Below are 110,723 nucleotides of genomic sequence, written 5' to 3'. Positions count from 1 at the left end.
CCCAAAAAAGCCTTGGGTGAGCAGAGTATTACCTTGACTCACCGGGAGCGTCCATATATGTCTCACCATTACGTAAAATAAGGGAACATACAGCTTCATTTTTATCACTTAGCAACTGTTGTGTATGTGTCTTAATAACCGTGGAGGCTTCATGTGATGGGGCAGAAATAACAATATTTTGGTTCTGTTCTATGCATTCCTCCATTGCAAATTCAACTTGTCTGATACGCTCAATACGTCGGTCAAAATGAAGTTGGTGCGAAACACTTAGCACTTGCACCTGCAAGCCTTTATTCAGTCCGAGTTGTACTCTCGAGCAGTTGAAATGATCGGCGAGGAAATTACAAAAATGGTAGCCCATAACAGCCAGAGGCTCATTCTCGGACAGTAACGCCACAGCATTTAGCGCAAGCGAAGCGTCATCAACAGGTTGATGATTAGCCTGTTTGAGCAACTTCTCCAAAAACACAGTACCCCATTGCAATAATTGCAATACGGCTTGATATTGTTGCTCCGAACGAACAGTAAGGGCCAATACGACAGAACCCACAACTTGCCCCTGCTCGATTAAGGGCTGAGTAACATAATCTACAGGCTGTGATTCGTGATTAGCGGCTTTATGAACGCCAGCAACTCCAGAGTTAACCGTGTTAGCAGCGATGGGTTTGAGCGTGGGAGAAAGCGATGTTGTGTGTGGCCAAAATGCGATATTTTGCAGCTCATCTTCGTCTGATGGTGAGCTTAGAAATATTCCTCCACATTTAACACCTGAGATCATGCTACATTGCCAATTTAGCCAATGTGAGAGCTCATTTGAAAATGTAGAAATTTTTGAGACCCTTGCCATTAAACACTCTCTTTACCCTTTGAAATCAAAGGTTTGAAAACTAATTATTTTCCCAATATGTTATTTGATAATACAGTCCATTACATGATCATTTTAACATAATTCAGTTTAATTGATTATTATTAATTACGAATAAAACTCTGAAGTGTGAACTCTATTCATGTTTATATTCATAAGATCTAAATATACTTATCGGCATAGATTCATAATTCTTTTGTTTAATAAGTAAAAAGCATCCTTTTTATTTTTTACTGGACAAAAAAATACATTTGAACAGCACGTAGAAATGACATTTATGTTGATAATAGTTAATTATCCTAAATTAAAAACAACTATAATATTTAACACACACAAAAAGATATAAAAAATAAGTAACTGGCATATTTAGAGCGATAAATAGCGTGTTAAATATAAAAAAATAACGTTAAAACCTCGCAAACTAACAATCTATTAACATTGATTTTCAATGCATAGTTACTTAATAATGACAAATCATCAAACTAAATAAACATGATATAACCTATTAAAAAAACAAAGGAGGCTACTTTGACCGCTACTCATACAGCACCAGTTGAATGTGTTATTTTACTGCACGGTTTAGCAAGAACGCATCGTTCGATGACCACTTTAGCCTCGGCCTTGACTACTGCGGGCTATCACATCATTAACTTTTCATACCCGTCGACTCAATATCACATTGCGCAATTAGCTGAAGATGCTGTTACTGCCGCGCTCGAACAGTGTCCAAAAGGCAGTAAGGTACACTTTGTCACCCATTCAATGGGGGGGATTTTAGTTAGGCAATATCTGCATTTACACACTATTGAAAATTTAGGTCGAGTGGTGATGCTCGGCCCCCCAAACCAAGGAAGCGAGGTTGTTGATCGCTTAAAAAGCCTCCCCGGGTTCAAACTGATTAATGGTCCTGCAGGTATGCAGCTTGGCACCCGCTTAGTTGATCTTCCTCGTATGCTTGGCGCAGCCAATTTTGATGTTGGGATTATTGCAGGCACGCGCAGTATCAACTTATTGTTATCAAGCCTATTACCCAGTCCTAATGACGGTAAAGTCTCTGTGGTTAATACTCAACTTGATGGCATGAGCGATCATATTTCAATCCCTGTTACTCACCCGTTTATGATGAGAAATAAGACTGTAATAGCACAGGTACTGCATTTTTTAACCCATGGGAAGTTTGCTCGTTAACTTTTTTATTCATTTTTCTCATTGATAACCGATTAAGTCTCTTTGAATAAAAACGTAGAATCTACCCCACCAAAAATTAGAGTGATTCAATACAGAAATACGCTATTAAAGCGTCATACGAAAGCTAATATATTTGATGTTTGTTACTCATCGGTTTGCCCCTTTATTAATAAAAAGGACTAGCAGATTTTTTCTGTCTTATCTTTGCCGATAAGTCCTTGCCATTGGTTAGAGGTTAACGTTTAATGACAGGATAAAATTTAATTGGTGAGCTTACAAAATGGGCTTTAACTAATAAACTCATGCCATGCTGAACACTCATACCAACGTAACAATAATTTCCACTTTACCTGTCATTAAGATGATCCGCTTAAGGAATATGTAATGAGCAAATCTTTAAAAGCCTTAACGGGAATAGCTGCAGCCCTTTTTTTGATTGGCTTCGCTTTTACCCTGTTCAACTCTTTCAGTGATGATGAATCTCAAAGCCTCACGGCCAATTCAGCAAAAGAGCACAAGCTCACTATCGTCACCAGTATCCTTCCGCAAGAGTACTTTGTTGACCGAATTGGCGGAGATCGGGTGCAAGTTCAGGCGTTAGTGACACCGGGGAGCAGCCCTGCGACTTACGAACCGACGCCACGTCAAATGGCCGCCTTATCGGAGGCAGAACTCTTCTTTCGTGTTGGTGTCCCGTTCGAAAATGCATTTATTCCAAAAATCGACTCAATGACCAAGCAGCTTCATATTGTTGATACACGTAAAGGGATCACGATTAAAGGTAACGATCCACACATTTGGCTCAGCCCGCGACTTGTTAAACTGCAGGCCCGCACCATTGCTGAGGCAATCATTAAAAAAGACCCTGCGGGCAAAGCTGACTATGAGAAAAATCTCGCCGAGCTATTGAAGGATTTAGATGCACTCGATGCGCTGCTTACCAAGGCATTGGCCCCAGTAAAGGGTAAAACCTTTATGGTATTTCACCCTTCTTGGGGATATTTTGCTGATGCCTATGGGCTCGAGCAACAATCTATTGAAGTTGAAGGAAAAGAACCCAGTGGCAGACAATTGATCAGAATGGTAGAACTGTCGCAAAATGAAGATGTGCGCGTTATCTTTGTTCAACCGCAATTTAACATGGCTTCGGCCAACCGCATCGCTAAGGCAATCAATGGTGTAGTTGTGCCAATTGACCCTCTTGCACGAGATTACATTGGTAATTTACAACAAGTTGCCACTACCGTGCTTGAAGCGCTGCAACAGCAGGATTAACAAAGGCTTTGAAGATGGACAATGTCGTAATACAGTTCAGAGATGTTTGCTTTGCATATGATCAACAAGAAGTTTTACACAACATCGACCTGTCTATACCCAACAAGAGTTTGGTGGGTGTAGTTGGACCCAATGGCGGCGGTAAAACCACACTGGTAAAACTTACCTTAGGGCTTCTAAAACCAAGCCGCGGGACGGTAAAGGTCTTCGACGAAGCGCCTGAGCGCCGTAGACACAGTATTGGATATGTACCGCAACATCTGAGTTTCGATCCAGAATTTCCGGTAAGCGCACTTGATGTCGTGCTTATGGGACGAGCGGATCGACATTGGTTTGGGCCTTACCGGCGGCGCGATCGCATTAAAGCAGTTGAAGCGCTTGAACGGGTGAACCTTGCCCATTTGAGCCATCGCTCTTTAGCACATTTATCGGGAGGTGAGCGCCAACGAGCACTCATCGCACAGGCGTTAGTGTCAGACCCCGAACTACTGATACTCGACGAACCTACCGCCAACGTTGATACCAATGTTGAACACCAAATTTATGAGCTGTTGCACGAACTGAATAAGCAAATGACCATTGTGGTGGTATCGCACAACCTTAACGTGGTAACTCGTCATGCTTCACATTTAGCCTGCGTAAACCGCTCGGCATCGCTTGTTCGCGTTGACGAAATCACTGAAGGACAACTTAGCGCATTTCATCGAGGTGATATGACCGTAATTCAGCATGCGCAAGACTGTCATGTCCATGACGCTAGCAGTGTGATGTGTGAACCACACCACGGCAAGGAGACGCGTTTATGAGCTTGTTCTGGGAACACCTTGTTAATCATACGTTTCTTCAATATGCCATTGTAGGCGGTTTATTGGCGTCACTGGCCTGCGGGGTTGTCGGCAGCTTTGTGGTGGCACGCCGGGCAACTTATGTGGCTGGGGCAATTGCACACTGCGTCTTAGGGGGCATGGGAGCGGCGCGTTACTTGCAACGCGTACACGACATAGAATGGATGACTCCGCTGCTGGGTGCTACGGTGGCAGCAGTCATTGCAGCGCTTATTGTCGCGGCGGTCACGGCTTCTGGACGACAACGTGAAGACACTGTCCTATCTGCCATATGGGCCATAGGAATGGCTGTCGGGATCAGCTTTATTACAGCCACGCCCGGATACTACGAAGATTTGATGAGCTATCTTTTTGGCAATATTTTGATGATTGGTACAGCCGATCTGCAACATATGGCAGTGTTGGATGCGGTGATTGTCATTCTAATGCTGCTGTTTTATGACAAGTTTTTGGTGATCAGTTTTCAACCCGAACTCGCAAAACTGCGTGGGATCCGCGTACGCGCTTATCACACCTTACTACTTGTACTCATTTCGCTAACGGTAGTCTTACTAACCCAAGTGGTTGGCCTGGTGATGGTGATTGCCCTTCTGACTCTACCCGCAGCGACTGCACTGCATTTTGCCCAGCGACTGTGGATAGCCATGCTTATAGCAACGTCATTGTGCTTCTTGTTTACGGTCAGTGGCATCGCTTTAAGCTACGGACCAGAGCTTCCTGCAGGAGCAACAGTTATTCAAGTGGCCGGAGGGACTTATCTACTCGCCATAGCCAGCAAATGGCTGTGGAAAAAGTTTAATAAAATCGATCAACGTCATTAGGGCCACACACTGACACAATCAAGACTACGACATGCGGGCACAACACTCAAAGTCGATAACAATTCTTTGGTGGCTTTTAATCCCACTAAATTATTTATTAATATCTTCCATAGTTCATTATCATGCATAAAAAAAGAAGCGGCGAATAGCACATTGTTAAGCGCAACTTATTGTTTTACTGTAGACAACATAAGATCAATTACGCTGTTGATACCGATAACCGCAAACACAAGACGTTTTACACATAAAGGGAAGCAAAATGTATAAACACACTTCAATACTGGTACTTGCTATGGTGCTTTTAATGGGTTGCTCTGGCACTGTGCCAACTCTGGGAGTTAATGATGGCCAATTTATGCCCTGCCCTGATTCACCTAATTGCGTGAATAGCCAGCAAGCAACTGCAGACGAAGAGCATTATATTGAACCGATTGAATTTAGCGGCACGTCTCAACAAGCTCAAGTAGGCTTATTGCACGTATTAAAAGCGGCTGAACGAGCGAGTATTGTCGTGGTAGAAGATAATTATATTCGGGTTGAATTTACCTCGCAGATTATGCGCTTTGTTGACGATGTTGAGTTTTACTTTCCGTCAGTTGAGTCAGGTAAAATCATGATCCAGGTAAGATCGGCCTCACGTGTTGGTCACTCAGACTTTGGCGTTAACCGTGAACGAATTGAACAGATTAGAGCCGAGTTTAACGCGTTACCACAGTAAAGGCTGCGACATTAAAAAATCGCAGTGCCATGCCGCTTAAGCAAACAGGCTTTGTCTCCGCGATTTATGATTTATGGCTATGTCGACGTGATAAACGTCAGCATAGCCATTTGTTTTTTATTACCGTAAAACCACTATTGAGCTAGTTTGTCGGCCAACAGCTCAAGTCTATCCTGGCCCCAAAATGGCTCGTCTTGATATACGTAGGTTGGCACACCTAACAAACCTTTTTCAATCGCAGCCGTAGTATTGGCTTCGTATATCGCTTCAATTTCACTCGACGATGCCTGCGCAATAACCTTATCTGCATCAAGCTGTAATGATGTGAGGATCTGCTGTATCAATGCAACATCTGCAATATTTTGATCTTTTGCCCAACATGCCGCCAGCATTTGCGCGACAAACTCAGCGGGGTTTTGCCCCATTTGTTGAAGCGCAATAGTACATTTGTCGACTAGGCTTGGGTCTGCCGGGAAAAAAGCCGGATGAAGATTAAGCGGCAATTGGCGCTTTTTAGACCAGCGTGCTAACTCAATTAAACGATAATCTTGCCTTGCTTGCGAGCGTTGCTTTACCGGTAACACGCCTCGTTCGGCAAACAGTTTGCCAAGTTTTATCGGCTTATAATCAATGGCGGTGTGATGCTCTGCCACAATGGCGGTAAACGTATGGTGACCTAAATAGGCATAGGGAGAAAGGCTGGTAAAGTAATACTCAATGGCAGTTTTCATGTGTCGCGTTACCTATTAATAAAAGTGATAAACGTGATGGTTTGATAGCGATTTATAACCATAGATTAACGTTATCCTGCAACGCGTGATACTGTCTAGTAATGATTTGTGAACAAATGTTCTAGTTTGAGCATAAGGTAGGGCTTAGTCCTAGTTCGCTACTCGAGATCAATCCTGATAAAGCATTACTGCTATTGCGTAAGTTCAATTTACTGAGCCAACAAAGGCGCCAAAACCGTTAACTCACCATCAATCGGCTCGTTAATGGTTAAGCCTAAAATATGTGCAATAAGCGGGTAAAGGTGGATATTATCGGCGCGGTCAATATGTTGCTGATTAAAAGCAGGCCCTTGAGCGTATAACACTGTGTTCATATCTGTTACGACACTAGCATCATAGCCGTGTTTACCTGTCACACCGGCCTTGGCATCAGAACGGGTTATATAATGTTGATTACTGATTAACACCGCATCTTCAATTGATGGGTTATCACTAAAGTGCAAATAAGCAGGCATCTCTTTCTGACGATAAAAGTGCAATCCGGGGACTTGTTGCGTGAGTGCTTCTAACGCATTTAAATCTTGTTGTTTATTTTCCCCTGTGGCGGTGATTAACGAAAATGCGGCATCGTTATTAAATTTAAATCTGTCTTTTAATGCGTCATTACCGGCGAATAATTTGTCCGTGTACACACGTGGAAAATCGGCAACATTTGCCATGCCATGATCAGACGTAATTATCACATTCACCTTAAAAGGTAGCGCGTTAATGCCGATTAACAATTGTCCAATGGCTTTATCAATGTTTTGCACTGCTTGATAAGTCTTGTTCGATGTTGGGCCAAAATGATGTCCTGCGGTATCTACCTCAGAAAAATACAAAGTCACAAACTGGGGGCGATCTGCTTCAGGTAAATTAAACCATTGTAAAACTTTCTCGACTCTTTCATGGTTAGGTGCATCACCATTATAAGGCAGCCAATAATCAGGACGCTGCCCCGCAATATTCGCTTCTGAACCCGGCCAAAAATAGGTCGCACTTTTTAAGCCTTGCTGTCCCGCTAGCGACCACAATGGCACGCCATGGTAAAAACGGCCATCGGTTACCGCTTGTTTAATCTTCATGCTATAGGGCAGTTGCAGTTCATGGTTATAAAAATGGTTGGAAACGATGCCGTGATGCGCAGGATACAGCCCAGTAACAAGAGTAATGTGATTTGGAAAGGTCACAGTGGGAAATGAGGGGATAAGATGAGTGACCTGAGCGGCATGCTTAGCAAATTCAGTGAGGTGCTGAGGGCTATGTAGTCGATTATAATCAAAGCGATAACCATCTATTGAGACCAATAATACATAGGGTTTTTCAGCAGCAGTAGGAATTAAACTCGCAGCAAAACAATTAATGCTCGTAAATAGCCCGCAGGCTAATACACAGATAATGGTAAAGACATGCATGATGTGTATTCTCAAATAATAAAAACAATTACAAAGTAATAATATCAATTAGGTATGACAACTTTATTGTTCTCTACTGTGACATTAACTCACTCAATACTCTGTCTAAACTGTAAATACGCCGCAGTGATGGCAGTGGCATCTTCCACTTGAGGGTAATGGCCGAGTGTCGGCATGGTGGTGATATTTGCATTGGAGATCAATTGACCATAGCGATCGATCATGTGCTGACCTGAGATCGGATCTAATGCGCCCGCGATCAGTTTGACTGGTACAGGGCTGTTCACCAGCGCTCCAACCCAACGTTGACGATGTTGTTTGCGTTGAGTCATATAGGTGATGAGTTTGTGCATCACTGCGATACCATCATTATGGGTTAATAGTTGCCAAAGCGTATCGACAACCTCTGACGTTGGCGGGGTTGCTGGGCCAAATATATGGTGTAAGTTGGCGGCAAATTTTTGCTTGGTGATCTTTTTCGCCACAAACGATCCCAAGGGCGATAACAATAACTTTTGAATCAATACCGGTTTGTGGGTTTCAGGAAATAAGCCGCCATTTAATAAACACACGCTGTTAATGTGTATTTTGCAGTTCCCATCAACTTGTCTTGCCAATAACTCTTGTGCAACGGTATCGCCGTAATCATGGGCTAAAATATGATATTCACTCATGCCTAACTTGGCTAAAAGCGCCTGATAAATATCGGCCTGTTGGCTAATCAAATACTCGCTATTTTTAGGTTTATCAGACAAGCCAAAACCTAACATATCAAGGGTAATCACATAATATCGTTCAGTGAGTTGTTGCCACATGCCTTCCCAATCCCAACTGGCGCTGGGAAAACCATGAATAAGCAATAATGCCGGCGCAGAAGGCAGGCCTCCTGTACGAGTAAAGATTTGCTGACCATTAAATTGTTCAAACTGTCCGTGTTGTTGCCATTCATCCAATGAAATCATGATGGTTTACCTTATGTATTCCTTGATATATTCAGCGGCAAGGTTCATACCGCTGGTTTTTGCTCATCAGCACAACATTCATCTTGTAAAAAACCGATGACTGACTGCAAGGTATCATATTCTGCAATACAAAATAATGTTCTCCCTTCGCGACGCTGTGTCATTAACCCCGCCGACACTAGGCTAGACACGTGGTGTGACAATGTAGACCCTGGAATGTCTAGTTTTTGCTGTAACCCCCCCACAGCAATCCCTTGATAGCCCGCACGTACAACCGCACGGTAAATCATCAATCTTGTAGGATGACCTAATTCTTTCAATGCTTTAGCAATAAAACCGATATCCATAACGACACCTTAATAAAATTTATATTTCGATAATACTAGAAATAACTTGATCTCGCTATCATTGAACTATATATTTCGATCTTTCTAGAAATATAGTTAATCTAACTCAGGTCAATATTATGCTGCAAGAAACCTTAAATATGTTTGTGTTTTTAACCGTAGAATTAACCACGTTATTCTTACTTATCAGCTATTTAGTCGGGGTACTGCAAACTTATATTTCACCACATAAAATCCAAGCAATTTTGAGCGATAAACACGGAAAAGGCTATGTTATTGCAGGTTTTTTAGGAGCCATAACCCCCTTTTGTTCTTGTTCAACAATCCCATTTTTAAAAGGTTTATTAAGGGCAAAAGCAGGCTTTGGCACCATGATGGTATTTCTATTTGCCAGCCCTTTACTTAACCCCATCATTATTGGTTTATTTGCGGTGACATTTGGACTTAAGGTGACCCTATTTTATTTTGTCATCGCCATGGGGGTATCGGTTATTGCAGGCTACAGCTTAGAAAAGCTTGGTTTTGAAAAATACATCAAACCAGAAGCCTACTTAGCCCCTGCCGCAAAAGGGTGTAAATCCATTTGTGGTGGTAAATCTGAACCCATCAATAAATAGAAAGCCATTTGGTTAAGTACCTGGAGCGACTTTAAAAAAGTGTTGCCGTATTTAATTGGCGGTATTGCAATAGGCTCATCAATTTATGGTTTTATGCCAACCGAGTTAGTGGCTAAATATGCCAATAGTGACAACCCATTTGCGATACCTGTGGCGGCAGTGATTGGTATTCCGCTATACATCCGTGCAGAAGCGGTTATTCCGTTAAGTGCTGCATTAGCGGCAAAAGGTATGGGGCTGGGTGCCGTTATGGCACTGATTATTGGCAGCGCGGGCGCCAGTTTAACGGAGGTTATTTTACTTAAAGCCATTTTTAAAAATCAGCTAGTGATTGCCTTTGTTGGCGTGATTATCACAATGGCAATATTAGCTGGCTTTACTTATCAGTGGCTATTTTAAACCTGAGCTCAGGTTATTTTAAAAATACACATCCACTACAATACACTACAACTTTATGCTCACACCGAAATACTCGATGTGAGCGTTAGTATTATCAACACCAATACATCATTGTTCGCTGTTCTCCTTGGTAGATTGTTATGTCTATTTCGCAAAACACGGTTGCTCAAATCGTTTACCGCAGTGCAATATGGAAGCTAAATGGATATCGTAGCGGTTTTGCTAGGCAAATGATTTTACAGAGGCAGCAATGTTAACCGACCCTATATTTTGGCTTGTCGCCATACCCGCAGTGCTCATTACCGGCATTTCTAAATCAGGTTTTGCTGGCGGCGCAGGAGGGTTAACTGTGCCGTTATTAGCTCTTGCCATCAGCCCTGCTGCAGCTGCTGCGGTCATGCTCCCTTTGCTTGTATATATGGACTTTTTAAGTGTCCGCTCGTGGTGGAATAAACAAAGCAATCAGCAATTATTGATTTTACTGCCCGCGGCCATTGTCGGTATTGCGGTGGCTTATTTATTGTTTGATCAACTTAATGAGCAGTATCTTCGCGGACTTTTGGGCATTATTTCATTAGGCTTTGGCATATATGGATTAACATTTGGTGAGTGGTCGCAGCGTAAACCGTCAGCCTTAATTGGCCGAGTATGCGGCACGCTTGCTGGGTTTACCAGCTTTGTTGCTCATGCCGGTGGTCCACCACTCAATGCTTACTTAATTCCGCTACGTTTACCCAAAACTCAATATCTTGGTACTGCTGTGATGTTTTTTGCCGTTGTGAATGTGGTCAAACTCATCCCTTATTCAATGCTAGGGCAAATCAATCTGGGTAATTTGACGGTGTCGGTAATGCTTGCGCCTATTGCTTGGATTGGGATAAAACTAGGTTTGCGTATTCAGGATAAATTTAATGAAAAACAATTTAAGCAGATCATTCTAGGTTTGATGATAGTTGTGGGTCTGCGCTTATTATGGACCGCATTGTTGCCGTCCTAAAAAGGGACATGTCATGAACACAAATGAACGATTTTTTTATGAGCCTCGTAAAGGCCATGGTTTACCACATAATCCATTAAATGCGATTATTGGCCCACGCCCTATTGGCTGGATTTCAACGCGTAATGCCCAGGGTAAGCGAAACTTAGCCCCATATAGCTTTTTTAATTGCTTTAACTATGACCCTCCGCTCATTGGTTTTGCCAGTACTGCCTGGAAAGACAGTGTGGCCAATATTGTTGAAACAGGCGAGTTTGTGTGGAACTTAACCACTCGCACTTTAGCCGAGCAAATGAACCTAACCTCAGCGGCGTTGCCTCGCGGTACTGACGAGTTTGAATTTGCAGGGTTAACACCAATGGCCGGTAATATTGTCGCGGCAGATAGAGTCGCCGAAAGCCCAGTCAACTTTGAATGTAAATTAACTCAATGTATTCAACTTACTGCAGCTAATGGCGACAAAATTGATACCTGGTTGGTACTCGGTGAAGTGGTTGCAGTACACATTGAAAAGCACTTACTCAGTGCTGATGGCATTTACCAAACTGCACTAGCAGAGCCAGTGTTACGCGCTGGCGGGCCATCGGCTTATTACGGGATTTCAGACGAGCAACGTTTCGACTTACATCGCCCTACGCTATAAGCGTGAAACAATTAAGGCTACCTGTTGGTAGCCTTAATTTTTAAAGTACTGCGAGCCGATAATTAAAATTGGTAATGTAAACCCAATGCTAATTGTTCAATTTCAGTATCAATATCATCAATATAGCCATATTCATCGATATCAAGATCGCCTTTGCTCATATCGTAACTTAACCGAAGATTAAGGTTTTCAGTTATTGCGGCGTTTAAGCCGATACCATAGGTAAAACCGAAGCCCGAAGCGGTAAAGTCTTCACCGTAACCATCAACAACAACCGCCATTGATGCGATACCGACTTTAGCAAATACTGAAAACGTCTCATTAAAACGTGCAGTGAATGTTGGGGTAAAGGTGAGTGCACCAGCAACCACATCAAGGCCGTCTTCACCGACATCTGCAGCAAAAAAGTTACTTTCTAAACCAAACCAATCGTTAAACTGATAGCCACCGTATATCCCAAAACCTGTCGCATCGGCTGAGCCACTAGCATCATCCGAACCGAGCTCTGTTTTATTGATTGCACCACCAATATAAAAACCGTTGTTATCTGATGTTGATGAATGTGTATCCATGTTGGCAAAGGCTGGAGCGGCTAAAACAGCGCACAAGGTTGTGGCTAAAAGAGAGGTTTTGTACATCATTGTTCCTTAATGATATTGATAAAAAGCGCGAGCATCATACTACAAAGGAAAAAAACGTAAATAGTTAATATGACTATTTTTATTGCTATGACATAAGATTAACATATCGATTTATCCACTCGATAAAATCTACTGAGATGAGTAAAAGACAGACAGCAAAAAGCCCAAGCGATCGCCTAAATCAGGCTGCCACTTGGGCTATTTTAGTCAATAAAAGCTAGCTTAAAGGCTAACGCCTAATGCTTTTACTGTTTCGATATTGATGTACTTATCGGTTGGTAAGTCATTATCTTTTTGGAACGCATTTACCGCTTTAATGGTATCAACACCCACTACGCCATCAATCTTACCAGGGTTATAGCCTTTAGTTGCTAATGCCTGTTGTAGGTCGGTAATGGTTGAGCGTGTCATGTTGGTTTCACATAAAATTGGACGCCATTCCATGAAGCCATCTTTATCAATACGGCTCAGTGACACGGTTTCAAATTCAGCTGGGATTTCTGTGCGCAGCTCTTTGGTTGCAGAAACCAGCTTAGTCACGTTCATCGTTTCATACTTAGCTTCAATGTCGACTCGCTGAGTCGTTGCTGGACTAACTACAACACGACGACTGACGGTTTCATATTCCGCTGGTGTGGCAGTTAAACAAATCTTATTACCAGTACGCGTCGCTTTTGGATGCTCGTCGTTATGCACTTCATGCCATACAAACTCAACGTCAGCGACTTTTTGAGTCACTTGTACATCTTTGTACTTAGCCGGTACTTGAGTACGAACTTCTTTGGCTTCGCTCACTAACTCTTGTATACGTACTGTTTCGTATTCTTCAGGAACATCTACAGTGCGAGTGGTAGCCGGTGACACTAATACACGCTTGGTGAGCGTTTTATAAGTGGCAGGGACTTCAACTAAACACATGATTTCGCCTGTGGCTTCATCAATCTTTTGAATTGGACCTACGCCCTTTTTCCAAATGGTGTGAGCCGGTACGTCGACAACTTCTTCGGTAACCGTTTCATATTGCGCAGCCACTTGCTCCATACGGGTGCTGGCTTCTTTAACCAAAATACGCTTTTCTACCCAGCGGAATTCAGCAGGGATAGTTTCAACAACTTCATAAGCTTCAGCAACTAATACAGACTCACCCTTTTGCTCGTAACGTGCTGGCATATAATGTTCGTGGAAACACATACCGGCTGTGGCATTATTAAGGTTAATACCATGATCGCTAGCGGCTTTTAATAACTCTGCACTGGCTGGCGCACTGCCCTTACGTAAGTCAACTAACCACTGTTCACCTGCTGCACGAACTAATTTTTGCTCTGTAACTACGTCATAAGTTGCGGGTACTGCAACCATTTTGTAACTTGCAGGCTGCACCTCAATGGTCTCAGTAACTTGTTGATATTGTGCTGGCACAATATCAACTTTTTCACTGGCTTCTTTTACCATCACGGTTTCGGTGTAGTTTTGGTAAGTTGGCTCAACCCATACACGTGCATAACATTCACCAGGTGTCGCATTAGGTGGTAACAGCTCACCCTCTGGGCTGGTTTTAACAGTTAATGCATCTTGTGCCTGCGCTTCACGCTTTGCGACGGCTTTCTCTCTTTCTAGCAAGGCAGTGTTTCGTTGCGCTAACTCTTCTGCGTTATATACAGATACATTGGCTGGTTGAGATAAATTACTACATGCAGTCAATAATAATGCAGCAGAAAGTGTGCTCAGTTTGAAAATGGTTGTCCTTGCAGTAGCCATGATTACTCCTGGGTTGTTTAGGCAGTCTTGATAACGAAATGTAACAATATGTAAACATTTGTTACATTTTGCGCACAGGATAGCGTCAAATTACTGACTATACAACCTTGCTCGCAAAAACACCCAAGATTAACATAAACAATAACTTGCAATAAAATGCAACTTTGAAGGTCATTTTTTTGTCATTATTCACAAACAATTGTTTACAAATTAAAACAAAACAGTGTTAATAAAATGTTTTAAAACAAGCGTTAGACTGATTATTAAAACATCATGCTTTAATTTGGATTTAGATTAATTTTCAGCGTTTTTGACTCACCAAACCCCATACAGAAAGAATTATTAAATTTTTATAATGTGAGAGAATTTGCCTCTCGAAAACGTCTTAACAGCAGCGTTTAGAAGTAAGGAATGATTTTGAAAATTGCAGACAAGGTTTTACAGCGCATAAGCTTGGCGATTGGTGCCAGCTATATAAGTCATATTGAACTGATACAACCTCTTTGGGGGAATTACGGTTATTTATTTCGGGCTTATGTCAGTGGTATGCCTTTCCCATCTGTGATTGTTAAATACATCAATTTACCACAACCTTCATCTCACCCTCGCGGTTGGAATACTTTGCTGTCGCATCAACGTAAATTGCACTCTTACCTCGTTGAAGTAAATTGGTATCAACATTATGCCAATAAACATATGCAGCCATTAACCCCTTTACCCAAGTGTTTATATGTAGAACAACACAGCGACGAAACCTTATTAGTACTGCAAGATTTACACACGATTGGCTTTACCCAGGTCAAAACAACAGCCACCCCAACCCAGATAAAATCCTGTTTAACTTGGTTAGCAAATTTTCATGCTCAATACATGCAAGTTAACCCAGAAGGACTTTGGCCTGTAGGCACTTATTGGCATTTAGACACAAGACCAGACGAACTCGCGGCGTTAACTGATGGCCCACTAAAATCGGCAGCCAAACTGATTGACCAAACGTTAACGCAATGCCCATTTCAAACCCTGGTACATGGGGATGCTAAGTTAGCCAATTTTTGCTTCAGTGCAGACGATCGCGTTGCTGCAGTCGATTTTCAATATATTGGCCGGGGCTGCGGTATGAAAGATGTCATTATGCTGCTCAGTAGTACACTGAATTTTAATGAACCAGAGGACACCATTAATGATTATCTCGAGCATTATTTTATTGCGTTAACACAAGGGCTTGTAAAGTTTAACCCACACATAAACTCGCAAGCGCTTGAGCAAGCTTGGCGACCTTTATATTGTGTTGCGTGGGCTGATTTTCAACGGTTTGTGAAAGGTTGGAGTGTTGAACACGTTAAAATAAATGCTTATACCGAATCACTGACGACATTAGCCTTAAAACAACTCACTATAATCTCCTAATGTGAGCTTGAGAACCGAATGCGTTCACATGTGTTGAATTATTAACCACCTAACCCCCAAATCCTGCTTACTATTGGCGGTGCTCAATATTGCCGTCTACAGTTGATTAACACGTAATTTTTAACATCCAACTCGTTACTACGCTCGCGCTTGTTAGGCTATGTATCGCCTATATCAACTCAATAAGAAGACGGCATATGGAAAGTCCATTTACGTACATTTTGATCACTTTGTTTTTTTCGAGTATTTTGCTGTCGATTATCTTTTACATGACATGGCAAACGATGGGAAAACAAAAGTATGCTCTGATGTTTTCGTTGTCTTTTTTAGCTTCGACCGTCCTTTGGGCCAACGCCTTATTTAAAAGTTTATTTTTGTCACATAATTTATATTGGATGATTGGCTGTAGCGTGTCGATGTTGTCTGTTTTACTGGGTACCTGGGGCCATTGTTTACGCACTAACACTCCATTCCATCCAGCCATCCTATTAGTGTTTGGCATTATAGGCATGGCATTAACCTACTTTTTTACCTTTATCAGCCCACATTTAGGTTTACGAATGTCATTGTATTTATATATTGATGTTGTGTTATTAATGATTACAAGCGTTGTCATTATTAAGCACCGTAAACAGCCTCGTCCGGCAGAGATTGGCGCTTCTATCATGCATTTTCTCTTTGCAGGGTGTTTGTTTATTGCAGCAAGTATTGCATTGTTTCAAGGCAACGTATTTGACGCTGAGCTGGTCAAACTGTATTCCATTGTTAACTTTACCGCCTTACCGGCAGCATATGTGGGTATGTCAGTATTTGTGATTTATATGTTGGCGTCTGATTTAGCAGAAGAAATGAAACTCTTAGCCATGACAGATTCGCTCACTAACTGCTTAAATCGTCGTGGATTTTATATCCAAGCAAAGCAAAAAATGATCGAATTACAAAATCAGGGTCAACATATTTGTTTGATTTATTGGGATATTGATAAGTTTAAAACCATTAACGACCAATTTGGCCATGCCGGTGGCGATCAGGTGCTAATAAGCATCAGTGAGCTAATAAAACAACATATTAAGAAAGACGATTTAATGGGCCGGATGGGAGGAGAAGAGTTTGTTATTTTAATCGACCGTACTTGTTACGAGGACGCCACGCATGTGGCTGAGCGATTACGCACCATGATCCAAAACACTCCCATACACTTTGGTGAACAACGCATTCGGATTTCGGCAAGTTTTGGGGTAGTAGAGCTCGGCGAAAAAGACATTTCAATTGAACAGGCGATTAACCTTGCCGACAATGCCCTTTATAAAGCCAAAAGCAGTGGCAGAAATAAAGTGGTGTTTAGCTAAGTTAACTCGCCTGAACTAACGCAATATGTCACTCATTTAAGTGCAATAGGCTATTTTTCAACATCTATTCTGACGTTATCGCTTAATGATTCTAACTGCGATAATAGCAGCTCCATGGTGACATTTTCAGGTAATCGCAACGTCAACTTGGCGCTATAAACCGTTTTGCCTAAACTGGTCACTTGCACTCGGTAGCATTCTTGATGATCAACGCTAATTTCAAGATCGTTCAAAATAGCATTCATATCGTGGGTCAACCCTGAGCGGTCGTTGCAGTCTAATGTGAGCTTACATTCAGTCGAAAAGTGAATAGCTTGCTGCTCATACTCTGCATATACAAAAGTCAGCGCGGCAAATTGTTGCTCTAAAGCTTGCTTTAATGCTTGCTCTTTATCTCGGTCGATCATCACACGCATCATAGCCACAAATTGGCCATCAAGCTTAATCACTTTGCTGGTTTCCCAGCTGGCCCCCATTTCGCGGCTCACCTGGGCTAATGATTGCAGTAGATTAGGTTTTAGTGTGCCCAATACTGTCGTAATAAATTTATGTTGCATATAACCTCCGATGATCAAAATCCCAGTATGACGCAGGTTTATTCCATTTTTAACTCCACCTAAAACCAGACTAACTGTCCCCATAAAGTACGTCTGTGTCCTAGAACACAAATGAATAAAATACATACAGCACAAAGCGTAAATCATGATGGAATATTTAAATAGAGCAGTAAATTTGATGTCAAAATAAAATAGCTTGTAGGTTTTCTGGTTGTAGTAAAGCCATTAAATAACACAAAAAATACACTAATGACGCATTTTGCAAGCGGCTGCAAAATTACTAGCTTAATGCCACTCGTGTCACAAATTATCCATCATACCGCTAAGTATAGTCTGGCAAACTGAGTATGGAGTGTGGGGGTTTATGAAAACGATCACATCGATGCACACCAGTAGAGCCATGTCACATATTCATAGTTTGTCTTTGTATCTATATGAATTTTAATAATTTATTAAAACTCATCACCAGCAAAAAATGGTTGCATCAAAAGAAAGAGCGCTAAGCGACTGTTTTTAAATAAAAATATTGAACTTCTATTTTTATCCATATACCCACTACGGCCTTATTGCTACACGGGTGGGGTTTCTCTAAAATGCGCGCCTTGCCCAATAGGGGTACCGATTAACTTTAGTTGTTGAACTTTTCCATAAGGGCTCACTATGTCTACAAAATTTGCGAATCCAGCTCCGTTAGGGCTAATGGGCTTTGGCATGACCACCATATTACTTAACATCCACAATGCTGGCTACTTTCCAATTGATTCGATGATCCTTGCAATGGGGATTTTTTACGGTGGTATTGGCCAAGTTATCGTAGGCATGATGTGCTTTATGCGTGGTGATACTTTTGGTACTACCGCATTTACCTCATACGGTTTATTTTGGTTAACTTTAGTTGGGCTAATTTTAATGCCAAACATGGGCGTTGCAGCAAGCCCTGCACACTTTATGGGCTGGTATTTAACATTATGGGGCACATTTACCGCCTTTATGTTTGTGGGCTCATTACGTTACCCACGTGCTAAGCAATTTGTATTCGCCTCATTAACCGTATTATTTTTCTTACTGGCTGTTCGCGATTTTACTGGCAACGAATTAATCGGCACAATTGCTGGCTTTGAAGGCATTATTTGTGGTGCTAGTGCAATTTACTTTGCCATGGCGCAAGTGCTTAACGCAGAATATGGCCGCACGATTTTACCCGTAGGTGAATTAACTCAAGTAAAAGCTGATATTAAGCCATTACAAGTTGAAGCTGAGCCAGTGACACTACACTCAGTTAACGCATAACCATTGGCAACGTTAATCACCACTCAGGCATAAGCTAAATTTAAGTCACAAAAAGGCCGATGCATTAATTGCATCGGCCTTTTTTTATTTTGTCATCAATTTACTAAACGGCAGCCGCACACTGTATTGCTGGGCTGAAATAATACCACGGCATAGTCTTTGGTTTCATCACGTTCAAGCACTTGCACGCTTAATGAATGCATACCATTTTGGTTAAGGTTAAGCCCGCTAATATACGATAAATACTCGTAGTGTACTGGCGTGCGTTGACCTTTTTGGCCAGTGTATTCTTGTTTAGTCGTCACCGATATATCAAACATTTGTCGCTCTTTATCGACATTATTGACCTTACCTGTCATCGCTAAGGTTCCCGCAGAATTACCCTCTAAATCATAGTAACGATAGTTAATTTGGGCTAAGCCATCTTTAGACACAAGATCAACGAGTAAGTAATGATCGCTGTCAGCTCCAGCAACGCCATGATTAAACAGTTCTGAACTGCAACTTAACATAAAGTTGGTCGGCTTGGAGGTGAGTGAGTAAATCGTACCCACACTACCTAACAGGCATAAAAGAATCACAATATTGATGATCCATAACCCTTTTCTAGCCATGCTTAGCCTCCTTGCAGCTGATTAGATGGCGAGACACGACCATTTGAGGTGCTACAAATATTCAATTGTGCTAACCACTGTAGGGTCACAAATTGTTTGGGTTGACGTAAATCGCTTATTTTTAAATTACGAATAAGAGACTGACCATAATGGTCCCCCCTAAGGGTAATATTAAGCACTTGCTTGTCGTGTGATAATGATAAAAATACTCTGCTCCATATTGTTACCGGACACAGTTGTAGGCTTTGCACTAACTGCTGCGCTTGCTCTATGAGTAATTCATTATTGGTGTTTGAAAGAGAGTATAAAATCACGTCCACTTGTTGCTCAGATTTTAGGGTAACGGTCTCCACACTCAATGGAAGTACAGGATTATCAGTATGACGTTGTTGGTTAAACCACCAAAAGCCCGCTAACAGCAATGATACCAGCACAATGCTCATCAGTATTATTTGTTGCGGTCGTATAAACTGGGCCGGCCATTTATTATTGGTTTCTTTACGGGCACGATGAGCCCTAAGCATATACCCCTGCCCCTTAACGGTTTCAATTAGGCTTTCATATTGCGGCCCAAGAAATGAGCGCAAGGTAAAAATAGCTCTTGCTACCGAAGCAGAGCTTAAATGAGAATCGTCTTCATGGCCTGACTCTAGCAAGGATTTAGCAACAACGTTACCTTGATACTCCACCAACAAACTCAGCACGTGCAACTCTGCCCGAGGCAAATGCCACACAACGTCAGTGTCCTGGTTGATCAAATCTCCCTTGCCGATATCGAACCTACATTGGCCCAATTGCATTTTTGACCGCCTCAATATATGACTCAAATTACGACTGTTAAAGTGTATGCAAAAAATCTGATGAATTCTGTGATCCTGTTATCTAAGCGCTTTATTCCTTAACAAAAGTAAGCGTTTAATTTTACAATCTTATAAATGCGTGAAGATGATCACACCATTTCATGATATTAAAGTTGCTGCATTCGGCAATAAATAAGCATAAATGTTATAAATAAGGTGACCTACATCACACATCGCCGCCATTTTAAGCAAATTAACCCTCAATAAATTGATTCCATTACGTCTAAAACAACGATTTTTAATCGAGTATTTTTATCTGCTTTGAATCACATCATTAATAACTCCATCGCTTATCGTTACTACCAACAAGTTGCCAAGCATAGTTTGCTAACAACACTTTGCTAACAACACCAAACTCCCAACATTAATGATTGGGATTAATAAGAAAACGATGAGTAAAAGGGTGATTATTATGAGCATAAACAGACGTCAAGCTTTGACACAAATTATTGGTATAAGCACCGCCGCTGCTGGGGCGACTTTAATGGGCACATCGGCTTTTGCAGCGACAGACACTGACGGAAATTACCGTTTAGAGTTAGGAGAAAAGTTAAAATACGCACCACTTGATGCCATGGCAACAGCTAAGCTTGCTTATGAAACGGGCGGTGGCTGTATGCACCAGGTATTTCACTCTATTATCACTATGCTTGCGGCATCTGATAGTGCTGACGCCTCAAAGTTTGCCACTATCCCTACTGCATTAGCCGGTTATGGTTGGGCAGGTGTTGTGGGTCAAGGTACTCTTTGCGGTAACTTAAATGCTTCAGGCATGTTGATTAATATCCTTGATGATATTAACGGTCAAAACAATTCAATTATTGGCGCATCGTTCCGTTACTATGAAACGACAGATCTTCCATTATCTTCAGCTGAATTCATTGCTGGTATTGGTTCAACAGACGAAAAATCACTTGAAGTAGGCGCAACGTCAATTGCCAATAGTCCATTGTGTCACTCTTCTATCAGTAACTGGTCAGCCGCATCAGGCAAAGAGTTTGCGTTAAAAGGTGAGCGCTGTAAACGTCTGTCAGCCAGTATGGCTTACTACATTGTTGATTTACTTAACCGTGCTTATGCCGGTGAAGATATCTCACTATTAGCTATCGCAAAACCATCAACGGAAGCGCAAGCATGTCAGTCTTGTCATGGCGTAAGTTCAACTATGGGCTCTGCAGCCAGCGTTAAAACCGATATGGAATGTACGACTTGCCATACAGGACATTTCAATTAAGGAGCGCATCATGAAGATCAAATATCTTAGCGCCATTTTAGCCAGTAGTTTGCTAATTTTTGGTTGTGGTAGTGACAACGATGATGAAGATACCATTGTTGATGATACGCCGGTTGTAGTTGTGCCACCTGTCGTGGTGACGCCACCTGTGGTAGTCGATCCAGTGAGTGATGCCGTTGATGTTAATGAAGCAACTGATATCTCTATGCAGCTTGACTCATTTGATGCGGCAACAGGGGCATTAACATTCACATTAAGCAATGCTGATGGTAAAGCCGTTACCAATGCTAGCGAATATGAAATTGTGTATTTTGGGTTTCCTGACCCAGCGTCACCGTCAACCAAGCCAAAAGCATGGAAACGCTGGCATGTATCTCAAAGCTTTGGCTGTGATCAAACCGATGCAGAAAATTGTGCGGGCTTATTAGAAGAAACCGATACCGAAGGGAAATACACCTTTAATGCTATCGACTTAGACCTAGAAAGCAAAGCCGCTGCAGGCGCTGTTGAAGTGTTCAAAGTGGCAGTACAAATTCATGGTTCAAATGTCAGTAATGAAATCACCCTGATTGCTGCCGATGAATGATGACTTCCCCCCATCCTAGTTAGGGTTACCGCCAGTTCCCCTTTTACTAGGTAATGGCCTCAAGCCGTAGGGTAGATGCTGCGGCTTTTTTTTAAAATATAATACTAATCCCAAAAAAGGGCCTCATCATTGAGGCCCTTTTCTATATACATCTAAAATACTAACGCAGTTGCTGCATTAAATAAGCGTACACCATTGAGATAAGCTCAGCGGCTTGGGTATTGTCAGCAGCACCAGCATGGCCTCCTTCAATGTTTTCGTAGTACAACACATCAATCCCCATGTCTTCCATTTTAGCGACCATTTTACGTGCATGAGCAGGGTGAACGCGGTCGTCACGGGTTGAAGTTGTAAAAAACACTTTAGGGTATTTAACACCTTGTTTTAAATTATGATAAGGCGAATAAGTTTTAATGTATTGCCACTCTTTCTCAATATCAGGATTACCATATTCGCCCATCCAACTGGCACCAGCCAACAGCTTGTTATAACGCTTCATGTCTAGCAAAGGGACCTGACATACCACAGCGTTATATAAATCAGGACGACGCGTAAACGCGGCTCCCATTAACAAACCACCGTTACTGCCGCCTTGAATACCTAAATGCTGGCTTGTGGTGATTTTTCGGGCAATTAAGTCTTCGGCAATGGCTTCAAAATCTTCAAATGCTTTATGACGATGTTCTTTTAACGCCGCCTGATGCCAAGCAGGGCCATACTCACCACCGCCACGAATGTTGGCTAACACATACACGCCGCCCTGTTCGAGCCAGTTTTTACCCACAGTGGCCGAGTATGACGGTAAACGCGACACCTCAAAACCACCATAGGCATAAAGTAGCGTAGGGTTACTGCCGTCTAACTTAATATCTTTGGCCATGACCACAAAGTAAGGCACTTTGGTGCCATCTTTCGACTGAGCAAAAAATTGTTTGGTTGTAAATTTATCAGCAGCAAACTGTTGTGGCATGCCTTTGACTTTGTCGGCTTTTAACGTGGCACCATTAACACGATACAAGGTTGATGGTTCTAAAAAGCTGGTGTAATCAACAAAAAATTCATCACTGTCGCGCTGAACATCAAACACACTTAAGGTGCCATTAGCGTCAAATGGGGCAGTGTCGCTTTGCCATTGGCCTTTATCGTTTTGGGTATAACGCACGAGTTTACTTTTAACATCGTCTAACCAGGTGACAAATACCGCATTTTTACTGAAGTTAATTTGCGAAATAAAGGCCGTGGCGGTGGGCGATACAAATTCTTTAAACTCAGGTTTTTGCGCAATCAGTTTATCTACCGGGGTAAACACAACAGCACCTTGTTTAAAGGTTGCTTTATCGGTGACTAACTCGCTTTTCAGCTCAATGTATAGCTGGCCTTTAAAGTAGCCTTTAATGTCTGCATCGGCTGGCAATGGCAACGCCACCAGCTTATCGTTTTGATACACGTAATGCTTAGCTGTATAAAAGGTTAAACTTTCGGTAATAATATTCAGTGGCGTTTTATCATCAAAAATAACGTAACCCGCTGAGGCTACCGATGCTTTATCGCCTGTAAAGATGGTCTTAGCTTCAGATATCGGTGTGCCGCGTTTCCATAGTTTCACTAAGCTTGGGTAACCCGAGTCAGTCATGCTATTACCGTCGCCAAAATCGGTGCCAATAAAGACCGTATCTTTATCAATCCAACTCACTATCGATTTAGCCTCATCGACCATAAATGGCTTTTGCGCTTTTTCAACAAAGCTTTTAGTGGTGAGGTCAAACTCACGAACCTCAGCAGCATCGGCGCCGCCGCGAGATAACGACACTAAGCAGCGTTCATTTTGTGGGTATTGGCAGTTCATGCCTTTATACACCCAGTTAACGCCTTCGGCTTTACCTAGGGCGTCAATGTCGAGCACGGTTTCCCATTTAGGGTCCGCTTTTGCGTATTCTTCTATCGTGGTGCGACGATAAATACCCCGAGTGTGAGTTTCGTCTTTCCAAAAGTTATAAAAATAGTCACCCGTGCGTCTCGCATAAGGGATCCGCGCTTCGTTGTTAAGAATCTCAAGGCTATTGGCAACTAAGCTATCAAAGCCTTTATAGCCTTTAATGTGGGTCGCAGACACATCATTTTGCTGCTTTACCCAGGTCATCGGCTTAGCACCTTCAACGTCTTCTAACCAAATAAACTTGTCTTCTTCTGCTTGGATTTGTGTGGCCATTGTCATTGCACTCGCTACGCATAAAGGTATGATTCTTTTAAGCATTAAAATGTCCTTTTTGTTGTTTGCTTAGGTGTGTTTTTTATTGTGTAGTTACTTTATATTAATTAAGCAGATGTTCAATCGCTAAGCTGCTACAAACTGTTACGAGCGGCCCGTTGAATCAAGGTTGCAAAGGCCTATTTCTTTTAATCATTTACGGCATAGTGATGCATTGCCAATCGGAGCCACCAATGCCAATAACAGACTCTACCACCAGCATTGACACCACTAAACGGCCTTTTTGGTTAAATCCGCAATACGGTTTTTATTTACCTGTTACCCTGATCGCCGGTTTATTATTACTTTTCCCCGCTACCACATTGGCATTATTAAGCCAATTTACTCAGTTTTTTCTCGACTATTTTGACTCACAATTTATTCAATTTTCGAGCCTATTACTGCTCACAGCAACGGTAATATGCTTTAGCCCCATTGGGCGAATTCGCTTGGGCGGCAATGAGGCGCAAACAGAGTTCAGTTTTATGAGCTGGATGGCAATGCTATTTACTGCAGGCATGGGCTCTGGGCTGATATTTTGGGGCGTGGCAGAACCGGTTTATCACTATGTGAATCCGCCAGCGTTTTTACAACAATCTTTCTCATCTGTGCCGGGCGCACTAGCCATTACCCATTTTCACTGGGGGCTACACGCTTGGGCTATTTATGCCATGGCAGGGCTGGTTATGGCCTGGTTTGCCTACAATAAACAACGCAGCTTACGGGTGAGTGCCAGCTTTAGTGCAGACAAACCGAAATGGTTAAATATGATTGATTTACTGGCGGTGGTAGCCATTATTTTTGGTATTGCGGGTACGTTTGCCAACACCATTGCTTTAATCCAAACCGGTGTTGAACAAGCATTAGGATTAGATATTGGCTCGTTGGCATTTCGAATAGGGATGATCTTAGTCATTGCCGCATTGTTTACCTTATCGTCTCTTGCAGGATTAAATAATGGTATTAAACGCTTAAGCCAATTTAACAGTTTATTTATGGTCGCGATGCTCGTACTGGTTATCGCGCTTGTTGATCCACTAAACACCTTACAGTTAACTCTTGAGTCGACTTTACACTACATCAAACTGTTACCCAAAATGTCTTTTGGGGTTGGTCAGCCAGAACAGTGGAGCCAAGGTTGGACGGTCATTTATTTAGTATGGTGGATTGCTTGGGCGCCGTTTGTGGGGCCATTTATTGCCAGAATAAGTAAAGGTCGAAGTGTTAGGCAATTTTTAAGCTGCACCATCTTATTACCGACTGTGACGTCTATTATTTGGTTTTCAGCGTTTGGTGGCAGCGTATTAACTCAACCTTATGCCAGCACCATTATGGATGCGGTTAACCAGCAATACACTTTGGGACTGTTTAGTTTTTTTGAGCAAATGCCGTTGGGCGCGCTATTGTCTGCCGCTGCACTATTGTTGCTGGTGACCTTTTTAATTACCAGCGCTGACTCGTCAATTTATATCGCCAGCTTATTAACCGGTAACGACACGCGCGACGCCAAAATATTGTGGAGCATAATTTTAATCGCCATTACCATTGCGCTGGTGAGTATTAACGATGTCGACCTGAACAAACAGGTCGCGATTGTGGGAGCGATTCCCTTTACCTTAGTGCTCAGCTTGCAAGTAATATTTTGGATACGAGATGTATTAAAACATTAGTCTTTACCTATTTTACTGACGAAACAGGTATAATACTCACTCAGTATTAAACTGACCCATTCAAACCAATATAGATAGGCAGTAACATGGCTAAAACGGCAGCGGCACTTCACATTTTAGTAAAACACCAAACTCAAGCTGAAGACATTATTAAACAGCTGAATAAAGGCGCTAAGTTTGATGTGTTAGCCAAAAAGCACTCGAGTTGCCCGTCGGCCAAAAGTGGCGGTAATTTAGGTGAGTTTAAGAAGGGCCAAATGGTGCCACAGTTCGATAAAGTGTGTTTTAACGGTGAGCTAATTACCCCGCATTTAGTTAAAACAAAATTTGGCTGGCACGTAGTAAAAGTGCTTTATCGAACATAGGTAAATACTTAAGCTCCTCAGATGATAGTGAACGGCGATACATGCCCACTGTCATTAGCATTGATTCACAGTCTTTATTGACGCAGTTTGATGTACAGCTCGCCATCACGAATTTGAATATCATCGACACCATCGGCAAAGGTGTTCCAAAAACCTCTATCGCCAAACTCACTCACCAAATTGACGTTTTTCATATTACCTAGCCAGGCATTGGGAATGGGTACGCCCATTAAACTCACGCCTACTAATGCCACCACAGGGCGGCGATTAGCGTCTAAACGAATATCCAATCCTGTGTTGACTCTTAAAATTTCACCCGCCATAACCGGAAAGTCATTCGGTATGGGGATAAGCATGGTCGCACTGGCTAGGTTATTAGAGAAATCAATAGCCACCCGCTTGGCAAAATCAGGGTTGCGGCCAATCATCGCATTCACTTCTTTTTCACTAAAGGTCACTTGACGGTCTGTGTCGTATTCACGATAAGCTTGAGGAGTGAGTTCGCCCTGGTCGTTGAGGGGCTTGTCATTAACCGAGCTGTCATTGATAGAATTGCGATTATTAGGCGCATTGCGAGTATGAGTTGTATTTCTTGACGCGCTTGAGTCAACCTGCCAACCAAGCTGGGTTAATTTGTGATCCAGCTTTTGTTCCTCTTTGGCATTTAAGGTCACCGGTGTCATTGGCGAAGGGAAAATATAAGTGCGAATAACAAAAAATGTCAGGCCAGCAGTCACTAGCATGGTTGCCAAAATGATCAGCAATAACTTAATCCCAGCGGCACCCGTTTGTTGTTTGTACGGCACAGTTAAATTGGTAAATGAAGCTCGCATAGCCTGCTCTTTTAGTGATTTATTTTGTTCATGGTAATGCGCGCTAATGCCAAACAGCAAATAAAAACCTTGCACCTACACGATTATTGACACCCATTCTAGTTAACATTTACTTAAAACTTGAGTTACAAATGAGCCAAATTGTAATAAAGTTATAAGTCGAAAGTACGTAAACCAACCAAATGGGTTTGAGATAAATAAAGGATTATTTTAATGCAGTTACTCTCTCGCAGTACCTTTACACCATTAATGATTGGCACCAGCCTTTTACTCGCAGCTTGTGGCGGCGGAGGTTCCTCTGGTGGCGATGATGTCGATACTGGCTCAACAGCACCTCAATGGGTTGAAGGGCAATTTGCTAACTACTCGAGCTTGGCAAATCAATGCACAGCCTCTCTGACTCAAAAATTATGGTTACGCTCGTGGAGCAACGATACCTACCTTTGGTATGACGAAATCATTGATCGCGACCCTGCACCATACAGTGTTGCGGAATATTTTGACCTACTCAAAACAGAAGAATTATCAGACACAGGTAGTTTAAAAGATAACTTCCACTTTTCGATGTCGACTGAAGAATGGGACTTACTCAATGGCTCTGGCGCTTCAGTGGGTTACGGTATGACATTAAGCTTACGTCAAGCGTCGACTGGCGTAAGTAGGCAAGTCACTGTTGCCTATAATGAACCCGATACACCCGCCAGTGATGCTGGTGTCAGCCGAGGGGCAATCATTGTCTCGGTAGATGGTGTTGATGTGGCAACTGCCAATGACAGCGACAGCATTGATACTCTTAATGCAGGTTTATTTCCTAGCGACAGCGGTAAGCAAACTGAGTTTGTAGTGCGTGATTTAAATGCCGATACCGACCGCAGTGTCACCTTAACTGCCGGTACAGTCGTATCATCCCCAGTGCAAAATACCAAAACCATTACCACCGACAGTGGCAAGGTAGGCTATTTACTGTTTAACTCGCATATCGCCACAGCTGAGAAAGGCTTGTATGATGCTATGACAACGTTGAGTAATGCACAAGTTGATGATTTAGTAATGGATATTCGTTATAACGGCGGCGGGTTATTAGCTATTGCCAGCCAATTGGCATACATGGTGGCAGGCGATGCAGCGACCAATAACCGTGTATTTGAGCGCACCAGCTTTAACGACAAATACCCAACTATCGACCCAGTAACAGGGCAAACATTAACACCTATGCCGTTTTACTCTGAAACCCTTGGGTTTAACACTTCATTACTCAGAAGCGGTGTCTCGTTACCAGCATTAAACCTTAACCGAGTATTTGTATTAACGACACCTGGCACCTGTTCGGCTAGTGAAGCATTAATGAATGCTTTGCGCGGTATCGACATTGAAGTGATTCAACTCGGTGATACCACTTGCGGTAAACCTTACGGTTTTTACCCTACAGACAATTGCGACACAACCTACTTTACCATTCAATTTAAAGGGGTAAATGACAAAGGCTTTGGTGAGTATTCAGATGGGTTTGTCCCATCAACGAACCCAACTGTCGACAGTGAAGTGCCAGGTTGTATGCTAGACGATGACCTGACTCATGCTTTAGGTGATAGTGATGAAACACTGTTAAGTGCGGCGCTGTATTACCGTGACAACAACAGCTGTCCGGCAACCGCAACGGCGATAGCCCGTGCACCCGCAAAAAACACCTTTATTGACCCAGGCTTTATGTTACAAGACACCCGCAATCAAAATGTGCTGCTTAATAACCGCATTTTAACGCCGCAGGCTATGGAGCAATAATGCGTAAACCACTCATAGGGCTCATTGGCATGGTGATCATAACGGGTTGTGTGGCGACAGCAAGCGAAGAACCTTCTTTGCCTCAAGCTGCAACGCTAACTAACCCAAGTGTAGAGACCCACGCCGAGTTACAACAAGCAATAGCAAACTTGTTGGGCGCCAGTCGTGTAGTGATTAGCGACAATGCCTTTACGCAATACAGCCAGGAAGTGATTGAGCGCGCACCGCACAAAGATGCCAACGGGTTATTGATAATGGGCCGCAGCACTGACATACCTGACGCGGTTCAATTATTAAAACAAGGTGATAGCTGCCTATTGCAACATGTGCAAAGCGGTAAAGCGATAACGTTATCGCAAGTACGTTGTAAGCTTGAAGACGCGCAATAGCAGCACATTGAGTGTTTGATATAAGCTAATACACAATAAGGCCAGAACATATTAACCATATGCTCTGGCCTTTTTATTACACGTTAATTCACTAAACTATTCACTCACGACAGCGTAATACTTTTCCATCGTTCATTCGCCACCGAACACTGCAATGAAACCACTTCGCCGGATTATATAACCAAACGAATAATACCAGGTGTATCCCGCATTAGAGAGCTTGCCCTCAACAGGCTAAAACGTGATAAAATCTCGCCCTACTCACTTTTAACCAAACAAGGTCATGCAATGAATCCGATTATTGCCATCTTAAAAGAACACCAGGTCACTGACGCTCAAATTACCGAGCTTTTCCAGGCATTAACTGAAAATCCATTTGCTGCAATGGCAACCATTGGCCAATTAGGTATTCCACCAGAAAAACTGCAACAGTTGATGGCCCTTGTGATGCAAAACCCAGCCTTAATCAAAGAAGCCGTAGTTGAGCTGGGCTTAGATTTCTCGAAAGTTGAAGCAGCAAAAGCGCAATTGCAGCAGTAGTTTCAATGTTCGATGCTCAATAGACAAAAACGGCCAGAATTTAAAATTCTGGCCGTTTTTAACACCTAATAATACCCCTTAATCGCCTTCAAAAGCAGTTAGCCAGGTTTTAAGTAATTGGTTTAATGCTGGCACCTCGCTGGTAGATAAACTGGCAACCAGTTTGTGCTGCACGAGTACATGCAGCTCTATCATCGCATCAATCACTGTAAGGCCTTTGTTGGTTAGCCCTACAGATACGCTACGGCGATCTTCAGTGCTATGAGTGCGCACAATTAACTGTTTAGCTTCAAGCTTATCTAGGCGGTGGGTCATGGCGCCCGAGGTGAGCATCATTGACGACAGTAATATCGAAGGCGTTAAGATATATGGCTCTCCATTTCGTCTTAACGTGGCTAATACATCAAACTCGCCCATGGTTAAGCCAAATTGCTTATGACAAGCCGATATTTCGGCCTCTAGGTGTTTGTGTAAACGTAAAAAGCGCCCCAGCAATGCCATAGGCACGGTATCTAAATGGGGCTTTTCTGTCGCCCATTGTGCAACCACTTTATCGACATCTTCCATGTTCACTCTCACTTTTACTTTCAGTACAAAAATCTTCACATTAAGATACTTGATAGAAAGCGACTTTACAAAAACAACCTATCAGTCCACACTGCCAACTATCTTTACGTGAAGATAAATTGACACCAAGGTTATTGATGAACATTTTACTTGCCATGATCCCCGCCTTTTTTTGGGGGACGACATACGCTGTAACCCAATATACATTGGCAGACTGGCCACCATTATTGCTCAGTGCATTACGCGCATTGCCGGCGGGATTAATATTATTGGCAATAAAACCCAGTCGCCCAGCATCTGCAGACTGGCCTATTTTATTTAAGCTTGGTGCGATTAATATTGCGGTATTTTTCTGTTTAATTTTTGTGATGGCATTGACCCTTCCTTCGGCAATATCTGGAGTGGGTATGATATCAGTGCCCGTTTTTGCGATGCTATTTCATTGGGTTGTGAGTAAAAAGCGCCCCAATGCCTTACAAGCCTGCTGTGGTGCCGTGTTAGTTATACTGGCGTGGATGTTGTTTGACCCTAATTCAATAACCCTAAACCCAGTCGGACTCATTGCCATGCTCGCAGCCATAAGCTGCATTATTGTTGGCAGCACCATTACCAAAGCGCTTGGTTCACGGATTCATTGGTGGACCATTTTAACCTGGCAACTGATTATTGGCGGCGTGATACTGACTCTGGTGTCTGGTATGCAAGCACTCATAGCACCAGAACCTTATGCTAATGTGATTAACCAATTTAGCTGGAGCAACGCGTCAGGGATAATATGGATATTATTGCTCAATACTGTATTAGGTTACAGCATGTATGTGTGGTTATTACAGCGGATGTCGGTGGTTGATTTTACCTTTGGGGGTATCGCGAACCCCATCGCTGGTATCGCCTGTGGCGCAATATTATTAAGCGAGAGTTACACAACGCATCAATACACATTGATGGTGGGAATGATATTGGCCTCTATCGCACCGACATTACTCAATGTAGTACGGATAAAGTTACGTAATTCGGCATTAATAAAATAATAATGCACGTTGAAATAAAAGGATAAGTGAAGGCTTATCCTTTTATTGGCGCGTATTCGACTTAAATTAACGGCACTTTATAAGGCATTGCGCCTAAATAGTCTTTTTTACCAACATCAACGCCATTATGACGCAATATTGCATAAGCCGTTGTGATGTGAAAATAGAGATTCGGGATCGCATGTTCGATGGCAAATTCATACCCAGTGAGGTACTTACTCCCCCAACGCGGTTGCGACACGTGTACCTTTTCAGCATGGCCAAAGTCCGCCTCACTAAACCCCTCAAGGTAGGTCAACACAGATGTAATACGTTGGCGAAGTTCCTCTAATGTGGTTTCACTATCATCATGCTTTGGCACTGAATCCATATGCCCAGTTAAACGCGCCACCCCAATTTTTGCCGTGTCACAAGTAATTTGTACCTGGCGGATAAGATTAAATTGATCGGGTGCTAAGCGAGAGTTCAACAGCACTGCCATATCCACTCTTTTAAGCGCGGCAAACGCTTCTGCTTTATCAAGGATATGGTTTAAATTATTTAGCATCTTGCTGAATTGCACGACAGTCAGATCGTATAGCATGACAAATCCCTCCGTTGGAGCGGCAAGCTGTAACGCGTTAGCAATACCACATTAGGTTGCAGACAAATTAAATACATTTTTAGCCTGTATTAACCACAATAATCCCAGTCATCATCCAACACAATAACCGATTCAAATAACTCATCAATACAGTTATTATATTACTGATAGAACAACACAATTAGGAACGGTATCGCCATGGAAAGAGGCACATTAGTTCGTTGGAACGATGAAAAAGGCTTTGGGTTTATTAAACCTGAAACCGGTAATGATCAAGATGTGTTTATTCATATCTCAGCGTTAAAGCACATGGCCAGAAAGCCCCAGGTTGGCGATGAAATTGTATTTCATCGTGAAAACCAGCCCGATGGCAAAGTCAAAGCCATAAAAGCCAGCATTGAAGGCGTTGCCGTTATTGCTAACCGTCAACAATCATCAACCAATAACACTGCACGAAACACACACAGACCCAACGAAAGATATCATAATCATCGCACCAGCAGCCCAATACTCGGCCGTTTACTCATGTTGATAATCTTGCTTGGGGTTGGGATTTTCGGCTATAAGCAATATGAGCAAATGACGGCTGTCCCGGTGTTGACCAATGCAGATATTGACCAAATGCAATGGCAGCCTTCAGCGCCAAATCCAAGCGCTAAAAACCTGCAACCACAGTTTAGATGTGAAACAAGCAAAACACATTGCAGCCAAATGCGCTCATGTGCCGAAGCGACGTTTTATATCAATAACTGCCCTGGCACAAAAATGGATGGTGATCACGATGGCGTGCCATGTGAAATGCAGTTCTGTAATTAACACTTAACCTAGCTTCTTTGTTTGCTTACGATACTGGCTTGGGGTCATATTTTTACAGCGTTTAAAACTGTGGCTAAAATTGGCCCCATTGCTGTAACCGAGCCTTTCGGCGATTTCATCCAGGTGCATGGGCGTTAAGAGTAATGCCTCAGCAATGCCGACGCGCACATCGTCTCGCACCTGGCGCCAACTAGTTTGCTCTAGCTTAAGTTGTCGATGCAAAGTGCGCGTGGTGCGGGCTAAATGGGCGGCAATGTCTTCCATTGATGCCGTTAAACCTAAATGCACTAGGGTGTCTTTTACCAATTTGGCGACGGGTTTCCAGTTTTGTTTTTGCTGTAATAACTGGCTGCATTGCGCTTCGCACAGTCTGGCTGTGGCTTCATTGGCTTTGGTTAATGGTAAATCGAGCAGAGGCGCTAAATGAGCAAAGCCATTGTAATCAGCATTAAATCGAATATTAACCCCAAGTTTTTGTTCAATATCCGCTATTGATAAGTTAGCGGGCGGAACGGAGGTAAACTGCAGTGTTATCGGTAAATCTTTATGTTCAAACACCTCGCGCTGGATCATCGCCGCGCCAACCATGTCTCTTACCAACACCAGTTCGCCCAACTTTCCCGGCACGTCACATAAAAACGTCAGCGCAATATCATCATTAAGTTGGTTTAAGGTGATTTGCGAAAACACATAGGTTAAATCTAAATAGCGCAAACCCAGTTCAATCGCTTTTCTGGCAGTGCTGCTGGCTAAAAGAGCGTAACCCATGATGCCATAACTGGTTAAATGGTAACGACTGCCTAAAGCTACGCCAGCAGTAAACGGCGACGATGTGTGCTGTACTAGGTTATTTAATACCTGTAATTCTTGTGTATCTTCAACTAGTTGGTCGTGATCGTGTAATTGCTCACTTGTCAGTTCTGAGCCGTTCAGTAACACGCCCTCTTCAATACCCAGCTCAATGCCGTAAGCCACAATAATTTGCACACTGGTAACGCTGCGAAATGCCATAAGTGACGACCATGATGTCTTAAAATCACAAATATAAGTCCATTTTAAGCGTAGATCAATTAAGCGTAATTTCCTATGCTGGGTAATCGACACTATTTATTAACAATATTTGCATGCGCAAGCAGAATAGTAAGACTCACAATAATGATAATAATTGAGGCCCTATGACTCAAACAAAACGCAACCCTTCAGTGGTGATTATTGGCGCCGGTATGACAGGCATTTTAATGGCCATTAAACTGCGCCAGGCAGGCATTACGGATATTGTTGTCCTAGAGAAAAAAGAGTCTGTCGGCGGTACCTGGCGAGAAAACACCTACCCGGGTGCAGCCTGCGATGTACCTGCGCACATGTATACCTACTCGTTTGAGCCTAACCCAAACTGGAGCCGTTTTTTTGCCCGCGGGCCAGAGATAAAACAATACTTTGAGCACGTGGTCGATAAATACGATGTCGCGCGTGATATACGTTTTAATGAAGCGGTAACTGATGCCCAATATACCGATGGCAAATGGACCGTCAAAACAAACAAAGGGCAAACCTACATTGCCGATTTTATGGTGTGTGCCACCGGCATTTTACATCATCCACAATTTCCCAATATTGCTGGACTAGACGATTTTAAAGGCGCTAAGTTTCATACCGCACAATGGGATCATAGCGTCGAGATATCAGCCAATACTCGTGTTGGAGTTATTGGCACAGGCTCTACCGCAGCGCAAGCGATACCTGAACTCATTAATACAGGCGCGACCGTGTCGGTATTTCAACGTACGCCGCAATGGTTAATGCATTTGCCCGATTTTGCGTTTTCAACCACCATGCGAAAACTCATGACCCGTTATCCCATTATCACCAAAATCCATCGCAATACCGGTAAATTCTTTTTAGAGCATTTTTTTACCAAAGCCGTAACCGGCCAGTTTATCCAAAAACATCTGTTGAGTTTTTTGTGTAAAGCAAACTTACGATTAAGTATTAAAGACAAAGTATTACGAGAAAAACTTCGGCCTAATTATCAAGTCGGCTGTAAGCGTGTCATTATCAACAGCACATTTTATAAAGGCATTCAAAAGCCCAACGCACACCTGATCACCGAAGGCATTGAGTGCATTACCGAAAACGGCATTATCACTAAAGATGGCAAACACCACGAACTGGACGTATTAGTGTTATCGACCGGATTTAATGCGTTTAACTTTATGCGCCCAATGAACTTAATCGGCCGCAATAATGTACACATTGATAAAGCCTGGGCACATAAAATCAAAGCCTACCGCTCAATGCTACTTAGCGACTATCCAAACTTCTTTTTAATGCTTGGCCCTAATACTCCCATTGGTAACTTTTCGGTTATCGCCATGAGCGAAGTGCAAACGGATTACGTGATCAAATTAATTGATAAATGGCGTGCGCATGAATTTGATGAGTTTGAAGCCAAACCGCAAGCCATTGATGACTTTACGGCTTATGTCAAAGAGGGCTTAAAAGGCACCAGCTGGGTGGGTGGCTGCCAAAGTTGGTATTTAGACGCCGATGGCGACCCTATTTTATGGCCATACACCTGGCAGCGGTGGGTTGATGAAATGAAAGAACCGCAAATGGAACATATCAATACCATCACGTTTTAATTAACTTGCGTAAGGCTAACGAGTGTATGAATACAAATACAATATTGATTACCGGCGCAGCGTCTGGAATTGGCTTAGCCGCAGCTAAACACTTTCACTCTTTAGGTTATGTGGTTGGTATGGCTGACATTAATTTAGACTTATTAAGACAGGTCACTCAACAATGGGATAACACTCGATTGAGGTTATTTCAACTTGATGTCTGTGATATTTCACAAGTACAACACGCTATGGCTAAATTTTGCGCTGAGCATAATGATTGCTTGGCGATCTTACTCAATAACGCTGGCATCCTAGAGATTGGCCCGTTTGAAACCGTCTCGATTGAGCAACATCAACGCATTCTTAATATTAATGTTAACGGGCTGATGAACTTATGCCATGCGGCCTGGCCCTATTTAAAAAACCATGGCAACAGCACAGTGATTAATATGTCATCGGCCAGCAGTGATTACGGTGTACCAGAGCTGGCAAGTTATTCCGCTAGTAAGTTTGCGGTAAAAGCACTGACCGAAGCACTCGAACTAGAGTGGAAAAAGTACGGTATTAGCGTATGCGACGTTATGCCGCCCTTTGTGGCAACTAATATGCTTAAATCACAACAAAAAAGCGCTAAAGTGCTGCATCGCCTTGGGGTGAATATCACCGCTCAAGATGTGGTCGCAGTTATCGACAAACAAATTAGGCACCCAAAAACTCACCGAACAGTCAGCGTGTTTTATGGGATATTACACAGATTAAGTAACATATCACCGGCGTTTATTAATCGTTTAGTGATGAAGTGGTTAAGTCGATAACCCCTTTCAAGAACTACAATAAACATTAAAAAGGCCATAAAAATGAACAACAATAAGCCTCAGTCGTCACCTGACAACGCAACATTACACACAGCTAAACTCGAATCGTCGCAGTTAAGCGCCGCTACAATGTTGTCACTACTGCCTTTATATAAACTCCCCGTAGCCCTGTTTAGGGTTATTTATGCCGCAATGGATAAGCTGGTTGGGCTGAATAAAATTGCTATGGATAAGGTGACAGATTTAACGATTCCAATCAGCACAGATCGTGGCGACACAAATACCATTAACCTGCGGATCTACCACCCCAGCAGCAACATTCCTAAAAAGACTTTAGTGTATTTTCATGGTGGCGGTTGCGTGATTGGCAGTATTAACACTCATGACCGTTTTTGCCGCTTTTTGGCTAAACACGGCAACATGAATATTATCTCCGTGGGGTACCGTTTAGCCCCTGAACATAAATTCCCTAGTGCCATTTGTGATGCCATCGAAGCGTGGAATTACATTAACGACAACCCTCAACAGCTTAATATCAATCCAGATTATATTGGTGTTGGCGGCGACAGTGCGGGGGCGTATTTGGCCTGCATTATTGGCTTGCCGTCATTACAAACCACGCTGCCAGTACAAATCAAAGCAGAGCCGAATTTTCAATTTTTAATTTATCCCATGGTCGATTTACAAGGACTCAGTGAGTCTTACCGTTGTTTCAATAATCAGTTATTGCTAACACGCAATTTAATGGATTTTTTTAGAGACCACTATGTCAATTCACTCGACGAAGTCACCCTGCCCTTAGTCAGCCCACTTCAGGCCGCCGATATAAGTCAATCGCCTAGTACTTACTTATTAACACTTGGGTTTGATCCTTTAAGGGATGACGGTATTGCCTATGCTAATCGATTAAAAGATGCCGGCGTTAACATCCACCACGAGCACTATGACGATTGCATGCACGGATTTATCTCCATCACCACGCTCAGCAAACGCGCCAAACAGGCTTGTCATGATATTGCTGCAGCATTGAAGCGCTTTAATGATTAAATGGCAGATATAAAGTAGTTTCAGCGCTTATCCCTGCATTCAGATTAGCGAGCAAAGCAACTTATGCTAAAATACGCGCTCAGCTTTATGAATGTGCAACTCATTTGTTTGACTGAACCAATACCCCAAACAGTCGTATCAAATGAGGAAACAACATGAGTAAGCTTAATGCCGAAGAACGCAAAGCGCGTGACAACCAACGTTTTTCACAACGTGTCGATGAGCGCAGAGTAAAAGGCGAAGATGTGGTCGGCTATGCACTGGCCAACGAAAAAGCGTTTAAATTTTTGACCAAGACAGAAAAACACAGCTTTAAAGAACGACAAGCCACACTCGCAGAAGAAGCAAAATTGAAAAAGCAGCAACAATTTGAGCTTAAAACACAGCAAGAACTAGAAAAGGCTGAAGCCGAATTTACTGATACTGAGCAGTAAATAACGTGTTAACACCAGCCATTAGTCACCATAATGGCTGGCTTGATTTAAGTAAGAAACCTGAGCCCTAGTTAGAGTCCTAGTTAAGTAGACAATCTATTTAGCAGAATTATTTACAGGCTCAAAGTCCAACCTATTAATGTATGCAGAATAATGGCTAAAAAACCATTCGCGAACAGATCTTTTGCACAACAGCCAAACGCCCACTCAAGTCTTAACTTTTAAACTTCCCTTTTTGTACACACAAACAAGGCATTGCCTGAGGCAGAATCCCACGGGATGATCCTGTCGTAATCGTGTTCAAATATTTGCACATCAAAATACGGTGCCAACAATGCTTGTAGCTCAGTAAAGCTTGTGGCGACCATGGCATGAGAGTCTTGCCACAGCTGTGTGGTGTCAAACTGGGTTTTGGCAATACTCAAATTAAGTGCTTGCATCTCACCTGCACCGCTGTAATGCCAACCCGACTCAAAAGTAAATCGGCTGTCTTCAAAATCGGCATTGTGGCGCACTAAGGCATTATTATTAATCTTGTACTTATCGACAGAATTAAAACAAAATAAACCGCCAGAATTTAACGCCTTATGCACACTGGCAATACAGGATTTAAGCGCCTCGACACCTTGAGAATAATGGATGGAATACAAAAAGCAGGTAATTAAATCCAGCTTCTCTTCAACATAAAACTCAGTCATGTTTTGCAAACTAAACTGCGCTTCAGGGCAACGACGCATAGCAATGTCGAGCATAGGCTGATTAATATCTAGCCCGCTGCTCTGAAAGCCTAAGTCGATAAAATGCCTAACATGCGGCCCAGTGCCACAAGCCAAATCTAAATGTTGCTTACCCTGATTGCCCAAAATCTGATGCAAACGAGCCACGCTATTGCTTTGCTGTTGGTAGTTAATATCACAGCACATTAAATCGTAATAACCGGACAAGTCGGTATAAAGGGCATTGGTAGACATAAAATGAAATTGAAGACAGACTGAATTTAGGGTGGCGCATGATATATCAATTAGCCTGATTGAGAAATCATTAATATCAGCCAAAGCATCAACAATATTTACCCGACAAAAAAGGCTTAACAATGCTTTGATATCAAATTGAATGGTGCAGATCGCAAGCCCTTAATTATACGCAAATAACGACACTCACCCTCAACTGAATAATGCACTCACGCCCAGTAAACGTTGCCCACCAAAAAGCTTATTTGTAATACAATAACACTGTAGTATTCTAGGTAGTTATTTCATCATGATTTTCAGGGGGTATTCAATGAAACACATTCACTTGAGTTTGTTATTCGCCAGTATAGTTTCGAGCTGCGCCGTTGCTTCAGTAGCGCTTGATACCGCTAAACGGTTTAACCTTGCACCTAATAAAGCCCCGTCACAAAATTTTGACTTGTCTAATTGGAAGCTCACCTTACCGGAGCTTGCTAGCACACAATCAGCTAAGGCGTTAGAAATCACCAAGCAACAACTCAGCAACCCCCAACAGCTTTTTGTGCATCCGCAATGGTTTTATAGCAATAAAAACACCGGCGCATTAGTGTTTGTTGCCCCTAATGAAGCGCCAACCACGCCAAATAGTAAAAATACCCGCAGCGAACTTCGCGCCATGTTGGCCGATAAATATGATGAGCCTAAAAACAATTTTGTAGTGGCATCACACCTTAATGCCAACGAATACGGCGCGATTGGCGGGCAACTAAAAGCAACGCTATCAGTCGATAAAGTCAGCAGCAGTGGTAATGACAAAAAGAATGGCGCATATGCTGTGGTTATCGGTCAAATTCATGGCTCAGATAACGAACCGCTTAAAATTGTTTACCGTAAATTACCAGAGCACGAATATGGCTCTTTATCTTGGAGTTACGAGTTAAACCCTGAACCCAAACTGCAAGATGCTGCCGACAGTAATGGCAAAAAACTTCGCCAAGATATTCGTCATAATGTGTTTGGCAAATACAACCTGCGCCAGGGTGCTAGCGATCCAAAAGATGGCATTAAATTAGGCGAAATATTCGTGTATGAAGTGAATGTTGAAGGCGATACTATGAAGCTGACATTTACCAAAAACCCAGGCAGCGACAGACCAATAGTAAAGACCTTCGAGGTTAACCTCGCCCAGGGGAATTACCAGGGCAATAAAGTCGACCTAGGCTATAAAAATGATTGGATGTATTACAAAGCGGGCGTTTATAACCAATGTAATACCAATAAGAGCAGTTCAGATTGCCAATGGCGCGGCATGGAAGCAGGCGACTACGCCCAAGCCAGCTTTTATCAACTTGAGTTGAAGCAGTAATTACTCTTGTAAACCGTGTAAACAAAAAGCCTGCTGACAATCAGCAGGCTTTTTGTGTTTAAGCAAGGTTAAGCTATTTTACGATGTTTAAAAGCACACCCAAAAACACCTACCGTACCAAACGCATCAGTTCATTAGCATCTAACACTGCAGGCTTTCTTTTAATGAGTTCACCTGTAGAGTTAAACAGAAAGACTTCAGTAGACCCGGCATTATGCTTCGCAATAAACGCCTCGCCCTCTGGCGTTGCCGTTCTCGCAAGTAAAAAGAACACATTATCACCAAGATGATCACGTGCTTCATTCATTTGCTCGGTTTGGGTGATACTCGACACAAGGTTAGGATCGTAAACAAACACAATTGCAGGTTTACCCGTGCCTATTTGCTCGAGATCTGACGTAAATCCCTTAGGCATTTGTGTAACGAGTAGGCTAAACAGCAACACGATTAACGCAATGATACCAATTGCAATCCAGGGCATTTTTCGCTTGGTGCTTGAATTCGCTTTATCCATGATGATAGATCCCTCTTTTAACTAATAAATATAAAAGCCATAGTCTAAGCGGCTAACCTGAGCACTAGATTAAAATAGACTAAATAAACATACCTCTGCAGGTTATCGTATAGTCTGCCCTAACAATTCTTTTATCCCTAGCTCAGGTTAAATAATTTCAACTATTAAACCAAGGTTGTATTCAATATTGTACAGCCGGTAATCGGTTTATTGACTACCACTAAATCTCAGATGACGTATCATCAAGCTTGCCATAATATGTCAGCACAGTTACAGTTCATTATCTTATTGTTTTGCAATAAATGGCTCAATTGATTTTTAGCGTATTTATTTGAAGGGTTACTATTTTTATGGAACAAATATTTGAAAAATTGATGTATGCATCCCGCTGGATCATGGCGCCGATTTATTTGGGGTTAAGCTTAGTCTTACTCGCCTTAGGCATAAAGTTCTTTCAAGAGATCTTTCACATCATCCCGATTATTTTCACAATGGCAGAAGTGGATCTCGTGCTCGTTACCCTGTCACTCATCGATATCACTCTAGTGGGTGGCTTGCTGATTATGGTGATGTTTTCAGGTTATGAAAACTTCGTGTCACAGCTTGATGTCGGCGAAAACAGCGAAAAACTCAGCTGGCTAGGCAAGATGGACTCGGGCTCGCTAAAAAATAAAGTGGCCGCATCGATTGTCGCCATTTCATCAATTCATTTACTCAAAGTCTTTATGAATGCCGAAAACATCGAGAACGACAAAATAATGTGGTATTTACTCATCCACATCACCTTCGTGTTATCGGCCTTCGCTATGGGATATCTGGATAAGATTACTCGTAAGTAACCTGAGATCGGGATAATAAACGCCTTTCAAACAGTCCTTTGTCCTGCTAACTGCGTTGAATCGACTTGCAATAGGCTAGCTATTGACGCGTCAATTCGCCTTGTTAGCAAAACAAATGACAAGCTTGAAAGTGAGAAAAGGTAACATTTTGATTTTAAATAGCATAAGTTCATCCCTTATCCCGAACTCAGGTTAAGTAACCATAAATACCCAAATAAAAAGCCCTGATACATCGCTGCATCAGGGCTTTTCTTTTTTATCGATTTAGTACCACACTTTAGGATCAGCCTTATCATTCTGCGCGGAATCAATACTAACCCCCAATCCATTAAGAACTTTAAAAACAGTTGAGAGATAAACATCTTCGCCTTTCTCAACACGGATTAACGTTTTTTTAGTCACGCCACACAGCATAGCCGCCACATCTTGAGTCAGTGCCGCGTTGTTTCTGGTTTCTTTAATGAGTAAACCCAAGGATTGTTGATTGAGTGCAGATGCCATAACGTTAGTCCAAAGTGTACTTTGCTACACTTTAGCCCTGAATGCTTGATATTTCAACAATGAAGTGTAACAACCTACACCTTATAGTGGTTTACTCTTTTGCTTTAAGTAAAAGTCTAACATAATACACTTTTATAATATCTAAGCTGTTAAATGAGCCAAAAGTGTAAGTTGTTACACTAAACGATTTTTGATTGATTTGCTCATTAAGTGTAGCGACTACAATCTGAGGAATTGGCCCTAATATTCATAAAAATCAACATAGACAACAACAAATTATGTGGCATTTACTCATCCACATCATCACATCTATGTTATCGACCTTTACAATTGAATATCTGGATAGTGAAGCAGAAATTTTGATCTGACCCCACTTGTTTGATGCCTTCTTGTTCTGCAAACTGACGAACCGACAAATCACTTTGACTAAGCTTGTTTAATATCGCTTCTTTAAATTGAACTGAATGCCTTTGATAATTCACTTACTTTAACTTACCGCGCCCTGTTTATTTGTAAATTAATTGAGGCGACAACTATCCTGACACAAGGGGATTATATCAACTTATACTTATGGATTAAGTAACTCATTAATTTCAATTCGATTACGGCCATTTTGCTTAGCGACATATAGAGCCTTATCTGCCATTTCCATTAATTCGCCAACAGACGAAGTCCCAGAGGGAATAACACCGGCAATACCAATACTAACGGTGACAAATTCAGATACTTTGCTACATTGGTGTTTAAGTTCACTGTTAGCTATATCATTATGAATATGCTTAGCAATTTGTACAGCGTCTTGAATATTGGTATCGGGTAAAACTAACGTAAACTCTTCCCCCCCAAACCTAGCAACCAAATCTCGAGGTCGTTTAGTATTTTGGGTTAAAATATTGGCAATGTTTAGTAAGCAATTGTCACCTTCTAAATGGCCATAATGATCATTAAATAATTTAAAATAATCAATATCAATCATTATAATAGCAAGGGGGCTTTGGGTCCTATATAAGGCTACCCATTCCATTCTAAGTTTTCTGTCTAGTGCTAATCGATTAGCAATTTGTGTAAGCGGATCTGTCAAACTTAGTGTCTCTAATTCAGCATTTGCCTGTTTAATTTGATCGTTAGCAGAGATTAATTCATTGTTATTGGATTCTATCACAGTAAGCATATTATTGAATTCACTTGAAAGTATTCCAATTTCATCTTCACTATTGATCGTTGCCCGTAAAGTGTAATTTTTACTTTGCGTAATCCCCTGCATTTGTTGAGTTAAATTAGTAAGTAACACAAAGACGCTATTTTTTAACAATAGAGTGATCAGCAGAATCATAAACACCCCAATGCCCAGTAGAGATAATAAGGCATACTCAAGGCTTTTTTGGCCGCTTTTAGTGATAACCCTTTTAAATTCAGTGCTAATTTTAAAAACCGGAATGTCATCTTCTAAGTATGATTTAGTGATTGTCAACATGTCTTTACTCAGTACATCAATGTTATATTTATTGATTGAAAAGTCACTCATTGAAAGAGGGTTTTTGGCTATCACTTCAATTTTAAATTTCTTTTTAAGTTGTTCACTAAATTTATCAACCATGTATTGATTAAGAGTACGCCCCAGAATCATATAACCTCTGGACATTTTGTCTTCATCATTATTAAAAATTGGACGCATGGAAAAACTAATCGGGTTACCATTTTGAAAAAACAAACCGCGGATGACTTTTGGTTCATCATCTGACAATGAATTAAGTTTAACCAATTGCTTTTTTAGCAAAAAAATAGATTGACGCACATCATCATCATTCGTAGATATTTTGACTTCATCAGTGTCATCGAGATCAAAATTATAAGTCTGTGCCCAAACGGGTTGAAATTCAGTGTCTAGAAAATAGACTAAATTGATATGGAGGTTGGCAAAGGTATCTGGTTCTAAATTACTATCAATAAAATCTTGGTTAACATGTTCAATAAAGTTGTAAGTATCATCCCATGATGAAAGATCATGTAATTGACGATCTAGCTGTTTTATTGTGTCAAGAATCACTTCTTCAACACGATCAATATCTGCTTTAGCGTATTGTTGCTCTAGTGACTCAAATGTAGGGAAAATTACAAGTTTCTGGATCAGTAAAAAAGCCAATAATAATGTGACTACCATGCTAGTCAAAATTAACACAACTTTCTTATAAATGGTCATAATTTTTACTTTTCAGTAGGCACAATAATTTATTTTAAATCTAATTATATATCATCGCAAGCTGAGTACATTTGATTATTGAAAATATACGCTTTATTTTGATCCGTAATATGGTTAGTCTTCAATGGAGATACATTGAAGACTAACCAACTAACTTTTCTCCTACAAAATCGGTGAATTAAGTAAACATGCCTCTGATAATGCCATTACCTGTATTGTATTCTTTGAGAAGCTGCCCCTTTAAATAAATGAAATAAATGGGGTCAGAGTCTGAGGGATCCCCATGAATTTAATAGCATGCTTGTGGATCCTTGATTAACGATTGTAGCGTCTTAATTCCTGCTAACCAATGTGACTTCAGTAGTCTCAAAGACTTATCTTTGTAGGCCCTTAATCACATAAATTGATTTGATAAAACATTACGATGCTTGATTGAATTCGTTCGGTATTGTCTATGCTTATCAGCAGATTTAACTGCCAATCCTAGCAGGTATAGCATAAATTGAGATAAGCAGGCGATGAGTAGCAATACACTGAGCTTATGCATAATCCTTGAGCCACTATCATTCATTTTCAACCCTGTTTTAACATCTCTAAAACTCTCTTCTATCTGCATCCTCGTCGCATAAATTTTAACGACTCTTTTAGCAGCATCTCTTCTACTGCATAGCGATGTTGCTAGTAACCACGGCTCTTTTTCTCGATCGGCACTTGTTCGTGACTGTTTACTCCGCCTAGCTTTATCACCTGTAGCCACTTTGTCTTTTCGCCCTTTAGCGTTGCGTTTAAAAATCACTAAGCGAGATTTAAAAGCTGTTTGCTCGCCTAAGTAATATATGCCGAGATTTTTGGCATTTGCGTTTGCTTGAGCATACAAATTTTTAACTGGAAACCAATCATCCCCAATATGCTTTTTACAGTGAGTTCTGTTTCTGAATCGCCCGACATAATCCCAATCAAGTGACAGTATTTGTTTAAACCATGGAATTCGAAATCCAGCATCAGTCACGATGACAGGCTTGCCGTCACTAGGTAGCATCGCCTTCAGTTTGGTTAGAAAGAGTAGATGAGTTTTAGGCTTCTCTTTTTTGTCTAGCGGATGTATTTCCTCATAAAGTGTCAATGAGCGTCCTTGAGCCGCCAAAGATGCTCGAATGAGAAAATGTTGCTTACGATCATCAAGATCTGACCAATCGATATGAATGATGGGTTGCTTCATTTTCCCGATGAGCAAGCAGGTCATGCGAGTATAAATGAACTCTATATTACGATGAAGATGAGGATTACTGCAAAGCCTATCAACCCGCTTAATCTTATGTTTTTCCTTGGTTTTACTTTCAAGATCACGACCAAGTCCAGTGATTGATAATGCTCCACCATTCATTGAGTTTTCAATTGCAGAGAACAGACTTTGTCGGCGAGTTTTGTGCATATTTTGCGATAAAAGGGCGGGTGACAAGTGAGAGGCATTTTGATAAAACTTGTTTTGCATTCATGGCATTTACTCGTGGTAATTTTTGTTTGGCGATAAATTTGATCACTAAATGCCATGAATGTTCCTCAATTTTTAACCTATCTCATTATTTCTATTAATTCTTTTGTGGGGGATTCGTCAGGATCAGAGCTCATTTACGTCAATAAAATAGATAAAGGGAGCAGAACAAACCTACTTTTAAAATTATCACTAGCTTTTTTATCAGCAAAATAGATATTATGAGGTTGATTATTATCAAGTTATGAATGGATGCTGTTGATAAATGATTCTCAAAACTAAATCACTCCAAACGACCTCGACTCCACAGGCTATTGCGGGACAAAAGCAAGAACAAGATGTGGCCTTCTTTTTACGCCGCGCATTTAAAGACAATCCTGAAGTGCTGGTTATCAACGACTTCAAATTCAGCTTTAATGATGAAACCGCTCAAATCGATCACTTGATCGTGTACACCTATGGCTTTGTGCTAATTGAATCAAAAAGCATTAAAGGTCACGTTAAAGTGAACAACCAGGGTGAATGGACACGCAGCTATAACAGCCAATGGTCAGGTATGCCCTCGCCCATCAAGCAAGTCGAGTTGCAACAAACCTTGTTAAAGGAAATGTTGAAGCATCATAAGAGTGAAATATTAAGTAAGTTCCTCGGTATAAAGCAGCAAGGCTTCAATGGACGTTGTTGGCACTATTTATGTGCGGTATCCAGTAATGCTGTCATCGACCGGAAAACCATGCCGAAAGAGATTTCCGACAAGCTTTTCAAAACCGAATTTTTGGTCGATGAACTCAAAAGCATCATGAATCTTAAACACAAAATAATCCGCTTGATGAATGTCGCTGATACCCGTCCTGATTTCAACCAACAAGAACTCAATTCAATTGGTCAATTTCTTATTAGCCAACATATCGACTCAAATATTCAGCAAGCTAATTATGCTCAGGTGGAAAGAAAGCAAATCCAACCGATAGCAAACACACCAGAGCTTGAACTAGCGTTGGAGACAGCATCAACACCCACTTATCATCTAGCTCAATCCAATACTGCAATGCCTCAAGCAGTAGCCACATTAGCACCAGTGCAACACCCAAAACTAAGCTGTAAACATTGTGGTGAATCAACGCAATACACGCCCATGTATGGCAAGTTCGGTTATTACATCAACTGCAATCAATGCAGTAAAAACACACCAATGAAACAAGCCTGCCCACAATGCATGAGTAAAAATACCAAAGTCACCAAGCGCAAAGAAACCTACACCTTGAATTGTGCGGATTGTGGATTTGAAAAGCGGATTGTTTAATTATTAACTCTGATTCTCAGACTAGGACGTCAACATGAAAGATAAGGATAAAATCGCAGTATTTATTGATGCTGATAATGCTCCAGCTAAGAAAATAGATAAAGTGTTATCAGAACTTGCTCGCTATGGTGTGGTAAATATACGTAAAGCATACGGAAATTGGAAAAACGCTAATTTAAAAACTTGGGAAGATGTGCTACATGAGTATGCTATTCAACCCATCCAGCAATTCGATTTAACTAAAGGTAAAAACGCCACAGACATGGCACTGGTTATTGATGTTATGGATGTTTTATATACAAAAGATGTAGATGTTATTTGTTTAGTTTCATCAGATTGCGATTTTACCCCCTTAGTCACCAGAGCACTGGCTGATGGTAAAACCATCATAGGATTTGGAGAGCGCAAAGCGCCTATGCCATTTGTGAATAGTTGTTCTCGCTTTTTATTTCTCGATGATGATCCAAGTGAAGAGATTCCATTACCTGCAGCCACTAAAAGCTTAAACAAGGATACAAAGCTTATTAGTTTATTGAGGCAAGCTATTGAGGCTGTAGAAGATGATGACGGTTGGGCAATGTTAGGACCTATAGGGACTCATATTTCGAATCATGCCTCGTTTGATCAACGTAATTATGGCTTCAAGAAGCTGAGTGATTTATTCGCATCTATAGACCTTTTTGATATGAAAAAAACCAACGGCTCAGTCATTTGGATAAGAGACAAAAAAAGGCATAAAACGGTTAACGGCAAGGGGAAATGACGATTTGACCAAAACACCAAACATGAAACCATATCAAATTAAGCTCAGATATTTTTTAATCCCTTGCTTGCTAAAGATAAGCTTATTTAGCCTAGCCTTTTTTCTCTGCTCTCTACTATTTACTCAATATTTTTCTGAGTCTTTTAGCCGCAGTCATTTTTACCAAACGTATCTAACGTGGATTGAGTGGAATGGTATTGTAAGCTTATTTTGTCTAACGGGTATCATCGCGACTATTTCAATTCGCTCGATGAAAATACCATTTTCATTTCTTGAGTTTAAAAAATATCAATATAAAAACGCCATTTCACTGTCACTTTTTGGTATTCAAATGGTATTACTTATATCAGCTTATCTATTTAGTACATTAGGCATATCAACATTGTCACAATTAGATGACCCAACACAATGGCACGAAAAGGGGATGCCAATATATTTCACAGTAGACACTGCAGATTTTTCTGGCCCCAAAGCTATACAAGTTCAATCGAATCCATCACAAAAGTATAGCAAAGCAATAGATGTATTTTGCGTAATTAAATTAACAAACAACAGCAATCTTTGGGCTGGTTTCAACTATCCTTTTTCAGTCGATAAAGCGGTAAAATTTGCCAGCAATGAGGTAGATAGCCACATTAAAGAAAGTATTGATAATTGCCAAAATACATCGTTGAAAAACGTCAAATACTTCAAAAAAAGTGATTTTGTTTTCGAAAATAGTGGTTATCTCAATGCATTAAAAAATATCGTCAACAGCGAATTATTAGAAAATAATAATTTAATGTTATTTGTAGCATCACAACACCATGAATTTGAGAATACCAAATCAGAACACCTAACCTCATGCATAATAATGCTAACTCTTTTTATGGCATTTATGTTTTATGACCTCTGGAAAAGCAACATCCATTGGGAAAGCTACTGGGCGATTAAATACAAATCTGAGTAAATGAGCATGAGTAAAACTGCTCTTAAACTCTCCCAAAATCACAAATATTAAACACCCAATATAGATAGTATCGAGGCTTTCATCTATCCACCAAGAGTTCTTTTACAAGACGTTTGGTTTTAAGCTTTCAGCTTTTATTAATCACCTACGCCTAAGTGAGTGGTGAAGTAACGCAGTTATCACCGATTTAGACTAGAAAGAAACAAAAAGCCCCGATACCGTTAGGTATCGGGGCTTTCTCAATTCTTTTACAAGAAGTTTGGCTTGAGCTTTTAGGCTTCAGACCAGCATAAGCATCTAACGCAGGAAAAATGGGCTTAGAGCAAGGCTTTTTGTAGCGACGTGTAGCGTTTTTCTACACGAGCTGCAAAGTAACGCCGCTATAACCCATTTTAACCAGTTAGATTACATGCCCATGCCGCCCATACCGCCCATACCACCCATACCGCCCATATCAGGAGCGCCACCAGAAGCTTCTTGTGGAATTTCAGAAACCATCGCTTCTGTGGTGATCATTAGGCCTGCAATTGACGCTGCAAACTGTAATGCGCTACGCGTTACTTTAGTTGGGTCTAGGATACCCATTTCTAACATGTCGCCGTAAGTGTCGTTACCTGCGTTGTAACCGTAGTTACCTTCGCCGTTTTTAACAGTGTTAGCCACTACTGATGCTTCTTGACCTGCGTTAGTTGCGATTTGACGTAAAGGCGCTTCCATAGCACGTAGTGCGATTACCACACCGTGTTTTTGGTCTTCGTTAATCACTGCAACGTCTTTAATTTTGCTTGCTACGCGAACAAGGGCTACACCACCACCGGCTACCACACCTTCTTCGACTGCAGCGCGAGTTGCATGTAATGCATCTTCTACGCGTGCTTTTTTCTCTTTCATTTCAACTTCAGTTGCTGCGCCAACTTTGATTACTGCAACACCGCCAGCAAGTTTTGCCATACGCTCTTGTAGTTTTTCTTTGTCGTAGTCAGACGTTGATTCTTCAACTTGTTGCTTGATTTGAGAAACACGAGCTGAAATCTGCGCTTGGTCACCATTACCATCAATGATAGTAGTGTTATCTTTAGTGATGATTACGCGCTTAGCAGTACCTAAATCTTCTAGGGTGGCTTTTTCAAGCTCTAGGCCGATTTCTTCAGCGATAACAGTACCACCAGTTAGAATGGCTACGTCTTGTAACATCGCTTTACGACGGTCGCCAAAACCAGGTGCTTTTACAGCAGCCACTTTAACGATGCCACGCATGTTGTTTACAACTAATGTAGCTAGTGCTTCGCCTTCAACGTCTTCTGCAACGATAAGCAATGGCTTACCTGTTTTAGCTAGACCTTCTAGGATTGGCAATAATTCACGGATGTTAGACACTTTTTTGTCGACTAACAAAATGAATGGGCTGTCTAGTTCAACGCTACCAGTTTCTGGCTTGTTGATGAAGTATGGTGATAAGTAACCACGGTCAAACTGCATACCTTCAACGACGTCTAATTCGTTTTCAAGCGCTTGGCCTTCTTCAACGGTGATAACGCCTTCTTTGCCGACTTTTTCCATTGCGGTAGCAATGATGTCGCCAATTGACTCGTCAGAGTTAGCAGAAATAGTACCCACTTGAGCAATAGCTTTAGTGTCGGCACAATCTTGAGAAAGTAGTTTTAACTCAGCTACTGCTGCGATAACGGCTTTGTCGATACCGCGCTTAAGATCCATTGGGTTCATACCCGCAGCAACGGCTTTTAGGCCTTCAACAACAATAGACTGTGCTAATACGGTTGCTGTAGTGGTACCGTCACCGGCTGCATCATTGGCTTTAGAAGCAACTTCTTTCACCATTTGTGCGCCCATGTTTTCGAACTTATCTTCTAGTTCGATTTCTTTGGCAACTGACACACCATCTTTAGTGATTAGCGGAGCACCGAAGCTCTTGTCTAATACTACGTTACGACCTTTAGGGCCTAAAGTTACTTTCACTGCGTTGGCTAGAATGTTAACGCCTGCAAGCATTTTTACACGTGCGTCGTTACCAAATAATACTTCTTTTGCTGCCATTTTTTGATGTTCCTTTAAATTTAATGATTAATTGGAAAGTCGAGTTGATGGACGAGGCTTAGCCTACAACTGCCATCAGGTCAGCTTCTGACAGGATTAATACTTCTTCACCGTCAATTTTTTCTTTTTTCACGCCATAACCTTCATTGAAGATCACAACGTCGCCCACTTTAACGTCAAGTGGAGTAACTGTGCCGTTTTCTGAAATACGACCATTGCCTACAGCAAGAATTTTACCGCGAGTTGATTTCTCTGCAGCACTGCCAGTAAGCACGATACCGCCTGCAGATTTAGATTCAACTTCTAAACGTTTAACGATAACGCGGTCATGTAATGGACGAATATTCATCTATGAACTCTCCTAATGATGTGATGCCCAAAAAACGAGGCTATTGACTAACAAAAAAGGGATTTTCCCTTCGATGCATGTGATATGGGGGTAGTTGATCACAGATCCAAGGGGAATTTAAAAAAAAACTACACTTTTTTTAAGTCTATTTTATTAAAACTTTACTAATACTGATAGAATTCGCCTCCTTTAAACGTATTAAACACCTGAGAATAGATGAAAGACAGACACGGGTTACTCAGCGGGCCAATTGGTCGTGTGCTGCTTAATATGACCTTGCCTAACCTGATTGGAATTATGACCATTCTGGGCGGCAGTCTAGTAGACGTGTTTTTTATCAGTAAGTTGGGTACCGAACCTTTAGCCGCTGTGAGTTTTACCTTTCCGGTGACCTTAGTTATTTCGAGTATTGGTATTGGTTTAGGCGTAGGGGTTTCGACTAATCTCGGGCGCTTAATTGGTAGCGGCCATGCACCCGAATCAAAAGTATTTTTGTTTGATGCGTTGTGCATCACATTGTTGATTATTTGGGGCTTATCGATTCTCGGTTGTGTGTTTATTGAACCAATTTTTAGTTTACTCGGCGCTAACGAAGCCAGCCTGCCATTAATTAACGACTATATGTGGTACTGGTACTTAGGCGCACCAGCCCTAGTATTATTAATGGTTAGCAACCAGGGATTACGTGCAACAGGTGACACGCGAACACCGGCTAAAATTATGATGATTGCAGCGGTGGTTAATTTAGTGCTCGACCCTCTGCTCATCTTTGGTATTGGGCCATTTCCACGTTTAGAGATTCTAGGCGCTGCCATTGCCACCACACTGTCTTGGGTTGTGGCGATGTCGTTAGCCGGATATTTAATCATTATTAAACGTAAGTTAGTTGTATTTGCCAGCTTTGATATTGGCCGGCTGATTTTACACTGGAAAGCCTTGGCCCATATTGCACGCCCAGCAGCATTAATGAATGTGATTAACCCAATTGCTAATGGGGTGATTATGGCCATGTTGGCGCGTATTGATCAATCTGGGGTAGCAGCATTTGGCGCGGGTACGCGTTTAGAGTCGGTGTTACTCATCGTGGTGATTGCTTTATCGTCGAGTTTAATGCCGTTTATTGCGCAAAACTTAGGGGCAAATCAACCCGAGCGCGCTAAAAAAGCGTTATTGATGTCGCTTCAATTTGTATTTGTGTTTCAAACCTTGTTATTTATTCCGCTGTATTTTAATGCCACAGCCATTGCACATCTGTTTACCAACGACCCACTAGTGATTGATTGGTTGAGTTTTTATGTCATGGTATTGCCAGCAGCTTATGGCCCTTTAGGTATTGTGATTATTTTTGCAACCAGCTTAAATGCCTATCACCGCCCAATGAGTTCGTTAGTGATCAACCTCTGCCGGTTAATGTTATTAATGCTGCCATTTGCGGCATTGGGTGCTTATATCGGTGGTATTAAAGGGGTTTTACTGGCTCTGCCAATCACTAATACGTTAATGGGTATTGCTTGCTATTACTTGGCCACAAAAATTAGCGAACCAAACGACATTAAGCACACTGTACCCTACAGTGACAAAAACCAAGACACCCCAGATTATGATGCCAATAATGAGCAGCATAACCACCTTTCTCGCACTGCCGCCGCTAAACCCTCGGCAAATAATATCATTGATTAATAGCAAGCCTTTAAAGCTCTAGCGATTTGCACGAAGCAGATTAATTTTCAATTAATTTTATGGCAAACATTACCTTTAGGTGCGGCCGATGAGTTAATATCATTTACCGTTTCAAGCCAAAATCATCAGTCATCTACAATGAAAAAATCCATTTATGCCGCATTAATGTCTGCGATTATTTGCCCTGGAAGTGGCCAACTTTGGCTAGGTAAAAAGTGGCTCGGTTGGGGATTTATTAGCGTAAGTGTAGTGTGTATAGCACTGTTAATGAACCATCTCATTAGCCGTGCACAAGTGATTGCCGAGCAGATTTTGGCGGGCAATATTGCTAACGATTTAAACTCTATTTACGCCGAGGTATCTAAAGTCGCACTGGACACACAATCGACAGAGTTATCGCAACTCACCTGGTTTTTTATTGCCAATTGGGTGTTAAGTATCGCCAGCGCATTTTGGCTTGGTGCCAAACAAGATAAGCAGTTACAAATAAAAACAGCCGACTAAATTGCATTAGTCGGCTGTTTTTATTGTGATAAAGGGTTATTTTTTGTCATCTTTTGGGTCTATCGGCTCAACATCAATAATGTCATCGTCGCTTTTGTTTTGCTCTATATGATGGCTGCGCGGTTGCTCGTCTTTACGTTCAAAATCACCATCAAAAGTATTGCCGTTTTGATCGAACGGATTTTGGTTACTAAATGGGCCCGATTGACCAAACGGGCTTTGCCCTGGGCCAAAACCACCTTTAAAGCCACCATTAGCTACCACACGCAGTTGCATGCGCTTATACAAATATTTCGCAATGGGTGCGCGGGTAAATGGGGTTAATAAAATTAAGCCAATAAAGTCGGTCACAAACCCTGGTATAAGTAACAACACACCTGCAGCAGCTAACATCATACCTTCAACAATCTCGTGGCCTGGCGCTTCGCCGCGGGCAAGCTTTTGTTGTACTGTCATTAACGTACTTAAGCCCTGACTACGTACTAATGACACTCCAACAACGGCAGTAAATAACACCAAGCCGACCGTGGTCCATGAGCCAATAGAGCTGGCCACTTCAATCAGTACGTTGAGCTCCACAACCGGGACAAGTACAAATATTAACAATAGAATAAAAAACATATTGGCCTCTAATCATCGCTTTTTGTTACAGTTGGCGACGTGTAATGAATAACGTAGCGACGTATAAATAATAAAGTGGCGACCTAAAAAATACTGCCGATGAAACTTAAATGGGGGTTATCGGGTCTGTTTTCAAGACAGCTCACGAATATCATCTCAGTTTAGTGAAAATTCAGCTAAATAAGCGTAATGTGATGACGCTTTTAGTATAACGCCTTTAACTTAAGTAAACTTTAAGATTATATATGTATAAACCCAAACAACTCGTGATGTTAACCACGTGCCCGGATGCAGAAACGGCCAAAATGATTGCCAATGCACTCGTTGAAAACCAACTGGCTGCCTGCGTGCAAATTGGCCAAACAGTTGAGTCGGTTTACCGTTGGGAAAATACTCTTTGTCAGTCACAAGAAGTACCATTGCAAATAAAATGCATGGCAACTCAGTTTGATGCCATTGAACAACTTGTGCTCAAATTGCATCCTTATGAAGTACCTGAATTCATTGCCATTCCGATTATCGGTGGTTTTGGCCCTTATCTACAATGGATAGAAGACAACTCACAATCATGAAAAAAATAGTCGCTTTATGCCTGACATCATTGTTATTGATGTCATCAATTTTACTGGTACCTGCCGCGCACAGTGCGAACTCTTCTAGTAACACGTTTAGTTTTTTAAGCGATGAGCCCAAGCTCATGCCAGTTAACGAGGCGTTTGCGTTTGATTATGAGCAACAAGGTAATCAACTCAAAATCAGCTTTGTGATTGCAGACGGTTATTATTTGTATCGCGATAAGTTACAGTTTTCTGCCGACGGCGCCGTGATTGGCGATATCGCCTTGCCTCGTGGTAAAAACCATAACGATGAGTATTTTGGCGACCAAGAAGTCTATTACACCTTTGTAGAAATCCCTGTGGGGCTAAAACAAGCTGATGCAGATGCACTATTTCAAGTGACGTTTATGGGCTGTGCTGAAGGCACATTATGTTATCCGCCAACCAAAAATGAGGTCAAATTAGCCGCTGTTGAAGCCAACGACGGTAAGGTTATTGCTAAAAAGGTCATTGGCGCGCCAGAAGCAACGCCATCATTAGCTGCCACAGATACGGCAAAAGCGCCTATAACCCAACAAGACAACTTAAGCCAAATGTTGCAAAACGACAGCCTTTTATGGACCTTAGTGATTTTCTTTGGTTTAGGCATTGGGTTAGCGTTAACGCCATGTGTGTTCCCTATGTACCCTATTTTGTCGGGCATTATTGTTGGCCAGGGGCAAAAGCTGTCTACCGCTAAAGCATTCACTTTATCAATGGCATACGTACAGGGTATGGCCATTACCTATTCGTTATTAGGTTTAATTGTTGCCTCTGCCGGACTTAAGTTTCAAGCGGCGTTACAACACCCAGCTATTTTGATTTTCTTAGCGGTGATGTTTGTGCTACTGAGCTTATCAATGTTTGGCATGTATGATTTAAAGCTGCCATCAAAATGGCAAGAAAAGATGAACGACATGTCGAACAACCAAAAAGGTGGCAACCTGATTGGCGTGTTCTTAATGGGTGTTATCTCAGGGTTAGTCGCGTCCCCTTGTACTACAGCACCGCTCTCTGGCGCATTAATTTATGTAGCGCAATCTGGCGACTTAATTCAAGGCTTTTTAGCGTTGTATGTATTAAGCATGGGGATGGGTGTACCGTTACTGATTATTGGGACTTCTGGCGGTAAAATTCTGCCACGTGCCGGTGCCTGGATGGACATTATTAAAACCGTGTTTGGTTTCTTATTAATTTCAGTATCAATTGTAATGGTCGGTCGTATTTGGCCTGGTTTGGTGTCTGATTTAATGTGGTCGGTTTGGGGTGTTGCGTTAACAGGTTACTTGATGCACCAAAACAAACTCAGTGAGTTTAGCTGGAAACAAACTACCCGTGGCGTATTGTTATTACTGACTTTATTAGCCAGCTTCTCATACGGTTTCCAGGCACTGATAGCTGGTTTTGGTCACAATGCACCAAACGTGAGCCAAACAAACGTTGAAGGCAAAACCATCAGCGAAGCTAATCATTTTGTGCGCATTAAATCACTTGCTGACTTAGACGTTGAACTGGATAAAGCCAGCATTAGCGGTAAAACAGTGATGCTCGATTTATACGCCGACTGGTGCGTGGCCTGTAAAGAGTTTGAGGCGATCACCTTTAAAGATAAAGAAGTCGCTAAGCGTTTGGATCAGATGGTTTTACTGCAAGCCGATGTTACTGCTAGCGACGACATCGATATTGAGCTACTTGAACATTATGGGGTGCTGGGATTACCGACACTATTGATGTTTAATCAAGACGGTGAACAACGTGAAGACTTACGCGTAACCGGGTTTATGGGGCCAAAAGACTTTGCGGCGCATTTAGACCTGTTATTAAAATAACGTAAAATATTTTCTATTTAAATCAGCACCTTTAGTTACTAAAGGTGCTTTTTTTATAATTGCTAATATTAAAGTCATCGAAAGTTAAACTTTTTCTTATACAATATGGTTTTATACCCCTCTTTCAAGGAGTTTTATGGAACCCGCTATTCTTATCATCACCTTATTGTGCGGCATGTTGGTGAGTCGAGTCGGCTTACCACCACTCATTGGTTACCTTATCGCGGGATTCGTACTATTCACTTTCGGCATTGAAGATTCTAGCTTACCCATTTTGCAACAGTTGGCTGATTTAGGAGTCACGCTGCTGCTGTTTTCTATTGGTCTTAAACTCGATATTAAAAGTTTATTTAAAGCCGAAGTTTGGGCAGGTTCAAGCCTACATTTAATTGGTTCGATTATCTTTTTTGTCCCTGTACTCAAATTACTTGGCTTTTTAGGCATAGAACAACTCGACGGATTTAGCATTAATCAGCTGATGTTAGTGTCATTTGCCCTGAGCTTTTCGAGCACGGTATTTGCGGTAAAAGTGCTTGAAGACAGCGGTGATATGCAGTCACTTTACGGCCGTGTTGCGATTGGTATCTTGATTATGCAAGATATCTTTGCGGTGATATTTTTAACTATTTCAAAAGGTAACATTCCATCGGTTTGGGCTCTGGGATTATTACTACTACCGTTGGCTCGCCCGCTAATTTATAAACTATTTGACCGAGTTGGCCACGGTGAAATGCTGGTGCTCTTTGGCTTAGTCATGGCATTAGTTGTGGGAGCATGGTTATTTGAGGCTGTCGGTTTAAAACCCGATTTAGGCGCGCTGATTATCGGTATTTTACTGGCAGGGCATGCTAAATCATCTGAGTTAGCCAAGTCGATCTACTTCTTTAAAGAGCTCTTTTTAGTCGCGTTTTTCTTAACCATTGGTTTAAATGGTTTGCCTACTTTGGCCGATATTGGCTTAGCGGCCATTTTAGTGGTATTGGTGCCCGTTAAAATAGTGATGTTTGTTTACCTGTTAACTCGCTTTAAACTGCGCTCGCGTACCTCATTGTTAGCCTCGTTTAACCTGGGTAACTACAGTGAGTTTGGTCTTATTGTGGCTGCAGTTGCGGCTTATAAGGGTTGGTTACCACCAGAGTGGTTAATCATTATTGCTGTTGCATTGAGTATTAGCTTTTTATTTGCTGCGCCATTAAACAACAGTGTCAGTAAGATTTATCAGCGCTACCAATCAAAGCTTACCAAGCTTGAGCGTCACCCGCTTCATCCTGAAGACAGACAGATTAAAATTGGTAATCCTCGCTTTTTAATTTTAGGCATGGGCCGCATTGGTTCTGGTGCTTACGATGAGTTACGCGCTAAATATACCGGAGAAATTTTAGGGATTGAGCACAAGCAAGAACTGGTGGATTTTCATCGCACTAATGACAGAAATGTTGTGCAAGGTGACGCTAGCGATACCGATTTTTGGGAAAAACTAGAACGCGCACCAAACCTTGAATTAGTGCTCTTAGCGATGCCAAATCACGTAGGTAATTTGTTTGCAGTGCAGCAACTCCATAAACTCAATTATGAAGGTAAAATCAGTGCAATTGTACAATTTGCTGAAGACGCTGAGTCATTAAGAGACTCTGGCGTACACACGGTTTATAACTTGTACGAAGCCGCTGGTGCAGGTTTTGTTGACCATGTAATCCATGAGTTGCTCGAATCGCCACCTGAATTAGTACCGGAGTTTACTTTTGTTAGTGCTGCCGAAGCTGATGAAGATGATACTGAAACGCAACACGTAAAACAGCCATCATAAAATGAACTAATACCAAACGCCTACCTATAAATGTAGGCGTTTTGTTTACGACACAGTATTTTCAATTTTGCTTCCGATAAGAAAATCTCAGTTACAGGTACCGTAAAGTCATGCTATAACTCAATAATGTAAATTAGTCTTTTCTTGTCACTCTTTAGTTGGATTTTTTGAAGTATGTCTAACCCTGCTCAACGCGCCACTAAATTATTTGTTCAAACATTCGGCACCAAGCCTGATGAGTTATATCAAGCTCCCGGCCGAGTGAATATTATGGGTGAACATACCGATTATAACGAAGGTTTAGCGCTCCCTGCGGCAATTAATTTCCATACCGTTATTGCAGTAAAGCACCGCGAAGATAACTTATTTCGCGCGGTCACCACTGCCTTTCCTGGGCAAATAAAACAATGGTTTTTTGGTGAAGAAGGCTCTGTGGCTGCAGGCGATGATTGGAGCCATTATTTAAAATGCGTTACTGCGGCCATGAATCAATCTGGCTTACAAGCTAATGGACTCGATTTAGCCATCGTCGGCGACGTACCATTAGGTGCCGGCTTATCGTCATCGGCAGCGTTAGAAATCGCCTTTGGTACCGCCATTAGCTACGCCAGTCAGTTACATTTATCTCCATTAGCCATTGCACAACTTGCCCAGCGCGGTGAAAGCCAATTTATGTGTTTAGATTGCGGCATGATGGACCAAATGATCAGTGCCATGGCTGAACCCGACCACGCCTTATTAATTGACTGCTTAGAGCTCGAAAGCGAACCCGTATTGCTGCCCGAAGACCTGAGTATGATTATTATTGATACCAAACAAGACAGACATGCATTTACTCAACAATTTGAGCAACGTAAAAAACAAGCTAATAACATTACCCAGCTGCTCGGACTTGATTCATTACGTGACCTGTCTTTAAGTCAGTTAAATCATAGTAAAACACTATTGGATGATGAACAGTTTCGCCGAGCGCGTCACATCATTAGTGAAAACCAACGCACCAGTAATGCAGCTCGCGCATTGCAACAAAACAATATTGCTCGCTTTAGCCAGCTAATGGCACAGTCGCAAGCATCTATGCGTGATGACTTTGACATTATTAGCCCAGAAATAGACACCTTGGTCACCATGATTTCAACTTTGATAGGTGAGCAAGGTGGCGTACGTATGAGTGATGGCTGTGTCCTTGCATTGGTGAGCCATGACTTAAGCGATGATGTGATTAATTTAGTCGAAAATCAGTTTTTTGATAAAACAGGCATAGAAGCAACAATTCACTTATGTTCAGCCAGTGGCGGTGCAGGACGCATCAGCTAGAAATAACAATTAGAGAGGCGTAAATGGTACGTTTTAGTGTGCTGGAACCTTGGCAAGATCCTCGTGGTGGCGAGATTGAGCGGGTCAGGATAGATAATGGCATCATCGCACTTGAAGTATTAAGTCTAGGCGGCATCATTCGGTCATTATGGACACCCGATCGCAATGGTGAGCGTAAAAATATTGTTTTAGGCTGTGATAGCGCAGAAGATTATTTAACCCAACAAGTGCATTTAGGCGCTGTTGCTGGCCGTTATAGTAATCGTATTGCCAATGGCACAATGCAATACCAAGACCAGCGCTATTCACTTAGCGTTAATCAAGCCACCAACTGTTTACACGGTGGTGTTGAAGGTTTTAACCGTAAATTATGGCAATTAGGCACCCTAAGTGATGGTGTGCGCTTAACCCTTAAAAGTCCTGATGGTGACATGGGGTTCCCAGGTAATTGCACTGTGCAATTAGATTACCGCCTAGCCGGAAATAATTTGTACATTGAAATACTCGCCAGCACCGACAAAACCTGCCCAATAAGCTTAACTCAGCACAGTTACTTTAATTTAGACGGTAACCGCAGCAACACTAATGCAGAGCATACTCTACAAGTGGATGCGACCCGCTACCTCACCATGAATGATGTGGGTGTGCCTATCGCTATCGAATCTACTCAAGGTAGCGACCTTGATATGGCGACAGCCACACCAATGTCGGTACAAACACAGCGCGCCGCATTGGCAGCCACTAACGGTTTTGATCACTGTTATGTACTTGATAACCCAGGAGCTGATTTACAACGCTTTGGCTGTTTAGCCAGCCCCAATAGCGGCCGTAATATGACGGTTTACACCAATCAACCTGGCGTGCAGGTATATGGGGCGAACTTTTTACAAGGCACTGTCGCGAAAAAGCAGCGAGTACTTGTAGACCATCAAGCGGTGTGTATTGAACCGCAAATGCTGCCAGACTCACCAAATCAACCGAGTCTGCCTGGCGCAAGCGAAGTATGGATAACACCAGACAAGCTGTACCATCACATGACTCGTTATCAGTTCGATGTTGAATAATTTGCACCCCAAACCCACATTTAACGCCGAAGATATCGGCCAAATCGCCGTCGGGGCTTTTGCCCTGTCGGTGCCGATTGCGTTTTCTGAAGAAGCGTGGCGCTTGTCGGCCAGTTTACCGACACTCAATTTGGTTCTGGTGGTATTGTTGTCGTTGGCGTTTATTACTTTATTTGCTTATCAAAGCGTGTTTCAGGCCAATATTGTTAATCGTCGAGGGGCGTTTTTATTGCGGGTGGTGGCAGCGTATTTGTTGACGTTATTAGTGGTAGGCATAGTGTTATTGGCATTAAATAAACTGCCGTTGTTAACCGACCCTATTTTAGCCTTAAAGCGCATTATTTTAATTGCGATGCCTGCATCGATGGGTGCAATTATTGTCGACAGTTTCGATAAAGAATAACCCAACAACACTGAACAAAAAAACGGCATAAAGAATCGTCATTCTTTATGCCGTTTTGATAACCCAATAAACCATAGTTAAGTAATATATTATCAATAGCTTACTTACAAGATTAATCGTCTAGGTTATCACCCATTTCGTCGAAATTATCGTCATCGTCGTCATCAGAATCATCAAAATCTGGTATATCATCATCTGAATCTGCAACTTCATCAGGCTCAGCCACTGGTTTGGCTTTGCGAGGTGGTGCCGTATCTGGCACTTTTGACAAATCTATCCGTGATTGATGCTTTGACATAAACTCAGCGCGAGCAGCTTTCCAAGCATCTCCAAACTCAGCCATTGCGGCTTTTGTTTGTTCGTCATCTAAGTCGTGTAAATTAACTTTAACGATGTCTTCTACAAATTCAACTATGGTATTTCGCACAGTGTGGAACATGTAGACGCGCCCTGGAGACGCTTGTGGTAATTGGCCATCATAAACGACGATAGTATTGCCTTTCGACGTTCTTAACTCACCAACCCAAAGTTTTTTTGCTGTGTTATACATATATGCTAACGCCCTTAAATCAACACATATTCTAAAAATGATGCAGTATACTGGGTAATAAAACACCCAATCTGCACCACGATTATCTGTTCTGTATTTACGTGGGTATTTAAACAGAATATTTCTGAGAATCAATGCCTAAAACGATGAATTTTTCGCGTAATCGCATAAAAACAACAATCTTAGAAAAATTTCTTCATATCAAGGCCAGTACCCTTGCTAAAAGTATGGCTATTAGCCCGATAAATCGACCAAGTCAATCATCTCGATAACTGAACCTCGATAACTGAACCTCGATAACTGGACCTTGATAACTGAACCTTGATAACTGGACAATAGCCTAAATAAATCAGCCTTCAAGTTTTTTGTCTAAAAAATATTATCAACATCACCCTGTTGTTGAAACATCTTTACTGAACACCTAAATCCAACACAATTTTGCCTTTATGTTTGCCAGACTCCATTAATTGGTGCGCTTGTACAACCTGTGAAAAAGGAAAAACACTGTCGATTGGAATCGACATATCACCACTGCTTAATAACGGCCATACATGCTCTGCTAAGCCTTGCGCAATTTGTGCTTTATTGGCGATACTTTGTGGGCGCAGCGTTGAACCTGTCCACACCACGCGTTTTGCCATAATACGGAAAATATCGATAGTTGCTTGTGGGCCGCGCTGCATTGCCACTGACACCATGCGTCCGTCGGTGGCTATCGCTTTGAGGTTTTCATTAATAAAGTCGCCACCAGCGATATCCATAATCACATTCACGCCAACGCCCTGGGTAGCAGCTAAAATAGGCTCCACAAATGGCTCTTCGTTGTAATTAATCGCCATACTGGCACCTTGATCTAAACAGTATTGGCATTTTTCGGCATTGCCAGAGGTAGCAAACACTTTTGCTCCTAAACGGCTTGCCATCTGAATAGCAGTAGTACCGATGCCGCCAGAACCGCCATGGATCAATACCGTTTCACCCGCTTTTAATCCACCGCGAATAAACAAGTTACCCCACACGGTAAAAAAGGTCTCAGGTAGCCCTGCCGCTTGCACATAACTGTAACCCGTCGGAATAGGTAAGCAATGGGCCGCGTAAGTGTTCACTAACTCGGCATAGCCGCCACCTGGCACTAATGCGCACACTTTGTCGCCCACTTGCCATTGCGTCACATCGTCTGCCACCGCAATAATTTCGCCAGCAACTTCTAAACCAATAATAGGGCTCGCCCCAGCTGGCGGCGGATAAGCACCAACGCGCTGTTTAATATCAGGGCCATTAACACCAGCTGCATACACTTTAATGGTGACCTGGCCTGCTGACGGTAACTCGAGTATTGACTGCGTCATGGTCATGACGCTAGGTTCGCCGGGTTGCTCAACAGTCACATGGGTAAATTGTCTGTTATGTGTTGCCATAAATGTTGTCTCAATTTAGTGTTATTAAAATGTAAGCAGATATAAGTAGGCTGTTATTCGGTCAATTGTATGTTTACAAAATCAGCACAATTTTCAAGAAAACGAACAATAAGCGTCTTTAAACACCCAAATAGGTTGCCTATATTAGCTGAACCTTTACTATACCCGACCGCTTAAACCATGGAGCAAAATGCTTGATAAAATATCTATCATTTATACTGTTGTTAGCCAGTATTCACGCCCATGCAACGCCGATTCGGATTGCATCAGATATTTGGTGCCCCTATGTTTGCGAAAATCAAAAAGGCTATATTGTAGAATTAACACAACGTGCTTTTGAAATCCAAAACCAAAAAGTTGAGTTTATAACGATTCCGTATAAACGCGCCTTAGTTGAGCTACAAAGAAACAATATTAATGCCGTGTTAGCTTTACCCCCAAGCGCCATTGCCAATAATAATTTAGTGAGTGCGAATGTTGTTTTAGGCTATAACACTAATGATTTCTATACCTTAGTCGACAGCCAAGAATCGTTTAGCTATATATCAGATCTTAATTTTACCCAGCAGGCTGCGGTCGTGACGGGTTACGATTATGGTGTAGAACTTGATGCTTGGCTAAACGCACACACCAACAGTTACTTTGCCTCTGGCAGCGACCCCTTAGCGATGAACATCATTCGCCTAGTAAAAAGTCGTCATTCGGTGATCATCGACAACAAAAATGTCATTGAGTACACCGCGAGTCAATTAAACTTAAGTCAACAATTGCGTTATGCAGGTACGATAGGCAAACCAGTGCCCTTATATGTAGGATTTAATCAGCAAAATCAGGCAAATGCCGTTATGTTGGCTAACGGTATTGCTCTGCTTAAAGACAATGGCGAATATCAAAGTATTATCAACAAATACAATGTATTACCAGAAATGAGTTATGATAATGCACGCCATAAACGTCTGCACAAGTTCCTCCCTGTGCTTAATTGATGTTATTCACTTCATTATCCATCTCTAAATACCCATTGGTAATGCGCAAGATTTGGTAACACTATTTCACTGTATATTCATTCCAACTTAGTTACACTCTGCCTATAAAAAATACAATAAATCATTATTTTGGCAATATTGGCACCTGCTCACAGGTGTTTGAGGAATGTTTATGCGCGTATATCGCCAACTGCTGTTATTGGCCTTTACCAGTTCAGTCATTTTTACCGGCTCGGCTTCAGAAATTGTTCAAAGCAAAGGCCATTTTGAAGATAAGTTTCGTCAGCTTGAGGAAAGCCTACCCACCGCAAATGATTACCGCAATGCAGCCGGCGAGCCAGGAAAAGACTATTGGCAACAGCAAGTTGACTACAAAATCAATGTCACGTTAGATGAAACAAAGCGCCGCATTGAAGGTGAGCAAGTCATTACTTACCACAACAATTCTCCGTATAAGCTTAAATATCTGTGGTTACAGCTAGAGCAAAATCGTTTTAAATCTGACTCCATCGCTGAGCGCAGTAGCACCTTTAATGGTGTTGATGGCAGTGTGAGCGCGACGAACTCTTATGGCGACAATGCATTTGCAAAAATCAGCCTACAAGATCTGCGTCGCCAACAATTTTTAGCCGACAACAGTCTTGGTTACCAGATAACAGCAGTAACCGATGCAAACAAAAAACCATTAAAATACACCATCGTCGGCGCTCAAATGCGTATCGATTTACCCAAGCCGTTACCTCACAATCAATCCACTAAACTCAATATAAATTACAGCTACAATATTTTAGAAGAAGACGCCGTTGGAGCTCGTTCGGGTTATGAACACTTTCCTGACGATGAGCGTGAAGGTGGCAATGACATCTTTTTATTAGCCCAATGGTTTCCACGAGTCGCTAGCTATTCTGACTACGAAGCGTGGCACAACAAAGAGTTTTTAGGCAGTGGTGAGTTTACCCTCGAGTTTGGTAATTACGATGTCAGTATGACTGTACCGAGCGACCATATCGTCACAGCCACAGGCGTATTACAAAACAGCAAAAATGTACTTTCAGCTACACAGCTTAAGCGTTTAGAGAAAGCAAAAACCGCTGAAAAGCCAGTGTTTATAGTCTCGGCAGATGAAGCACTCGCCAATGAATCGAGTACGGCTAAAGGCACTAAAACATGGCACTTTAAAGCTGACAATGTTCGCGATTTTGCATGGGCATCATCGCGTAAATTTATATGGGATGCACAAGGTTATCAGCAAAAAGACAGCCAAAATCCTCACGTAATGGCAATGTCTTTTTACCCCAAAGAAGGTGGCGAGCTGTGGCAGCGATATTCAACGGCCTCGGTGATCCATACACTTAAGGTTTATTCGCGTTTTACCTTCGACTATCCCTACCCTGCAGCCATTAGTGTCAATGGACCTGTTGGCGGCATGGAATACCCAATGATCAGCTTTAATGGTCCGCGCACCATTTGGCATGACGATGAAAGCCGCACCTATACCTTGTCTGAAAAACAATTTTTGATCGGCGTGGTTATTCACGAAGTCGGCCATAATTACTTCCCGATGATTGTAAACTCAGACGAACGCCAATGGACCTGGATGGACGAAGGCATAAACAGCTTTTTAGACGGTATTGCCACTCGCGAATGGGATCCAGATTTACCCTGGGGGCGTGAGCCAAGTGACGTCACCGAATACATGAAGTCAAACGTGCAAGTGCCTATTATGACCCAATCAGACAGTGTGTTGCAGCTTGGGCCAAATGCTTATATTAAACCTGCTGTAGCATTAAATATTTTGCGCGAAGTGGTATTAGGCCGTGAATTATTTGACTTTGCATTTCAAGAATACAGCCGCCGCTGGATGAACAAGCGCCCAACACCGAGCGATTTTTTCCGCACCATGGAAGAAGCTTCTGGAGTTGATTTAGATTGGTTTTTCCGTGGCTGGTTTTACACCACTGACCATGTGGATATCTCGCTAGACCGCATTTATAAACTGCGCCTGGACACTAACAATCCAGACATTGATTTTGAGCGCCGTCGTCAAGACTATCAAGCTAAACCCATGCCTTATTCGGTGGAGCGCAATCAACAAAGTGGCCAAAAAACCTGGGTTGAACTGAACTCAGACAACCTTGATTATCATGACCAACACGATCAATTTAGCGTTACCAATAAAGAGCGAAATAAGTACAACAAAAAACACGCTGAGCTCGACCCGTGGGAGCAACAAGTGCTTGCTCGAGCACTAAAAGAAGATAAAAACTACTACGTGTTTAACTTTACTAATCTTGGTGGTCTCGTGATGCCTATCCTGCTCGAGCTAACCTTCGAGAATGGCAACACTGAATCGTTAGTGTTGCCAGCTGAAATTTGGCGTCGTTCGCCTTCGCAGGTCAGTAAGCTCATTGTGACCGATAAAGACAATATTCTGGTCTCTGCTGTGATTGACCGCCGTGGTGAAACAGCCGACGTCGATATTGAAAACAACTATTATCCGCGGCAAATTATTCCATCACGCATTGAAGCCTTTAAAGAGGAAGAGCGTAAGGGCAATCAGTATCGCGATATTATGCATGACAACAAAGAAGCACTGAAAGAGCCTGAGATGAAGGTAAAAAAGAAATGATGCGTCCATTAATCAGCTTAGTATTAATCAGTATGATGAGTTTAGGTTTGCTTGCGGGTAAAGCCTTTGGCCACCAGCAAAAAGAAGCCTACACCAGTATTGTGTTTAATCAGCGCAGCGGCATGCTAGAAATTCAACATCGTTTTTATCTACACGATGCTGAACATGCCGCCCAACAAGTGATCGATAAAAACACGGATTTGATCAGCGATCCGGTTGGACGCGATGCCTTTGCGTATTACGCTATTTCAACCTTTGCCATGCAAGATCAACAACAGCAACCGCTCACACTGACTTATGTTGGCACCGAGTTGGAAGGTAAGTATTTGTGGGTGTATCAAGAAACCCCGATAACGGCAGATATGGATGGGTTTTACCTTAAAATGACTGCACTACAAGAGTTGTGGTCAGAACAAATCAACCACATCAATGTAGAGCGTAATAAGCGCGTCACCTCGGTAAGGCTACACATTGCTGACTCGTGGCACTACATTGAAGTGGCTAAACCGGTCAAGTAACTCAATCTATTCAATAGATAGCACTTCTGCGTTGTGAATCGTTATAACGGCTCCTGTAAGTTTAGTTATAGAGGCTGTTAAGTTTTCACTACATCATCTAGCGCATCGGCTAAGGTTGAATACGTTACGCACTGAACGCCATCGGGCTTAAAGCCTGCTTTTGCCAGGGTTTTTAGTGGCTGAAATTGAAAGTCCGCCAACAAGACTCGGGTGTTATCGTGCTTACATTTGGCAATGTATTTGTATAACGCCGCAACACCGCCAGAGTCTAAAATAGACACCCCATCGAAATACAATACCACGCCATCTTGTTCGGCACTTAAATGAACCAACTCACCAAAGACGCCATCAGCGGCAGCAAAAAATAATGGCCCGTTAATTTTAAACACTTTCCAACGTGGTGGCAGTTCAACATGGATGTGTTTTTTCTGCTCGCTAATGTCTTGCACTTTGGTCATGTCGGCTACTTGCTTCATAAATAACAACGAAGCCAAAATAATCCCGGCGCTGATCGCGATCACCATGTCGAAAAATATGGTCAGTAATAAACACACCATCAACACCAATACTTCACTAGCAGGAGCTTTTTTAATTAAATGAATAATCTTGGGCGCTTCGCTCATGTTCCACGCCACCATGATGAGTAATGCCGACATGCCCGCCATAGGGATGTATGCCAAAATAGCACTCAAGGACAACAACGACACTAATACCACCAGCGCGTGGATCATGGCGGCTACAGGACTTACCGCGCCCGATTTAAAATTGGCTGCCGAACGAGCAATTGCCGCAGTCGCGGTAATCCCGCCAAAAAATGGCGTAATAATATTGCCGATACCCTGGCCCAATAATTCGCTATTGGCACTGTGCTTTTTGCCTGACATACCGTCTAGCACTACTGCGCACAGTAACGATTCAATTGCGCCCAACATGGCAATGGCAAATGCCGCTGACAATAAATCGCTGACTAATTGCCAACTAAACGCCAATGGCGATTCTCCGACTTGTGATCGCAACCAGGGCCATTCAAAATCAGGTAACATCGATGGGATCCCTGCGCCAATAGAGCCGTCGGCTAAGGTAAAACTGAAGGTTGAGCCAATCGTCGCGACATGAAACCCTAACAGATTTAACATCAAAGCCACGATGCTGCCTACCACTACTGCGGGTAAATGCGCAGGCACCGCTATCTTAAGCTTTGGCCACAAAATAAACACCACTAAAGTGCTTAAACCTACCAGCAACGTAGGCCCAGAAAACCCCGGTATTTCTTGGGTTAAGGTGGCCACTTTACCCACAAAGCTTTCAGGCATTTCTGTAATGTTCAATCCAAAAAAGTCTTTTACTTGCAGCACAGCAATAACAACGGCAATCCCGCCAGTAAAACCTAACGTCACTGACTCAGGAATGTATTGAATAAAACGACCCAGGCGAAACAACGCCATGATAATCAGCATCACTCCAGATAAAATGCTCGCAAGTAACAACCCAGACAGGCCATATTGCTGCACGATAGGATAAAGAATGACAACAAACGCGGCCGTTGGCCCAGATACGCTATAACGCGAGCCCCCGGTTAGCGGAATAATTAATCCGGCAATAATGGCAGTGTATAAGCCGTATTGCGGCGCCACGCCAATAGCAATAGCCAATGCCATTGCTAGGGGAATGGCAATAATACCAACGGTTAACCCTGCTAATAAATCTTTAGAAAATACAGCAATGCTGTAGGGGTTGTCTTTTAAGGACTCTCGGAGCGCATGCCCGATACGAAGAGAAAATAAATGTGTGCGGTATTTCATTGAGGCGATCCCATAACCTAGGCGGTATAAAAGATACCCCTCATTATAGGCCGATTGCGCGCTAGCACAATCAAATTAAGTTACCACTTGATGATAACTTCATTATCATCACATTATAATGAATAATCATACCAATAAAAAAGCCACGCTAGGTGGCTTTAGTGATTAACCCAGTTATTAATTCGGCCATTAACTTATTGATATATAAATATTAATCCGCAGTAAAATCGATAGACACCTTACGGCCGCGATTGGTTTCAATATTTTGATACTGCCAATCATATTGTTTAATGAGCCTTGTTGTGAGCTCAAGCCCTAAGCCAAAACCTAAATCTTCACTATTATTCGAGTAAGATTCACACTGATTAATGATGCTGACAGAGTAATCCTGTTGCACAATGCTCACACTGCCCTTCATGGTATGTTGCAGCGCATTACGGATAAGATTGGTCATAATAATACGGCATAATGTGCCTGGCAGCTGTTGCACTGACTCGTCTGTTTCAATACTAATGTCGATATCTTTACCTTTGACTAAATAGGTCAGATCGCTCACTAATTGGCGAATAAGTTGGTCTAAACTTACCTCAATAATGGGTAAACTTTTACCTTCACGCCGATTTAACCACAATAAGGTTTCGGTTAAATCAGTCATGGTCAGCCCTGCACGCTCAATCCGCTCTACAACCTGGGCTTGTTTTTCCGCACTCGCGCCTTTGCTTATCAATTTTTGCAGCAACTCGGTATTGGTACGAATAACCGCTATGGGCGTGCGCAGCTCGTGACTGGCATAACTCAAAAACTGTTGCTCACGCGATAAACTGTCTTGCACTGTGCTCAAGCTGGTTTTAATAATTGTCGCTAAGGTATTAAGCTCGCTGTAGTGAAAGTCTGGCGTAGGCTTATCAAGTTGCTGAGTATTCAGCCCTTTAGCCCAGTTTTTGAGCCTTTCTACTGGCAGTGTTACCCGGCGCATCACCCAAATGAGTACGACAGCAAAAGCAATAATGCCGAATATTGCCGTTAGCAAAATGATTAAAAAATAAGGGGGGCCATTTCGCTTAAAGGCGCCTATTTTGTCGCGCTCAAATACGGTGGAGACAAAGCGTGTTTCAGCGCCGTATTGCACTTTCATGGTAAAATAGCCCGCATCTGGCGGGGTAATGAAATTACCGCCAATAATGGTTTTATTAAGCACATTGAATTCTGTTGGTGGCTCAAGCATAATTTGGCGCACGTTTTCGGGGATATCTTGCCAGCGACTGGCAACAGTAAATGCATCAAACTGATAGGGCTTTCCGTCTGATACATTTTGCAGCTGCCCTTGAGCATACATCGCCATTCGCATCGATGAATCCAGACCTGCAGTAAAGTAATGTAAGCTCAGTGCCGACAAAATCAATATGGTACCAATGCCGGTAACCAACATTGCCAGCAGTACATATAAGCGAATACTCGGGAGTATTTTCATGACCGATCAGATTCCTTTATTGCAAAACCGTAGCCACTCACTGTGTGCAGTAGCTTATTGTCATGGTCTGCATCAACTTGCTTACGCAAATTAAAAATGTGTACTTTTAAGCTGTTACTGTCGGGTTGTTCATCACCCCATACCATTTGCATGAGCTTTTCCCGCGACACAGGGTTTGGACTAGCCCGCATCAATACGATTAAAATTTTTAATGCGGTCGGCGACAGTTTTAATTCGATATTATTACGAAAAGCTTGCTTTTTTTGCATATCAACGACTAAATTAGCGACCGCCAACCGCTGCACCTGACCACTGCGACGACGAGCCAACACTTTAATTCTGACGATAAGCTCTTCCATAGCAAATGGTTTTACCAAATAATCATCTGTCCCATTGGCAAAACCAGTGAGCTTGTCATCTAGAGTGTCACGTGCCGTGAGCATTAGTACAGGCACATCAATACCTTCAGCGCGGATAGACTCACACACTTGCAAGCCATTCATTTTAGGTAAATTTAAATCCAAAATAATCGCGTCATAATGGTTTTGCTGAATCAAATGCAGCCCAGCCAAACCATTAGCACTGTGATCGCACAAGATGTCTTCGAGTTCTAAATACTCGATAACAGCTGTGGCGAGATCGAGATCATCTTCGACCAATAATAACTGTAATTTACCAGCTGTCATCGAACAGGCTCCTTATTATTATGCTGACGCTGTTGCGTCATGATTAGGGCGTAACTTATTCATGATATTAGTGATAAAGTCATTTATTTCACATTGAATCAACAACAATGACGGTGTCAAAATCAAGGTAATCACTGTGGCAAACAAAATACCATACCCAAGTGCAGCCGCTGCAGGAATTAAGAACTGTGCTTGTAATGAGGTTTCACCTAATAACGGTGCTAACCCCGCAAATGTAGTCACCGATGTTAGCAGTACAGCACGTAAGCGCCCAGTGCATGACTCAACAATCGCATCATGTACCGACAAGCCTTCTTCTTTAATCAATTCATTAAAGCGCGACACCAATAATAGACTGTCGTTTACCACCACACCACTTAAGGCCAATATACCATTTAACGATAAAATACTGATGGTTAAGTCGTTCCACCAATGGCCTAAAATCGCCCCAACTACACCAAATGGAATCGCGGTCATAATGATCACCGGCTGCACATACGACTTAAGCGGAATGGCTAATAAGGCATAAATCGCAATCAACGCCAGCACAAACATCGACCCTATTGAACTGGTGGTTTCTGCTTGTTGTTCCGCTTCACCAGCAAAATTAAAGCTCACGCCTGGGTATTGCACTTCAAGTTGTGGCACTAACGACTGCTGTAATTGGCTGACTAGCTCATTAGAAGCAATTTTGTCTTTGTTTAACACAGCGCTAATATACACCGCACGTTGGCTATCAATACGGGTGATACTTGATGGCTGATAGTCATTAAAAATATCGGCAACATGGCTTAATGGCACTATGGTACCGTCACTGGTGCGAACATTAGCTAGTTTGACATCAGCAATGGTTTGACGGTCTTCATCGGGGTAACGTACACGCACTTTTACTTCGTCTTTACCCCGTTGAAAACGCTGTACCACGCCGCCACCAAATGACTGCAATACTTGCCCAGATAAGGTTTCGGTATCAAATCCAAGGGCGCGACCTTGAGCGGTTAATTCAAAGCGGTATTGTGGCTCACCTAAATCTAGGTTGTTATCGATACCACTGACGCCGTCCATGGTTTCGATAGCCGCTTTTAACGCTTGGCCTGCGGCAAATACTGACTCGGTATCGCTGGCTTTAATCTCTACTTTAAAGTTATCGAGCATTTCTCTTTTAGCTAACACTTTTAGCTTTTTAACCCCTTCCATTTTGCCAACCGCTTCGGTCCATTTTACGGTAAATTCTTTTAGGGCATACGGCGCACCTGATGCTAACTCAACGATTACCTGACCAGAGTCACTACTGCTAGCCAGTACATGTAAACTCGAAAGGTAACTCGCAGTGTCATCACTATATTGGGCAGAAAGCTGAGCATCTACGCGTTTAGCAGCAGCTTCTAAGGTGGTTAAGTTTTTATAGGTTTGACCAAAACTGGCATCATTTTGCATAGAAAAATCAGCTACAGCGGTATCACCCGTAATATCTGGGAAAAATGCCACCCTGACACTGCCAGTGATCGGCATACTTGCAACCACGATAAATACGGTAATAAATATCATCACCACGGCGTAGCGAAAACGCAGAGCGATTTCAATTAATGGCTGATAAATCACTCGGCTAAACCACTTTAAACCGCTGTCGGCAGCATGTTGAATGTGGTTAAACCATGATTTTTTAACAGGTTTTTTAGTATCAATATGGGCTAAATGCGACGGTAAAATAAACTTAGATTCCACCAGCGACAACATCAAACAAATTGCCACAACCGTGCCAAACTGAGCATAAATTTGCCCTAAGCGCCCTTCAACATTGGCTAACGCCACAAACGCAACCACGGTAGTTAACACACCAAAAATGGTCGGTGTGGCTACTTTTAGTGTGCCTTTAATGGTGTTGTCGATGTTATCGCCGTATTTCTGCCGGGTGCTGTACACGCTCTCACCGACAACTACTGCGTCATCCACCACAATACCTAGCGCCATAATAAAGCCAAAGGTAGTCATTTCATTCAGGGTTAAGCCGGCAAAATTGTTGGTCATGAAAAACAAGGTGCCAAAGAACACAAACGGCAAACCTGCTGCCACCCAAAACGCTACGCGAAGGTTTAAAAATAACGCCAAAATGATAAACACTAACGCAATACCGCTTAGGGCATTTTTAACCAATAAGCTTAAACGTTCGGTAATCATGGTACTTTTGTCATACCAAGAGGCAATACTGACATTTTCAGGTAATGCACTCGAGTTACGCCATTTTTCAACCACTTGCTTGGCTTGTTCGACAATATTAACGATGTCGCCATTTTCATCCATTACAATCTGAATCGCGCTTGAGTTGACATTGTTATAACGCGACAATACAAAGGTGTCGTCGGCAAACTCATCTTTTATCGTGGCGATATCGCCTAAGGTAATTAACGACCCCTGGCTGTTAGTAATGATGGGCAGCGCCATGAAATCTTGCTTTTGATACGCCTGATCTGACACTTTTAAGCGTACAGTTTTGTCGTCATTGTATAAGCTGGTCGAAATTGACGTCGCAGATTCTGCGTTAACGGCATTGGCAACAGACTCTAAGGTTAATCCATAGGCTTGTAGCTTAGCTTCATCGACTTCAATCGAAATCATTGGTTCAGCTTTAGCTTTAATCTCAAGGTCGTGAATCGCATCCTGGCTTAAAAGATCTGTCTTTAATTGCTCAGCTAATGCCTGCAATGTTATCCGGTCTGTATCACCATAAATCTCAATCCAGAGCGCGTGATCTTGCAAGCGCATCTTGTCGATTACCGGGTTTTCAGCTTCAGTAGGAAAGTTATAAATTGCATCGACATTGGTTTTAATGTCGGTTAGCAAGGTATCTAAATCATACGAACTGGTTTTCTCAATAATCACATTACTGCCATCGGCATTAGAGGTTGAGGTGATGCGTTTAATTCCAGGGACGGTTTCTAAAGCATCTTCAATTTTGATTGCTATACCTTCTTCGGCAAGCACAGGATCGCCACTGTCGTAGGTGACAGACACGGTGACGCGATCAGGCTCTAGGCTCGGAAACGCCTCTTTACGCAAGTTATTAAGTGAGAATAAACCGACAACAATCATGCCAATCAATAACAAGTTAGCGGCAACTGAGTTTCTGGCAAACCAGGCTATTGCCCCAGTGTGAGTCGATTGAGGAACAGACATAATTATACCTCTTCCTTAGCAAGCACTTTGGTGCCGACTTTAAAGTTACTCAATGGGCGTTTTACAATTTGCATTTTGGCTGGCATGTCTTGCTTATTCGTCATCGGCGTCACATAAACAAAACCGCCTTTTTCAAATGCAATATTGGCTGCGGACTTAGCTAATAAGCCATTATCGTCAACAAACCAAATATCACCTTGTTGCGATATAGCAGACGAAGGTAATTGCCATAAGTTAGTTAACGACTTACCTTGAATGTTAGTTTTAACAAAGGTACCTGGGTACAAATCGGTTTGCTGTGCAAGTGGGTCGTCAACTACCACAACCAATGAACGTTGACGGCTTGTTTCAGTTAAATGTTGCTCTACGCGCTCAATATAGCCTTGCCATTGATATTGACCATCGGTGCTTTGTAACGCGACACTCCAAGGTGTTTTAGCTAACTCAGCGTTATCAAATACAGGTAAGTTTTTCCATTGCATTTCAGACAAGGGGACGTTGATTTCAACTTCTGCCACACTGTATAAGGTGCCAAGTTCGGTGCCTGCTTGCACATAGCTGCCAGGCTGAATATTACGACTAATAATCAACGCATCAAATGGGGCAGTAATGTTAGTGTATGCCACATCTTGCTTGGCTTTTTTAAGGGCTTGCTTAGCATTTTCTAATGCCGCAGTGGCTTGTGCCAATTGTGGGGTTCTTAGCACTAATGGCGAGGCAGGTTCGCCAGACAAACCTGAACGTAACCACTCAGCTTTGGCTTGCTCACCTTCACGTTGCTCTTCTAATAAATCAAGTTCAGCTTGGGCGACATCTGTTTGCGCTTGAGTTAGCGCTTGTTGGTAACTGGTATCATTAATTTTACCCAATACTGTGCCTTTTTTGATCACTTGACCTGATTCAAATTGACGATCTAGTTGAATCACCTTTCCGCTCACTTCAGCACTTAAGGTGAGTTCATAACGTGGTTTTGCTTCACCAAAACCAATCACTTCGGCTTGATATTCATGTCCGCTCACTGCGACGACACCCACTTGTGGTAATAATGATGCCGCAGTCGTTGTTGCTACAGGTTTTTCAACTTGCTCTACCTGTGGTGCTTTTTGATTCGGTGGCGACGGTAAGTGCGATGCGGTATATCCCACAGCGACAAAAATACTGCCTAGAGATAATACGGTGACAATAACGTTTAGACGATTAAGCTTCATGCGATACCCCTAAGCCCAATGCTAGGCCTAAATCAATTCGGTTTATAAGACGGTTATAAATGGTGTTAGCAAGCTGCGCTTCAATATCATAGGTTTGCTGCTGCACTGTGAGTAGGTCAAAAATATCAACCAAACCTTGGCGATATTTTTCTTCATAACTGACAAAACTACGCTCAGCACTCATTTGTGCCTCAGTTAAATATTGTTGTTGTTTAGCCAGTGAATACTCTTGGCCAACGCTGTTTTCAACTTCGTTAACTGCGGTTAATAGAGTGTCTTGATAAATCCAGTAACTTTGCTCAGTGGTTAAGCGCGCCAATTCGGCTTGCGACTTTAACAGACCACCTTGAAATAATGGCGCAGATAACTGCCCAAGAGCGCTCCAGAGTGGCCCGGTAAGTAAGGCATCACTTGGCGACTCTGCCATGTCGGTTAAACTGGCAGATAAACTGATCGACGGTAACATCGCTTTATAAGCAGCATCGGTACGTAATGATTCTGCTTCGATATTGTAAAAAGCGGTTTTAATGTCTGGACGGCGACCAAGGTTTTGCTGTCCAAGCGAGCTAATAGGGTTTAATACCGTAGGGAATGCTGCTGCAATGTTTACCCCTAAATCATTACCGGTCCATTCGCCGGTTAATAGGGTTAAGTCACGTTTACTTTGGGCAAGCTGCTCTTGATAACTCGCCAATGTTGCACGAGTGCTAGCGGCACTAGTATTAGCATTATCAAGGTCTTCTAAATTGCCTAAACCAACACGGTAACGGGCCAAAATAAGTGCGCGGTTATTTTCTAACACTGCTAAACGCTGGGTTTCAATGGTGACTAATTGCTGCTGTAAGCTAATGTCTAACCAACTGCGCATCACATTAGCAGCCACTAAATCTTTGGCACTTTGTAAACTGGCTTGCGAGCTGGCAATATCTTTTAGGGCAGCATTGCTGCTGTCGGCAATTTTTTGCCACAAATCTAATTCCCAGCTCACTGTGATGTCGGTGGTGTAGCTGTCGTCACTGTCTTCTGTTGCTGAGCCACTAAAGCCCGCATCAACCGACGGTAAACGACTTGCTGAGGTAATACCGTGCTGGGCATACGCCATATTTAACGCCACAACGCTTTGTTGCAAGCTAGGATTGTTCTCTAGTGCTGTAGTAATAAATTGCTGTAATTCAGGTACATTTACGAGATCCGTTAATTTTGCTACTGCAACAGCTGAAGATGCGTCATCTGCCTGTGAGTCTGCCAATAATTGTGTCAATAAACGTTGGCTAAGGTCAGCCTCAGTTTGGCTCGCTTGGTCGCTATAATTGGCATAATCGACGCTGCTGCACCCCAAAAGAGTCGACACCATCAGTGCGAGCATTGCATTACGTAAAGCCGGTTTTACCTTCATGATTTTGCGCCTCAAAACATGTGTATTACACCATAATGGCACTAGCATAACGAAAGGCTGGTTAAGGAGGGGTTAAGATGGAAGGCAAAGATAAAAAAACACACCTAACTAGGTGTGTTTCAGCCACTAAAACTACTTACGCTAATGCCCTTTTAAACGCCGGCTCAGGGCGCTTTGACTGATCCCCAATATTTGCGCTGCGGCAGTTTGATTATTGGCAGTGCGACTCATGGCTTCATCGACTAATGCCTGATTCATTTGTGCAATAGTTGGCAGTTGTTTGGGGAAAATAATGCCGTCTTGCGGAGCATCATTCATCGATTTATGTTCATTAATCGCTTCCATAAAAGGACTGGTATTAAGGGCAATACCGTCGCTTCTGCTCACGGCATCAAACACCATGCCTTTGAGTTCGTGCAAGTTGCCTGGAAAGTCATAACTGGCCAACTTCGTGGCTAAATCTGCAGGTTGTAGTGGTACGGGTAAATTCATTTCTGTCGCCGCTAAGGCAATAAAATGATTAATCAACATTGAGATATCTAAGCGCCGTTCAACTAATGTTGGTAATTTAATTTTATGGGCGCGCAGACGATATAAGAGATCGCTTCTAAACTTACCCGCTTGGTGAAGTTTAAGTAAATCATCCTGAGTGGACACCACAAATTTACATTTTACTGGGTAAGCCGTGTCGCTACCTAAAGGATAGTATTGTTTGGTTTCTAACAAGGTCAGCAGCTTAACCTGGGCATCGAGCGGCAATGCACCAATCTCATTAAGATAAAGCACGCCGCTGCCTACCTGGTGCAGTAACCCCGCAACAGCCTCTAGCTCGCCATTATTATGATGATAGAGTTTGCCACACATTTTTTGCTCAAAGTATTCACAGCTAATGCCTGCAAGATTAATACTTAGTAACGGTTCATTTGGGCTATAAAGTGCATGACACGATTTGGCAAACTCACTTTTACCTGTTCCGCTAGCACCATAAATTAACAGTGGTTCAGGGCTACCTGAGACGGCTTCAAGGTAGCGAAATTGATCTAACAATATCGGTTCACAGGTCAAAATATTATTAAATGCTTGTGGGTTTTCTAGTGTGCGGCTTAAGAATTTTTCTTTAATATATAAATAGTTACGCTCAAGACCGACGACCTCAAGCGCACGACGTACGGTGCGCGCAAGATCGTCGACATCATCGGTTTTGATAAAATAATCATAAGCACCATTTTTAATGCAGCGTACGGCAGTGTCGACTTCATTCACACCGGTAACAATTATGACTCGAGTATTGGGGAAGTCGCTGCGAACCATGGCTAAAATGTCTTCGCCAGAATGAAATGGCATCGTTAAATCAACCAACACTAGGGCGTAGTCGCCCACTTGTAAGCGATTTTGCACCTGGCGACTGTCAATGCATGTGTCAATTTCAGCCTCTGGCACCAGCCGGTTTAAGGTTAACGCTAAGGAGCGTAACCAAGCGGCTTCATCGTCGATTAACAAGATATTTCGGGCTAATTTCATTGCTTACTCTTTTGCTAAGGCAAACGTTAAGCGAATGCGGGTCCCTTTACCCACACTCGACAGCATTTGCATTTCACCTTGATGTTCTTTAATAATTTTACTGCACACCGACAACCCTAACCCGCTACCACCTTCATGGCGCCTGGTGGTAAAAAAGGGCTCGGTAATCCGCTTTAAGGTGGCACTATTCATGCCGCAGCCATTATCGGTAATGCTAAGTATGGCAGTGGCACCGTCTATGCTGGTTTCTATCTCAATAATACCTTGCTGCTCTGCGCAAGCGTTACATGCATTTTGAATGAGGTTAATTAACACCTGTTGTAACTGCTGAGCATCACCATAGATACAGGGTTGTTGCTCGGTAAGTTGAGTAATGACTTGATTAAATTTGGTTTGATTTGCCGTTAAACGCAGCGCCACTTGCACCACATCATTAAGGCACACCTGCGTATATCCATCGGCAATATGCGGCATAGCATAGCGCTTTAAATCATTCACAATTCGGCTAATACGTTTAGCACCATCTTCAATAGAGCCACAACTGTGTTGCAATTCTTTGATGGCGATGTCGGGTTGTAACCCGGCAATAAGCCAAAAAGGATTTTGCTTTTGATAATATGTTGCCGCGGGTGATAAATCTTTCATTGCCGCGCTAAATAACGATACAGCATGGACGATAAGCCCAGTCGGGTTATTGATTTCATGGGCAATCCCTGCAGATAACTCACCGAGTGAGGCTAGGCGACTGGCTTCTTCGTTTGCTTGACGTAACCGGTGTTGTTCAGTTGATTCCTCTAGCAAAATAACCACCTGGTCTTGGGCAATGGGGTGGATTTGTAACTGCCAAAATTGTTGCTGGTAACGCATATCTGCGATGAGGGATTTTTGACTCAATAACACATTAAGCACAGCGGTTTTAAGCACAAAAACGTCGTTATCGATGTAGTAAAACGCATCTGAATCTAACAAATATATATTGTTATCGTTACTCCATAAATGTTGTAAGTCTTGATTGACTATAGTCACACCATTGGGGATGCCATCAAGCACAGATTGAAACTGTTGCGACAGTTCGGATATCTCCACTTCAATCCGCTTGCGTTGTATCAACTCGGCATCAAGTGTGTGGGTTTTTCTGCGTAAACTCGCACTAATAAACCCAGTGTAAATGAGGCCTGCACCTGAAATGATGGCCACGATAATCGCCAGCGCAAATATTCGCCTTTCACTAGAGGTTAAATCCACTTTTTCGCGGCCGGTACCAAACCATTTATTAACTAATTGGTCGTATTCACCCGATAGTTTTAACTGTCTCAACGCCTCATTAATTTGGTACATCTGCTCGGATTTACTACTATTGGCAACAAAATTAAACGCGCCATAAATTAATGCATCACTTGAACTACGTACCGACGGGTACATTGGCAATAAGCGCCGCGCAACAAAGCTCTCGGCAATCACGACATCAACTTGGTTTTTTATCAGTAATTGAAAGCCAGTTTCATACAGATCAACATCAACCCGATCAAACTTTTGCAGTTTGTCAGATAAATACACATCAACAAACGCACCATTTTTAATGGCAACACGCTTACCCACTAAGTCAGCCCAATTATTAATAAGCGCCTTTCCTTGCAAGGTATAAGCTTTGGCGTGGGTGGCGTAAATAGGGTCAGATTGCGCTAACTGCCGGTCCATATTCACAGGGCTCACCACCGCAATGACATCAATGTCGCTATTAGGGTTATGCACATCATTTAGCAGTTGTTGAAAGCTTTTGCGCCGAACAATAATTCGCGTACTGGTTAGCTGACCAATTCGGTTCATCAGCTCAACATTAAACCCTTGGTCGACCCCGTTATTACGCCACTCTAACGGTGCCGTATTTGAGTGCACGCCGAACACAATGCTGTCTTGCGCCAGCACTGGCAGGGTAAAGAATAAAAGGCAAAGCAATATCAATCTCATCCGCTAATGTTACTCATTTAACCTATTTGAAACTGTGCAGCATTCCGCATATGAGTAAATCATTATGTAATAAACGCGCTTAGTCTAAATTCATCAGCATTTCACTCAATGTGACCTTGCTCTCTATCCTCTATGCAAAAATGCATATACCCCTTTATAGCTATGCATCTTTGCATAGTTCATTTAATCGCTTGTGATTGAACTGTCATTTCTAGGCTTCATTTTAGCGATTTTATTGTGAGTATTAGCAGTGTGAGTAAGCTTAGTGTTAGCAATATAAATCGCAGGTCACTTCAACAGTAAATGGGCTGCATTTTTAAAGTGGCGTGATCAATTGTGCCATATAAAACAAAAAAAGCTTCTATGCTTAATTGGCTCAGCGTCATTTAAAAGTAGAAAGGGGATACACATGAAAAAGATGAAACTTGCAGTTTGCCTTGCCACGCTAATGGGTACCGCAGGCCTAATGGGTAATGCCGTTGCCGCCGACAATTTAGCCGAATTCCATGAGCAAAACCAAGAATGTGATAGCTGCCATACACCAGACGGTGAATTATCAAATGACAGCTTAACCTATGAGAATGCACAATGTGTTTCTTGCCATGGCACACTAGCTGAAGTAGCAGAAACCACTAAGCATGAACATTACAACGCTCATGCTTCTCACTTCCCAGGTGAAGTGGCCTGTACTTCATGTCACAGCGCTCATGAAAAATCTATGGTTTATTGCGACTCATGCCATAGCTTCGATTTCAACATGCCATATGCTAAGAAGTGGGAACGTAACGAACCGACTATTGCTGAATTGGCCAAAGACAAATCAGACCGCCAAGCCGCTCTTGCAAGTGCCCCACGCGATACTGTTGATGTAGTCATTGTCGGTTCTGGCGGTGCAGGTTTCTCTGCTGCAATATCTGCAACAGATAGTGGTGCTAAAGTTATTCTTATCGAAAAAGAGCCTGTTATTGGTGGTAACGCTAAATTGGCTGCAGGCGGCATGAACGCTGCATGGACTGATCAACAAAAAGCAAAAGACATTAAAGATAGCCCAGAGTCTATGTACAAAGACACCATGAAAGGTGGCCGTAACTTAAACGACCCTGCATTAGTTGAAATCTTAACATCTCACTCAAAAGCTTCTGTAGATTGGATGACCAAAATGGGCGCTGATTTAAATGACGTTGGCCGTATGGGTGGCGCATCAGCTAACCGTGCACACCGCCCAACGGGTGGTGCTGGTGTTGGTGCTCATGTTGTTCAAGTGCTTTATGATAATGCCGTTAAACGCGATATCGACTTACGAATGAACACTCGCGGTATCGAAGTGCTTAAAGACGATGACGGTAAAGTCAAAGGTATCCTCGTTAAGGGTATGTACAAAGGTTATTACTGGGTTAAAGCAGATGCAGTTGTATTGGCGACAGGTGGTTTCGCTAAAAATAACGACCGCGTTGCTTCGCTTGATCCAAAATTAAAAGGCTTTATCTCTACTAACCAACCCGGTGCAGTAGGTGATGGTCTAGATGTTGCTCAAAATGCTGGCGGCGCGTTGAAAGACATGCAGTATATCCAAGCGCATCCAACGTTATCTGTTAAAGGTGGCGTAATGGTCACTGAAGCAGTACGTGGTAATGGTGCAATTTTAGTTAACCGTGAAGGTAAGCGTTTCGTTAACGAAATCACTACTCGCGATAAAGCATCTGCAGCCATCTTAGGACAAACTGGCAAATCTGCGTTCTTAATCTTCGATGATTCAGTTCGTAAATCATTATCTAAAATCAATAAGTATATTGGTTTAGGTGTTGCGCCAACTGCTGATAGTTTAGTTAAATTAGGTAAAATGGAAGGCATTGACGGTAAAGCACTGACTGAAACAGTTGCACGTTACAACAGCTTAGTTGCTAGCGGTAAAGACACTGACTTTGAGCGTCCTAACCTACCTCGCGCATTAAACGAAGGTAACTACTATGCAATCGAAGTGACTCCAGGTGTTCACCACACTATGGGTGGCGTGATGATCGACACTAAAGCCGAAGTAGTAAATGCTAAAAAACAGGTTATCCCTGGCTTATATGGTGCAGGTGAAGTTACTGGTGGTGTTCATGGTGCTAACCGTTTAGGTGGTAATGCCATTTCAGACATCGTCACCTTCGGTCGTTTAGCAGGTGAAGAAGCCGCAAAATACTCTAAAAAGAACTAAGCAATTAAGAATTAACTGATTTGCTAGTATCAGTGGAGCCACAGCCCAGTGCTGTGGCTTTTTTTATGTGGTCATCGATTATTAACGCGGAAGATATTAAACACTCAACTCCATTTTTTGTTGCTGGCGCCAATGAGACTCCATCACCGGAATGGTAAACCCATAACACAACACCACAATTAACGGTTGGATTTGAAAGCTTAATTCTGGCCATAATTGAAAGGCAACAACACAAGCAATGGTGCGGACAATAGCATGCGCTATGGCAATTTTTTGCGCCGCTATCACGCCATGAACTAGCCAAATTAACCCTGTTTGAATCGCTAACACAAAAGGGAGTGCAAGATAATTTTCCATAAATAATGGAATGCTAATGCCAAAGGTTAAAAAGCTCATCCCAACTGCAGCAAGAAACACATTATCGAACCAATTGCGATTAGCCGCTTTATTAAAACCAAAGCCTTCCCCTGTTAGTTTAGATACCCCCATGGCCAAATACACAATTGAGCCCGTACCGATAAAAATAGCCATTACCATTTGTGAAGCGGGTAAAATGAAGCTTAAAGCAAATAAAATACTCCAGACAATCATGCCAGATAACGGCATCGCCAATGCACGTTGTTGACGGTATTCAATTAACTGCTGATCCAATGATTTATGTTGCATGATAAAGCCTCCTTGTTGGTATGGATTAATTATCAGCAAAACACGTATTGAGCAGTAGTGCACTTTGTCAGCAATCGAAGATGACAAATGTCATCTAATGGCCGCACATGTTGTTAAACCCACTCTCTATCCCATAAAAAAAGCACCTAAGTGCTCTTTTTTTAAATGACAACGATCATGCTTTATAGCGATTCAGTAAACCGTTGACTAAACGCTTGAATACGCTTTGCATTGACACCTGCATCTCCTCGTCCAATACGCGACACACTGCGCAAATCAATACGGCAGCCCTGCTCTGCACTGGCCACTACCACGACAATATCGTCGGCAAAATTGAAAAATGGCGTTCTGGCTGTTGCCTCAAATCGTAGAGTTTGCGGTTGTTGATCAACAATCACCCAGCCCATTGCTTTAGCCACATCAAGGGCTTTTGCAAATGCCGCCTCTGCGGGTAAATCCGACAGTATAGGTTGAATATTTGGATAGGCTTGCAACTGCTGCGCAGCAATGTCGGCCCCGCCATACACTAAAGTATTTTTAGCACCAATTCGGCTATCGGTTAAAAATTCAAATTGCGGAGGAGCCTGTGTGTCTGTCGTAATATCATGAATAGGAGGATATCTCACTGGCTCGATAATGAGCCCCTTCAACATCGGCGACAACATCGCAATCCCTAGCAATAATGCCACGACTGACTTTGCAGTGCCGCGCGCTTTAGGGTTATCGGTTTTAATCATTATACCGCTAACTAAACTGACTAGCGCCACGGCCACCACAATATATCCGAGCACATTGTGGTATTTACGACTCGCAATAAAGCCCGTTATAGGGTCCCACAAACCCATAGACGATCCAAAAATCATCACACCAGCGGCAATTACCGCAACTAATGCCACAACCAACGCTATATGACTCACAACATTTTTTTGCATTACATCCATCCTTTAGGAGCAACTCATTTATCTAATAGATATTGACCACCGTTTAGTGAAAAAATTTCCATCAACACATAAAAAATATCCCAACCATAAACCTCTACTTAATCGTCGACACAAATAAATTAGTTGACATTGTCCACCAAGGCAAATATAGTTGACTTAATCAACCTAATTTATTCCCATTTTAATCATTTGAGAAACAAAATGCATTCACAACAAGTTTTGCTATTGCCCAACATAGACTCAAAAAAAACCCCTATTATCCATAAAATCTTGGTGGTGCTTGCAATGATGACCGTTATGGGCGGCTCGTTAATAGGCTTAATGACCTACATTAATATTGGTTACAGTGAGACCTTTTTTAATGATTGGTTAATGTCATTTCTGCTTGCCGCGGTCACGGTTATGCCTGCCGGATTCATCTTCATGGCTTTATTCACTTATGTTATCGAAAAATGCCTACCCAATACCAGCGAGAAAAAGCGCAACATCATCGTTGGCGTGTTGATGGCTATCACCATGGAATCGGCAATGGCATTGTCGACAGCCATTAATAATATTGGTTTTAGCAGCCATGCTGCATTGTTTAACCACTGGCTAGAGGCACTGCTTGCCGCACTGCCATTAGGCTTAACGTTAATGATAATTACTTCATTAACAATCAAACCTAAAATTGAACGATTTTTAAAAAGTTAACCTGAGGGATTTCCCATGAGCAAAGACAATCAATATCGTATTACTGTTGAACATCTTGATGATAATCAACAAAGTATTCAGCAGTTACAGTTTGAATTTCAAGACCGAGAAGATTTATTTAAACTCGTTGAAAACCTTAAAATAGGCAGTGGACTGCCAGAGTCAGAAGCCACTAAATTAAGTGTTGGTTTACGTTTATTAGGCCCATTGATGATGCATAACCGTAAACACCCGCTGTTTATTGATTTTATGCCGCACTTTAAAACCTTTATGCAAAACTTAAAAACCACAGTCAAAAACGCGGTAACCAATAAGTAACCTGAGCTCGGGATAATAAACGCCTTTCAAACAGCCCTTTGCCCTGCTAACTACGTTGAATCGACTTACAATAGGCTAGCTATTGACGCGTCAAATCGCCTTGTTAGCAGAACAAATGACAAGCTTGAAAGTGAGAAATTGGTAATATGTTGATTTTAAATAGCATAAGTTCATCCCTTATTCCGAGTTCAGGTTAAGTAGATAACAACACCGACATATCATTAATAAGGCCAATATCATGAACATTGCCATCACTGCTGCCAGCGGAAAACTAGGTAGCGCCATTGTTAAAGCTCTACTCGCTCACTCACCAGAGCATCATATTATTGCTCTGGTGCGCACCCCAGAAAAAGCCCAGCATTTAGGCGTTGAAGTCAGACCCGGTGACTACAACGACCCAGCCCAACTGCTGCAGTCGCTACACTCTGTTGAAGTGCTATTAATGGTGTCAGGCATGGACTCACCAGACAAACGCATTCAACAACATCGCAATGTCATCGAAGCGGCTAAACAAGCTGGAGTACAAAAAATTGTGTACACCAGTGTTCAAGGCGCTGAAGAAGGCACCGCATTTTCACCTGTGATCCAAAGTAATCGGCAAACAGAAAAAGATGTGCGCGAAAGCACGTTAGAGTGGGTCATTGGTCGAAACGGTATTTACATTGAGCCTGATGTTGAATACATAGACACCTACCAACAAGTGGGCGGTATTTTTAACTGTGCTGCCGAAGGTAAGTGTGGCTATACCACCAGAGATGAACTGGGTTTTGCCTATGCCAAAATACTGACCGAAAACCACCATAACGGCAAAACGTATAACTTAAACAGTGAGCCCATCACTCAATATCAATTGGCAGATTATTTAAATCTTGCTTTTGATACTCAGCTTACTTATCTGCCAATCACATTTGAGCAATTTAAGCAGCGCAGCATTACCGATCTCGGCGAGTTTATCGGCACAGTGGTCGCAGGAATATACCAAGGCATATCACAAGGTAAAGCCGATAACCCAAGCCACTTCACACAAGCAGCAGGCCGAGAACATATCAGTTGGGATGATTATTTTCGTCAATTAAAGTCAAAGCATTAATTGTGGAGGCTCAAAATCCGCCTCCCATCAATCGTTAACGGACAGGTAAACTGCCGTTTGGATCAATATCTAGGCGGCGCATGGTGCGAATAAGATTACTTCGGTCAAGTTTTAACGTTCGTGCGACAGCGGCCAAATTACCGCGCTCTTTCGCTAATACTGCACAAATAACCTGACGTTGATATTGATCGGTAGAGTCGCGTAAGCCATAGCGACAAACTTGTGCTAGCTCAATCTCTGCCGGGCTATCAACCTGAGTTGTTGGGGCTAACTCTGCTGCCACTTCTGGTTGATTAACAGCAAACTCAATCCCAAGATGAACACAGCTAATGCTAATAATACTGGCAAGACGGCCTTGTTCACTTATTGCCCTTAATGCAGCCCGACTTAAAAGATGCTCTAACTCACGCACATTGCCAGGCCAATCATATTGCATAAGTTGTTCAATCGCCGTTTGCTGTAACCTCAGTTTGGCGACGCCCAATTGATGCTGACTTTTTTCTAAGAAATATCCCGCCAGTAAAATAACGTCTTTACCGCGCTCGCGCAATGGCGGCACAGGCAAAGGATAAACACTCAAGCGGTGATACAAATCCGTCCTAAAACGCCCTTCTTTCACTTCTTGCTGTAAATGGCGATTTGTCGCGGCAATAATTCTCACATCGACCACAATAACCGTGTCGCTACCAACGCGTTGAATTTCGCCATTTTGCAGGGCACGCAATAGCTTAGCTTGTACCGCTAATGGCAACTCGCCCACTTCATCTAAAAATAACGTGCCGCCATCGGCTAATTCAAAACGACCACGGCGATCACTCACCGCACCAGAAAATGCCCCTTTAACATGACCAAACAGTTCGCTTTCTACAATACTTTCAGGTAATGCTGCGCAATTGATTTGCACCAAGGGTTGTAGGTTACGCCGTGATTGTTGATGAATACTTTTAGCCACTAACTCTTTGCCCACGCCAGTCTCACCGGTAATCAACACCGACAAATCACTATTAGCAACCGTATCTATTTCGGCCTGTAAGGCGTTAATAGCTGCACTTTTACCAATAATGGTTGAGGGGCCTAAGGTTGCTTGAGCTACCTGATGGCTTTGTTCAATTTTGGCCTCAAGTGCTTCAATGTGCTCACTGGTTTTAATCGCTGCTGCTACCCCTGCAATATATGCTCGGGTTTCGGTAGGATTGAGGGCATCAAAGCTGCCTGCTTGCATCGCATCTAGGGTGAGTACACCCCACACTTTGCCATCAACATAAATAGTGCAGCCCATACAGTCGTGTACGTGCAATTGCTCACTGCCGTCGTCCACCAAACCATCATAAGGATCGGCTAGGCTTGAGTCGGCATCAAAACGAGTTATGTGTGGGCTGGCAAGTATTTGTTGCAATCGCGGATGATGATGAATAGAAAACTGCCGCGCCAACGCTTCTTGTTTAAGACCAACCACCGCAACAGGCATCAAATAATCGTCTTTGAGCTTTAATAACGCCACTGCGTCACAAGGAATGGCACGTTGAATCGCTTGAATAAGTCGTAAATAACGCTCCGATTTAGCCAGATCGCGATTTAAGTCTTCTACAATATCAATGAAAGGAGAAATATTCATAGTGAGTCGAATTAACCTAATTTAGGTTAATTTGACATATTTATTGATCTAGGTCAATTTAACCCTCAACTATATTATCACTTATAAATCAATTAGATAAATATTGGCACGTTATGTGCAACACAAACAGTATCGCAGATAAACAATTGAAGTTTATCGCAATTTTATGCCTAAAAGGACTCATCAATGTTAGACACTGCAACTGTTCAAATTATTAAAGCCACCGTACCGGCATTACAAATTTATGCGAATGACATTACCAGTCATTTTTACCCTTTATTGTTTAGCCAACACCCTGAAGTGTTACCTTATTTTAATCAAACTAACCAAGGCAAAGGCACTCAACCTAAAGCGTTAGCGAACGCAGTGATTGCCTATGGCGCCAATATTGATGAGCTGGGTAATTTAAGTGACGCCGTAAGTAAAATTGTTCAAAAACACACTGCATTAGGGATTTTACCTGAGCAATACGACGCGGTTGGCAGTTGTTTATTACAAGCCATTAAAGCCGTTTTAGGCGACGCGGCAACAGATGAAGTGATTGGTGCCTGGGCTAAAGCTTATGGCCAGCTGGCTAATATTTTAATTGCCGCAGAAGAGTCGGTTTACACAGCAAATGAGCAAAAAGAGGGGGGCTGGCGCGGCGAACGTGAATTCATTTTAGTTAAGCGTGAAAATGAAAGCTCGGTTATCACCTCATTTTATTTTCAGCCTTTTGATAACCAAGGCTTACCCGATTTTGAAGCGGGACAATTTTTAACCATCCTATTTGACGATATCGATGGCGTAGCTGTGCGTCGTAACTACAGCTTGTCAGATGCCGCAGGCAAAGACTACCTAAGAATCAGTGTTAAACGAGAGCCTAATGGTGTGGTATCAAACCATTTACACAATAATATCCAGCTCGGTGACAAAGTAAAGTTACGCGCACCAAGTGGTGACTTTACCTTACGTAAAAATGCAAAACCATTAGTGCTGCTCACTGGCGGCGTCGGTATTACACCCGCCATCAGCATGCTCAATACCGCGGTAGGGTCTGGCCGTGACATTCGCTTTATTCATGCCGCGATTAACAGCGACGTACATGCCTTTAAACAGCATGTAGATACACTTGCCGCAGCCAACAGCAACATTACACCACTATACATTTACAGCCAGCCACAAGCGCATTGCCAACCACATGCAACAGGCTTTATTGATGCTTCATTCATCGAAGCGCAATTGCCAGCAGATCGCGACGTAGAACTATATGTCCTCGGCCCTATTGGATTTATGAAAGCCGCGTTAGCTATCGCCACCAGCCTGGGCATTCCTAGCACCCAGATCCATTACGAGTTCTTCGGCCCGGCAGAATCATTAACTGCTTAACAATAAAAGATTTTGAACTCTTATTAGATCAAAAAAGCCCTGACAATAATGCCAGGGCTTTTTGTTAATTCGTTGCGCTAAGCCGTAAATTAAAACGGAATATCGTCATCCCAACCTTCATCCAAATCTGGAGTGAAGTTTTGTGCAGGCTGTGGCGCTGGGCGTTGAGCCGGTGCATTTTGCGGTTGGAAGTTACCTTGTGGAGCCGCGGCAGGCTTAGGCGCATAAGCCGGAGCTTGCTGTGCTGGGGCTGGTGCAGGTTGCTGATAACCACCTTGTTGGCCCGCATTAGGCTGGCCCTGGTAAGTATTGGTATTGCCAGCAGGAGCTGCCTGGTTGTTATACTGAGGCGCACGTTGTTGTGGCGCTGCAGCAGGCGCTTGACGAGCTTGCTGACCTTGGTTTGAGTTATACGCGTTTTGGTTGGCGTTTTGGTTATATTGACCACCTGCGTTATCGCCACCAGAATTGCGACTGTCTAGCATTTGCATTTCCATCGCATTGATTTCGGTTTTGTAGCGGTCTTGACCCGTCGCTTGATCTTGCCACTTACTGGTTTGCAATTTACCTTCAAGATAAACTTTAGAGCCTTTCTTTAAGTACTCACCCGCAATTTCAGCAAGTCGACGATACATTACAATGTTGTGCCATTCTGTACGCTCTTGCACTTGACCTTGTTGGTCTTTCCACGACTCACTTGTCGCTATTGTAAAGTTGGCTACGGCGTTGCCGTTTGGCATGTAACGAACCTCAGGGTCTTTACCTAAGTTACCGACCAAAATCACTTTATTTACACCACGACTAGCCATCGAAATCTCCTGAGATTTTTATCTGTTTACTTTATCTGAATTCTAAACGAAATGATCTACACGATCTATTGTACAGAGCCTAACACAGCTCGGGCTTCGCTTAAATTGAATTTATCATCGGCCTTTAAATAAGCGGCCTTCTCTTCAAGCACCACAATGGCTTCGACCACTCCGGCCAATTGCGATAGCTCGGTAGCCATTACCTGGGCATCATTTTTATCTTTTATTTTGGCTTCAAGGGTATAGCTTTTTAACAGCACAGGTTTTTGCATGCCAAAGGTTAGCAGTAACCACACAAACATTAGTGCAAGGGCGACAAAAAACACCCCCGAGGCGCCCACTAATTGATAAGCGCCACCGCCGAGCATACCGCCACAAAATGCGCCTAAAAATTGGCTAGTTGAATACACCCCCATCGCAGAGCCTTTGTCGCCCACTGGGCAAAATTTAGCAATTAAGCTTGGCAGCGATGCTTCGAGGTAATTAAAGCCGGTAAAGAACAACACAACTGCAGCACTTAGCATCCAAATATTGTCAGCAAAAATGCCCATGGTGGCTAATGACAACATCATAATCACCAGCGCCAATTGGAACATGGTTTTGGTGTTATTACGCTTAACCCCAATAATGATTAACGGCACCATTAAAAAGAATGCGCCAACAAAGGCAGGGAAGTACAACATCCAGTGCTTTTCTTTGACTAAACCGGCATCCACCAAATCCAGCGGTAACGCAACAAACACTGCTGTTAACACTAAATGCAGAATAAAAATACCAGCATCTAAACGAAATAGCTGCGGGTCTAACAACATGCGTTTTAATTTAGTTGGGGTAGCAACGGTGTCACCTTTGGGTGCCTGGCTAATTGGATTTGGTACAAAAAACTGCACAATTAACATGCCCAATACCGCCAGCACTGCCGTCAATAAAAACAGCCCAGTTAACCCCAGGTATTGCGCCACAACCGGACCAACCAATAGCGACAGCGCAAACGAAAAGCCAATACACATGCCAATGACGGCCATCACTTTAGTGCGTTGCTCATCGCGGGTTAAGTCGGCAGCTAATGCTAATACGGCAGCGGCAATAGCGCCCATACCTTGTACCGCACGGCCAAATACCACGCCATAAATATGATCAGATGAAGCAGCAATTAAGCTACCAATGGCAAATAATACTAAGCCCGCCAATATAATTGGTTTACGGCCATACTTGTCTGACAAAATCCCCATTGGAATTTGCAATACTGCTTGTGTCAGTCCGTAAGCACCAATGGCAATACCCACCCATAACGGTGAAAAGCCTTCAAGGTGCTGACCATACAACGCGAAGACAGGCATGATCATAAACAGCCCCATCATTCGTAAACCAAATACACTGGCTAACGAAAAAGCGACTTTTTTTTCTATACCTGAGAGTCCATTACCGGCCATGCAATTGCCCTTTGAAAATGATTCGTAAAACTATTAGCTGCGCATATTATCACAGCGTAATAAATTAGCTCAAAAGGAAATCGTAGTTTGCGACCTATGCTTCATTTAAATTACCTTTTACTAAACTTATTGGTTATGACGGACGTATACAAAACATTATTGATAACAAAATTGATCTGAAGTACTTCGATATCTATGCGATACTGATCATCGTTTTGTTTACCTAAGTCATAGAGCGAGATAGATGGATAAAATTGAAATACGCGGTGCCCGCACCCACAATCTGAAAAACATCAATCTAACAATTCCACGTGACAAACTTATTGTTATTACAGGATTATCCGGTTCCGGAAAATCATCTTTAGCCTTCGACACTCTGTATGCAGAAGGTCAACGTCGTTATGTCGAATCGCTGTCGGCTTATGCGCGCCAATTTTTAAGTATGATGGAAAAACCCGATGTCGATCATATCGAAGGCTTAAGCCCAGCCATTTCAATTGAGCAAAAATCGACTTCGCATAATCCACGTTCAACCGTGGGCACCATTACCGAAATCTACGATTATTTACGCCTGTTATTTGCCCGTGTCGGCGAGCCACGCTGCCCAACTCATAACTTACCTTTGTCGGCACAAACGGTCAGCCAGATGGTCGATAAAGTGCTGGCGATGCCACAAGACAGCCGCCAAATGCTGCTCGCGCCAGTGGTAAACGATCGTAAAGGTGAGCACGTTAAACTGCTTGAAAGTTTGTCGGCCCAAGGTTACATCCGCGCCCGTATTGACGGCGAAGTGTGTGACTTAACCGACCCACCGACGTTAGATTTACACATAAAACATACTATTGAAGTGGTTGTTGACCGCTTTAAAGTACGTGAAGACATAAAACAACGTTTAGCTGAATCATTTGAAACGGCATTAGAGTTGTCAGGTGGTATCGCAAAAATTGCCAGCATGGACGATTCAACAACCGAAGAATTAGTGTTTTCGGCAAACTTTGCTTGTCCGCATTGTGGTTATTCAATGGCCGAGCTTGAACCGCGCATTTTCTCGTTTAACAATCCGGCGGGGGCTTGCCAAACCTGTGATGGTTTAGGCGTACAACAGTTTTTTGACCCAGACCGCGTGATCACCAACGACGAATTATCATTAGCCGGTGGCGCTGTAAGAGGCTGGGACAGACGCAATTTTTACTATTTCCAAATGCTCAGCTCATTAGCAGAACATTACAAATTTGATGTTGAAAAGCCCTTTGCTAAACTCAGCGACAAAGTGAAAAAGATTGTCCTGTATGGTTCAGGCAAACAAAACATTGCCTTTAAGTACATTAACGACCGTGGTGACGTGGTGGTACGTAACCATCCGTTTGAAGGTATTTTAAATAACATGGACCGCCGCTACCGTGAAACCGAAAGTCATTCGGTGCGTGACGAGCTTTCTAAGTTTATTAATATGCAGCCATGTAATAGCTGTGGGGGGTCACGCCTTCGTGAAGAAGCCCGCAACGTGTTTATTGGCGAGCTTAACTTGCCGCAATTAACCACCTGGTCCATTGGCGAAGCCAAAGCGTACTTTGATACCGTCACCTTTGAAGGCCAACGGGCGCAAATTGCTGAAAAAATCTTAAAAGAAATCGGCGAACGTTTAGGCTTTTTGGTCAACGTTGGTTTGAATTATTTAAGCTTATCGCGCTCAGCCGAAACCTTATCGGGCGGCGAAGCACAGCGTATCCGTTTAGCCAGCCAAATTGGTGCAGGGCTTGTGGGCGTTATGTACGTATTGGATGAACCTTCCATTGGTTTACATCAACGCGACAACGAACGTTTATTACAAACCCTTATTCACCTTCGTGATTTAGGCAATACCGTTATTGTGGTTGAGCACGACGAAGATGCCATTCGTTTAGCCGATCATGTTATCGACATTGGCCCTGGGGCAGGTGTACACGGCGGCGAAGTCATTTGCGACGGCACATTAGACGATATCCTTAACTGCGAAGAGTCGGTCACTGGCCAATATATTTCTGGCAAAAAGCAAATTCACATCAGTGATGAGCGAACACCGATTGACCCCAAAAAGGTCATTGAGCTATTTGGCGCCACAGGTAACAACTTGCAAGATGTCGATTTAACCATTCCGATTGGGCTATTCACCTGTATTACGGGTGTATCAGGCTCTGGCAAATCAACTCTGATTAACGACACCTTCTTTAAAATTGCCCATCGCATGCTTAATGGCGCTACGGTCGACGAACCTGCACCTTATAAAAGCATTAAAGGCATGGAGCAATGCGACAAAGTTGTCGATATCGACCAAAGCCCCATTGGCCGCACACCGCGTTCAAATCCAGCAACTTACACGGGTATTTTTACCCCTATACGTGAGTTGTTTGCCGGCACGCAAGAGTCGCGTACTCGTGGTTATCTAGTAGGCCGCTTCTCATTTAACGTCAAAGGCGGACGCTGCGAAGCTTGTCAGGGTGATGGCTTAATTAAAGTTGAGATGCACTTTTTACCAGACGTGTATGTGCCTTGTGACTCATGCAAAGGAAAACGCTATAACCGCGAAACCTTAGAGGTGAAATACAAAGGTAAAAACATTCACGAAGTGCTGCAAATGACCGTTGAAGATGCCCGCAGCTATTTTGATGCTATTCCATCGATTGCGCGCAAACTGCAAACGTTAATGGATGTAGGTTTGTCGTATATCCGCTTAGGTCAAAGTGCAACCACCTTGTCTGGTGGTGAAGCGCAGCGGGTTAAGCTGGCAAAAGAGTTATCTAAACGCGACACAGGTAAAACCTTGTACATTTTAGATGAACCGACTACAGGTCTTCACTTTGCTGACATTCAACTATTGTTAGATGTACTGCATCGCTTAAAGTCGCATGGCAATACTGTTGTGGTGATTGAGCACAATTTAGATGTGATTAAAACCGCAGACTGGATTGTAGACTTAGGCCCAGAAGGCGGCGCTGGCGGCGGCATGATTTTAGCTACCGGTAGCCCTGAAGATGTCGCCGAGCACCCTGAGTCGCATACCGCTCGATTCTTAAAGCCGATGCTGGAGATTCATAAGCAACGCGCTAAAACCAAAGCGAAAGATAAAAAGTAGCCTTATGTTTCCCATCCACCCATAACAAAGAGGAGTGCCGATATGTTCATGCCTCTTACTCGTTATCGGGTGGTTGGGTTGCTTTTATTACTCAGTCTAACCAGCGGTTGCAGCTCCAACTTACCCGAATGCTCCTCCACATTTACCACCACTTGGCCTGATGCAACAGAGCAAATACATCAAGATATCAACCAACTGGCTTCTGCTGAGTTTCAAGGGCGCAAAACCTCATCGTTTGGCTCTCAAGCCGCGCAAGATTATATTATTGCGCGCTTTCATCAGGTTGGGCTTAAACCTTGGCAAGCAGAATTTACCATCCCCTTTACTTTCGACTATCAATTTTCAACGATAACTGGGGTTAATTTAGTCGCGACCATTCCTGCAAAAGTCCCCTCACGTCGCTGGCGGATCATTACCGCCCATTACGATCATTTAGGCCAAAAAGGGAGTACGGTGTTTCCTGGCGCCGACGACAATGCCTCTGGCGTTGCCGGTATGCTGGCGATTGCTCAACGTTGGCAACAACAGACTGACATAGATAACGTTAACTTGATGTTAGTGGCAACCGATGCCGAAGAGCCGGGGTTGTTTGGCAGTTACGCCCTAGTAAAGTTGTTGCAGCAAGACCCAAGCATTGACGTGGAATTAAGTGTTAATCTTGACATGATTGGCCACCCCAATCGCCGCCGAGCAATTTATATGGAAGGTGAAAAGAATCTTGCACAGTTTGAAGCCATTCGGGCACAACTGATGCAAAAAACGCAATTATGCATTCGCACTCATCGCAGCAGCTTACTCAGCGGGCGCTTACAAAAAGCCGATTGGTTAAGGGCATCGGATCATTACCCGTTTCACAAGGCAGGGTATAAATGGGTGTATTTTGGCGTACCGCCACATCCGCAATACCACACTGAATATGACACCCCAGACACCCTCGATATTGACTTTATCGTGGCAGTGGCCGAAACCGTGTACCAACTGCTGCAGATAGATAAACTGACTGAGTCACCATAAAAGTACGGTTAGATGACAACAAACGTTCACTTTTCAACCAATTAGTGACTTCTACAAATCAAGAATCAGGCCAATCTTAACGATTATTGGCCAAATTGATGTTTATTTTCAGTTTTTACGTGGTCAAATCGCATACTTGCTGCTATAATACGCCCCCTTATCGGCGCGGGAAATCGACACGGGGTTGATTTTCTGTCTGTGAAACTTTAGCACGAGCTTCCGAACTTCGTGCGCATCCACAAGGCTACAACTCAATGTCATCCAATGAAAGAACTTTCCGCGAACTCGGCCTGTCTGAGTATTTGTTGCGTTCACTTGACGAGCTTGGTTACGAAAAACCAACGCCAATTCAGTCTGCTAGTATCGACCCGCTAATGGCAGGTAAAGATATTATCGGTCAAGCGCAAACCGGTACCGGTAAAACAGGTGCATTCGCCCTGCCTTTACTAAACAAAATCGACATGAAAATCAATGCTCCACAGATTTTAGTGTTGGCTCCAACTCGTGAACTAGCCGTTCAGGTTGCAGAAGCTTTTGGTAGCTATGCAAAACACATGAAAGGTTTCCACGTACTGCCTATTTACGGCGGTCAAAGCATGCAACAACAGTTAAACGCCCTTAAGCGTGGCCCACAAGTGATTGTTGGTACACCTGGCCGTGTAATGGATCACATGCGTCGTGGCACACTAAAATTAGACACATTAAAAGCATTAGTGCTTGATGAAGCTGATGAAATGTTAAAAATGGGCTTCATCGATGATATCGAATGGGTTCTAGAACATAAACCAGCTAACAGCCAACTTGCGTTGTTCTCTGCCACTATGCCTGAGCAAATCAAGCGCGTAGCTAACAAGCATTTGAACAGCCCAGTTAACATCAGCATTGCTGCTAGCCACACTACGGTAGAGTCAATTGACCAACGTTTTGTGCAAGTTTCACAACACAACAAACTTGAAGCCTTAGTACGCGTATTAGAAGTTGAAAATACTGAAGGTATTATCATTTTCGTACGTACTCGTAACAGCTGTGTTGAATTAGCAGAAAAATTAGAAGCTCGCGGTTACGCATCATCACCACTACACGGTGACATGAACCAACAAGCACGTGAGCGCGCTGTTGAGCAGTTAAAACGCGGCAAGTTAGACATTTTGATTGCAACTGACGTAGCAGCACGTGGTTTAGACGTTGAACGTATTGGCCACGTTGTAAACTACGATATTCCTTACGATTCAGAAGCCTACGTACACCGTATCGGTCGTACTGGTCGCGCTGGCCGTAAAGGTATGGCCATTTTGTTTGTGACCAACCGTGAAATGCGTATGTTACGCACTATCGAACGTGCAACAAACAGCCGTATTTCGCCAATGAAAGTGCCTAGCCCTGAGACAGTTGCAGAGCGTCGTTTATCTCGTTTAGGCGAGCAAATCCAAGAAACCTTAAACGGCGACTTAGATTTCATGAAAAATGCCGTTGCTGAATTATGCCAACAGCTTGAAGTTGATACCGACTTATTAGCCGCTGCATTATTACAACAAGTACAGCAAGAGCGTCCGTTACAATTACCAACGATTACTGAGCGTCAACGTGATTCACGTGATGACCGTGGTGATCGCAACAGCGACCGTCCACGTCGTGAGCGCAGTAACCGTCCGGCGCCAACTAGCTTTGGTAGTGCAGACACCCTAAAAGATAACCCAGACGTGAAAATGAACCGTTATGTTATCGATGTGGGTCGTGAAAATGGTGTTGGTGTGGGTAACATTGTTGGCGCTATTGCTAACGAAGCTAACATCGACAGCCGTTTCATTGGTCAAATTCAATTATTCGACCAAGTGACTACCGTTGACTTACCAGACGGCATGCCAAAAGACATTCTATCTCACCTTAAAAAGGTACGTGTATGTGGTCGTCCACTTAACATCCGTGAAGCCGGTGATGAAGTGTTTGCAGACTCTGGTCGTGGTGCGCCACGCAAGCCTCGTGGTGATCGTCCACGCGGTGACCGTCCTGCAGGTGCAGAACGTCGTCCACGTAAGCCACGTGACAATGGCTAATCATTCAGTTGAATGACACAAAAAATGGAGCCTCAGGGCTCCATTTTTGTTTTCAGTTTTTAATAGTAAAGACTCTAGAGCGCTACGCTGCTAGATTCTAGAGTACTAGAGCGCTACGCTGCTAGGTTCTAGAATATTAGAGCGCTTGTTATCATTTCTAACAGGACGCAGTCCGCCCTAGCAGCAAAGCGACCCTAGTGATAATTCTTTTGCACCAAAATGTTACAGTAACGTCCTGAATGCTTTAGCCTGCTTGCGCTTTTGATACATAGGCACAATTTGTACCGTAAAAACCGCACAGACAATTAATACAATGCCCATTAATGATAATAAATCGATATTGGCGCTGCTAAATATCCCGCTCCACCAGCCTAAACTGACCACCAGTTCGGTCACGGTAAAGCTCAACACTGGCGTTAAAGACAACATCGCACTCACTTGAGCGGTTGGCCAATAATGCAAGGCCTGAGCAAAGCAGCCATAAGCGATTAAAGTATTAGCACCGCAAAATAATACAATCCACCATTGGTTTAATGTCATGGCCTCAAACTGGCTAAAATCGCTAAACGGTGCCATGGCAAAAATGCCTAAACCATAAATAAACAACAATACATTACTAGGCGATATTCGCTGACTTACCGACTTTTGCAATAACGCATAGCTGGTCCACGACATCACCGAGAACTGCACAATAATAATCCCCATCAATACTTGATGGTCGCTAGCGTGGCTTAAGTCGAGCTGCGGATGGAAAAACATCAACATCCCCAGCGCAAGTGTGGCAAAACAACTGAGCTGAAAAGCATTAAAGCGCTCTTTAAAAAACAACACCCCGCCAAATGCTAAAAAGAATGGCGCGGTTTGAAAATTGAGTTGTGCGGTGCCTGGGGCTAAGTAGCCCAATGAGTACACAAATGACACGTAATTACACATCAGCAATACACCAGCCAAGGTGAGTTTTAGCCATACAGCCCGAGGTAAACCCACAAATTGACGCAGCGCACCGATTTTCCATTGAATAAGCAACGTCACTACGAATGCCATTAAAAACCGAAACCAGGTCAAGGTGACCGGAGTAATAAAACCACCAGAGAGTTTGAGCGCTATGGGCAATATTCCCCAGAAAAGTATCGCAATAGAAACAAATATCAGCCCTAAGCGATTATTGGCGTTTTGTTGTTCAGTCCCCACGTTGGCTCACTCATTACATTATTTAGGCGGTGAATATTGCCTGAATGAAGGACTAAAGTCTTCCACATCTGTAGTTGATTGTTCGCATAATAAAAAAGCCTATTTCAACACACCCTTTTCGCGTGGCAAATCCAGCTAATAGAGGTAAAATAGCCGCCATAAAAAACCTATGTGCCCTACTACCTAAGGAACACTCGCATGAGTCTTGCTGATTCCGTTCTTGCCGTGAACAATGATTTACCTATCCGTACCGACAAGCCTGTCCACAGTGGCAAAGTTCGCAGCGTTTACTGGTTAACTGATACCGATAGCCGTCGCCTTATTCAGGAGAAAGGTTACGATGTCCCAGAAGATACCCCACTTGCTATTATGGTGATCAGTGACCGCATTTCAGCATTTGACTGCATCTTCCATGGCGAAGGTAATTTGCAAGGCATTCCAGGCAAAGGCGCTGCATTAAATGCGATTTCAAACCACTGGTTTGGTTTATTTGCTGAAAACGGTTTAGCTGATAGCCACATTTTAGATATTCCGCACCCATTTGTGTGGATAGTACAAAAAGCCCGTCCCATTAAAGTTGAAGCCATTTGTCGTCAATACATTACCGGCTCAATGTGGCGTGCCTACTCAAAAGGCGAACGTGTTTTTTGTGGCATCACCTTGCCAGAAGGGTTAAGTAAAGATCAAAAATTACCTGAATTACTGATCACCCCATCAACCAAAGGTATTTTAACCGGTATTCCAGGCGTGCCTGCGCAAGATGACGTGAATATCAGCCGCAACGACATTGAAGCCAACTACCAGGCATTTGGCTTTGAAAAGCCACAAGATATCGACTTATATGAAACCCTGCTAAAACAAGGGTTCAAGGTGATTTCAGACGCGCTGGCAAAACTTGACCAGGTGTTTGTCGATACCAAATTTGAGTTTGGCTACGTGAATGACAAAAACGGTCAGTCAAAACTGATTTATATGGATGAAGTCGGCACCCCAGACTCATCACGTATTTGGGACGGTGCAGCTTATCGCGACGGTAAGATTGTTGAGAACTCAAAAGAAGGCTTCCGTCAGTTCTTATTAAATCATTTTGACGATGCCGATATTCTGTTAAACAAAGACAGAATGCCAGAACGTGAAGCCCTTGCCCGTGACAATGACTTACCACTTGAAGCCATGATGAACGTGTCGCGTACTTACACTGGCGTGGCAGAAAAAGTCACCGGTAACAGCATTGCACTGCCGACGAATCCAAAAGCAGACATCATCAAAGTGCTACGTGAGCAATACGATTTAGTTGACTAATCATGCTCTCGCTATATGCATTAAGGCGCCTTCTGGCGCCTTAATTCTATTCGTTATCATGATGATCAATCCCTAGCAAACCTCCCTCTTCAAAGATTAAATTTACAAAACTCACAAAATGTAAATGATAATGATTTTCATTAACATCAAGTGTATTATCTCGGCTAAAACATAATGACACATAACGAACAAGGACTCGTTCATAGCCGCTGAAGATGATAACACCATGAAATTAAATAAAATTAGCCTAGCTGTTCTATGCGCTATTAGCTTATCGCAACACGCCTTTGCTGCCGACGAACCTCTCGAGGTCAACAATGACACGGTAAACACCGATAACATTGAAAAAATTGAAGTGACTGGCAGTTATTTTGCTGGTTACAACGCCCACTCAGTGAGTGGCGCCTCACGTTTAGACCTCGCCATTATTGATATCCCTCAATCAGTTTCGGTTATCACCGAAGCGCAAATGCAAGACTTTCAATTACACGACATCAATGCCGCGCTAGACTCCGCTACCGGGGTTAACGTTGAGCGAATTGAAACCGACCGCACTTACTATACCGCCCGCGGTTTTGATATTACTAACTTTCAAATTGACGGTATTGGTTTGCCACTTACCTCAGGTAATAACCATGCCGATGAAGACACCGCGATTTATGACCGCATCGAGGTTATCCGCGGTGCTAACGGCTTAATGACAGGTGTGGGTAATCCATCTGCCACCATCAACTTTATTCGGAAACGCCCTACTGCAGACAACCAACTTACCGTTAGTGGTACTTATGGCAGCTTTAATAACACCCGTATCGAAGCTGATGGTTCTGTCAGACTTAATGACACCTTTGCTGCCAGAGCGGTAGCGGTAACTCAAAGTAAAGATTCGTATTTAGACCGCTATGAAACCGATAAAAATGTCTTTTATGTGTTTTTAGAAGCCAACTTAACAGACGACACCAGCTTATCACTAAGCCACAGCTACATTAATAACGATGCCACAGGCAATAACTGGGGCGCCCTGCCGTTGTTTTACACTGACGGTAGCGCCACCAATTACGACAGCTCTACCAACACCTCAGCCGACTGGTCTAACTGGCAGGTCATTAAAAACAATACCGTGTTTGAGCTAAGCCACCACTTTAATTCTGACTGGCGTTTACGGGCGACTTACTCACATAAAACAACCGACGAAGACACGGAGTTATTTTATGTGTTTGGCACACCAAACAAGGATACCGAACTTGGCTTAACCGGTTATGGCAGTGAGTATGATTTAGATGACCAAAGTGATTTAGTGGATATTTATGTTGATGGTAACTTCAGCCTGTTTGGCCGCGAGCATCAACTTGTTGCTGGGGTTAACTATTCTAAAATGAGCTACACCGACAGCTCACTTTATGATTACACCACTGACTATGGCTTCCCCGAAATGCCAGATCTCAACACCTGGGACGGCAACACCCCAAAACCGACCTTTATTGATGGCTTACGCGGCAGCGATGTGATCCGCAAACAGCAAGCTGCTTACTTTACCGGTCGCTTTAGTGTTGTGGATGATTTACACGTGATTGTCGGTGGACGTTACAACGATTGGCAAGCAGAAGGCGAGTCATACGAAGTTAACCAAGATGCCGATTATGACAAGTTTATCCCATACTTAGGTGCCGTTTATAGTTTTACGCCTGAACTAGTAGCTTACGCCAGTTACACCGAAAATTTTGTTGCACAGACTGAAGCCGACAGTGTGGGGGTGTTTCTTGACCCCATTACCGGAGAAAGCCGCGAAGTGGGCGTTAAAAGCGAATTGTTTAACGGTCGTTTAATTGCCAGCCTAGCCTACTTTGACGTAGAGCAAACCAATATTGCAGTACTTGACCCTGAAACTGCAGGGTTACCTATCGACATGCAAACTTACTATGGTGCAGACGGGATTAGTAGCACAGGTTTTGAGTTTGAAGTGGCCGGTGAAATTTACCCAGGTTTGAATGCCAGCATAGGTTATACCGACTTTGACATTGAAGGTGACGATACCGTTGCTGCTTACACCCCAAGCAAGCTATTAAAATTTGCCGCTACCTATGACTTTGAAACCATAGAAGGGCTCTCTATCGGGATGAACATGCGCTGGCAAGATGATATCTCGCGCAATCAAGGAGTCGTAGCGGAAGGTTTTGACAACGCAGGCACTGAGATTATTACCAAGCAAGACGCCTATGCGGTGATTGATTTAATGGCTAAATATCAAATTAGCGAGAATCTAGGATTAGCGGTTAATGCCAATAATGTTGGTGATGAAAAGTACATCAATAGCTTGTACTGGGCCCAAGGTTACTACGGTGCACCTGCAAACTACAGTGCCACGTTAAGCTGGAAAATGTAATTAGTCGCGCAATCTGCGTCAGTGAGATAACCTTTGCTCAGTGGTATCAATGCCAGGTTATCTCACTGAATTCATCCAACAATGAAATGACATTCTTATGAGAAAAACCCTTTTTAAATGGCACTCTTATGGTGCCCTTATCGCCATGCTACCGTTATTGATCATTTCAATAACCGGTAGCATTTTAGTGTTTAAAGTCGAAATAGACAGCTTGCTACGCCCAGCGCACATGTTAGTCGACGCCTCTGTCACAACGCCAAGAGTCAGTTTAGACACGCTAATGGATACCATGCTAAGCGCTAATAGTGATTATGAGTTAGGTGGCTGGGAAATCTTTGATGATAAATCACGATCTGACGCTGGCTATTTAATTGAACGAGGCACAGAAAATTGGTTTAAAGTTTATATAAATCAATATAATGGCCAGCTATTGTCTGAGCCACAAACCTTGACGCATTATCTAACCGACTGGCTACTAGAGCTACACTATAGCTTTTTATTCCATGTGGCTGGGGCAAGCGTTGCGTTAATTGTCGGTTGTATCATGCTGTTTTTAGGGATTAGCGGCATCATATTATATCGCCGTTTTTGGGTTAAGTTGTTTACCCTACGCTTTAACGCGGTGAGGCGGATATTGTTTAGCGATATTCATAAATTTATTGGTATTTTAAGCTCGCCAGTGCTCATTATTGTGGCTTTAACTGGGGTGTATTGGAACTTTATTGGCATACAGCATGAACTAAGCGAGCATTCCGATGGTGAGCATTATCTTGTGAGCGCGCCACGCCATAGCCCAGTCATTTCATTTGAAGCATTGATGCAACAAACCGAAGCCGAGATTTCCAGCTATAAAGCAGGTTACCTTACCATGCCCTTTGAACCGGGCCGTGATATCACTTTTTACGGCGAGGTCGACAGCAGCAACCCGTTTAATAGCGAATACGCCAGCTTTGTTAGCTTTGACCGAACCACAGGCAAATTACTCGCCAAACAAGACATTCGTCAAGCAAGCACATTAACCGTGTTTTTAGACAGTTTTCGTAAGTTACACTTTGGCTATTTTGGTGGGTTATTGTCACGGATAATTTGGTGCATTATCGGTTTAATGCCGTTAATCCTTGGGTTTACTGGGCTGTATTTGTATTGGCATCGCCGCCAACAACGGGTTAAATCGGCACACAATCGTCGCCAACAAGTAGTCAGTGCATAAAACAACCAATAAAAAAGGATGACGATACCGTCATCCTTTTTGCTTAAGCACTAAAACAATTAACAAATATTAGCTGCGACGACGTAAGCCTAGTGCACCTAATAACATTAATGCTAAGTAGCCTAAGCTACCACCATCACCCTTTTTCTCTGGCTCAACTGGGTCAACAGGCTCAACTGGTTCAGGATCTGGGTAACTCAGTGCAATAATCACTGGGTCATGGTCTGATGCAGAAAATGCATTTTCAGACTTCACTAAGTCGCCAGTGTACTTGCTGCCATATTCAAACAGGTTAGATTCAACCGAGTTAATGTGCCAGTCATCAATACCCACAACTTTAGCTGCTAAACTCGCATTACCTAATGCATGGTCTAAGTTACCTAACTCGCCGTTGTAGCTGTACGAGTAAGTATCAGCACCGTGCACTTGCGTGTTTAAGTTAATTAAGCCGTAGCCCTTATCAATCACACTGCCCTCACGCTCATATACTTTGCCGTCAAGGGTTGTCCAAGATGCAGTACGAATAACATGGTCTGTTGTTGAGGCATCATAGTCAGTTAATACAGCAACGGGATCTTCTTTACCGTAGGCATTTAAATCACCAATCACCAACACATCACCGTCGACATCTTTAAGTGACTCACCTAATACTTTAGCTGCCGATACCCGGAAGGCATTACACTTACCTTGTAAATCAGCGGGTTCAGAATTTTCGTTAAATTCTGCCCAATCTTCAATACAGCCAGATCCTTTAGACTTAAGATGATTAACCACAATCGTCAGTTTTTCATCATTAATGCTAAAGCTTTGCACTAGGCTGTGACGTTGGTATTTGTCATAGCCAGGGCTTGATTCAACCACGTCATCTTTTTCACGAGTTTGTGCGCCTTCAGCAGCATGTTGCTCTGGTGTCGCAATCACTTGCGCTGCGCCATCTAAGCTAATGCGTGCAGGACGATATAACATGCCCACTGTAATCGCGTCGCTACCAATATACTTACCGTCATATTTGTCAGCATCTTCAATTTCTACAAAGCGGTATGCTTGTTCATCTGTCAGCTCTGCATTTAAGGCATCCAATAGGTTTTGAATGGCGCTTAACTCACCAAAGCCATTGTTGGCAATTTCCATTAAGCCAACAACATCGGCGTTCATGGCCACAAGTGCATTCACAATTTTGGTACGCTGCAATACCATTTCGTCTTCGGTTAACGCGCCGCGGTTGCTGTTTGATGGGTTAGCATCGCCACCTACTGCGTCATTAAAGAAGTTCAATACGTTAAAGCTTGCTACACGTATATCGCCCATATCTGCCACAGTTGGCGCATCGGTACGATCATCTCCACGAATAAAGTCACCGGCGGTAATCGTATTGGTGGCTAGAATACGGTACGAGCTGTAGCTGTAACCAATTACACCTTCAAGATTAGTGAGCTGATCACCCACACGGATATAACCAGTTTCAGCATTAAAGTCAGGGAAATAAGGCACTTCGCCATCGTTCGCCTTATAATCAGACTCAACAAAAAGCTGATTGGCAATATTGGCGTCACTTAATGCTACAGCGTCCGCCGAGTTTGGCTCGAATACTTGCGTGGGTTTCATTAATGGCGCTTTATGCGACAACACCATATTGTTGCGGTAACTTGAGTAATCAAAGCTAAAGGTACGCGTCACTTTCATGTCACTGCCGGCATCTAGCTTCACTTTCATGCCTTCAACACGCTCTAATGCTTCGTTAAGCGTTTCGCCATCTGCAACATAGAATTCAACCGCGGCAGGTACATCACCGACAACACCCACTTCAAATTTTTGATCGTCTTTAATGTCTATTTGAGTAGAGCCGTAATACTCTTTTACTTTACCTTGAACACACACCTCAGTACCTGGCTGAATGGTGTCTGGCGCGGCTTCATTTAGGTAAACAAAAATACCGTCTGAGGTATAAGGTGAGCCATCGCCTTGGGCATCTTGAATAAAGAAACCTTTATATAAACTGTCGCTTCTAGCGCTCACAATGCCTTTTACGGTAACTTCGTTAGCCGACTCAAAACTACCACTGACAATCAATGGACTTGAATCACCCGCGCCTTGAATATCATAAATATTGGTCAACGTGGCACCGTTACAGGTAAAGGTGCTTGGCTCCGGAGCCTCAGCTGCTTCGAGTGTGCCTAGACCACTAAAAGTATCTTCTTCGAGTTCAACCCATTGGGCAGCATTATAGGTTGTGCTTGCCGTTAAATCTTCTAGATTGCGCTGAAAAGTGGTGTTGGCTCCCCAACCATCTGGCGTTGGGATTTCGCCAATGACATCAACCAACACATCGTCTTTTAATAGTCCGACAGCATCGCCACCATTAAAGTACAAGTTACCGGTCATTGAGTCGGCACCCGTTGGTAAGGTGATTGCTGCGCTTGGGTGTAAAATCACTTTGACACTTTTAGCCGCAATTGAATCCGTCAAATCAACCATGTCTAGAGCCGCGGTGTCGCCGTCTTTATAACGTACTAATTTGTAGCCTGTTAAATCAACGGCTGCATCACCGCTGTTATACAGTTCAATCGCTTTGTTGTTGGAGCTCCCTTCAACATATTCACTAATTAACACATCTGCATTTGCCATCATTGGCAATGCTGCGGCCACAGCGAGTGAAACCGCCGTTAGTTTAGTCAGTCCTTTCATTTTTTAACCCCATATTTTGTAATAGAAATGCTATTTTTTTGTAATATGCGGCGCGATTGTCCCAAAGTTTTGTGACATTAAAAAGAACATTGATCACAAAAAATGAGCAGAAAAAATTACTATCTACTTGATTAACAGAACAAAATAATTCTCTTGGCAGGATAAGCAATAAAGTGCGATCAAATTCTCATTTAAAAACAGAAACTAAGCACAAAACAATACTTAAGGGTATTTCAAAACAATATGATAATCTTTGTAACACTTTTATTAAAAATAAAACAAGAGTATTACAACATGCTGTTTTGTAATGTAATTAATACTATCGCTTACCTTGAAACGATAAATGAATATGTAGATAATTAAACAGGCAAAGCTATGGTTTACCCCATTAGCAGGCGTTAGTAGTGATAAAAATGTTATAAAATGCAGAAAAAGAGAAGGCTCATGCAGTACAAACCATTAAAGCCATGTTCGAATTACGCCGATAAAAAACAATAAACCTCTTAAGCTATAAGATTTATTGTCGATATAAATATAGTCACTTAGTTGTTTTTGTCATAAGAATTGTAGTTTGCACGGTATTTTAGTATCAAAATACTGCCAGCTACTCTACTATTTGCATCTATTGTATTTACCGGTTTAGGTACCCTCGCTATGAAACAAGTTGATTTCAGGAATATTGATAAACTCTTCATAAAGATGTCGATTAACGACAAATTTTGGACCATCTTTGCGCTATTCCTAATCGTGTTATCCAGCGTATCCATCAGCAGCTATTTCAGCAAAATGGATCAAATTGAACAGCAATCGGTACAGATGCTAGAGCAAAAAGCCGCTGCTATGGTGCAAGCACTTGATTCAACCGGCCAACTTGAACAGGCTGCAAGTCTTGGGTTGCAAGTGTCTAGTCGCGCCCAAACCAGTAGTCGCTCACAAGACACCGTCACCGCGGTATACGCCTCAGCAGGCCAATATTACGTGCTTAGCGAATCAGTGTATAACCAAGAGTCAGATGCGAAACAAGCGGCTATGAACTCAATGTTACTGTCGTTTTTATGGATATTACCTTTTGCTTTGGTCATTTATTGGAACGCCACCTTTATTGGTGGAGCATTATGGGTGTTATGGGAAACCACAGAAAAAATCGCTAAAGGCGACCTGACCTCACGCTTAGGGTTCCACCCTGGCCGCGACGAGTTTGGCACCATTGGTTGTGCATTAGACAAAGCCATGGACACCTTAAGTGAGCTGGTTATTGCGGTTAAAACCAATACCGATACCTTGCATGCAACCTCAGACTCTTTTGCTCGCGATGCAGAGCAAAGCGCTGAGCAAATTGACTTACAGTATGCCTCTTTAGATTCTGTCGCCACCGCTATGGAAGAAATGACCGCCTCTGCTGCTGAAGTATCTAATATTGCGCGTAACTCTACTGAGCGTGTTGAGCAAGACTCAGAATACACTCGCCAAAGCTACGACAGAGCAAAACGTGCGATTAACGAAATTAAACAATTGTCTAAATACATTGAGCAAACGTCAAATTCGGTTAACACCTTAAAGGTCAATGCCACTAACATTAATGATGTGATTACCACCATTAATGCGATTTCAGACCAAACTAACTTACTGGCACTGAATGCGGCAATTGAAGCTGCACGTGCTGGTGAAATGGGCCGTGGGTTTGCCGTGGTTGCAGACGAAGTAAGAACCCTAGCGGGCCGTACTCAAGCTGCAACGGTTGAAATTCATAACATGATTGAGTTACTGCAAAGTGAAACGCTTAACATCGACAGCATTACTCAAGACACCGTTAAACAAGCACAAACCAGTAGCGACTTAATCAGTAACATTGGTACTGACATTGATGCGATTGCTGAGTCATCTCGTTCAATTATGGACATGAGCTTCCAGATTTCGACGTCATCTGAAGAGCAAAGTGCTGTTGCTAATGATATTGCTAAAGAACTGACTGACATTCGCCAAAAATCGAATGTCATCCGTGGATTGTCGCAGCAATCCTCACATGGCGTGAAAGATCTGTCTACAGCCTCTGCTAACTTAGGTAAGATTTTAAGCCGTTACCGCACTAACTAAAGTGAGCAGTTAATCAACAGGTTGTCGGGTTAATTAACCCGGCTAACTCAAAATAAAACGACGTGATATCTACCGATATCACGTCGTTTTTTATTAGCCTAATACCGAATTTTTACAGTATACTTTTCCACCACATTGGATCTATACCTTTTACCGCTTTCAGGCATAATCCGCGCACTTTTTATCATTATCATTAATCGCAACCTGTATGTGTGATATTTTATGACAGTTGAAACCTTTACACCCAAGCAAACAACCACGCTCGATATTCCAGGTAAAACCCTTGCAGCCAACAGCACAAGTACCCCTAACATTGGTAATCGAATTGGCTTTGTGTCATTGGGCTGTCCAAAAAATTTAGTCGATTCAGAGCGGATCCTCACTCAATTACGCACCGAAGGCTATGATGTCACCAACAGCTATGACGATGCCGATTTAGTTATTGTGAACACCTGTGGCTTTATTGACAGCGCGGTACAAGAGTCGTTAGAAACGATTGGTGAAGCATTGGCGGCTAACGGTAAAGTGTTAGTCACAGGTTGTTTAGGCGTTAAGAAAGATGAAATTGTTGAACTTCACCCTAACGTGCTAGGTGTTACCGGCCCACATGCCTATGATGAAGTACTTAAACAAGTGCACCTGCATGTTGAAAAGCCTAAACACAATCCACTGATGGACCTTGTGCCAGATCATGGTGTAAAACTCACGCCGAAACATTACGCCTATTTGAAAATATCAGAAGGCTGCAATCACCGTTGTACCTTCTGCATTATTCCGTCAATGCGTGGTGATTTAAACTCTCGCCCAATTGGTGATGTACTCGGTGAAGCGCAACGTTTAGTGAACGCAGACGTAAAAGAATTACTGATTATTTCACAAGACACCTCAGCTTATGGCATTGATGTAAAACACAAAACCGCATTTTGGGATGGCATGCCTGTGAAAACTCACATGCAACAGTTGTGTGAAGAATTATCTAAGCAAGGTGTGTGGGTACGTTTGCACTATGTTTACCCTTACCCGCATGTGGACGACATTATTCCATTAATGGCTCAAGGCAGCATTTTACCTTATCTCGATATTCCGTTTCAGCATGCCAATAAGCGTATTCTTAAATTGATGAAACGCCCAGGCAGCTCAGACAAGGTGTTAGAGCGCATCGTAAAATGGCGTGAGATTTGCCCAGAATTAGTGATTCGTTCAACCTTTATTGTTGGTTTCCCGGGTGAAACTGAAGAAGAGTTTGAAGAACTATTAGACTTTTTAGAAGAAGCACAACTTGATCGCGTAGGCTGTTTTAAATACTCGCCAGTAGAAGGCGCTAAAGCTAACGATTTACCAGACCATGTGCCAGAAGATGTTATGGAAGACCGTTTACAACGCTTTATGGCGGTTCAAGCACAGATCAGTGCCGACAAACTGCAAGCCCGTATTGGCCATGAGTATTTAATCTTAATTGATGAAGTGAACACCGAAGGTGCTGTCGGTCGCTCCTACATGGACGCACCAGAAATTGACGGTAAAGTGTATTTAACCGACGAGTTTGACGTGCAACCTGGCGATCAAGTTTGGGTACACATTATTCATGCCGACGAGCACGATGTGTGGGGCGTTAAAGTCGACGATGATCAAGACGAATAACCTTGATAAATTAGCCTCATAGCGCGTTAACCTCATAAAAAAGCCGATATCACTGATATCGGCTTTTTGTTTTGTTAAATCATTATTTCAATGAATTATTCTAACAAAGTTAATCTATGACCTAGTGTACTTGTACTGTCTGGTGTCAGTACAAAAGTAAAGTTACTGCCACCACTAATATCTAAAGTCTCAGACTGATAAATCAGTGTTTGAGTGCCGTTGTCAGCTTCATAGACGATATTAATTTCGTAAAAGTCTTCAGGTAATGTAGTGCTTTGCTCTTCAACGAAGTCTAAATCGGTTAACGTATATTCAGCCGTTTCAATGGTTTCTGAATCACGCACAAAATACACGCTCAGATCATCGTAGTCATAAGACAAGTTAACTACATCGACTTTATATTCATATGCACGTGGACGAAGGTCTTGAGTAATTTCCATCCCTTCCACTGAACCGTCTTCGTTTTGATATACAAGCACTGATTTCACATCATCTTGTTCAAACGTCACAAGCACGGCGTTTTTCAAGGTAGTTGTCGCCTAAGCTGTTAAGCTGCTTCTTTTTTGTTCTCTGGGT

92 protein-coding genes and 2 pseudogenes are annotated in these 110,723 nt (G+C 42.7%); 53 read left to right on the top strand and 41 right to left on the bottom strand.

From position 1 onward, the window contains the following. Positions 1-28: 28 nt before the first annotated feature. Positions 29-778, bottom strand: a complete 750-nt coding sequence (locus tag IEY42_RS05905; RefSeq protein ID WP_188924385.1) for a hypothetical protein — start codon at positions 776-778, stop codon at positions 29-31. Between the two features lie 615 nt (positions 779-1,393). Between IEY42_RS05905 and IEY42_RS05900 the strand changes: the two genes are divergently transcribed. The 5 genes from IEY42_RS05900 to IEY42_RS05880 all read left to right on the top strand — a co-directional run bounded on the left by IEY42_RS05900 (position 1,394) and on the right by IEY42_RS05880 (position 5,712). Beyond that, positions 1,394-2,053 carry an esterase/lipase family protein gene (locus tag IEY42_RS05900; protein ID WP_229779939.1) on the top strand — a complete coding sequence of 220 codons (660 nt, stop codon included), beginning with the start codon at positions 1,394-1,396 and terminating at the stop codon, positions 2,051-2,053. Positions 2,054-2,437: 384 nt separating this feature from the next. Beyond that, positions 2,438-3,328, top strand: coding sequence for a metal ABC transporter solute-binding protein, Zn/Mn family (locus tag IEY42_RS05895; protein WP_188924384.1), 891 nt, complete (start codon positions 2,438-2,440; stop codon positions 3,326-3,328). 14 nt (positions 3,329-3,342) lie between these two features. Continuing rightward, on the top strand, positions 3,343-4,134 hold the full coding sequence (locus IEY42_RS05890) for a metal ABC transporter ATP-binding protein (protein ID WP_188924383.1): 792 nt from the start codon (positions 3,343-3,345) through the stop codon (positions 4,132-4,134). Beyond that, positions 4,131-4,994: a metal ABC transporter permease gene (locus IEY42_RS05885; protein ID WP_188924382.1), complete on the top strand. Its 864-nt coding sequence runs from the start codon at positions 4,131-4,133 to the stop codon at positions 4,992-4,994. The genes IEY42_RS05890 and IEY42_RS05885 overlap by 4 nt, the downstream gene beginning before the upstream one ends. 259 nt (positions 4,995-5,253) lie before the next feature. Then, a complete protein-coding gene (locus tag IEY42_RS05880; RefSeq protein ID WP_188924381.1) occupies positions 5,254-5,712 on the top strand; it encodes a DUF1499 domain-containing protein in 459 nt (152 codons plus the stop codon). A gap of 134 nt (positions 5,713-5,846) precedes the next feature. Here the strand turns inward: IEY42_RS05880 and IEY42_RS05875 are convergent, their stop codons facing one another. From IEY42_RS05875 to IEY42_RS05860, 4 genes are all read right to left on the bottom strand, one after another. Then, positions 5,847-6,443 carry a 2-hydroxychromene-2-carboxylate isomerase gene (locus IEY42_RS05875; RefSeq protein WP_188924380.1) on the bottom strand — a complete coding sequence of 199 codons (597 nt, stop codon included), beginning with the start codon at positions 6,441-6,443 and terminating at the stop codon, positions 5,847-5,849. Positions 6,444-6,652: 209 nt separating this feature from the next. Beyond that, positions 6,653-7,897: an alkaline phosphatase family protein gene (locus IEY42_RS05870; protein WP_188924379.1), complete on the bottom strand. Its 1,245-nt coding sequence runs from the start codon at positions 7,895-7,897 to the stop codon at positions 6,653-6,655. Positions 7,898-7,986: 89 nt separating this feature from the next. Further along, positions 7,987-8,859: an alpha/beta fold hydrolase gene (locus IEY42_RS05865; protein WP_188924378.1), complete on the bottom strand. Its 873-nt coding sequence runs from the start codon at positions 8,857-8,859 to the stop codon at positions 7,987-7,989. Between the two features lie 44 nt (positions 8,860-8,903). Continuing rightward, positions 8,904-9,206: an ArsR/SmtB family transcription factor gene (locus IEY42_RS05860; RefSeq protein ID WP_188924377.1), complete on the bottom strand. Its 303-nt coding sequence runs from the start codon at positions 9,204-9,206 to the stop codon at positions 8,904-8,906. A gap of 119 nt (positions 9,207-9,325) precedes the next feature. Here IEY42_RS05860 and IEY42_RS05855 point away from each other — a divergent pair. The 3 genes and pseudogenes from IEY42_RS05855 to IEY42_RS05845 all read left to right on the top strand — a co-directional run bounded on the left by IEY42_RS05855 (position 9,326) and on the right by IEY42_RS05845 (position 11,862). Next, positions 9,326-10,222 (top strand): annotated as a pseudogene (locus IEY42_RS05855) (permease). Between the two features lie 250 nt (positions 10,223-10,472). Further along, positions 10,473-11,219, top strand: coding sequence for a sulfite exporter TauE/SafE family protein (locus IEY42_RS05850; protein WP_188924376.1), 747 nt, complete (start codon positions 10,473-10,475; stop codon positions 11,217-11,219). Between the two features lie 13 nt (positions 11,220-11,232). Beyond that, positions 11,233-11,862 (top strand): flavin reductase family protein, encoded by a 630-nt coding sequence (locus IEY42_RS05845; protein WP_188924375.1) that lies wholly within the window; start codon positions 11,233-11,235, stop codon positions 11,860-11,862. Between the two features lie 62 nt (positions 11,863-11,924). Here IEY42_RS05845 and IEY42_RS05840 read toward each other — a convergent pair whose 3' ends face one another. Together IEY42_RS05840 and IEY42_RS05835 are read right to left on the bottom strand one after the other, a co-directional pair. Further along, positions 11,925-12,500: a porin family protein gene (locus tag IEY42_RS05840; RefSeq protein WP_188924388.1), complete on the bottom strand. Its 576-nt coding sequence runs from the start codon at positions 12,498-12,500 to the stop codon at positions 11,925-11,927. A 225-nt stretch (positions 12,501-12,725) separates the two neighbouring features. Then, positions 12,726-14,261 carry a peptidoglycan-binding domain-containing protein gene (locus tag IEY42_RS05835; protein WP_229779938.1) on the bottom strand — a complete coding sequence of 512 codons (1,536 nt, stop codon included), beginning with the start codon at positions 14,259-14,261 and terminating at the stop codon, positions 12,726-12,728. 417 nt (positions 14,262-14,678) lie between these two features. Between IEY42_RS05835 and IEY42_RS05830 the strand changes: the two genes are divergently transcribed. Next, positions 14,679-15,668 carry a phosphotransferase gene (locus tag IEY42_RS05830; RefSeq protein WP_229779937.1) on the top strand — a complete coding sequence of 330 codons (990 nt, stop codon included), beginning with the start codon at positions 14,679-14,681 and terminating at the stop codon, positions 15,666-15,668. Positions 15,669-15,865: 197 nt separating this feature from the next. Next, a complete protein-coding gene (locus tag IEY42_RS05825; RefSeq protein WP_188924373.1) occupies positions 15,866-17,017 on the top strand; it encodes a GGDEF domain-containing protein in 1,152 nt (383 codons plus the stop codon). 50 nt (positions 17,018-17,067) lie between these two features. Here the strand turns inward: IEY42_RS05825 and IEY42_RS05820 are convergent, their stop codons facing one another. Further along, positions 17,068-17,574: an ACT domain-containing protein gene (locus IEY42_RS05820; RefSeq protein WP_188922252.1), complete on the bottom strand. Its 507-nt coding sequence runs from the start codon at positions 17,572-17,574 to the stop codon at positions 17,068-17,070. 660 nt (positions 17,575-18,234) lie between these two features. On the opposite strand from IEY42_RS05820, the gene IEY42_RS05815 reads away from it, so the two are divergent. Then, the gene (locus tag IEY42_RS05815) at positions 18,235-18,864 is read left to right on the top strand and encodes an acetate uptake transporter (protein WP_188924372.1); all 630 of its coding nucleotides are present in this window, start codon (positions 18,235-18,237) and stop codon (positions 18,862-18,864) included. Positions 18,865-18,959: 95 nt separating this feature from the next. Here the strand turns inward: IEY42_RS05815 and IEY42_RS05810 are convergent, their stop codons facing one another. Together IEY42_RS05810 and IEY42_RS05805 are read right to left on the bottom strand one after the other, a co-directional pair. After that, entirely contained in the window at positions 18,960-19,478 is a 519-nt protein-coding gene (locus IEY42_RS05810) for a hypothetical protein (protein WP_188924371.1), read from the bottom strand. A gap of 2 nt (positions 19,479-19,480) precedes the next feature. Further along, positions 19,481-20,278 (bottom strand): winged helix-turn-helix domain-containing protein, encoded by a 798-nt coding sequence (locus IEY42_RS05805; protein ID WP_188924370.1) that lies wholly within the window; start codon positions 20,276-20,278, stop codon positions 19,481-19,483. A gap of 472 nt (positions 20,279-20,750) precedes the next feature. Between IEY42_RS05805 and IEY42_RS05800 the strand changes: the two genes are divergently transcribed. After that, positions 20,751-21,572 carry a cytochrome c3 family protein gene (locus tag IEY42_RS05800; protein WP_188924369.1) on the top strand — a complete coding sequence of 274 codons (822 nt, stop codon included), beginning with the start codon at positions 20,751-20,753 and terminating at the stop codon, positions 21,570-21,572. 10 nt (positions 21,573-21,582) lie between these two features. Continuing rightward, entirely contained in the window at positions 21,583-22,158 is a 576-nt protein-coding gene (locus tag IEY42_RS05795; protein WP_188924368.1) for a hypothetical protein, read from the top strand. Positions 22,159-22,318: 160 nt separating this feature from the next. On the opposite strand, the gene IEY42_RS05790 is transcribed toward IEY42_RS05795, so the two are convergent. Next, entirely contained in the window at positions 22,319-24,412 is a 2,094-nt protein-coding gene (locus tag IEY42_RS05790; RefSeq protein WP_188924367.1) for a prolyl oligopeptidase family serine peptidase, read from the bottom strand. Between the two features lie 188 nt (positions 24,413-24,600). On the opposite strand from IEY42_RS05790, the gene IEY42_RS05785 reads away from it, so the two are divergent. Both IEY42_RS05785 and IEY42_RS05780 read left to right on the top strand, forming a co-directional pair. After that, complete coding sequence (locus tag IEY42_RS05785) at positions 24,601-26,076, top strand: BCCT family transporter (RefSeq protein WP_188924366.1); 1,476 nt, start codon at positions 24,601-24,603, stop codon at positions 26,074-26,076. 86 nt (positions 26,077-26,162) lie between these two features. Then, on the top strand, positions 26,163-26,441 hold the full coding sequence (locus IEY42_RS05780) for a peptidylprolyl isomerase (RefSeq protein WP_188924365.1): 279 nt from the start codon (positions 26,163-26,165) through the stop codon (positions 26,439-26,441). 74 nt (positions 26,442-26,515) lie between these two features. On the opposite strand, the gene IEY42_RS05775 is transcribed toward IEY42_RS05780, so the two are convergent. Beyond that, positions 26,516-27,274: an arginine N-succinyltransferase gene (locus tag IEY42_RS05775; protein WP_188924364.1), complete on the bottom strand. Its 759-nt coding sequence runs from the start codon at positions 27,272-27,274 to the stop codon at positions 26,516-26,518. A gap of 213 nt (positions 27,275-27,487) precedes the next feature. Between IEY42_RS05775 and IEY42_RS05770 the strand changes: the two genes are divergently transcribed. The 3 genes from IEY42_RS05770 to IEY42_RS05760 all read left to right on the top strand — a co-directional run bounded on the left by IEY42_RS05770 (position 27,488) and on the right by IEY42_RS05760 (position 29,985). Continuing rightward, a complete protein-coding gene (locus IEY42_RS05770) occupies positions 27,488-29,056 on the top strand; it encodes a S41 family peptidase (RefSeq protein WP_188924363.1) in 1,569 nt (522 codons plus the stop codon). Further along, positions 29,056-29,445, top strand: coding sequence for a hypothetical protein (locus IEY42_RS05765; protein WP_188924362.1), 390 nt, complete (start codon positions 29,056-29,058; stop codon positions 29,443-29,445). The genes IEY42_RS05770 and IEY42_RS05765 overlap by 1 nt, the downstream gene beginning before the upstream one ends. 288 nt (positions 29,446-29,733) lie before the next feature. Next, positions 29,734-29,985 carry a DUF2999 family protein gene (locus IEY42_RS05760; protein ID WP_188922271.1) on the top strand — a complete coding sequence of 84 codons (252 nt, stop codon included), beginning with the start codon at positions 29,734-29,736 and terminating at the stop codon, positions 29,983-29,985. 78 nt (positions 29,986-30,063) lie between these two features. Here IEY42_RS05760 and IEY42_RS05755 read toward each other — a convergent pair whose 3' ends face one another. Further along, positions 30,064-30,552 (bottom strand): MarR family winged helix-turn-helix transcriptional regulator, encoded by a 489-nt coding sequence (locus IEY42_RS05755; protein ID WP_188924386.1) that lies wholly within the window; start codon positions 30,550-30,552, stop codon positions 30,064-30,066. 137 nt (positions 30,553-30,689) lie between these two features. On the opposite strand from IEY42_RS05755, the gene IEY42_RS05750 reads away from it, so the two are divergent. Continuing rightward, positions 30,690-31,583: a DMT family transporter gene (locus tag IEY42_RS05750; RefSeq protein WP_188924361.1), complete on the top strand. Its 894-nt coding sequence runs from the start codon at positions 30,690-30,692 to the stop codon at positions 31,581-31,583. A gap of 61 nt (positions 31,584-31,644) precedes the next feature. Here the strand turns inward: IEY42_RS05750 and IEY42_RS05745 are convergent, their stop codons facing one another. Beyond that, entirely contained in the window at positions 31,645-32,166 is a 522-nt protein-coding gene (locus IEY42_RS05745; protein ID WP_188924360.1) for a DUF1993 domain-containing protein, read from the bottom strand. A gap of 198 nt (positions 32,167-32,364) precedes the next feature. Between IEY42_RS05745 and IEY42_RS05740 the strand changes: the two genes are divergently transcribed. Further along, entirely contained in the window at positions 32,365-32,982 is a 618-nt protein-coding gene (locus tag IEY42_RS05740; protein WP_188924359.1) for an excalibur calcium-binding domain-containing protein, read from the top strand. A 3-nt stretch (positions 32,983-32,985) separates the two neighbouring features. Here the strand turns inward: IEY42_RS05740 and IEY42_RS05735 are convergent, their stop codons facing one another. Next, positions 32,986-33,993, bottom strand: a complete 1,008-nt coding sequence (locus IEY42_RS05735; RefSeq protein ID WP_188924358.1) for an AraC family transcriptional regulator — start codon at positions 33,991-33,993, stop codon at positions 32,986-32,988. A gap of 164 nt (positions 33,994-34,157) precedes the next feature. Between IEY42_RS05735 and IEY42_RS05730 the strand changes: the two genes are divergently transcribed. The 4 genes from IEY42_RS05730 (at position 34,158) to IEY42_RS05715 (ending at position 37,902) form a co-directional block, all read left to right on the top strand. Then, on the top strand, positions 34,158-35,624 hold the full coding sequence (locus tag IEY42_RS05730) for a flavin-containing monooxygenase (protein WP_188924357.1): 1,467 nt from the start codon (positions 34,158-34,160) through the stop codon (positions 35,622-35,624). A 26-nt stretch (positions 35,625-35,650) separates the two neighbouring features. Beyond that, on the top strand, positions 35,651-36,421 hold the full coding sequence (locus tag IEY42_RS05725) for an SDR family oxidoreductase (RefSeq protein WP_188924356.1): 771 nt from the start codon (positions 35,651-35,653) through the stop codon (positions 36,419-36,421). Between the two features lie 42 nt (positions 36,422-36,463). Next, positions 36,464-37,468: an alpha/beta hydrolase gene (locus IEY42_RS05720; RefSeq protein WP_188924355.1), complete on the top strand. Its 1,005-nt coding sequence runs from the start codon at positions 36,464-36,466 to the stop codon at positions 37,466-37,468. 155 nt (positions 37,469-37,623) lie between these two features. Continuing rightward, the gene (locus tag IEY42_RS05715; RefSeq protein ID WP_160056314.1) at positions 37,624-37,902 is read left to right on the top strand and encodes a DNA polymerase III subunit epsilon; all 279 of its coding nucleotides are present in this window, start codon (positions 37,624-37,626) and stop codon (positions 37,900-37,902) included. Positions 37,903-38,123: 221 nt separating this feature from the next. On the opposite strand, the gene IEY42_RS05710 is transcribed toward IEY42_RS05715, so the two are convergent. Beyond that, the gene (locus IEY42_RS05710) at positions 38,124-38,873 is read right to left on the bottom strand and encodes a class I SAM-dependent DNA methyltransferase (protein ID WP_188924354.1); all 750 of its coding nucleotides are present in this window, start codon (positions 38,871-38,873) and stop codon (positions 38,124-38,126) included. Positions 38,874-39,183: 310 nt separating this feature from the next. On the opposite strand from IEY42_RS05710, the gene IEY42_RS05705 reads away from it, so the two are divergent. After that, positions 39,184-40,218, top strand: coding sequence for a polysaccharide lyase family 7 protein (locus tag IEY42_RS05705; protein ID WP_188924353.1), 1,035 nt, complete (start codon positions 39,184-39,186; stop codon positions 40,216-40,218). A gap of 109 nt (positions 40,219-40,327) precedes the next feature. On the opposite strand, the gene IEY42_RS05700 is transcribed toward IEY42_RS05705, so the two are convergent. Beyond that, a complete protein-coding gene (locus tag IEY42_RS05700; protein WP_188924352.1) occupies positions 40,328-40,732 on the bottom strand; it encodes a hypothetical protein in 405 nt (134 codons plus the stop codon). A 350-nt stretch (positions 40,733-41,082) separates the two neighbouring features. Here IEY42_RS05700 and IEY42_RS05695 point away from each other — a divergent pair, with 350 nt between their 5' ends. After that, positions 41,083-41,571, top strand: coding sequence for a TIGR00645 family protein (locus IEY42_RS05695; RefSeq protein WP_160053655.1), 489 nt, complete (start codon positions 41,083-41,085; stop codon positions 41,569-41,571). 264 nt (positions 41,572-41,835) lie between these two features. On the opposite strand, the gene IEY42_RS05690 is transcribed toward IEY42_RS05695, so the two are convergent. The 3 genes and pseudogenes from IEY42_RS05690 to IEY42_RS05680 form a co-directional block, all read right to left on the bottom strand. Continuing rightward, on the bottom strand, positions 41,836-42,072 hold the full coding sequence (locus tag IEY42_RS05690; RefSeq protein WP_188924351.1) for a helix-turn-helix domain-containing protein: 237 nt from the start codon (positions 42,070-42,072) through the stop codon (positions 41,836-41,838). Positions 42,073-42,640: 568 nt separating this feature from the next. Then, positions 42,641-44,272 carry a sensor domain-containing diguanylate cyclase gene (locus IEY42_RS05685; RefSeq protein WP_188924350.1) on the bottom strand — a complete coding sequence of 544 codons (1,632 nt, stop codon included), beginning with the start codon at positions 44,270-44,272 and terminating at the stop codon, positions 42,641-42,643. 289 nt (positions 44,273-44,561) lie between these two features. Further along, a pseudogene (locus tag IEY42_RS05680) lies at positions 44,562-45,768 on the bottom strand (IS4 family transposase). A gap of 261 nt (positions 45,769-46,029) precedes the next feature. Between IEY42_RS05680 and IEY42_RS05675 the strand changes: the two are divergent. Genes IEY42_RS05675 through IEY42_RS05665 form a run of 3 tightly spaced genes read left to right on the top strand, consistent with a single transcriptional unit; the run spans position 46,030 to position 48,779 of the window. Next, entirely contained in the window at positions 46,030-47,067 is a 1,038-nt protein-coding gene (locus tag IEY42_RS05675) for a nuclease-related domain-containing protein (RefSeq protein WP_188924349.1), read from the top strand. A gap of 34 nt (positions 47,068-47,101) precedes the next feature. Further along, on the top strand, positions 47,102-47,830 hold the full coding sequence (locus IEY42_RS05670) for an NYN domain-containing protein (RefSeq protein ID WP_188924348.1): 729 nt from the start codon (positions 47,102-47,104) through the stop codon (positions 47,828-47,830). A 4-nt stretch (positions 47,831-47,834) separates the two neighbouring features. After that, entirely contained in the window at positions 47,835-48,779 is a 945-nt protein-coding gene (locus IEY42_RS05665) for a hypothetical protein (RefSeq protein WP_188924347.1), read from the top strand. A gap of 405 nt (positions 48,780-49,184) precedes the next feature. Here the strand turns inward: IEY42_RS05665 and groL are convergent, their stop codons facing one another. After that, positions 49,185-50,834: a chaperonin GroEL gene (groL, locus tag IEY42_RS05660; RefSeq protein ID WP_188924346.1), complete on the bottom strand. Its 1,650-nt coding sequence runs from the start codon at positions 50,832-50,834 to the stop codon at positions 49,185-49,187. Positions 50,835-50,892: 58 nt separating this feature from the next. After that, a complete protein-coding gene (locus tag IEY42_RS05655) occupies positions 50,893-51,183 on the bottom strand; it encodes a co-chaperone GroES (RefSeq protein WP_011639076.1) in 291 nt (96 codons plus the stop codon). Positions 51,184-51,399: 216 nt separating this feature from the next. Between IEY42_RS05655 and IEY42_RS05650 the strand changes: the two genes are divergently transcribed. Both IEY42_RS05650 and IEY42_RS05645 read left to right on the top strand, forming a co-directional pair. Further along, positions 51,400-52,863, top strand: a complete 1,464-nt coding sequence (locus IEY42_RS05650) for an MATE family efflux transporter (RefSeq protein WP_188924345.1) — start codon at positions 51,400-51,402, stop codon at positions 52,861-52,863. Between the two features lie 138 nt (positions 52,864-53,001). After that, entirely contained in the window at positions 53,002-53,367 is a 366-nt protein-coding gene (locus IEY42_RS05645) for a hypothetical protein (RefSeq protein ID WP_188924344.1), read from the top strand. A gap of 36 nt (positions 53,368-53,403) precedes the next feature. On the opposite strand, the gene IEY42_RS05640 is transcribed toward IEY42_RS05645, so the two are convergent. Beyond that, positions 53,404-53,988 carry an FxsA family protein gene (locus IEY42_RS05640; protein ID WP_188924343.1) on the bottom strand — a complete coding sequence of 195 codons (585 nt, stop codon included), beginning with the start codon at positions 53,986-53,988 and terminating at the stop codon, positions 53,404-53,406. Between the two features lie 245 nt (positions 53,989-54,233). Here IEY42_RS05640 and cutA point away from each other — a divergent pair, with 245 nt between their 5' ends. From cutA to IEY42_RS05610, 6 genes are all read left to right on the top strand, one after another. Next, a complete protein-coding gene (gene cutA, locus IEY42_RS05635; RefSeq protein ID WP_188924342.1) occupies positions 54,234-54,560 on the top strand; it encodes a divalent-cation tolerance protein CutA in 327 nt (108 codons plus the stop codon). Next, positions 54,557-56,413, top strand: coding sequence for a protein-disulfide reductase DsbD (locus IEY42_RS05630; RefSeq protein WP_188924341.1), 1,857 nt, complete (start codon positions 54,557-54,559; stop codon positions 56,411-56,413). Before cutA ends, IEY42_RS05630 begins: the two co-directional genes overlap by 4 nt. Positions 56,414-56,549: 136 nt before the next feature. Next, positions 56,550-58,220 carry a cation:proton antiporter domain-containing protein gene (locus tag IEY42_RS05625; RefSeq protein ID WP_188924340.1) on the top strand — a complete coding sequence of 557 codons (1,671 nt, stop codon included), beginning with the start codon at positions 56,550-56,552 and terminating at the stop codon, positions 58,218-58,220. 174 nt (positions 58,221-58,394) lie between these two features. Continuing rightward, complete coding sequence (gene galK, locus IEY42_RS05620) at positions 58,395-59,537, top strand: galactokinase (RefSeq protein WP_188924339.1); 1,143 nt, start codon at positions 58,395-58,397, stop codon at positions 59,535-59,537. Between the two features lie 23 nt (positions 59,538-59,560). Next, positions 59,561-60,601, top strand: coding sequence for an aldose epimerase family protein (locus IEY42_RS05615; RefSeq protein WP_188924338.1), 1,041 nt, complete (start codon positions 59,561-59,563; stop codon positions 60,599-60,601). After that, positions 60,591-61,004, top strand: a complete 414-nt coding sequence (locus tag IEY42_RS05610; protein ID WP_188917160.1) for a DUF2391 family protein — start codon at positions 60,591-60,593, stop codon at positions 61,002-61,004. Before IEY42_RS05615 ends, IEY42_RS05610 begins: the two co-directional genes overlap by 11 nt. Positions 61,005-61,116: 112 nt before the next feature. On the opposite strand, the gene IEY42_RS05605 is transcribed toward IEY42_RS05610, so the two are convergent. Both IEY42_RS05605 and IEY42_RS05600 read right to left on the bottom strand, forming a co-directional pair. Continuing rightward, entirely contained in the window at positions 61,117-61,554 is a 438-nt protein-coding gene (locus tag IEY42_RS05605) for a hypothetical protein (protein WP_188924337.1), read from the bottom strand. A 410-nt stretch (positions 61,555-61,964) separates the two neighbouring features. Continuing rightward, on the bottom strand, positions 61,965-62,972 hold the full coding sequence (locus tag IEY42_RS05600) for an NAD(P)H-quinone oxidoreductase (RefSeq protein ID WP_188924336.1): 1,008 nt from the start codon (positions 62,970-62,972) through the stop codon (positions 61,965-61,967). 194 nt (positions 62,973-63,166) lie between these two features. Between IEY42_RS05600 and IEY42_RS05595 the strand changes: the two genes are divergently transcribed. From IEY42_RS05595 to IEY42_RS05585, 3 genes are all read left to right on the top strand, one after another. Further along, positions 63,167-63,958 (top strand): substrate-binding periplasmic protein, encoded by a 792-nt coding sequence (locus IEY42_RS05595; protein WP_188924335.1) that lies wholly within the window; start codon positions 63,167-63,169, stop codon positions 63,956-63,958. A 172-nt stretch (positions 63,959-64,130) separates the two neighbouring features. Then, positions 64,131-66,587, top strand: coding sequence for a M1 family metallopeptidase (locus IEY42_RS05590; protein ID WP_188924334.1), 2,457 nt, complete (start codon positions 64,131-64,133; stop codon positions 66,585-66,587). Further along, positions 66,584-67,105, top strand: coding sequence for a DUF6702 family protein (locus IEY42_RS05585; protein ID WP_188924333.1), 522 nt, complete (start codon positions 66,584-66,586; stop codon positions 67,103-67,105). The genes IEY42_RS05590 and IEY42_RS05585 overlap by 4 nt, the downstream gene beginning before the upstream one ends. Before the next feature lie 77 nt (positions 67,106-67,182). Here the strand turns inward: IEY42_RS05585 and dauA are convergent, their stop codons facing one another. The 8 genes from dauA to IEY42_RS05545 all read right to left on the bottom strand — a co-directional run bounded on the left by dauA (position 67,183) and on the right by IEY42_RS05545 (position 80,331). Then, complete coding sequence (dauA, locus tag IEY42_RS05580) at positions 67,183-68,907, bottom strand: C4-dicarboxylic acid transporter DauA (protein WP_188924332.1); 1,725 nt, start codon at positions 68,905-68,907, stop codon at positions 67,183-67,185. Between the two features lie 211 nt (positions 68,908-69,118). Next, positions 69,119-70,378, bottom strand: a complete 1,260-nt coding sequence (locus IEY42_RS05575) for a sensor histidine kinase (RefSeq protein ID WP_188924331.1) — start codon at positions 70,376-70,378, stop codon at positions 69,119-69,121. Continuing rightward, on the bottom strand, positions 70,375-71,064 hold the full coding sequence (locus tag IEY42_RS05570; protein ID WP_188924330.1) for a response regulator transcription factor: 690 nt from the start codon (positions 71,062-71,064) through the stop codon (positions 70,375-70,377). The genes IEY42_RS05575 and IEY42_RS05570 overlap by 4 nt, the downstream gene beginning before the upstream one ends. An 18-nt stretch (positions 71,065-71,082) precedes the next feature. Beyond that, a complete protein-coding gene (locus IEY42_RS05565; protein ID WP_188924329.1) occupies positions 71,083-74,238 on the bottom strand; it encodes an efflux RND transporter permease subunit in 3,156 nt (1,051 codons plus the stop codon). Between the two features lie 2 nt (positions 74,239-74,240). After that, entirely contained in the window at positions 74,241-75,446 is a 1,206-nt protein-coding gene (locus IEY42_RS05560; protein WP_188924328.1) for an efflux RND transporter periplasmic adaptor subunit, read from the bottom strand. Further along, the gene (locus tag IEY42_RS05555; RefSeq protein ID WP_188924327.1) at positions 75,436-76,842 is read right to left on the bottom strand and encodes a TolC family protein; all 1,407 of its coding nucleotides are present in this window, start codon (positions 76,840-76,842) and stop codon (positions 75,436-75,438) included. Before IEY42_RS05555 ends, IEY42_RS05560 begins: the two co-directional genes overlap by 11 nt. Before the next feature lie 141 nt (positions 76,843-76,983). Further along, positions 76,984-78,363 (bottom strand): sigma-54-dependent transcriptional regulator, encoded by a 1,380-nt coding sequence (locus tag IEY42_RS05550; protein ID WP_188924326.1) that lies wholly within the window; start codon positions 78,361-78,363, stop codon positions 76,984-76,986. A gap of 3 nt (positions 78,364-78,366) precedes the next feature. Continuing rightward, on the bottom strand, positions 78,367-80,331 hold the full coding sequence (locus tag IEY42_RS05545) for an ATP-binding protein (RefSeq protein ID WP_188924325.1): 1,965 nt from the start codon (positions 80,329-80,331) through the stop codon (positions 78,367-78,369). A 409-nt stretch (positions 80,332-80,740) separates the two neighbouring features. Here IEY42_RS05545 and IEY42_RS05540 point away from each other — a divergent pair, with 409 nt between their 5' ends. Continuing rightward, the gene (locus IEY42_RS05540; protein WP_188924324.1) at positions 80,741-82,531 is read left to right on the top strand and encodes a flavocytochrome c; all 1,791 of its coding nucleotides are present in this window, start codon (positions 80,741-80,743) and stop codon (positions 82,529-82,531) included. A gap of 96 nt (positions 82,532-82,627) precedes the next feature. On the opposite strand, the gene IEY42_RS05535 is transcribed toward IEY42_RS05540, so the two are convergent. Together IEY42_RS05535 and IEY42_RS05530 are read right to left on the bottom strand one after the other, a co-directional pair. Beyond that, positions 82,628-83,197, bottom strand: a complete 570-nt coding sequence (locus IEY42_RS05535; protein WP_188924323.1) for a DUF7010 family protein — start codon at positions 83,195-83,197, stop codon at positions 82,628-82,630. 182 nt (positions 83,198-83,379) lie between these two features. After that, entirely contained in the window at positions 83,380-84,129 is a 750-nt protein-coding gene (locus IEY42_RS05530) for a DUF1499 domain-containing protein (RefSeq protein WP_229779936.1), read from the bottom strand. Between the two features lie 210 nt (positions 84,130-84,339). Here IEY42_RS05530 and IEY42_RS05525 point away from each other — a divergent pair, with 210 nt between their 5' ends. From IEY42_RS05525 to IEY42_RS05515, 3 genes are all read left to right on the top strand, one after another. After that, the gene (locus IEY42_RS05525) at positions 84,340-84,831 is read left to right on the top strand and encodes a DUF2798 domain-containing protein (protein WP_188924321.1); all 492 of its coding nucleotides are present in this window, start codon (positions 84,340-84,342) and stop codon (positions 84,829-84,831) included. A gap of 15 nt (positions 84,832-84,846) precedes the next feature. Next, positions 84,847-85,149, top strand: coding sequence for a DUF3861 domain-containing protein (locus IEY42_RS05520; protein ID WP_188924320.1), 303 nt, complete (start codon positions 84,847-84,849; stop codon positions 85,147-85,149). A 238-nt stretch (positions 85,150-85,387) separates the two neighbouring features. Next, positions 85,388-86,239 carry an SDR family oxidoreductase gene (locus tag IEY42_RS05515; protein ID WP_188924319.1) on the top strand — a complete coding sequence of 284 codons (852 nt, stop codon included), beginning with the start codon at positions 85,388-85,390 and terminating at the stop codon, positions 86,237-86,239. Between the two features lie 34 nt (positions 86,240-86,273). Here the strand turns inward: IEY42_RS05515 and norR are convergent, their stop codons facing one another. Next, complete coding sequence (norR, locus tag IEY42_RS05510) at positions 86,274-87,854, bottom strand: nitric oxide reductase transcriptional regulator NorR (protein WP_188924318.1); 1,581 nt, start codon at positions 87,852-87,854, stop codon at positions 86,274-86,276. A gap of 186 nt (positions 87,855-88,040) precedes the next feature. Between norR and hmpA the strand changes: the two genes are divergently transcribed. Then, the gene (gene hmpA / locus IEY42_RS05505; protein WP_188924317.1) at positions 88,041-89,222 is read left to right on the top strand and encodes an NO-inducible flavohemoprotein; all 1,182 of its coding nucleotides are present in this window, start codon (positions 88,041-88,043) and stop codon (positions 89,220-89,222) included. A gap of 89 nt (positions 89,223-89,311) precedes the next feature. Here hmpA and ssb read toward each other — a convergent pair whose 3' ends face one another. Next, on the bottom strand, positions 89,312-90,031 hold the full coding sequence (gene ssb, locus IEY42_RS05500; RefSeq protein WP_188924316.1) for a single-stranded DNA-binding protein: 720 nt from the start codon (positions 90,029-90,031) through the stop codon (positions 89,312-89,314). Between the two features lie 65 nt (positions 90,032-90,096). Beyond that, positions 90,097-91,464, bottom strand: coding sequence for an MFS transporter (locus IEY42_RS05495; protein WP_188924315.1), 1,368 nt, complete (start codon positions 91,462-91,464; stop codon positions 90,097-90,099). Between the two features lie 244 nt (positions 91,465-91,708). Between IEY42_RS05495 and uvrA the strand changes: the two genes are divergently transcribed. The 3 genes from uvrA (at position 91,709) to IEY42_RS05480 (ending at position 97,644) form a co-directional block, all read left to right on the top strand. Beyond that, positions 91,709-94,576: an excinuclease ABC subunit UvrA gene (gene uvrA, locus IEY42_RS05490; RefSeq protein ID WP_188924314.1), complete on the top strand. Its 2,868-nt coding sequence runs from the start codon at positions 91,709-91,711 to the stop codon at positions 94,574-94,576. Positions 94,577-94,618: 42 nt separating this feature from the next. Continuing rightward, positions 94,619-95,590, top strand: coding sequence for a M20/M25/M40 family metallo-hydrolase (locus IEY42_RS05485; protein WP_188924313.1), 972 nt, complete (start codon positions 94,619-94,621; stop codon positions 95,588-95,590). Between the two features lie 254 nt (positions 95,591-95,844). Then, positions 95,845-97,644, top strand: coding sequence for a DEAD/DEAH box helicase (locus IEY42_RS05480; RefSeq protein WP_188924312.1), 1,800 nt, complete (start codon positions 95,845-95,847; stop codon positions 97,642-97,644). A 222-nt stretch (positions 97,645-97,866) separates the two neighbouring features. Here the strand turns inward: IEY42_RS05480 and IEY42_RS05475 are convergent, their stop codons facing one another. Beyond that, a complete protein-coding gene (locus IEY42_RS05475) occupies positions 97,867-98,835 on the bottom strand; it encodes a DMT family transporter (protein WP_188924311.1) in 969 nt (322 codons plus the stop codon). 198 nt (positions 98,836-99,033) lie between these two features. On the opposite strand from IEY42_RS05475, the gene IEY42_RS05470 reads away from it, so the two are divergent. The 3 genes from IEY42_RS05470 (at position 99,034) to IEY42_RS05460 (ending at position 103,727) form a co-directional block, all read left to right on the top strand. Beyond that, a complete protein-coding gene (locus IEY42_RS05470; protein ID WP_188924310.1) occupies positions 99,034-100,137 on the top strand; it encodes a phosphoribosylaminoimidazolesuccinocarboxamide synthase in 1,104 nt (367 codons plus the stop codon). Positions 100,138-100,363: 226 nt separating this feature from the next. Next, the gene (locus IEY42_RS05465; protein WP_188924309.1) at positions 100,364-102,517 is read left to right on the top strand and encodes a TonB-dependent siderophore receptor; all 2,154 of its coding nucleotides are present in this window, start codon (positions 100,364-100,366) and stop codon (positions 102,515-102,517) included. A gap of 97 nt (positions 102,518-102,614) precedes the next feature. Beyond that, positions 102,615-103,727 (top strand): PepSY-associated TM helix domain-containing protein, encoded by a 1,113-nt coding sequence (locus tag IEY42_RS05460; RefSeq protein WP_188924308.1) that lies wholly within the window; start codon positions 102,615-102,617, stop codon positions 103,725-103,727. A 69-nt stretch (positions 103,728-103,796) separates the two neighbouring features. On the opposite strand, the gene exeM is transcribed toward IEY42_RS05460, so the two are convergent. Beyond that, on the bottom strand, positions 103,797-106,412 hold the full coding sequence (gene exeM / locus IEY42_RS05455; protein WP_188924307.1) for an extracellular exonuclease ExeM: 2,616 nt from the start codon (positions 106,410-106,412) through the stop codon (positions 103,797-103,799). Positions 106,413-107,066: 654 nt separating this feature from the next. Between exeM and IEY42_RS05450 the strand changes: the two genes are divergently transcribed. Both IEY42_RS05450 and rimO read left to right on the top strand, forming a co-directional pair. Then, positions 107,067-108,506: a methyl-accepting chemotaxis protein gene (locus IEY42_RS05450; protein WP_188924306.1), complete on the top strand. Its 1,440-nt coding sequence runs from the start codon at positions 107,067-107,069 to the stop codon at positions 108,504-108,506. Between the two features lie 222 nt (positions 108,507-108,728). Next, on the top strand, positions 108,729-110,147 hold the full coding sequence (rimO, locus tag IEY42_RS05445) for a 30S ribosomal protein S12 methylthiotransferase RimO (protein ID WP_188924305.1): 1,419 nt from the start codon (positions 108,729-108,731) through the stop codon (positions 110,145-110,147). Between the two features lie 95 nt (positions 110,148-110,242). Here rimO and IEY42_RS05440 read toward each other — a convergent pair whose 3' ends face one another. Continuing rightward, positions 110,243-110,674, bottom strand: coding sequence for a hypothetical protein (locus IEY42_RS05440; RefSeq protein ID WP_188924304.1), 432 nt, complete (start codon positions 110,672-110,674; stop codon positions 110,243-110,245). Positions 110,675-110,723: the final 49 nt, after the last annotated feature.

Origin of the sequence: Shewanella algicola (assembly GCF_014648035.1) — a bacterium.
GTDB classification, from domain to species: domain Bacteria; phylum Pseudomonadota; class Gammaproteobacteria; order Enterobacterales; family Shewanellaceae; genus Shewanella; species Shewanella algicola.
The sequence above is the reverse complement of the archived record's forward strand: the minus strand, read 5'-3'. Positions and strand labels throughout refer to the sequence as shown.

Bases quoted from the DNA above. Each gene is read 5' to 3' on its own strand.
- IEY42_RS05905 (WP_188924385.1), bottom strand. From the start codon at position 778: ATGATCTCAGGTGTTAAATGTGGAGGAATATTTCTAAGCTCACCATCA.
- IEY42_RS05895 (WP_188924384.1), top strand. From the start codon at position 2,438: ATGAGCAAATCTTTAAAAGCCTTAACGGGAATAGCTGCAGCCCTTTTT.
- IEY42_RS05890 (WP_188924383.1), top strand. From the start codon at position 3,343: ATGGACAATGTCGTAATACAGTTCAGAGATGTTTGCTTTGCATATGAT.
- IEY42_RS05885 (WP_188924382.1), top strand. From the start codon at position 4,131: ATGAGCTTGTTCTGGGAACACCTTGTTAATCATACGTTTCTTCAATAT.
- IEY42_RS05880 (WP_188924381.1), top strand. From the start codon at position 5,254: ATGTATAAACACACTTCAATACTGGTACTTGCTATGGTGCTTTTAATG.
- IEY42_RS05875 (WP_188924380.1), bottom strand. From the start codon at position 6,443: ATGAAAACTGCCATTGAGTATTACTTTACCAGCCTTTCTCCCTATGCC.
- IEY42_RS05870 (WP_188924379.1), bottom strand. From the start codon at position 7,897: ATGCATGTCTTTACCATTATCTGTGTATTAGCCTGCGGGCTATTTACG.
- IEY42_RS05865 (WP_188924378.1), bottom strand. From the start codon at position 8,859: ATGATTTCATTGGATGAATGGCAACAACACGGACAGTTTGAACAATTT.
- IEY42_RS05860 (WP_188924377.1), bottom strand. From the start codon at position 9,206: ATGGATATCGGTTTTATTGCTAAAGCATTGAAAGAATTAGGTCATCCT.
- IEY42_RS05850 (WP_188924376.1), top strand. From the start codon at position 10,473: ATGTTAACCGACCCTATATTTTGGCTTGTCGCCATACCCGCAGTGCTC.
- IEY42_RS05845 (WP_188924375.1), top strand. From the start codon at position 11,233: ATGAACACAAATGAACGATTTTTTTATGAGCCTCGTAAAGGCCATGGT.
- IEY42_RS05840 (WP_188924388.1), bottom strand. From the start codon at position 12,500: ATGTACAAAACCTCTCTTTTAGCCACAACCTTGTGCGCTGTTTTAGCC.
- IEY42_RS05835 (WP_229779938.1), bottom strand. From the start codon at position 14,261: ATGGCTACTGCAAGGACAACCATTTTCAAACTGAGCACACTTTCTGCT.
- IEY42_RS05825 (WP_188924373.1), top strand. From the start codon at position 15,866: ATGGAAAGTCCATTTACGTACATTTTGATCACTTTGTTTTTTTCGAGT.
- IEY42_RS05820 (WP_188922252.1), bottom strand. From the start codon at position 17,574: ATGCAACATAAATTTATTACGACAGTATTGGGCACACTAAAACCTAAT.
- IEY42_RS05815 (WP_188924372.1), top strand. From the start codon at position 18,235: ATGTCTACAAAATTTGCGAATCCAGCTCCGTTAGGGCTAATGGGCTTT.
- IEY42_RS05810 (WP_188924371.1), bottom strand. From the start codon at position 19,478: ATGGCTAGAAAAGGGTTATGGATCATCAATATTGTGATTCTTTTATGC.
- IEY42_RS05805 (WP_188924370.1), bottom strand. From the start codon at position 20,278: ATGCAATTGGGCCAATGTAGGTTCGATATCGGCAAGGGAGATTTGATC.
- IEY42_RS05800 (WP_188924369.1), top strand. From the start codon at position 20,751: ATGAGCATAAACAGACGTCAAGCTTTGACACAAATTATTGGTATAAGC.
- IEY42_RS05795 (WP_188924368.1), top strand. From the start codon at position 21,583: ATGAAGATCAAATATCTTAGCGCCATTTTAGCCAGTAGTTTGCTAATT.
- IEY42_RS05790 (WP_188924367.1), bottom strand. From the start codon at position 24,412: ATGCTTAAAAGAATCATACCTTTATGCGTAGCGAGTGCAATGACAATG.
- IEY42_RS05785 (WP_188924366.1), top strand. From the start codon at position 24,601: ATGCCAATAACAGACTCTACCACCAGCATTGACACCACTAAACGGCCT.
- IEY42_RS05780 (WP_188924365.1), top strand. From the start codon at position 26,163: ATGGCTAAAACGGCAGCGGCACTTCACATTTTAGTAAAACACCAAACT.
- IEY42_RS05775 (WP_188924364.1), bottom strand. From the start codon at position 27,274: ATGCGAGCTTCATTTACCAATTTAACTGTGCCGTACAAACAACAAACG.
- IEY42_RS05770 (WP_188924363.1), top strand. From the start codon at position 27,488: ATGCAGTTACTCTCTCGCAGTACCTTTACACCATTAATGATTGGCACC.
- IEY42_RS05765 (WP_188924362.1), top strand. From the start codon at position 29,056: ATGCGTAAACCACTCATAGGGCTCATTGGCATGGTGATCATAACGGGT.
- IEY42_RS05760 (WP_188922271.1), top strand. From the start codon at position 29,734: ATGAATCCGATTATTGCCATCTTAAAAGAACACCAGGTCACTGACGCT.
- IEY42_RS05755 (WP_188924386.1), bottom strand. From the start codon at position 30,552: ATGGAAGATGTCGATAAAGTGGTTGCACAATGGGCGACAGAAAAGCCC.
- IEY42_RS05750 (WP_188924361.1), top strand. From the start codon at position 30,690: ATGAACATTTTACTTGCCATGATCCCCGCCTTTTTTTGGGGGACGACA.
- IEY42_RS05745 (WP_188924360.1), bottom strand. From the start codon at position 32,166: ATGCTATACGATCTGACTGTCGTGCAATTCAGCAAGATGCTAAATAAT.
- IEY42_RS05740 (WP_188924359.1), top strand. From the start codon at position 32,365: ATGGAAAGAGGCACATTAGTTCGTTGGAACGATGAAAAAGGCTTTGGG.
- IEY42_RS05735 (WP_188924358.1), bottom strand. From the start codon at position 33,993: ATGGCATTTCGCAGCGTTACCAGTGTGCAAATTATTGTGGCTTACGGC.
- IEY42_RS05730 (WP_188924357.1), top strand. From the start codon at position 34,158: ATGACTCAAACAAAACGCAACCCTTCAGTGGTGATTATTGGCGCCGGT.
- IEY42_RS05725 (WP_188924356.1), top strand. From the start codon at position 35,651: ATGAATACAAATACAATATTGATTACCGGCGCAGCGTCTGGAATTGGC.
- IEY42_RS05720 (WP_188924355.1), top strand. From the start codon at position 36,464: ATGAACAACAATAAGCCTCAGTCGTCACCTGACAACGCAACATTACAC.
- IEY42_RS05715 (WP_160056314.1), top strand. From the start codon at position 37,624: ATGAGTAAGCTTAATGCCGAAGAACGCAAAGCGCGTGACAACCAACGT.
- IEY42_RS05710 (WP_188924354.1), bottom strand. From the start codon at position 38,873: ATGTCTACCAATGCCCTTTATACCGACTTGTCCGGTTATTACGATTTA.
- IEY42_RS05705 (WP_188924353.1), top strand. From the start codon at position 39,184: ATGAAACACATTCACTTGAGTTTGTTATTCGCCAGTATAGTTTCGAGC.
- IEY42_RS05700 (WP_188924352.1), bottom strand. From the start codon at position 40,732: ATGGATAAAGCGAATTCAAGCACCAAGCGAAAAATGCCCTGGATTGCA.
- IEY42_RS05695 (WP_160053655.1), top strand. From the start codon at position 41,083: ATGGAACAAATATTTGAAAAATTGATGTATGCATCCCGCTGGATCATG.
- IEY42_RS05690 (WP_188924351.1), bottom strand. From the start codon at position 42,072: ATGGCATCTGCACTCAATCAACAATCCTTGGGTTTACTCATTAAAGAA.
- IEY42_RS05685 (WP_188924350.1), bottom strand. From the start codon at position 44,272: ATGACCATTTATAAGAAAGTTGTGTTAATTTTGACTAGCATGGTAGTC.
- IEY42_RS05675 (WP_188924349.1), top strand. From the start codon at position 46,030: ATGATTCTCAAAACTAAATCACTCCAAACGACCTCGACTCCACAGGCT.
- IEY42_RS05670 (WP_188924348.1), top strand. From the start codon at position 47,102: ATGAAAGATAAGGATAAAATCGCAGTATTTATTGATGCTGATAATGCT.
- groL (WP_188924346.1), bottom strand. From the start codon at position 50,834: ATGGCAGCAAAAGAAGTATTATTTGGTAACGACGCACGTGTAAAAATG.
- IEY42_RS05655 (WP_011639076.1), bottom strand. From the start codon at position 51,183: ATGAATATTCGTCCATTACATGACCGCGTTATCGTTAAACGTTTAGAA.
- IEY42_RS05650 (WP_188924345.1), top strand. From the start codon at position 51,400: ATGAAAGACAGACACGGGTTACTCAGCGGGCCAATTGGTCGTGTGCTG.
- IEY42_RS05645 (WP_188924344.1), top strand. From the start codon at position 53,002: ATGAAAAAATCCATTTATGCCGCATTAATGTCTGCGATTATTTGCCCT.
- IEY42_RS05640 (WP_188924343.1), bottom strand. From the start codon at position 53,988: ATGTTTTTTATTCTATTGTTAATATTTGTACTTGTCCCGGTTGTGGAG.
- cutA (WP_188924342.1), top strand. From the start codon at position 54,234: ATGTATAAACCCAAACAACTCGTGATGTTAACCACGTGCCCGGATGCA.
- IEY42_RS05630 (WP_188924341.1), top strand. From the start codon at position 54,557: ATGAAAAAAATAGTCGCTTTATGCCTGACATCATTGTTATTGATGTCA.
- IEY42_RS05625 (WP_188924340.1), top strand. From the start codon at position 56,550: ATGGAACCCGCTATTCTTATCATCACCTTATTGTGCGGCATGTTGGTG.
- galK (WP_188924339.1), top strand. From the start codon at position 58,395: ATGTCTAACCCTGCTCAACGCGCCACTAAATTATTTGTTCAAACATTC.
- IEY42_RS05615 (WP_188924338.1), top strand. From the start codon at position 59,561: ATGGTACGTTTTAGTGTGCTGGAACCTTGGCAAGATCCTCGTGGTGGC.
- IEY42_RS05610 (WP_188917160.1), top strand. From the start codon at position 60,591: ATGTTGAATAATTTGCACCCCAAACCCACATTTAACGCCGAAGATATC.
- IEY42_RS05605 (WP_188924337.1), bottom strand. From the start codon at position 61,554: ATGTATAACACAGCAAAAAAACTTTGGGTTGGTGAGTTAAGAACGTCG.
- IEY42_RS05600 (WP_188924336.1), bottom strand. From the start codon at position 62,972: ATGGCAACACATAACAGACAATTTACCCATGTGACTGTTGAGCAACCC.
- IEY42_RS05590 (WP_188924334.1), top strand. From the start codon at position 64,131: ATGCGCGTATATCGCCAACTGCTGTTATTGGCCTTTACCAGTTCAGTC.
- IEY42_RS05585 (WP_188924333.1), top strand. From the start codon at position 66,584: ATGATGCGTCCATTAATCAGCTTAGTATTAATCAGTATGATGAGTTTA.
- dauA (WP_188924332.1), bottom strand. From the start codon at position 68,907: ATGAAATACCGCACACATTTATTTTCTCTTCGTATCGGGCATGCGCTC.
- IEY42_RS05575 (WP_188924331.1), bottom strand. From the start codon at position 70,378: ATGAAAATACTCCCGAGTATTCGCTTATATGTACTGCTGGCAATGTTG.
- IEY42_RS05570 (WP_188924330.1), bottom strand. From the start codon at position 71,064: ATGACAGCTGGTAAATTACAGTTATTATTGGTCGAAGATGATCTCGAT.
- IEY42_RS05565 (WP_188924329.1), bottom strand. From the start codon at position 74,238: ATGTCTGTTCCTCAATCGACTCACACTGGGGCAATAGCCTGGTTTGCC.
- IEY42_RS05560 (WP_188924328.1), bottom strand. From the start codon at position 75,446: ATGAAGCTTAATCGTCTAAACGTTATTGTCACCGTATTATCTCTAGGC.
- IEY42_RS05555 (WP_188924327.1), bottom strand. From the start codon at position 76,842: ATGAAGGTAAAACCGGCTTTACGTAATGCAATGCTCGCACTGATGGTG.
- IEY42_RS05550 (WP_188924326.1), bottom strand. From the start codon at position 78,363: ATGAAATTAGCCCGAAATATCTTGTTAATCGACGATGAAGCCGCTTGG.
- IEY42_RS05545 (WP_188924325.1), bottom strand. From the start codon at position 80,331: ATGAGATTGATATTGCTTTGCCTTTTATTCTTTACCCTGCCAGTGCTG.
- IEY42_RS05540 (WP_188924324.1), top strand. From the start codon at position 80,741: ATGAAAAAGATGAAACTTGCAGTTTGCCTTGCCACGCTAATGGGTACC.
- IEY42_RS05535 (WP_188924323.1), bottom strand. From the start codon at position 83,197: ATGCAACATAAATCATTGGATCAGCAGTTAATTGAATACCGTCAACAA.
- IEY42_RS05530 (WP_229779936.1), bottom strand. From the start codon at position 84,129: ATGCAAAAAAATGTTGTGAGTCATATAGCGTTGGTTGTGGCATTAGTT.
- IEY42_RS05525 (WP_188924321.1), top strand. From the start codon at position 84,340: ATGCATTCACAACAAGTTTTGCTATTGCCCAACATAGACTCAAAAAAA.
- IEY42_RS05520 (WP_188924320.1), top strand. From the start codon at position 84,847: ATGAGCAAAGACAATCAATATCGTATTACTGTTGAACATCTTGATGAT.
- IEY42_RS05515 (WP_188924319.1), top strand. From the start codon at position 85,388: ATGAACATTGCCATCACTGCTGCCAGCGGAAAACTAGGTAGCGCCATT.
- norR (WP_188924318.1), bottom strand. From the start codon at position 87,854: ATGAATATTTCTCCTTTCATTGATATTGTAGAAGACTTAAATCGCGAT.
- hmpA (WP_188924317.1), top strand. From the start codon at position 88,041: ATGTTAGACACTGCAACTGTTCAAATTATTAAAGCCACCGTACCGGCA.
- ssb (WP_188924316.1), bottom strand. From the start codon at position 90,031: ATGGCTAGTCGTGGTGTAAATAAAGTGATTTTGGTCGGTAACTTAGGT.
- IEY42_RS05495 (WP_188924315.1), bottom strand. From the start codon at position 91,464: ATGGCCGGTAATGGACTCTCAGGTATAGAAAAAAAAGTCGCTTTTTCG.
- uvrA (WP_188924314.1), top strand. From the start codon at position 91,709: ATGGATAAAATTGAAATACGCGGTGCCCGCACCCACAATCTGAAAAAC.
- IEY42_RS05485 (WP_188924313.1), top strand. From the start codon at position 94,619: ATGTTCATGCCTCTTACTCGTTATCGGGTGGTTGGGTTGCTTTTATTA.
- IEY42_RS05480 (WP_188924312.1), top strand. From the start codon at position 95,845: ATGTCATCCAATGAAAGAACTTTCCGCGAACTCGGCCTGTCTGAGTAT.
- IEY42_RS05470 (WP_188924310.1), top strand. From the start codon at position 99,034: ATGAGTCTTGCTGATTCCGTTCTTGCCGTGAACAATGATTTACCTATC.
- IEY42_RS05465 (WP_188924309.1), top strand. From the start codon at position 100,364: ATGAAATTAAATAAAATTAGCCTAGCTGTTCTATGCGCTATTAGCTTA.
- IEY42_RS05460 (WP_188924308.1), top strand. From the start codon at position 102,615: ATGAGAAAAACCCTTTTTAAATGGCACTCTTATGGTGCCCTTATCGCC.
- exeM (WP_188924307.1), bottom strand. From the start codon at position 106,412: ATGAAAGGACTGACTAAACTAACGGCGGTTTCACTCGCTGTGGCCGCA.
- IEY42_RS05450 (WP_188924306.1), top strand. From the start codon at position 107,067: ATGAAACAAGTTGATTTCAGGAATATTGATAAACTCTTCATAAAGATG.
- rimO (WP_188924305.1), top strand. From the start codon at position 108,729: ATGACAGTTGAAACCTTTACACCCAAGCAAACAACCACGCTCGATATT.